The 115,343-nt window shown below is 43.7% G+C and carries 98 protein-coding genes and 4 pseudogenes (2 of these 102 only partly in view); 39 read left to right on the top strand and 63 right to left on the bottom strand.

Annotated features, from left to right (window positions below; all coding sequences use genetic code 11):
• From traN to AC6I1F_RS06895, 24 genes are all read right to left on the bottom strand, one after another.
• Positions 1 to 1,810, bottom strand: the 5' portion of a protein-coding gene (gene traN, locus AC6I1F_RS07010) for a conjugal transfer protein TraN (protein ID WP_289163464.1). 497 nt of this gene lie to the left of the window's left edge; only the first 1,810 of its 2,307 coding nucleotides appear in the window; the start codon lies at positions 1,808 to 1,810; its stop codon lies off the left edge, out of view.
• On the bottom strand, positions 1,807 to 3,000 hold the full coding sequence (locus AC6I1F_RS07005) for a hypothetical protein (protein ID WP_289163462.1): 1,194 nt from the start codon (positions 2,998 to 3,000) through the stop codon (positions 1,807 to 1,809). The genes traN and AC6I1F_RS07005 overlap by 4 nt, the downstream gene beginning before the upstream one ends.
• The gene (locus AC6I1F_RS07000; RefSeq protein ID WP_288319758.1) at positions 3,001 to 3,546 is read right to left on the bottom strand and encodes a TrbC family F-type conjugative pilus assembly protein; all 546 of its coding nucleotides are present in this window, start codon (positions 3,544 to 3,546) and stop codon (positions 3,001 to 3,003) included. It abuts the gene before it with no gap.
• Positions 3,547 to 3,559: 13 nt separating this feature from the next.
• On the bottom strand, positions 3,560 to 4,576 hold the full coding sequence (locus AC6I1F_RS06995; RefSeq protein ID WP_289163460.1) for a TraU family protein: 1,017 nt from the start codon (positions 4,574 to 4,576) through the stop codon (positions 3,560 to 3,562).
• Entirely contained in the window at positions 4,573 to 5,292 is a 720-nt protein-coding gene (locus tag AC6I1F_RS06990; protein WP_289163458.1) for a conjugal transfer protein TraW, read from the bottom strand. Before AC6I1F_RS06990 ends, AC6I1F_RS06995 begins: the two co-directional genes overlap by 4 nt.
• Positions 5,293 to 5,303: 11 nt before the next feature.
• Positions 5,304 to 5,813, bottom strand: a complete 510-nt coding sequence (locus AC6I1F_RS06985; RefSeq protein ID WP_289163456.1) for a S26 family signal peptidase — start codon at positions 5,811 to 5,813, stop codon at positions 5,304 to 5,306.
• Positions 5,810 to 6,223, bottom strand: coding sequence for a TrbI F-type domain-containing protein (locus tag AC6I1F_RS06980; RefSeq protein WP_160334872.1), 414 nt, complete (start codon positions 6,221 to 6,223; stop codon positions 5,810 to 5,812). Before AC6I1F_RS06980 ends, AC6I1F_RS06985 begins: the two co-directional genes overlap by 4 nt.
• Before the next feature lie 11 nt (positions 6,224 to 6,234).
• Positions 6,235 to 8,961 carry a type IV secretion system protein TraC gene (gene traC, locus AC6I1F_RS06975; protein ID WP_289163454.1) on the bottom strand — a complete coding sequence of 909 codons (2,727 nt, stop codon included), beginning with the start codon at positions 8,959 to 8,961 and terminating at the stop codon, positions 6,235 to 6,237.
• 27 nt (positions 8,962 to 8,988) lie between these two features.
• A complete protein-coding gene (locus AC6I1F_RS06970) occupies positions 8,989 to 9,513 on the bottom strand; it encodes a TraV family lipoprotein (RefSeq protein WP_289163452.1) in 525 nt (174 codons plus the stop codon).
• Between the two features lie 5 nt (positions 9,514 to 9,518).
• A complete protein-coding gene (locus AC6I1F_RS06965; protein WP_289163449.1) occupies positions 9,519 to 9,647 on the bottom strand; it encodes a DsbA family protein in 129 nt (42 codons plus the stop codon).
• Positions 9,648 to 9,652: 5 nt separating this feature from the next.
• Positions 9,653 to 10,339 carry a DsbC family protein gene (locus AC6I1F_RS06960; RefSeq protein ID WP_289163448.1) on the bottom strand — a complete coding sequence of 229 codons (687 nt, stop codon included), beginning with the start codon at positions 10,337 to 10,339 and terminating at the stop codon, positions 9,653 to 9,655.
• 16 nt (positions 10,340 to 10,355) lie between these two features.
• Positions 10,356 to 11,576, bottom strand: coding sequence for a TraB/VirB10 family protein (locus AC6I1F_RS06955; RefSeq protein WP_289163447.1), 1,221 nt, complete (start codon positions 11,574 to 11,576; stop codon positions 10,356 to 10,358).
• Entirely contained in the window at positions 11,573 to 12,274 is a 702-nt protein-coding gene (locus tag AC6I1F_RS06950) for a TraK domain-containing protein (protein ID WP_289163446.1), read from the bottom strand. The genes AC6I1F_RS06955 and AC6I1F_RS06950 overlap by 4 nt, the downstream gene beginning before the upstream one ends.
• Positions 12,271 to 12,876, bottom strand: a complete 606-nt coding sequence (traE, locus tag AC6I1F_RS06945; RefSeq protein ID WP_289163444.1) for a type IV conjugative transfer system protein TraE — start codon at positions 12,874 to 12,876, stop codon at positions 12,271 to 12,273. Before traE ends, AC6I1F_RS06950 begins: the two co-directional genes overlap by 4 nt.
• Before the next feature lie 7 nt (positions 12,877 to 12,883).
• Positions 12,884 to 13,171 carry a type IV conjugative transfer system protein TraL gene (gene traL / locus AC6I1F_RS06940; protein ID WP_288319769.1) on the bottom strand — a complete coding sequence of 96 codons (288 nt, stop codon included), beginning with the start codon at positions 13,169 to 13,171 and terminating at the stop codon, positions 12,884 to 12,886.
• Between the two features lie 54 nt (positions 13,172 to 13,225).
• Positions 13,226 to 13,549, bottom strand: a complete 324-nt coding sequence (gene traA / locus AC6I1F_RS06935) for a TraA family conjugative transfer protein (RefSeq protein ID WP_289163442.1) — start codon at positions 13,547 to 13,549, stop codon at positions 13,226 to 13,228.
• 110 nt (positions 13,550 to 13,659) lie between these two features.
• Positions 13,660 to 14,136, bottom strand: a complete 477-nt coding sequence (locus AC6I1F_RS06930) for a lytic transglycosylase domain-containing protein (protein WP_289163440.1) — start codon at positions 14,134 to 14,136, stop codon at positions 13,660 to 13,662.
• On the bottom strand, positions 14,136 to 14,759 hold the full coding sequence (locus AC6I1F_RS06925) for an IncC plasmid conjugative DNA transfer DtrJ family protein (protein ID WP_289163438.1): 624 nt from the start codon (positions 14,757 to 14,759) through the stop codon (positions 14,136 to 14,138). The genes AC6I1F_RS06930 and AC6I1F_RS06925 overlap by 1 nt, the downstream gene beginning before the upstream one ends.
• A gap of 12 nt (positions 14,760 to 14,771) precedes the next feature.
• Positions 14,772 to 16,643 (bottom strand): conjugative transfer system coupling protein TraD, encoded by a 1,872-nt coding sequence (traD, locus tag AC6I1F_RS06920; protein WP_497801690.1) that lies wholly within the window; start codon positions 16,641 to 16,643, stop codon positions 14,772 to 14,774.
• Positions 16,640 to 17,491 carry a hypothetical protein gene (locus tag AC6I1F_RS06915; protein WP_289163434.1) on the bottom strand — a complete coding sequence of 284 codons (852 nt, stop codon included), beginning with the start codon at positions 17,489 to 17,491 and terminating at the stop codon, positions 16,640 to 16,642. Before AC6I1F_RS06915 ends, traD begins: the two co-directional genes overlap by 4 nt.
• A 171-nt stretch (positions 17,492 to 17,662) precedes the next feature.
• Positions 17,663 to 19,765: a hypothetical protein gene (locus AC6I1F_RS06910; RefSeq protein ID WP_289163432.1), complete on the bottom strand. Its 2,103-nt coding sequence runs from the start codon at positions 19,763 to 19,765 to the stop codon at positions 17,663 to 17,665.
• 33 nt (positions 19,766 to 19,798) lie between these two features.
• Complete coding sequence (locus AC6I1F_RS06905; protein WP_289163430.1) at positions 19,799 to 20,395, bottom strand: hypothetical protein; 597 nt, start codon at positions 20,393 to 20,395, stop codon at positions 19,799 to 19,801.
• A complete protein-coding gene (locus AC6I1F_RS06900; RefSeq protein ID WP_289163429.1) occupies positions 20,392 to 20,958 on the bottom strand; it encodes a hypothetical protein in 567 nt (188 codons plus the stop codon). The genes AC6I1F_RS06905 and AC6I1F_RS06900 overlap by 4 nt, the downstream gene beginning before the upstream one ends.
• A 9-nt stretch (positions 20,959 to 20,967) precedes the next feature.
• Entirely contained in the window at positions 20,968 to 22,296 is a 1,329-nt protein-coding gene (locus tag AC6I1F_RS06895) for a hypothetical protein (protein ID WP_290432805.1), read from the bottom strand.
• A 1,672-nt stretch (positions 22,297 to 23,968) separates the two neighbouring features.
• Between AC6I1F_RS06895 and AC6I1F_RS06890 the strand changes: the two genes are divergently transcribed.
• Positions 23,969 to 25,363, top strand: a complete 1,395-nt coding sequence (locus tag AC6I1F_RS06890) for a phospholipase D-like domain-containing protein (RefSeq protein ID WP_290432806.1) — start codon at positions 23,969 to 23,971, stop codon at positions 25,361 to 25,363.
• 111 nt (positions 25,364 to 25,474) lie between these two features.
• The gene (locus AC6I1F_RS06885; protein ID WP_290432807.1) at positions 25,475 to 25,906 is read left to right on the top strand and encodes a helix-turn-helix domain-containing protein; all 432 of its coding nucleotides are present in this window, start codon (positions 25,475 to 25,477) and stop codon (positions 25,904 to 25,906) included.
• Positions 25,907 to 26,390: 484 nt separating this feature from the next.
• Here the strand turns inward: AC6I1F_RS06885 and AC6I1F_RS06880 are convergent, their stop codons facing one another.
• The 4 genes from AC6I1F_RS06880 to AC6I1F_RS06865 all read right to left on the bottom strand — a co-directional run bounded on the left by AC6I1F_RS06880 (position 26,391) and on the right by AC6I1F_RS06865 (position 31,247).
• Positions 26,391 to 26,993: a hypothetical protein gene (locus AC6I1F_RS06880; protein ID WP_497801689.1), complete on the bottom strand. Its 603-nt coding sequence runs from the start codon at positions 26,991 to 26,993 to the stop codon at positions 26,391 to 26,393.
• Positions 26,983 to 28,095, bottom strand: coding sequence for an IS1634 family transposase (locus tag AC6I1F_RS06875; protein ID WP_497801688.1), 1,113 nt, complete (start codon positions 28,093 to 28,095; stop codon positions 26,983 to 26,985). Before AC6I1F_RS06875 ends, AC6I1F_RS06880 begins: the two co-directional genes overlap by 11 nt.
• Before the next feature lie 347 nt (positions 28,096 to 28,442).
• Complete coding sequence (locus AC6I1F_RS06870) at positions 28,443 to 30,077, bottom strand: ThiF family adenylyltransferase (protein ID WP_497801687.1); 1,635 nt, start codon at positions 30,075 to 30,077, stop codon at positions 28,443 to 28,445.
• A 6-nt stretch (positions 30,078 to 30,083) separates the two neighbouring features.
• Positions 30,084 to 31,247 carry a nucleotidyltransferase domain-containing protein gene (locus AC6I1F_RS06865; RefSeq protein WP_290432911.1) on the bottom strand — a complete coding sequence of 388 codons (1,164 nt, stop codon included), beginning with the start codon at positions 31,245 to 31,247 and terminating at the stop codon, positions 30,084 to 30,086.
• A 107-nt stretch (positions 31,248 to 31,354) separates the two neighbouring features.
• Between AC6I1F_RS06865 and AC6I1F_RS06860 the strand changes: the two genes are divergently transcribed.
• The 6 genes and pseudogenes from AC6I1F_RS06860 to AC6I1F_RS06835 all read left to right on the top strand — a co-directional run bounded on the left by AC6I1F_RS06860 (position 31,355) and on the right by AC6I1F_RS06835 (position 39,945).
• Positions 31,355 to 32,446 carry an SAVED domain-containing protein gene (locus tag AC6I1F_RS06860; protein WP_290432912.1) on the top strand — a complete coding sequence of 364 codons (1,092 nt, stop codon included), beginning with the start codon at positions 31,355 to 31,357 and terminating at the stop codon, positions 32,444 to 32,446.
• A gap of 637 nt (positions 32,447 to 33,083) precedes the next feature.
• Positions 33,084 to 34,792, top strand: a pseudogene (locus AC6I1F_RS06855) (IS1634 family transposase).
• 540 nt (positions 34,793 to 35,332) lie between these two features.
• Positions 35,333 to 36,529 carry a glycosyltransferase gene (locus AC6I1F_RS06850; protein WP_497801686.1) on the top strand — a complete coding sequence of 399 codons (1,197 nt, stop codon included), beginning with the start codon at positions 35,333 to 35,335 and terminating at the stop codon, positions 36,527 to 36,529.
• Positions 36,526 to 37,932: a glycosyltransferase family 4 protein gene (locus tag AC6I1F_RS06845; protein WP_497801685.1), complete on the top strand. Its 1,407-nt coding sequence runs from the start codon at positions 36,526 to 36,528 to the stop codon at positions 37,930 to 37,932. Before AC6I1F_RS06850 ends, AC6I1F_RS06845 begins: the two co-directional genes overlap by 4 nt.
• Before the next feature lie 81 nt (positions 37,933 to 38,013).
• The gene (gmd, locus tag AC6I1F_RS06840) at positions 38,014 to 39,051 is read left to right on the top strand and encodes a GDP-mannose 4,6-dehydratase (RefSeq protein ID WP_290432917.1); all 1,038 of its coding nucleotides are present in this window, start codon (positions 38,014 to 38,016) and stop codon (positions 39,049 to 39,051) included.
• Positions 39,052 to 39,054: 3 nt separating this feature from the next.
• Complete coding sequence (locus tag AC6I1F_RS06835; protein ID WP_290432918.1) at positions 39,055 to 39,945, top strand: NAD-dependent epimerase/dehydratase family protein; 891 nt, start codon at positions 39,055 to 39,057, stop codon at positions 39,943 to 39,945.
• Here the strand turns inward: AC6I1F_RS06835 and AC6I1F_RS06830 are convergent.
• The 8 genes from AC6I1F_RS06830 to lplT (AC6I1F_RS06795) form a co-directional block, all read right to left on the bottom strand.
• Positions 39,929 to 41,200 carry a glycosyltransferase gene (locus AC6I1F_RS06830; protein WP_290432919.1) on the bottom strand — a complete coding sequence of 424 codons (1,272 nt, stop codon included), beginning with the start codon at positions 41,198 to 41,200 and terminating at the stop codon, positions 39,929 to 39,931. The two genes, AC6I1F_RS06835 and AC6I1F_RS06830, sit on opposite strands and share 17 nt — an antisense overlap.
• Positions 41,201 to 41,207: 7 nt before the next feature.
• Entirely contained in the window at positions 41,208 to 41,954 is a 747-nt protein-coding gene (locus AC6I1F_RS06825) for an ABC transporter ATP-binding protein (RefSeq protein ID WP_290432922.1), read from the bottom strand.
• Complete coding sequence (locus AC6I1F_RS06820; RefSeq protein ID WP_290432920.1) at positions 41,951 to 42,763, bottom strand: ABC transporter permease; 813 nt, start codon at positions 42,761 to 42,763, stop codon at positions 41,951 to 41,953. Before AC6I1F_RS06820 ends, AC6I1F_RS06825 begins: the two co-directional genes overlap by 4 nt.
• Positions 42,764 to 42,766: 3 nt before the next feature.
• On the bottom strand, positions 42,767 to 44,173 hold the full coding sequence (locus AC6I1F_RS06815; protein WP_290432921.1) for a mannose-1-phosphate guanylyltransferase/mannose-6-phosphate isomerase: 1,407 nt from the start codon (positions 44,171 to 44,173) through the stop codon (positions 42,767 to 42,769).
• A gap of 115 nt (positions 44,174 to 44,288) precedes the next feature.
• Entirely contained in the window at positions 44,289 to 45,671 is a 1,383-nt protein-coding gene (locus AC6I1F_RS06810; protein WP_160336431.1) for an ISAs1 family transposase, read from the bottom strand.
• A gap of 165 nt (positions 45,672 to 45,836) precedes the next feature.
• Positions 45,837 to 46,904, bottom strand: coding sequence for a glycosyltransferase (locus AC6I1F_RS06805; RefSeq protein WP_290432756.1), 1,068 nt, complete (start codon positions 46,902 to 46,904; stop codon positions 45,837 to 45,839).
• Positions 46,905 to 46,996: 92 nt separating this feature from the next.
• On the bottom strand, positions 46,997 to 48,406 hold the full coding sequence (locus AC6I1F_RS06800) for a phosphoglucose isomerase-related protein (RefSeq protein ID WP_290432757.1): 1,410 nt from the start codon (positions 48,404 to 48,406) through the stop codon (positions 46,997 to 46,999).
• Positions 48,407 to 48,462: 56 nt separating this feature from the next.
• Positions 48,463 to 49,767 (bottom strand): lysophospholipid transporter LplT, encoded by a 1,305-nt coding sequence (gene lplT, locus AC6I1F_RS06795; protein ID WP_290432758.1) that lies wholly within the window; start codon positions 49,765 to 49,767, stop codon positions 48,463 to 48,465.
• Between the two features lie 94 nt (positions 49,768 to 49,861).
• Here lplT (AC6I1F_RS06795) and AC6I1F_RS06790 point away from each other — a divergent pair, with 94 nt between their 5' ends.
• A complete protein-coding gene (locus tag AC6I1F_RS06790) occupies positions 49,862 to 50,014 on the top strand; it encodes an FAD-dependent oxidoreductase (RefSeq protein WP_290432759.1) in 153 nt (50 codons plus the stop codon).
• Between the two features lie 108 nt (positions 50,015 to 50,122).
• A complete protein-coding gene (locus AC6I1F_RS06785; protein ID WP_290432760.1) occupies positions 50,123 to 50,536 on the top strand; it encodes a UDP-galactopyranose mutase in 414 nt (137 codons plus the stop codon).
• 915 nt (positions 50,537 to 51,451) lie between these two features.
• Here the strand turns inward: AC6I1F_RS06785 and AC6I1F_RS06780 are convergent.
• From AC6I1F_RS06780 to AC6I1F_RS06770, 3 genes are all read right to left on the bottom strand, one after another.
• Entirely contained in the window at positions 51,452 to 52,723 is a 1,272-nt protein-coding gene (locus AC6I1F_RS06780; protein ID WP_290432761.1) for a glycoside hydrolase family 99-like domain-containing protein, read from the bottom strand.
• The gene (locus AC6I1F_RS06775; protein ID WP_290432762.1) at positions 52,708 to 54,438 is read right to left on the bottom strand and encodes a rhamnan synthesis F family protein; all 1,731 of its coding nucleotides are present in this window, start codon (positions 54,436 to 54,438) and stop codon (positions 52,708 to 52,710) included. The genes AC6I1F_RS06780 and AC6I1F_RS06775 overlap by 16 nt, the downstream gene beginning before the upstream one ends.
• A 78-nt stretch (positions 54,439 to 54,516) precedes the next feature.
• Positions 54,517 to 55,182, bottom strand: a complete 666-nt coding sequence (locus tag AC6I1F_RS06770; protein WP_363325331.1) for an ABC transporter ATP-binding protein — start codon at positions 55,180 to 55,182, stop codon at positions 54,517 to 54,519.
• A gap of 844 nt (positions 55,183 to 56,026) precedes the next feature.
• Here AC6I1F_RS06770 and AC6I1F_RS06765 point away from each other — a divergent pair.
• Positions 56,027 to 56,929, top strand: coding sequence for a glycosyltransferase family 2 protein (locus tag AC6I1F_RS06765; RefSeq protein WP_290432763.1), 903 nt, complete (start codon positions 56,027 to 56,029; stop codon positions 56,927 to 56,929).
• Positions 56,930 to 57,032: 103 nt separating this feature from the next.
• Here the strand turns inward: AC6I1F_RS06765 and AC6I1F_RS06760 are convergent, their stop codons facing one another.
• The gene (locus AC6I1F_RS06760) at positions 57,033 to 57,413 is read right to left on the bottom strand and encodes a transposase (protein WP_290432778.1); all 381 of its coding nucleotides are present in this window, start codon (positions 57,411 to 57,413) and stop codon (positions 57,033 to 57,035) included.
• Between the two features lie 100 nt (positions 57,414 to 57,513).
• Positions 57,514 to 58,233 carry an IS4 family transposase gene (locus AC6I1F_RS06755; RefSeq protein ID WP_290432764.1) on the bottom strand — a complete coding sequence of 240 codons (720 nt, stop codon included), beginning with the start codon at positions 58,231 to 58,233 and terminating at the stop codon, positions 57,514 to 57,516.
• A gap of 120 nt (positions 58,234 to 58,353) precedes the next feature.
• On the opposite strand from AC6I1F_RS06755, the gene rfbB reads away from it, so the two are divergent.
• The 4 genes and pseudogenes from rfbB (at position 58,354) to rfbD (ending at position 61,690) form a co-directional block, all read left to right on the top strand.
• A complete protein-coding gene (gene rfbB, locus AC6I1F_RS06750) occupies positions 58,354 to 59,418 on the top strand; it encodes a dTDP-glucose 4,6-dehydratase (RefSeq protein ID WP_290432765.1) in 1,065 nt (354 codons plus the stop codon).
• Positions 59,418 to 60,303, top strand: a pseudogene (rfbA, locus tag AC6I1F_RS06745) (glucose-1-phosphate thymidylyltransferase RfbA). Before rfbB ends, rfbA begins: the two are co-directional and overlap by 1 nt.
• Complete coding sequence (gene rfbC / locus AC6I1F_RS06740) at positions 60,297 to 60,851, top strand: dTDP-4-dehydrorhamnose 3,5-epimerase (protein ID WP_290432767.1); 555 nt, start codon at positions 60,297 to 60,299, stop codon at positions 60,849 to 60,851. The pseudogene rfbA and the gene rfbC overlap by 7 nt, the downstream one beginning before the upstream one ends.
• Positions 60,848 to 61,690 carry a dTDP-4-dehydrorhamnose reductase gene (gene rfbD / locus AC6I1F_RS06735; RefSeq protein ID WP_290432768.1) on the top strand — a complete coding sequence of 281 codons (843 nt, stop codon included), beginning with the start codon at positions 60,848 to 60,850 and terminating at the stop codon, positions 61,688 to 61,690. The genes rfbC and rfbD overlap by 4 nt, the downstream gene beginning before the upstream one ends.
• 36 nt (positions 61,691 to 61,726) lie before the next feature.
• Here rfbD and AC6I1F_RS06730 read toward each other — a convergent pair whose 3' ends face one another.
• The 3 genes and pseudogenes from AC6I1F_RS06730 to lplT (AC6I1F_RS06720) all read right to left on the bottom strand — a co-directional run bounded on the left by AC6I1F_RS06730 (position 61,727) and on the right by lplT (AC6I1F_RS06720) (position 64,522).
• The gene (locus AC6I1F_RS06730; protein WP_363325332.1) at positions 61,727 to 62,287 is read right to left on the bottom strand and encodes a glucose-6-phosphate isomerase; all 561 of its coding nucleotides are present in this window, start codon (positions 62,285 to 62,287) and stop codon (positions 61,727 to 61,729) included.
• A 71-nt stretch (positions 62,288 to 62,358) separates the two neighbouring features.
• Positions 62,359 to 62,973: pseudogene (locus tag AC6I1F_RS06725) on the bottom strand (phosphoglucose isomerase-related protein).
• Between the two features lie 244 nt (positions 62,974 to 63,217).
• Positions 63,218 to 64,522, bottom strand: a pseudogene (gene lplT / locus AC6I1F_RS06720) (lysophospholipid transporter LplT).
• 724 nt (positions 64,523 to 65,246) lie between these two features.
• Here lplT (AC6I1F_RS06720) and AC6I1F_RS06715 point away from each other — a divergent pair.
• The 6 genes from AC6I1F_RS06715 to AC6I1F_RS06690 all read left to right on the top strand — a co-directional run bounded on the left by AC6I1F_RS06715 (position 65,247) and on the right by AC6I1F_RS06690 (position 72,413).
• On the top strand, positions 65,247 to 67,841 hold the full coding sequence (locus AC6I1F_RS06715; RefSeq protein WP_290432769.1) for a glycosyltransferase: 2,595 nt from the start codon (positions 65,247 to 65,249) through the stop codon (positions 67,839 to 67,841).
• A gap of 66 nt (positions 67,842 to 67,907) precedes the next feature.
• The gene (locus AC6I1F_RS06710) at positions 67,908 to 68,867 is read left to right on the top strand and encodes a Gfo/Idh/MocA family oxidoreductase (RefSeq protein ID WP_251570256.1); all 960 of its coding nucleotides are present in this window, start codon (positions 67,908 to 67,910) and stop codon (positions 68,865 to 68,867) included.
• An 11-nt stretch (positions 68,868 to 68,878) separates the two neighbouring features.
• Positions 68,879 to 70,033, top strand: coding sequence for a DegT/DnrJ/EryC1/StrS family aminotransferase (locus AC6I1F_RS06705; RefSeq protein WP_289187400.1), 1,155 nt, complete (start codon positions 68,879 to 68,881; stop codon positions 70,031 to 70,033).
• Positions 70,026 to 70,613 carry an acyltransferase gene (locus AC6I1F_RS06700; RefSeq protein ID WP_289187398.1) on the top strand — a complete coding sequence of 196 codons (588 nt, stop codon included), beginning with the start codon at positions 70,026 to 70,028 and terminating at the stop codon, positions 70,611 to 70,613. Before AC6I1F_RS06705 ends, AC6I1F_RS06700 begins: the two co-directional genes overlap by 8 nt.
• 15 nt (positions 70,614 to 70,628) lie before the next feature.
• Positions 70,629 to 71,813: a nucleotide sugar dehydrogenase gene (locus AC6I1F_RS06695; protein WP_290432770.1), complete on the top strand. Its 1,185-nt coding sequence runs from the start codon at positions 70,629 to 70,631 to the stop codon at positions 71,811 to 71,813.
• A gap of 414 nt (positions 71,814 to 72,227) precedes the next feature.
• The gene (locus tag AC6I1F_RS06690) at positions 72,228 to 72,413 is read left to right on the top strand and encodes a LuxR C-terminal-related transcriptional regulator (RefSeq protein ID WP_363325333.1); all 186 of its coding nucleotides are present in this window, start codon (positions 72,228 to 72,230) and stop codon (positions 72,411 to 72,413) included.
• A gap of 145 nt (positions 72,414 to 72,558) precedes the next feature.
• On the opposite strand, the gene AC6I1F_RS06685 is transcribed toward AC6I1F_RS06690, so the two are convergent.
• The 3 genes from AC6I1F_RS06685 to AC6I1F_RS06675 form a co-directional block, all read right to left on the bottom strand.
• The gene (locus AC6I1F_RS06685) at positions 72,559 to 73,545 is read right to left on the bottom strand and encodes an asparaginase (RefSeq protein WP_290432771.1); all 987 of its coding nucleotides are present in this window, start codon (positions 73,543 to 73,545) and stop codon (positions 72,559 to 72,561) included.
• A 64-nt stretch (positions 73,546 to 73,609) separates the two neighbouring features.
• Positions 73,610 to 75,004, bottom strand: coding sequence for a C4-dicarboxylate transporter DcuC (gene dcuC, locus AC6I1F_RS06680; RefSeq protein ID WP_290432772.1), 1,395 nt, complete (start codon positions 75,002 to 75,004; stop codon positions 73,610 to 73,612).
• 15 nt (positions 75,005 to 75,019) lie between these two features.
• Positions 75,020 to 76,432, bottom strand: a complete 1,413-nt coding sequence (locus tag AC6I1F_RS06675; protein WP_290432773.1) for an amidohydrolase family protein — start codon at positions 76,430 to 76,432, stop codon at positions 75,020 to 75,022.
• A 116-nt stretch (positions 76,433 to 76,548) separates the two neighbouring features.
• Between AC6I1F_RS06675 and AC6I1F_RS06670 the strand changes: the two genes are divergently transcribed.
• Complete coding sequence (locus AC6I1F_RS06670) at positions 76,549 to 77,514, top strand: LysR family transcriptional regulator (RefSeq protein ID WP_290432774.1); 966 nt, start codon at positions 76,549 to 76,551, stop codon at positions 77,512 to 77,514.
• A 228-nt stretch (positions 77,515 to 77,742) separates the two neighbouring features.
• On the opposite strand, the gene AC6I1F_RS06665 is transcribed toward AC6I1F_RS06670, so the two are convergent.
• Positions 77,743 to 77,955, bottom strand: coding sequence for a hypothetical protein (locus AC6I1F_RS06665; RefSeq protein WP_289164025.1), 213 nt, complete (start codon positions 77,953 to 77,955; stop codon positions 77,743 to 77,745).
• A gap of 571 nt (positions 77,956 to 78,526) precedes the next feature.
• Here AC6I1F_RS06665 and AC6I1F_RS06660 point away from each other — a divergent pair.
• The 7 genes from AC6I1F_RS06660 (at position 78,527) to AC6I1F_RS06630 (ending at position 89,374) form a co-directional block, all read left to right on the top strand.
• Positions 78,527 to 79,990, top strand: coding sequence for a DUF3375 domain-containing protein (locus AC6I1F_RS06660; protein WP_289164026.1), 1,464 nt, complete (start codon positions 78,527 to 78,529; stop codon positions 79,988 to 79,990).
• 15 nt (positions 79,991 to 80,005) lie between these two features.
• The gene (locus AC6I1F_RS06655) at positions 80,006 to 80,665 is read left to right on the top strand and encodes a DUF4194 domain-containing protein (protein WP_289164027.1); all 660 of its coding nucleotides are present in this window, start codon (positions 80,006 to 80,008) and stop codon (positions 80,663 to 80,665) included.
• A gap of 2 nt (positions 80,666 to 80,667) precedes the next feature.
• The gene (locus AC6I1F_RS06650; protein ID WP_290432775.1) at positions 80,668 to 84,012 is read left to right on the top strand and encodes an ATP-binding protein; all 3,345 of its coding nucleotides are present in this window, start codon (positions 80,668 to 80,670) and stop codon (positions 84,010 to 84,012) included.
• A complete protein-coding gene (locus tag AC6I1F_RS06645) occupies positions 83,999 to 85,183 on the top strand; it encodes a DUF3322 and DUF2220 domain-containing protein (protein ID WP_289164032.1) in 1,185 nt (394 codons plus the stop codon). The genes AC6I1F_RS06650 and AC6I1F_RS06645 overlap by 14 nt, the downstream gene beginning before the upstream one ends.
• Positions 85,184 to 85,574: 391 nt before the next feature.
• Entirely contained in the window at positions 85,575 to 85,871 is a 297-nt protein-coding gene (locus AC6I1F_RS06640) for a type II toxin-antitoxin system RelE/ParE family toxin (RefSeq protein WP_290432776.1), read from the top strand.
• 46 nt (positions 85,872 to 85,917) lie between these two features.
• Entirely contained in the window at positions 85,918 to 87,009 is a 1,092-nt protein-coding gene (locus AC6I1F_RS06635; RefSeq protein WP_290432777.1) for a helix-turn-helix domain-containing protein, read from the top strand.
• Between the two features lie 553 nt (positions 87,010 to 87,562).
• A complete protein-coding gene (locus AC6I1F_RS06630) occupies positions 87,563 to 89,374 on the top strand; it encodes an IS1634 family transposase (protein ID WP_304474629.1) in 1,812 nt (603 codons plus the stop codon).
• A 408-nt stretch (positions 89,375 to 89,782) separates the two neighbouring features.
• On the opposite strand, the gene AC6I1F_RS06625 is transcribed toward AC6I1F_RS06630, so the two are convergent.
• The 5 genes from AC6I1F_RS06625 to AC6I1F_RS06605 form a co-directional block, all read right to left on the bottom strand.
• Entirely contained in the window at positions 89,783 to 89,953 is a 171-nt protein-coding gene (locus tag AC6I1F_RS06625; RefSeq protein ID WP_290432632.1) for a hypothetical protein, read from the bottom strand.
• Positions 89,954 to 90,319: a hypothetical protein gene (locus AC6I1F_RS06620; RefSeq protein ID WP_290432633.1), complete on the bottom strand. Its 366-nt coding sequence runs from the start codon at positions 90,317 to 90,319 to the stop codon at positions 89,954 to 89,956. It abuts the gene before it with no gap.
• Positions 90,320 to 90,410: 91 nt separating this feature from the next.
• Positions 90,411 to 93,998 (bottom strand): autotransporter outer membrane beta-barrel domain-containing protein, encoded by a 3,588-nt coding sequence (locus AC6I1F_RS06615; protein WP_290432634.1) that lies wholly within the window; start codon positions 93,996 to 93,998, stop codon positions 90,411 to 90,413.
• A complete protein-coding gene (locus AC6I1F_RS06610) occupies positions 93,973 to 94,380 on the bottom strand; it encodes a hypothetical protein (protein ID WP_290432635.1) in 408 nt (135 codons plus the stop codon). Before AC6I1F_RS06610 ends, AC6I1F_RS06615 begins: the two co-directional genes overlap by 26 nt.
• Before the next feature lie 827 nt (positions 94,381 to 95,207).
• Complete coding sequence (locus AC6I1F_RS06605) at positions 95,208 to 96,938, bottom strand: FAD-dependent oxidoreductase (protein WP_290432636.1); 1,731 nt, start codon at positions 96,936 to 96,938, stop codon at positions 95,208 to 95,210.
• 190 nt (positions 96,939 to 97,128) lie between these two features.
• Here AC6I1F_RS06605 and AC6I1F_RS06600 point away from each other — a divergent pair, with 190 nt between their 5' ends.
• Entirely contained in the window at positions 97,129 to 98,805 is a 1,677-nt protein-coding gene (locus AC6I1F_RS06600; RefSeq protein WP_497801684.1) for a sensor histidine kinase, read from the top strand.
• Complete coding sequence (locus AC6I1F_RS06595; protein WP_289185936.1) at positions 98,789 to 99,394, top strand: response regulator transcription factor; 606 nt, start codon at positions 98,789 to 98,791, stop codon at positions 99,392 to 99,394. Before AC6I1F_RS06600 ends, AC6I1F_RS06595 begins: the two co-directional genes overlap by 17 nt.
• A gap of 105 nt (positions 99,395 to 99,499) precedes the next feature.
• Here the strand turns inward: AC6I1F_RS06595 and AC6I1F_RS06590 are convergent, their stop codons facing one another.
• A complete protein-coding gene (locus AC6I1F_RS06590; protein WP_290432637.1) occupies positions 99,500 to 100,033 on the bottom strand; it encodes a hypothetical protein in 534 nt (177 codons plus the stop codon).
• A 9-nt stretch (positions 100,034 to 100,042) separates the two neighbouring features.
• Positions 100,043 to 100,984, bottom strand: a complete 942-nt coding sequence (locus tag AC6I1F_RS06585) for an ABC transporter substrate-binding protein (RefSeq protein ID WP_290432638.1) — start codon at positions 100,982 to 100,984, stop codon at positions 100,043 to 100,045.
• Between the two features lie 639 nt (positions 100,985 to 101,623).
• Here AC6I1F_RS06585 and AC6I1F_RS06580 point away from each other — a divergent pair.
• Both AC6I1F_RS06580 and AC6I1F_RS06575 read left to right on the top strand, forming a co-directional pair.
• A complete protein-coding gene (locus tag AC6I1F_RS06580) occupies positions 101,624 to 102,046 on the top strand; it encodes a type II toxin-antitoxin system HicB family antitoxin (RefSeq protein WP_289702695.1) in 423 nt (140 codons plus the stop codon).
• A gap of 894 nt (positions 102,047 to 102,940) precedes the next feature.
• Complete coding sequence (locus tag AC6I1F_RS06575; protein WP_353889802.1) at positions 102,941 to 103,183, top strand: FAD-binding protein; 243 nt, start codon at positions 102,941 to 102,943, stop codon at positions 103,181 to 103,183.
• A 130-nt stretch (positions 103,184 to 103,313) separates the two neighbouring features.
• Here the strand turns inward: AC6I1F_RS06575 and AC6I1F_RS06570 are convergent, their stop codons facing one another.
• Entirely contained in the window at positions 103,314 to 104,747 is a 1,434-nt protein-coding gene (locus AC6I1F_RS06570; protein WP_290432639.1) for an amino acid permease, read from the bottom strand.
• Between the two features lie 334 nt (positions 104,748 to 105,081).
• Complete coding sequence (locus tag AC6I1F_RS06565; RefSeq protein ID WP_290432640.1) at positions 105,082 to 106,341, bottom strand: dicarboxylate/amino acid:cation symporter; 1,260 nt, start codon at positions 106,339 to 106,341, stop codon at positions 105,082 to 105,084.
• A gap of 240 nt (positions 106,342 to 106,581) precedes the next feature.
• Here AC6I1F_RS06565 and AC6I1F_RS06560 point away from each other — a divergent pair, with 240 nt between their 5' ends.
• From AC6I1F_RS06560 to AC6I1F_RS06545, 4 genes are all read left to right on the top strand, one after another.
• Positions 106,582 to 106,848 (top strand): hypothetical protein, encoded by a 267-nt coding sequence (locus tag AC6I1F_RS06560; RefSeq protein ID WP_251452419.1) that lies wholly within the window; start codon positions 106,582 to 106,584, stop codon positions 106,846 to 106,848.
• A gap of 112 nt (positions 106,849 to 106,960) precedes the next feature.
• Positions 106,961 to 107,182, top strand: a complete 222-nt coding sequence (locus AC6I1F_RS06555) for a hypothetical protein (RefSeq protein WP_160336158.1) — start codon at positions 106,961 to 106,963, stop codon at positions 107,180 to 107,182.
• An 89-nt stretch (positions 107,183 to 107,271) separates the two neighbouring features.
• Positions 107,272 to 108,066 carry a hypothetical protein gene (locus AC6I1F_RS06550; RefSeq protein WP_497801683.1) on the top strand — a complete coding sequence of 265 codons (795 nt, stop codon included), beginning with the start codon at positions 107,272 to 107,274 and terminating at the stop codon, positions 108,064 to 108,066.
• Positions 108,067 to 108,187: 121 nt separating this feature from the next.
• Positions 108,188 to 109,135: a DMT family transporter gene (locus AC6I1F_RS06545; protein ID WP_160336160.1), complete on the top strand. Its 948-nt coding sequence runs from the start codon at positions 108,188 to 108,190 to the stop codon at positions 109,133 to 109,135.
• 50 nt (positions 109,136 to 109,185) lie between these two features.
• Here the strand turns inward: AC6I1F_RS06545 and ribB are convergent, their stop codons facing one another.
• Positions 109,186 to 109,845 carry a 3,4-dihydroxy-2-butanone-4-phosphate synthase gene (ribB, locus tag AC6I1F_RS06540; protein WP_160336161.1) on the bottom strand — a complete coding sequence of 220 codons (660 nt, stop codon included), beginning with the start codon at positions 109,843 to 109,845 and terminating at the stop codon, positions 109,186 to 109,188.
• An 81-nt stretch (positions 109,846 to 109,926) separates the two neighbouring features.
• Complete coding sequence (locus tag AC6I1F_RS06535; RefSeq protein WP_497801682.1) at positions 109,927 to 111,240, bottom strand: NCS2 family permease; 1,314 nt, start codon at positions 111,238 to 111,240, stop codon at positions 109,927 to 109,929.
• 225 nt (positions 111,241 to 111,465) lie between these two features.
• On the opposite strand from AC6I1F_RS06535, the gene AC6I1F_RS06530 reads away from it, so the two are divergent.
• On the top strand, positions 111,466 to 111,900 hold the full coding sequence (locus AC6I1F_RS06530) for a NifB/NifX family molybdenum-iron cluster-binding protein (RefSeq protein WP_160336163.1): 435 nt from the start codon (positions 111,466 to 111,468) through the stop codon (positions 111,898 to 111,900).
• A gap of 54 nt (positions 111,901 to 111,954) precedes the next feature.
• Here the strand turns inward: AC6I1F_RS06530 and AC6I1F_RS06525 are convergent, their stop codons facing one another.
• A complete protein-coding gene (locus AC6I1F_RS06525; protein ID WP_237178821.1) occupies positions 111,955 to 112,182 on the bottom strand; it encodes an FAD-dependent oxidoreductase in 228 nt (75 codons plus the stop codon).
• 200 nt (positions 112,183 to 112,382) lie between these two features.
• On the opposite strand from AC6I1F_RS06525, the gene AC6I1F_RS06520 reads away from it, so the two are divergent.
• Positions 112,383 to 113,075 carry a Crp/Fnr family transcriptional regulator gene (locus AC6I1F_RS06520; protein ID WP_290373169.1) on the top strand — a complete coding sequence of 231 codons (693 nt, stop codon included), beginning with the start codon at positions 112,383 to 112,385 and terminating at the stop codon, positions 113,073 to 113,075.
• A gap of 32 nt (positions 113,076 to 113,107) precedes the next feature.
• On the opposite strand, the gene AC6I1F_RS06515 is transcribed toward AC6I1F_RS06520, so the two are convergent.
• The 3 genes in view from AC6I1F_RS06515 to AC6I1F_RS06505 are tightly spaced (at most 5 nt apart) and all read right to left on the bottom strand, a layout consistent with a single transcriptional unit that may run on beyond the window.
• Positions 113,108 to 113,869 (bottom strand): ATP-binding protein, encoded by a 762-nt coding sequence (locus tag AC6I1F_RS06515; RefSeq protein ID WP_160336165.1) that lies wholly within the window; start codon positions 113,867 to 113,869, stop codon positions 113,108 to 113,110.
• Positions 113,870 to 113,874: 5 nt separating this feature from the next.
• A complete protein-coding gene (locus AC6I1F_RS06510) occupies positions 113,875 to 114,600 on the bottom strand; it encodes a hypothetical protein (RefSeq protein WP_497801681.1) in 726 nt (241 codons plus the stop codon).
• Positions 114,600 to 115,343 carry the 3' portion of an acyl-CoA dehydratase activase gene (locus AC6I1F_RS06505; protein ID WP_160336167.1) on the bottom strand. Its footprint extends 69 nt past the window's final position, so the window shows 744 of its 813 coding nt (coding positions 70–813); its start codon lies beyond the right edge, outside the window; it ends in the stop codon at positions 114,600 to 114,602. The genes AC6I1F_RS06510 and AC6I1F_RS06505 overlap by 1 nt, the downstream gene beginning before the upstream one ends.

Genomic DNA, 115,343 nt, shown 5'->3' with positions numbered 1-115,343 from the left:
TTTGGAATGCCACCGAAATGGCGAATGAATAGGGGTCAAATGTGAAATACATCGTGCCTCCCTGCAGCGTCATGCCAAAACCGTAGAAGGACAGCGACGGGTTGTAAACACCGCTCGCCGCATTGCCGTATAGAAAATTAAGCATGCCTTCGGTCGCAGAGCTTGCAGACAGCACATCGTAGACATAGGGACTGCCGATGTATTTGATCGTTTCAACCGTGGTTTCTCCGGCAAAACTCATGGCCTTGCCGAACGCGTTTGAATTGGAGGTTCCCGCTTTTACTTTGGTATCGCAGCAGGAGAAGCCGAGGACTTTTTTAGTGCACTTATCCTTCTGACCGTTAAAGAAGAGGCCGTTTTCGATATCACCGTAGACGGATGCCTGACGCACGATTTCCAGGTACGAAAGTACCTTGGAAAAGTCTGTGTCCGCAGGATCGTTTGCTCCGTCGCACAAACCGTCGAGACATTCCGCGGGTCGGCAGACTGTTTCGGTGGTGACACTGCCTTCCTTTTCTTCGCAGCGATAGGTATGCGCGGTGGTGAGGCACTTGCCGCTGTCATCAACGGCGATACAGTCGGAAGAAACCTTCACGCAGGAGGAATTCATTTCGAGTTTGTCGCAGTCGCTCTGAGTGCCTGAGAGCGCGCCGCAGACGTAAGTGTGTTCATATTTCCAGCAATCCTTGTAGATTGGAACGCCGTTGACGATTTTCTCGCCGCTGGGTTCAGTGCATTCGGTTCTAAGGATCGCGCAATTTGGATTCTCTTCGAGCGGTTTACAGGTATCGGACTGAGAAATGCTGCCGATTGAGATGTTGGAATCGATGATGTCGGCTCCGGGAGCATCGATTTCCTTATCGCCCTTGCAGAAGATTTCTTTTTTGTATGCGATACAGCTCAGACCGTTCCTCTCTTCGCACACGGAGGAGCGAACTTCGCACTCGGGGAGTTTTTCTAAAACTTCGCAGCGATTGTCGGAAACGTTTTTAACGCAGTCATAGGTGTACTGAAGCTGAAGACAGGCGCCGTCCGAACCTTCCTTTAGACAGAGACTTTTAGGAGCGGAGCATGTCATGCTCGCAGTCGCGTGCGTGCAGGACAGCATGTCAAATCCCGGATTCTGAGTCCCTCCGACACTCGTGATATCGTCTCCGGCGATGGGCGGCGTGTCCGCGCACTGATAAGTCTGCTGAAACTGCGTACATCCGTTGGCCCCTTCTTTTACGCAGATCGAGTCGCCCATGGGCTTACAGCCTGCGGCCTGAAGCTGCGCGCAGCTATTGGAGACGCCTTGAGCAGCGCAGGCGTACGAGTATTCTTTTTTCCAGCATTCTTTGTAGACCGCGACGCCGTTAATGAACCTTGTGCCGGGACCTTCCACGCATTCTTCTTTAGCGATAAAACACTGAGGGTTATCTAAAAAATTAGCGCAGGAGGAAGTATCGCTTCCGCTGTTGACGGTGTGGGAGTAGTCGATGAGGATTGCGCCTTCGATATTGTCGGCGGGAGCCGAGCAGCGGTATGTGGAAAGCGTCCCGAGGCACTCGCCGTTTAATCCGAAGGAAGTGCACACACTCGACTCCTTGGCGCATTGCTTTAGCGTGGACAGTCCCTTGCAGTAGTCAATGGTTTCGTTCTCCGAGCAGCGCATTTCGGTTTGGTAGTTCCAGCACTCACGAAAAACCTCGACCCCGTTGATAAATTTAGAGCCGGGACCGTCGACGCAGATGCGCTTTCCCTCCTCGCAGACCGCAAAGGCGCTATGGCTGAAGGTAAGGATAATTAAAGACAGGAGTATTTTGCTCATGGGGCGGCCTTGATTTCGGAACCATCGTCAACGATGCAGGTTTTTTGCCACTGTTCGACGAGTTGCTCAGCGGATGCCTTTTGGAAAAAGAAGTTTTGCGAAATAGAGCCGGAGTAATCCCATTTGCCCGGGTGGATAAATATTTCCATTTTGATCTCAGTGCTGCAGTTGGTTCCCGAGCATCGGGTTTTACCGCTCCAGCGCCCCTTGCAGTTGGAGAACTCGCGCTCGATAACGAAGTCCTCGGCTTCAACGCTGAAAGCGAAGTTCGGGGAATTTTTTACATTGGTTTCGATCTGAAGCAGCGGTGTTTTAGCAGTGGAGCACTGATATTTGAGCGCGATCATGTCTCCGCCCGAGCAGTCGTCCTGACTCAGGTATGAGGAGGTTTCGGACTGCGCGATGTGCATGGAACCCGGCTCACAGCCTTCAAATCCGTCGATGCGAAGCACTTCGTTGCAGCGATAGGTCTTCTGCAGGAAATTCTTAGATTCGCACTGATAGGTATAGCGGCTGTCGATATTGACGACTTCTCCCGCGCTGCAGGTTTGGAGCGGCGCATGTCGGCAGTTGTACTGCTGAGTGGAGGATACGTAATCGGCAAGACAGGAGACCTGAAGTTTCTGAGCAGTGCGGCTGACGCACTCAAATAATGTGGATACATCGAGTTTTTCTGCCCAGCCCTTAAAGCAGGCTTCAGTGGAGGCGTTGACGCTTTCTTCGCAGACCGCAAAATCGGTCTGCGGGGGCTGCGTTGTCGTGATGGTCTCGCAGACCATTTGGCCGTTGGAGGGCAGCTCCGGCAGTTTGTTCAGCAGCTGATCCCGATCAGCGAGCATGCCCTCAAAATCGGACTCCGGCCATCCGGGTCTTGCGTGCGTGTCGTAAATCACCTGGACCGCTCGACAGTCCATACTCGTCTTAGAGAGACATCCATCGGCTTTTTGTGAGCCGGGGTTGAGAAGTGAGCCTTGTCCTTTTTCGAACAGCGCTGTGAGATCTGAGACGTCGGAACCGAATTCCGGAACGACTTGGGATGCGGCGCCCTCTGATATATAGTCCTTGAGGTTCAGTTTGGCGGCTTCTTCCTTTGCGGCCTGCATAGCGGAATCCTTATCCGCGGCGAGGCAGACCGATAAAACCGCCGCGCTGAGCGAGAAGAAAGCGATGATGAGAGGCAGAAGTCGCATTTAGTTTCTGTCTCCGAGTTTGGCGCGCAGCGCTCGAGCTTTTTCTCCGAAGACATCCTGTCGATCGGAGAGCTGATCCAGCGCATAGCCGAGCGTGACATCGCCCGGTACGGCAACTGCGCGCGGAGCGGTTCCGCAGGCTGAATCAGTTTCTTCTTTTATCAGCAGTACCGGAACCTCTTTAATGCCGAATTCGGTAAATAATTCCGGATGAAGTTCGATCGGAGCGCCCGCCTCGATGAGCGGCGCAAACGCTTTCAGAGAATTAGGATTCAGAAGCGGCGCCTTGGGGTTCTCGTCGTCAGAGGGCACGCCCGCAAAGGCCATCGGTACACCTGCGTCGCGGCAGTCGCGCGCGAGTCTTTCCAACGAGGCTTTGGGCATTGACAGGGAGACGAGCATATAGGCAGATACTTGAGTCTCTTTGGCCGGTGCGGGGTTTTGAGCAAACTGCGCGGCGGACTGCAGCACGTCATCAATCGTGAGGTTTGAAGCAAAGGCAGCAGAAGCGGCTGAGAGCAGGAGCGTAAATAAAATCGTGCGCATAGAAAATCGAGAATTAAGACGGAGTGACACCGCTGCCCTGACAGCAGTCGCGTTTGCGGAAAATCAGATATGCGGCGTCTTCGCCGCCCGAGGCCCATGTTTTACCGGAGTACCACAGCGCGCTTGAGGCGCCCATCGGGTAGCAGCAGCGGCCGTTCTGTTTACCGGTTGTGCGTGCGGGATACATCATTTGAGTGCGGTAGACGCGCTTATCCATGATCGGTTCAAGATACGGGCCGCACTGGCCCTTTTCTCCGTAGGCCGCCCATTGAAGTCCCTGACGGTGCAGTTTCATGGTAAAGCGCGCGACCAGTAAAGAAGAGGCCTGAGGAAAATGCACATGTGCGCCGACCCAGCCCGTGAGCGGGAAAATTCCGCCGTGGCAGCCCGCGCACCAGTACAGTTCGGAAATCGGCAGGCCCGCGGTCGCTGCGGCGCAGTCCGCTGCGCATGCGGCAGCGGCCGCAGGATTCGCAAAGAGGCTCGCGTCCGGATTTAAAAAGAAAGTGGTGACCGGATCGTCCCAAAGCGGATCAAGTTCCGTCATGTAGGCTAGGTCCCACGCGGACTGCTCCAGACAGTTTGAATCCAGCAGTGCTTCGAGCACAAATAACCAAGGCGTGAAGTACCAGTGCACCTGATAGAAGGAGGTGCGCTGAGAGGAAGCGGATTTATTCGGTGTGCGGCCGTGGGCGCTCGCTCTTAATCCGACATTGAGATCCAAGCCGCCGAGCGAAGGGAAGCAGTACGGAGTGCGCACCACTTCCGCGGTTCTGAGGGGCTCCCAAAACGACATATTAAGGCCTACAGTGATATTGGCACCGGAAACACACATGCAGAGCGCGTTCGCGTCGGTTTCAGGATCTTTGTTGGCAGCCGATGAGAGCGTAATGCCGCCGAGTTTGATCGGGAACATGCAGCTCCAGCAGACATCGGTGAGCGGATTGATTACTTTGCCTCGGCAGCCGGAGGCCTGAGCGCTTGAGAGGGCGCACAGACTGAACATGACAATTAAAAGAAGACGTTTCATGAGCGAAGATACGGTAAAACTAACTCGGGTTCATCGGCCGGGAATTCGGCGCACTGAGGGCCGGTTTCTCCGTTAAACAAAAGCGCGGGCACCTGTCGGATGCCGAAGGATCGGACAAGGGAAGAGCCCTGATCAAAAAATATGCGTCGATTTAAACGATCTGATGCTTCGGAAATCGAGCCTGACGTTAAAACGACACGTACGTCCTGAAGTTTGCGGATGAGTTTTTCTGCGGCCTTGAGGCTCTGTTCGTCATTCGCATTGATAAAAAGCAGCGCGCGCGGGATCCTCGGAAGCTCAATTTTCCGGGACTCTCGAAGCAGTTTTTCAGGGAGCCGCTCAGGGATGGAAGGCGTCACATCCCAGACGCGCAGCGCATTGGCGGCGGAAAGCGCTATCGCAGGCTGCGGCGTTTCTAAAGATTTTCGGATTTTAGTTTTGTTTTCCGCAAGTCTGCGATCGTAAGAGCCGTCCTGCTTCATTGTCCGTACCCGTTTTTTAAACGCTTCGAGAATGTTGGGTTCAATGACTTCGGTGAGCGGCCCAAGCGTGGGGAGCCTTTCTAATTTCGCCCGGGGCTTCGCGCAGGGTTGTGCGGCTTGTGGTTTTGGCATACAAAGAGACGAGTCCGACTCCGCGTTTGCGGCCGATAGCGCGGTGAAGAGTGTGATAGAGCCGATAAAAGCGAATCCTGCGGCAATTTGTGAGGTTTTCATCGAATGGACTCTTAAAAGAGAGGATGTGCTTTGCCGCTGAATCGGCACCGATCGATCAGTCCGAACTTTGCGTAACGGCTGTCATAGGAATCCGGGTGTGTGCCGCGCATAAAGTAGTGATCGGGCGGAATCACGCCGGAGGCGATCACATCCAGAGGTTCACCGCGCTTGGAGTGCGTTTTGGCAAGCGCGATTTTTTTGCCGTCGCAAAAGATTTCGCGATTGATTCCCTCAATCCGTTGACCCGGACCGCAGGCGATCTCCTTGACAAAGGTCAGCTCGAATCCGCCTACGGAATCAGGTTTGGGGTTAAACGCGGCATAGTCTCCGACCGAGAGGTTTTTCTCGCCGCGCTCAATTAAAAAGAGTGTGAACGGCAGGGACTCGGTACGATTTACGGCGGGATGATAAAAGTGCGTAAAGAGGCTGATTAAAAGAAAACTCAAAAGCCATATCCAGCCGCACTTTGCGATATGCGTCCTGAGGCGACGCGCAAAGACTCTCGGATGAGTTTTAATCATGACGCACCTCGGACGCGCTCAGAAATCCTGCGCAGATCTTTTTGCTTTTGAGCGCGGGATAAATTCAAGCGCGCTAAGAGTTCGTCCGTGTAATCGGGCAGTGTGTGCGGCGCGATGACCGCTGACGAGACAAGAAGCGTGCAGCCGCAGTCCTTCTGCATCGCTTTGAGTTCGTTCTGCAGATTGAGCGCAAAGCGCTTGGCTTCGAGCATCAGTTCTTCGTCTCTAAGGCCGCCTGCGGCAAGCGCGGCTTCGTTGGCTTCAACTACTTCATTGAGGTTTAGGACAGCAAGTTTGCCTTTAGAGCTGAATTTGGAGAAGTGCTCAAGGGCGGTCGGTGCGGCTAAAACGGCGGTCGCGGCTAACGCTGCGCAGAGTACGGAGGACAAAATAATATGAACGGGTTTCATTCTTTGGAGTATCAAGGATTAGGGTTGGCGGCTTTCAGACTTCTTTCCTTAAGAACCGCGTGAATCGCTTCGTGCGTAGAGAGTCCTTTGGATCGGAATTTCTGTATGTCGGAGATATCGTTCGGATGGGAACTGGTCAGCAGCAGTGTGTACGGATCCAAAATCAGACGATTAACGGAGGGCGGGGCGTCTCCGATGCGGACGTATACCTCGGAATAAGCGCCTGCAAGCGACGTGAGCGAGCCGAGGATTTTGTATTCGGATTCATCCATACCGAGCTGGTTGTCCTTTTCCGCTTCGGCAAGCGCGGAATCCTTCAGTCTCAGAATAAATATACAGTCGGCATTATCGAGCGCGGCTTTTGCGGTATCGCTTTTCCAGTAGTCGCCCGGTTTCTGCGTCGCGGTAAAAAATGCTCCGTTTTGTTTACGCGCCCGTCGATAGCCCGTCTCGATAAATTTGCCGGAGTGTCCGCCCGCCATTAAATCCCAGGCCTCATCGATGATGACGAGTTTGGGCTGAGAGCGCTCGCCTCTGCGCATCTCCAAATCAATTTTGTACATCAGAAGAAGCAGCACTACGGACTGCAGCGACTTTCGGGTACTGAGCTGCTGAAGTTCGAGCACGATAAAGCTGTTGTCGAAATTTATGTTTGCTTCGCCCTCAAAAAATGACGCGAAGGGTCCCCCTTTGGCGTACGGCAGCAGCTGCACACCCAGGTCCACCAATCTCGGATCGTCATAGCGCTTTTGTTCATCCGCGCTGAGACTGTCATAGACGCGCGCCCATTCGTGATCTCCGACTCTCGGGTTGGTTCCGCCGAGTCTGCCGTTGCGAAGCAGCGATTCGGCAAGATCGGTAATCGTCGCGGTACGGCCTTCTTCCAGGGATCTCGCGTATACGCTTCTAAAATGCACCTGCAGATGAGAAAGCCGTAAATCGTCCAGAGGCTGAGAGGGAGAGGCCATCTGCGCCAGGAGCGGCAGCATCAGATCCATATCCTCGTCGATATTGGTGATCATCGAGAAAGGATTAAGACAATCATAGGTGCCGTCCTCTTTGGCCTGCGGCGAGAGTTCGATGAACTGACCGTTCAGGACGCTGCATAGCTTCGCGTAGCTGCCGCCGATATCGATGATGTAGACGCGGGATCCGCAGGCGAGCGAGCCAATCGCCAGACTATTAAGCAGAACGGATTTGCCGGAACCGGAGTTGCCGATCACGACACCGTTATAGTTGCCGTTCGGGTTGGCGTAGGGGTCGACTAAAACGAGTTGGCCTCTTCGGGATAGGAACGAGAGGATCGGCGTAGGTTCGGTTTTACCGGCGCGAGGGCCGGTTCCTTTCCAATCTGCGAGCACGGGCAGAGTGTTGGCGGCGTTAGCGACGGTTTTAGTGGAGGAGCGCTGAGCGAGTTTGACGTCAAAGGCGAGCAGTGGGCCGCCCGAGAGCGGAAGGGACGTGATCAGTCCCTGCAGGTGCATGTAATCGTCCACGCACAGATCAATGCCGAGCGTTTTAAATACGGACTTGGCGCTCTCGATGGCGTTGGCGCGTTCGCTAGCTTTGGCAAACACAAAGACCTCATGGCTTAACTGCAGCAGTCCTTCGCCGCTTTCGTAGGCAGCCATCGCACCTCGCCAATCCCTGGCTTCATCCTGAAGCGAGGGGATCATGCGGGCGATTTCGGTTGCGGCCATCTGTTCGGCTCGTGCGCTTTTAAGGCGTGCGGCCGCTTTTCCCTTATCGTAAGAGCCTTTGCTGAGATAAGTGGTGATCAGAAACGGGGAGGAAAACGCGGCGGAACTTCCTTTAACGCAGCCTGCGGCATGCATCATCGAGGCAAGCGTGATGTGCTCCGGATATCCGACCGGAGAAAAGCTGATGCCGAGCACCTCATCCTCGATATGCTTTGAATGAAAGCGCACGCCGTCCTCGGTCACGTCAATGCGGGTGTCGCGCGAGACACACTGCATGCGGGGTTCACGCGCGGGATCGGGTTCCGTCGGCGACCATTCACCCGAGCGCATGCGCTGAGGATTAAGAATCTGTGAGACCGTATTGATGAGCGCGCGTTTATTCCATACCCATGGAGAAAAGTGCCACTGAGAGAGCGCGGACATGTGGGATGCGCGAATGGTTTTAGCGCGTTCGCGCTCACACTCGTCCAAGGGGCGTTTCGTGGGGATCACGACCGACATCCAGCAGCGCATATTGCGCGCTCGGATTTTAAGATCCTTGTGGGGCGCTTGGTGCGCGCCCTGATTTAAGAAATCCGCTCGCGCGTGCGCCATGCTGAGCATGATGGATTTCTGCTCAAATCTTAGCGGAGAGTCGTCTTCGCTCGGTTCAACGGCCGCCTTACGGATATATTCTGTGAGCGGCTCGATATAGGGAGAGCCAAAGAGCGAGACCTGAACGCCTGCGCCTTCTTCCAGAACAGAGCCGAACATTTCTTCCAGGCTTTTAGCCATCATGTCATTCGCGCCTGTCTGCGGATGGATTTCTATGACGTAGCCGATGCCTTCAAAACTTCCGTCCGGTGCGCAGACCGCGCACAGACCGTCAGAGTCGTCAAAGTGCGCATAAGGGAGCTCCTGCGCGAATCGGTCAATGAGTAGGACAGATGTGTGTCGGCAGCGCCCAATGGTGTCAGCTCTCGTGTAGTTGCTCTCAAAGCGCTTGACAGAAAACGCCTTGGAAAGACGTGCGCTTAAGTTTCGAAGAGGGTTGTTCATGCGTACACTAGATTAAATTGAAGACAATTAAAGAGGATGAGAAGAGGTGCCAAACCCGAGCGCGGGAAGCTGCTTGAGCTTTTCTTTTTTGATTTCTTCTTTGCTCGGTTCCTTCTCTGAGGAAAGCGGGTAGACGGGTTTAGAGACGCGTGAAGAAGCGGCAAGCGACTGCACGCTTTCAGAATCCCAGCTGCCGTTATTAAGACGGACATAGAGATAGCGCTGATCGTGGAGATCGCCCTCTTTATCGGTGAAGGGCGCGAGCCACACGCGAAGCACTGTTTCGGGCGTGCGCCAGGGCTTTGCGGGAATAATCGTGACAAAGTCCTTTCGTTCTCCGACCGTATCCTGAACCGCAGCGGTGAGCTCGGCGGGGACGGACTGAGCGACCGGATTATTCTCCGCATACACTTGAGAGATATTGCGGCAGCTCGGTCCACCGGAAAGATCCGCGCATCCGAAATCCGTCTTCGCGTTGGAAAACCCGGTAATCGAGCCGCAGCCTGTGAGCGCGGCAGAAGAGAGCATTAAAAGAATGAGTTTGAGTTTCATGATGATTAGCTCTTCTGCGCGTCAACAAAGCTCTGAAGTTTCTCTAAAGGGAGCGCGCCGGAGATTCTGTCGCCCGCTTCATTGATCAATGTGGGCGTGCCGCCGATACCGTGTTCAGCGGCTAAACGAATCACGTCGCTCACCACGGAAGAACATAAGGGATTATTCGCAACTGCTTTAATATCGTCCCTTTAAGCGCTTTGGAGAGTTCCGTGGAAGAGTCTTTTGCGCACCAGACGGCATCCGACTTTGCTCTGGCTTTCGGATGAATCGATTCCAGAGGGAAAAGGAACGTATACACCGTCGTGTCTTTAAGATCTTTCAGCGTCTGAGCTAATTTGCGGGAATACGGACAGTCCACATCCGTGAATACCGCAAGTTTTTTACTGCCGTTTCCGTAAACGGTCTTAACCGCTTTATCAAGCGGAAGAGAATTAAAGGCGATGCGTCTTAAATCCCTGACGCGCTTTTCATCAACGCCCTGATCCATGTCCAGAAGTCTTCCGGAGAAGAGAAACCGCGCACTTGAATCAAAGTAGATGACTTCTTTGCCGACCGAAGCTTCAAAGATACCTTTAACGGGCGTTAAAGAAAAGAGCTTGACCTGAGTTTTAGGGTAGCGCTCCTGAAAGTTTTCTACCGCTTGTTTCAGTTCTCTCGAAAGGTCGCTGTACTTGGCCGCTTGAACTTTAGCCGTGCTAGTGCTCTCAGAGGAGGTCTTAACGACTGCGGCGGTATTGCCGCAGGAAGCAGCGTTCGCAAATGCAAAAGTGCTGAATGCACCTAGGGCGGAGACTAAAAGAATAGAAAATTTTGATTTAATCATACTTATTCAAATGAAATTATTTATCATCGATGCGTTCGATAGAAAGGCCGTTGGAAATCACGATTTCCACCTTGCGGCCGGAGTCCACCTCTAAGACCGGGAACATGTCGCTCGCGAGTTTGAGGTAGTAGTCGGTGATACGGTCCATAGCGTGTGAGGCGCCTTCTCCGACACCCGCCCGCCAGGGGTTAGTGACAGTGGTGGAGATCGTGCCGGTGATCGAAGTGGTGGAGTTTTCGCTTGCGAGTGACACGGCTTTGCCAAGACCCGCGAGCGTGCCGGTAAAGAGCGCGTTGGCGATCGCTTGGCCGCTTTTTGTCACCAAACGGGCCCTAAGCCCGGTCTTGCCGTCTTCGCCCGAGACATATCCCTGGATCTTTTTATCCACGGCGCCGCCGTTCTCGTCTATACAGGAAAGTCTATCGAGCCGAACCAGTACGCGTTCACTTGCCAATTCTCCCGTAGCATTAGCAGTCACGAAGCAGCGCTTGATGCCGGCTTTATAGAGGTTTGGCATCACCGCGGAGTCGGTGAGCTCCAGCAGGATTGGAACGGGGTTGCCGGATCCCTGACCACGAGTCGGCGCGGTCGCGCCGTTCAGAAGTCTTGCCTGCGCAAATGTGCCGCTCGGAAGATACATGAGGGATTTACCGCGCGCGTCCTTTTCGGCTTTGCCAAAAACCTCAGCACTCTTGTTAAGCGCTTCATCAAAACTGACGACCGTTAAACGAGGCGCCTTCTCAGAAGGGTTAGCGTTGCCCTGCGCGATGTAGCGCCGGGACGCGGCAGAACCTGCTGCGCCGCTTTCAAAGCCTTTCCTGACGGGACTATTAGAGGAAGGGATCTTGCCGATCACATCCGCGGGCGGCCAGCCGTCCTTGGATTCGTAAGTGATCGGCGTCTTAGCTCCGGATTTAGATCCGCGCTCTAAGGCGGCAAGACGCTCTTCTAGGCGTCGCTTGTCTTTTTCAAGCTGCGCTTCACGATTTTTAGCGTCACGGCTTTCTTTTTCCAAGCGCATCAGACGCTCGTTATAGACGGCCTGATGCCGCTCGTATTCGTTCTGGCTCGGTGCTATAGAAATCTGAGTGGACGTGGTTTTGCCTTTAGGCGCCCTTTCGTCCTTTTTCTCAGTGCAGGAAGTCACGCCGTAGATGACCGCGCCTGCGAGGAGAATCGCGATCACAATGGTTTTGTACTGCTTGAGCTTTTCTGCTTTTTCTGAGAAGCTGCTCATGGCGCATCCTCTCTAATAATCCACAGATCCGCTGAAGCCTTGGGTTTAAGTGACGTGGCTTCGGTTGCGACTGCGACAACGCCGCGTCGGTAAAAATCCGCTTCTCGGATCTGCAGCGTTTCTTTCGTCTGATTCATTAAGTGATAGCGCTCGAGCCTTAAACCGAGAAGACGCCAAGCTGCTACAGGGTTTCCAATCAGATAGCCGTCCGTAATTGTGCCTTTAAGGACTTCCGCATGCTCTTGAGAGAGCGACGGGATCGCTCTCAGAATTCTTTGGACGCGCTCTTCATAAGGAAGAGCGTTTTGATCATTAGAAGAAAGCTGAGAATGGCGGTTTGGCAGCTTAGTGTCTTTCAGAGCGATCGTCTGAGCGATCAGCCGCTCTTTAGGAGAAATCGTTACGGCGTGTGTTTCTCCGCTTTCGCTAATGATAAAAATCGAAGACTGTTCTTTGGTGAGCGGAATAAAGTAGAGGGATCCGGTGGATTTATCCGGGTCAAGCTGAATACTTTGAGTATCTGCGACCGCTTTAGCGATCCTGCCGTTTTCGATATAGATACGGTTGGGCTGCTTAAAAGCGGCGGGTGCTAACACGGAAGTGTCGGTTTTAGCCTGAGTCTGAACTTTAGGCATTTCTTTTGCTTCAGCGCAAAGCGCTGCCCCGAGGAACATTAAGAAAACTGCGGTTTGCTTCATGACGGCTCTCCCTCATGATCTTCGGAAAGCGGTTCAAAGGGTTTTCTGCAGTCGGACTCACGGATGGTATTGATCCAGAGGCGGGAACCGAGGTACGAGAACTGAACCGTCCAGCACTTTCGCATGCTGGAAGTTTTACTGTTGCCGATAAATTGACGAATTGAGCCCGTGACCGCGGCCTGAAGCTGTGCGGGACGTACTTCCACAGACTCGGGCATAAAGTGCACCGAGGCGTTGCTCGCTTTTAAGCGGCGGCCTTGGCTCACGAGCTGAAGCTCGGTTTCTCCTCTGTCCTCCGGCGCAACGTAAGAAAGAAGTTTCTTTACGTTGTAGTCGAACGTTTCGGGAGAATTATTGAGCGCCAACTGCAGTGCAAAGATGCTCATCTGCTCGAGATAATCAGCTGAGACGGTTTTATTGTCGAGCCAAAAGGATTTGGTGGTCTCTGCGGGAAGCACAATGATTCTTTCCTGACGCTCAATGCTCGCGATGCCTGCGGCAAGCACGACGTTAGTCACCAAGGAGGCTGCGAACGCGTACACCACAGAAGTGCGCAGCGCCAGTCGGGAAGAGACTTCGGAGACGTATTCCTGGACATTCATTTGAGAATTAACCTATAAATCGACGCCTGCTGGAGGGCGGCGTGCGCTTAAATGTTTTGAACGGTGTGTGCCAGTACAGACAATGCAGTCCGTATCTGGGGTGTCGTCCGGCCTTTAAACGGACGTAAGCCCACATACAGACGACGGAGGCGAGCGCGCCGATCATTAATGAGTTGACAATGATTCCGATACCGAAACCGGCGGCAGCGGCCGCCACCTGATCGAAATCCCACAAAAGGAACTTGGCGGGCGCGTCAAGTTTTCTGGGTACAAAGGATGGATCGTAACGGGACATGACGGATATACCTTTTCTTGGGTTCGGCTAAAGGACCGAACCCAAGAATGATGGTTAGATAAGAGCCGTAAAGATGTTGTCGATAATCTGCGGCCCGATGAAAAGCGCCATGGCGGCCGCAAGACAGCCGACAGCGCCCATGATGGATCCGCGAACCACGCCGACGCCGAGACCAACCAAGAGGAACATCAGCGCGATTGAACGACCAAGCGTGCCCTGCGACCAGTTTTTAAGCATGTCGTAAAGACTCTGAAAATCCTGATCGGTGCCTGCGGCGAAAGCGTATTCAGGAAGCGCTGCGGCAAGGACAGCAAAGGTAAGAGACAGCAGCATCGGAAACGCGGCTGCAATGACATTAGAACTCAGTTTGAATTTCATAATTGATCAAAAAATGGGAATGAACAAAAGCAAACACAAAAAAACTCCCCGCTCCGCTGCTTTTGTTCAATAAGAAGCGGAGAGCATGACAACGAATTGGTGAAGGATGATTAAGAGGAGACTTTCCTTAACTTGTCCCGTTTGGCGTCCGATAAACTCATGAGCGCCCGATAAACTTTCCACGCGTACGTTTGGCGGGCTGAGATGCAGTCCGCTCCTTTAAGACGAGTGCAGGCGGCGTTATATGCGCCGACCGCTTCCCAAGGGTTTTCTAAGCGCTTCATATTGTCCGAGAGGATTTCCGCTCCGATCTCGATATTGAGACAGACGTTTTCCAATAGTTCTTTCTTAGTGGTGTTAAAGCGCTTGAGCCAGGAAGTGTTGATCTGCATCAGTCCGATATCTTCGCTAGAGCTGTTTTTGCCGATGGCGTTCGGGTTGCCCGAAGATTCCACCAGCGCGATGGCCCGTAAAAGATCCGCATCCAGACCTTTAGCCAGCGCGTGTGTCTCAAAGCAGTCCTGCGCGTTTACGGAAGTACTTAGCGCTAAGGCTGAAAGAACAATTAAAAGAGGGCGAGTATTCATTATCCGAACCGATGGAAGTTACTGACAATCACATGGACGCTTAAAAGGAACGCCGCGTAAAAGACCACAGAAACCCAGACAGGAATCGCAAACGGAATCAGCATTACGGTAAAGGCGCAGGTGAGCAGTACGGGCGGGGCGCTCAAAGCCGTCTGATAGAGCGTCGGGTGGTGCGAAGCAAAACTTTCGTACTTGAGACGTCTGACAACCCAAGCATCGAATACGACGGTTAAAAGGATCGGGCAGAGCGCGGCAAACCAAATCAGCGCTAGCACCGCACGAATCATTGAGAGTTCCAGCATGGCTTTTAACGCCATAAAGTAAGGTGAAGACCAAAGACGATTAAAAAATGATTCCATCGGAGCCTCATGCTCGGCGTCTAAATTAGCCGCCTCGGGAAGGTATGCGCCGCCTGTGACTTTGGAGAGGGCGGAGGAGACACTATCGCGAAGGCCAGAGAGTTCGACGTTTGCAAGACCTAGAAAGGATTCGAGTTTTTGGCGAGTGTCATCAATCTGAATTTCAGCATGACGATTAAAAGAAGTCTGGTCGGCTAAACCGGGCCACCAGACAATCGAGCCGAGCAGCAGGATAAACAAAATAATAAAAATGCGGGCAAACATAATGAAATCCGTTTAATCGGTAATGACAGGCACACGGCCTTTAAGCAGATGGCCGCCGCCCACGAAGGCGAAAAACTGACCGTTCGGAAGCTTGCCTAAGTATTCCGACGGGATAATCTCTTCGCGCACGGCGGTGCGTTTATGAGAGGCGCCGCCCTCAAAGGAAGGAAGACCAGCGTGTGTGTCCGCATGCGTTGAGAGCGTGGTGTCGACCTGATGAATGTAGGTCTTGCCAAACGTCTCCGTCACAAAGTCCTGAGTCGGACGATCCTTGCAGCGCAGCGCGATTAGATTGTTGCAGTTGCCAAGCACCATGCGCGCTGCATCCTGAGAACCTAATTGGTGCGCAAGGTCGGCAATTGTCTGCATGGCTACCGTGGTATAGATGCCGCCTTCGGCGCCTTTATTCAGAATTTCAATTAGAGGATTGTTGCAGACATTGGACGCCTCATCCACAAAAAGCGAAATCCGAATATCCGTCTTACCAAGGTTGTATCGTTTACCGGCTACACTGACCAAATCGCCTAAGAGGATAGAACCGACAGCGGACGCAATCATATTGTCGGATAAAGAATCCAAATGGCAGTACAGACAGGAGCGGGTGAGGATAATACTTTCGAGATTCCAGATTGGACGGGAGTCGGTAGAGTCCTTAGGGTCAGGTGAGAACGAGTCTCCAAGCGGTCCGCTTGTCAGCATCGCAAAGATCGGCATTAGGGAGGCGGTTATCTTGGCGTAATGCTCCTTAGAGTGATGGAAGACTTTAAGACACTCGTCTACGACCAGGGTCTGCTCCTTTTTATCGAGCACATGCTCGTAAAAAGAGATCATTAAAAGAAGCTCTTCCTGAGATTCCGTGAGGCGGCCTTCCTTAATCGGCGCCATAAAAGATCGGGCTTCTTCCCTCCAATTCCCGCTTGCAAAGCGCTCAATACGATCAAGAAGGAGATCACGCAGCAGATTATCAATACCGTGATTGATATGCTTGGAAAGAAGTTTTAAAGAGGGCTTGATCTTCAATTCAATCAAGGCGTCCGCAAATGTCTTAATGCAGGACCAGGCAAACTGAGTAAAGGCGTCAGGCTTCCCGGGTATTACCGACATAATGCGTGTTGCGATCTGGGCGCCGGTTGAGAATGTCGCTAACGGATCGAGTCGAATGCCTTTGGTTTTATCGCGATTGCCCGGATGATAGTTGAGGAGCTCGCCGCGGCCGGCGGCAGCGCAGGCTCTGCGGAAGGACTCGTAGACACGGGGAGAACCTTTGGGGTCAATGAAGATGACAACATCGTTTCTTAACACTGCCTGAGAAAAGAGATTGCAGAGCGCGACGCCTTTACCCGCCTGAGTAGTTCCGAGAATTAAAGTGCCGCCCTCAAAATTTTTAAGGAATCGATGAAGCTCGATTTCGTTCGGTTCAAGTCCGTGGATATAGGGCATACCAATTTCTTCATTCTTCTGATACCGATCACCGCGTCCGAAAAAGCGATGCATAAAATCTGGGAGCATTAAAGAGGCGGGATTGATTCTGGAGAGTTCATGCAGTTTCTGCGTGTGTTTCGGTTCCCACACAAAACCGTATCCAAGCCAAAGATGGTCGGGCCGCATCAGCGTTTGAAGCTTAGAGCGCGGCATCAGTTCAAACCGTCTTCCTGAGAGCAGGCTTCTGTCACGCAGAATAAGCCAACCCTCATGGCCGCGTTTCACCGCGAACACAATGCAGACCATATAGAGAAGCGTAGAGATTTCGCGCGGCATAACATGCTGCGCGTGCAGGTATGCCATGTAGGCAGACGCGAAGAGCCAAACCGAAGCGGCGTATACCTCATACGCAGTACGGTAGGGCAGAGAATGCCGACGGATTAAAGAGGATTCGTTTCTCATGATGCTGAGGGTTCGTGATAGATAATAGGAGCAGTGTGCGTCGCCGGAATAAATCCATACGTAAAAGCTTCGCGCGGTACATATTTATCTCGCATATTTCTGTAGTAAACCGTGTTGTAGGTGTCTCGGCAGGCCCTTACGCGTCGAACTTTGTAGGTTTTAAATTCCGGATGATTTTTGAAGTATTCGCGCCAATAAATGAGCTGCTCATTGAAATAAGCCGCCTTGAGATGAATGCGTTCTGCTTCGACTTTACGCCAGCGGTAGGAGCGCTGCATCCAGCGGATTTCATGCGGAGTAAATTCTCGGAACATCTGAGCACGAAGTTTTTTGTAATAGTTCTGCTCCTGACGCTCTGTAAAGTAAAGGCGTTTAACAAGGGTTCGCAAGGGGGCAAGTGGTTTTGTTTGATAAAGCCGTTCAATTGCGCCGCCTTCGACCGCGCGACGAAGCTTTTCGTCAAACTCCTGATACGTCCAGCGATGGATAATGCAGCGCTGCACTTCGGTATTGCTGAAGTGCTTACGGTAATGACTGCTGCAGAGACGGCGCGTTGCGCGATAGTTTTTACAGCAGGTCTCCCAGTTGTGCACGAAATGCTTTTTCACCGGGATATCCATATCGGCACGTGGAAACCGGATGCGAGGCTTTTGGATAAGGATTTTTTTCCAAGTCATGTGTGTCTTGGCCGGTTTGAATTCTCGGCTGATGACCTGCTGTGCGCCAAGTGAAATAATTACGTCCGCATTCTTAGTGAGTAAAGCGGTTCTGGCGAGATTGTTCAGTCGGCGTTTGTCCAGATCAGTAAGACAAATCAGACCGTACTCGGAGAATAAGCCTTCTTTCATAGGAGTATTAAAAGGATGACGATTGACGGATTAAACCAATAAGGCGGCGGTTTCTGAGCCGGAGTAAAGGCTAAAGGGGACTTTTAGAGACAATAAGCTCGCAGAGAGCTTCGGATGCGATTCGAAGTTCATGACTGTTCAGTGATGTTTAATCGGTTAATCGACTGCTGGTTACGGGTTTGATTTATTGGGTTCAGTTTCTTTTCTTGAAGCGGTTTTCTGAGTTCCGACGCTCGTTTGTTTAGTGCTTGCGCCGGTTTTCTTTGCGGACGTACTCTTTTTAGTCGCAGTACTCTTGTTCGCAGGACTTTGTTTAGAAGCCGCTGCTTTTGGCTGAGTCTTAGAAGCGGCAGAGGTATTTGCAGAGGTTGCGGCAGGTTTTGCTCGTGAGGCGCCGGTCGTTCCCTTGGCCTTTGAAGAGGAAGAGCCTGATTTTGCAACAGCTGCTGTCTTCGTCGTCTTCGAGGATGTCTTAGCCGCAGTGCTGCCGGTTTTTGTGGTTTTGGCGCCTAAGGCGGTTTGTGACCCTGAAGAAGACTTTGGTTTAGAAGCGGCTGTCTTCTTTGATGAGGCGCCGGCTCTCGTTTTATTCTTTTCAGATGCGCTAGGACTTTTAACGACAGACGTTTTAGCTTCTTCCCGATATGCGATGCTGCCGACTTTTCGCTCGTTTTTAGCAGTGTTGTTTTTTAAGGTTTTGCCGTCAGCGTTGACAAGGTTTTCCGCTGCAGAATTAACAGAATCCTGAGTATTAGAGGATTGAGGACGATTGTCTTCAAGTTCGGCGCCGGCGTAGTCTTCTGAAGAAACCGAGGGCAACTCGATTGAGAATTCGTCATGTTCCTCACCCTCAAGTGCACTTAAACCACTGACCGCATCCGGCTCCTCGTTGTACTCCTCATCTTCAGAAACACACTCTTCGTCTGATTCAGTATCTTCAGCTAAAGCATTCTCATTAATCGTTTGAGAGTCAGACGCGCTATTAGAAGCGCGGGAACTATCGGTTTGCGCTTTGAGAAGAGAAGAAGTTACTTCTTGATCATTTACAGAAAGCATGTCAGCAACAGTTTCAGAGTCCTTTGATGCTGCTACAGACAATGCCTCAGTATTTGAAGCTTTATTAGGAGCTTCGCGATGAGCAGGATCTTTAAGGGACTGTGGAACCGGATCAAAATACAAGTCTTCTTCCTTGTTTGGAGGATTATTTGCCAGCAGTTCTTTTGCAGAAATGTCTGTTACAGGAGCCTCTTCAGAAGCACTGCCAGAAACTATTGTTGAAGCGGGAGATTCAGAAGGAATAGATCCCGATTCTTTTGGCTGAGTTGTTGCTTCCGTGACCTCATCGGTTTCTGCGGCTGCTATTTCAGCAGATGGAGATTCAGTCTCCTTCGAACAGGCAGGATTCTTATCTTCTGCTTGTACCTCTTTTGCGGACTGGCTGTCATAAACAGCCTCCTTGGACTCTGAAGAAGACAAAGTCTGATGAACTTCAGCACTAACTTCCGGTGCGGAAGCTGAAGGCGCTTCTGCGCTCAGGTTGGAACTTTGAGAAACTTCGGATTGAGCATTAGAAGAGGAGACGATAGGTTTCACGGTATCGTAGCCCTTTTCGTCTGAACTGCAATTTGATGCCATCTTCCCCTTTAAACCGCCGAAGAAGCCCGCGATCTGATTAACAACGTCTTGAGACGGAGCAAACAGATATTTAAGAGAAAGGTTAAGGCGGCTCAGAATGTCTGGAAACACGATTCCTTCGGTTTGTGCTTCAGAAACATTGCATGAAGAGGATTCGACAGAGCCGCTCGGCTCATCTCCCGAAATATTAGTGCCGTCAGCCTTGGCTTCAGAAGAAGGCGCATCAACAGAAGCGGAGGATACCGCAGCGCTTGTTTTAACTTCCTTCGATTTCTCTTTTGCCTCTTCAGGCGCCGAGGAAGGAGAATTAGAAGAGGATGCAGCAGCTTCTGCAGAAGTTGGGGTGGACTTTTGCTCGATTGGGGCTTCTTTTGGAAGAAGCTTCCCGGAGAGACGTTTTTCCGCCTCTAACTGAATCTCGGTCGTATATTTAGCCGCTTCTTCCTTGTACCGCTTTTCGCTTTCTTCGGAATTCTTCTTAGCGGCTGCCCAGAAGATACTCGAACGCATATTCTTCTTCTGCATGCGAGCTTTTTGATCTTCAAGACTCTTCTCGCGAAGCACATTTACAAAAAGAGAACTCCAGAAAGCGTTTTCTCTTATCGCTTTTTCAGTAAGCGGTCCCGCCGGATCCGTCATGCGGTGTTCCTTCGTGCAGATCGTCGCTCTTTCTTACGCTATCTCCTGCTTAGAAATAATAGGTAGTTCACGCCCCTTTGCCATCTTTTTCTTTAAAGCGCTGCAGTGATCCTGATACCTTTTGAACCACTCGGAACTTGGCGCAAAATAACTCTGCGGATTGATCAAACGAAGAGAACGCACGAATCCGGTGTCTGTGTCGGACTTTTTATCGCAGCGTGTACTGAACATCTGACCGGAGGGTTCCAATTCAAAAATACCGCACTGGACAGCGCTGGAGATGGAATTGATGCGATCCCATTCAATTGTCGGGAAAAGCTGTTGCAGTTTGGAGTGGACCAAGCTGAAGAACTTTTCAGTGGCGTAAACCTCACCGCCATAGAAATGCACGTATTCCTGATGATTAGCACCTGAGTATTCGCTCAGCTCTTCTTCGAAGAGCGTGTAGATGGTGATCGCAAGTACGGTGGTGAAAGAAGCGCTTGCTGCGGGACCGTTAGCTAAACGACGTTCCAGATCCTTCTGGATTACCAGAGTCTGCGCCTGATGAACCGCATCTGTGACGCCGCTGTAGTGCTCCTTATAGTCACGAATATTGAGCGTGATAAAGGAATGAATACACGGAATCAAATGCCCGATCGGATGCTGCGCCAGATGTCTTCTGAAACATCCTGGCAGACGATTAAAAGGGCGAGCGCAGAAACATCTCGATCGCTGCAGCCGCTATTGCGCAGCAAAGACAGTGTGCATCCGTCATTTCGTTTAAAGAAATCAAGCAGGCGCTCAGAAAAGTCAAACACGTCTTCGCTATTGGAACGAATAATAAAGGAGCGGATTAGAGCAGGGAGCGGATTATAGAAAGCCATAATCATCACTGCGAGCTTAATGGAAAGGATGGCTTGTTCTCTGTCCTTGAGTGGAAGATGGAAATAGAGAATTGTGTCTCTCAGGATATAGAGTGCCTGAGAAGCACTCATCATCGCAAAATTAAAATAACCAAGGGGTTCTTTAAATGAATCCCCGTCAGAGAGCGGAAGCCGCTGTACTCGCCTGGCTATCGAAGAAATCAGTTCAACAGCTGTTGGCAGCGTGTCATTGTCCGCCCATGCAGAAATCATTCTCTCGAAACTGTCGAGAGAAGTGACTTCTAAAGGCAGAAGCGGCTGTAGACAAGCGGAAAGACGGTGATTCATTGAAAGACCTTAGTGCCGATGCGGATTATGTGACGTGTTCTTTAAGTGTTTTTTGTTAAAACTTCCGCAGAAGTTTTTAATCAGTTCAGAATTTTTTTCTGTTGAGGGAATTTGGTTTAAATACTTTTCACTCCATTTATCGGGAAAACCTTTGAGCGCCCAGGCGCAATAATCGAACGGGCCGTCGTGATGCGCACTTTGTTTCAAGTAATTCAGAAAAGACTGGACCTTGGAAATAATTGCGACCAGATGATTGTTATTGATGAACTGCGGCCACAGGGATGACTGTTTTGAAGTTTTGCCGGGCCGATAATTAAAGAATGGAGAGTGTTTAAGCGTGTAAAGCGAGACCAAAGCGGCGTTCTTTTCAGACAGATCGTATTTTTTCATGCAGAGTACAGCCAGACATGCAGCAAACCCCATGAAGAAATACACCGAGTCTTTATTCACAACGTTGGCAGGAATCTTTTGGCCGTAAATATTCGGCTCAACAATCGTGCGAGCAGTTCCGTCCTTCCTAATCACTTTATATGTCAAGCTGAAGTGCTTACCCATAAGATCTTTAGAGTAGATCTTCAAAAATTGAGAGAAATCTCCTTTAAAGTACGAATCAGGGCGCTGTGACCTGGAAGATAGATTGGTATTCCAAAGCTTAATGAGGTTTATCAGTTCACTTGTGTTGAACTTCTTACTTCCTCTGAGCTTTAATGTTGAGTCCAGAAAATCGAAGCAGCCCGTAACTTCAGAACATTTAAAGTTTGAGCTTGTACAGCATTTCCAAATACGATCAGAAATTTCGTCCCAACAAGGATTGGAAAGTTCCGAGTATTCGGACTCGTCGATGTGCTTCAGAAATCGTGCCTGCAGGGAGCGCCATTGTGAGCCGCTCAAGTCAAAGAGCATCGCGCTGATCATTCTGTTGCTGCACCTGGCTTGAAGTGCATAGTAGACAAATGCCCAATTTCTGACAGTGCTCATTAAACGTGAGGACCCCTTCTTTAAAGAAGGGACAAGCCGCTCGATATCGCTTTCGTACTTGTCGATGCTGACCTTGTTGTTCAAAGAATACGCGTGGATCAAGGCATGAAGCATATGTCTTGAAGGACGCTGTTTTTTTGTTTCAACGTAGCTTACCGTCGGCAGCTCTTCAAGCTGCAGCAAGGAGAAGGGAATTGAAGCGGACAAAATCATAGGACTCGTAGGTTCAAGCAGTTGCGTGGGCGGGTTTATCAGTGTGTTGTTAAATCGATACTCATATGCGATACAAAGCATGTTGACGTCCCAAATGCCGAAAATTAGACCGGTGCCAAGACAACTTTTATTAATGTTCTGAATCATAAGGACCACCTTTAATTAATATCAAAACAAAAAAATACTATTTATCTCAAGCTGATAAGCAATATTTAACGTGTCTAATTATCGTATTTTCAAAATTATTATGGTTAATAACGATCTACTTTTGAGTATCTTGCTGCCTGCTTTGGAATGGTCGGCGGTGAAAAACACCGCCGGACATTCGCAGGTAATAAGTTAGATACACTAATAGGTAATTCTTCAAATGAGAAAGATTGTCAGCTGTATATCTTCCGACTAATGGCCGGGTGAACAGTAGGTTTTACGCCTAACTAATATTCCGTCTTCGGATTTTCCGAGTCCGAAGATGAGGAAACATTAGTCCTGACAAAGGTTTCTCTGAGAATTACAACTCAGACTCTTGGCCGAAGTTCGGAAGAAGATCCTTTAATGTTTTCCAATCGTTCACAGCGGTCGATCACGCGATCCGGACTTTCCGATCATCATTAGTCTTCTTCGGAAACGAACTTAGTAAGTTCGCAGCCTGAGCCGGAAACAGCAGAGCTGTATCTTCGTTCATATATCTATCCTTATTACCAAGTGGAAGACAGACTGCCGACTGTCTACCCAGGTTCAAAAAAATAAGTTTGCCTAGAGCAGCATTAGTTAATCGGTCGAACTATGCCGACCTTTTTTGATCTCTGGTCGGAAAATTTGCTGTTGCATCTTTCCCGAGTGAGATCGACGTGAAAGTGTTAATAAACAACTTTCGGCTGAATCGTGGTCCGAAGACCTGATTCGCTCAAGGCTCACTGTCAAGAGATGCACCTCCATTTCTCAGAGCCTCTACTCATCGAAGATAGAAGTGAATCTCTCGAGCATCGTTCACATTCATGAAAGAAAACTTTCTGTGATGACACTCGGCCGTTTCTCGATTGTTTAAAAAAGCGAGCTTCTTTAAAACAGAGCTGCATGCAGCTCCAAGTCCCGGTCTTACGAAACAGGCTTTGTGAAATCCGAAGAGATCTAAGCATTGTTTCGCTGAGACGGCGTTTGCATCGGGGAATCCTTTTGCGCTAGCCGTTTCGCTGACGAATCGAACTGTACAGAGGGATTGAAAAATAAAAAAACAGATATTTTGGGTCAAAATTTTGAAAATTAATTTTATATTGCGAAAATTAAAATACAAATAACTAATTGATTATCCGTAATTAAATATTCATTGATTGATAAAACCCAGGTTCCGCAAAATCAACAAAAATTTCATGTAATTGATTGTTAACAAAAGAGAATTTATCTTCCTTCAAATCGGGAAGGAAGGAATTATTAATACGGAGTTATTTTTTATCTAATATGGCGTAAATACAGGTTTTGAAAGTAAGAGCTATGGGTTTTATCTAAATTATGTTTGATCGAATTGTCTTAATTTTTGACGCAGAACGGTCTGCTGACTTGCGCTATGCGAAGTCGCGAAGCGTTGACGATTTTGATGGGGAACAGTCACAAAGCCTTTAGAAGGCGATCTAACTGGAGTTCTTGCAAATAGTGGAAATTTCGTTAAACCGGATGAATGAGTATAAAATGAGAATTCAGTTTATAGATGGGTAATATTAATTATTTTAGTTATTGAACCCTTAATTTATAATAGTTTATTCAGGAGTATAACCTATAAATTTTTTAGCACTAACACCACTAATATTAACAAAGAGATAAGGAAATGGCTAAGTCCAGTTCATTTGAATTACTTACTGATAATAGGAAAGAAAGGTTTTCTAATTTATTGAAGAAGTCCCGTCAGTTGGATATTGCGTCTGCCTTTGTTACAGATTCTAAAAATAACAATGAACTTTGGCAGGAAATTTTGCAGCTTGCAAAAGATGACAAAATTAAAGTTAGGTTGGTCGCTGGAACGGATGGCGCCTTTACATCACCTGAGATCCTTGAGACTGATTTACCTGGAGTAGAGGTATTGGGATATATAACAAATCGGAAAGAGGGAGATGGAATTTTCCATCCGAAGCTTTATATCTTCCACACAAATTCTGGAACAAAAGAAGTTTTTTTGGGTAGTGCAAACTTTACAAAAGGAGGTTTCGATGGAAATGAAGAAATTCTTCTTCATGTTACAGACGCAAAAGTAGTAGACCAGTGCCAGAAGTATTTCAACGAGGTTTGGTCATCAGATAAAGCGATGAAGTTCGGTCCTGAGCAGTTAGAAATATATAAAGAGCAACACCGTAAGTCAAAGCAGAGGCGAGTACAAGACAAAGTGATATCTGAAGAAATAGCGCTTATAAAAGAAAAAATGGATAAATCAATTGTAGATAGTTTTATATTTACCCCTTCTGATGGCTCTTTCCTTGAATATTGTTCTCTGATATATCAAGTAGTTGAAGTTTCATATCGGTGGCTAGATGAATACAATCCATCTAGTTCAAGCTTAAATAAATTGTTGCTGTTGTTAGATACACTTGAAGAATGTAATAACTTAATTAAAAGTCCCAGTGAACAACATGATCGTGAAGATATTTTGAAAATTAAAGGAACTAAAAATCCTTATGCATTCCTTGGAAAGGTTGAACGAAGTTCCCTTTGTGCATATGCGAACAAGAAGAGATTAAATGTTAAGGAAAGAGACAGTAGAGATATTATGCGCTGTCTGAAAACTTTCTCTGAGCAAAATTTTAGAAGAGGTATTTCGAAAAGATTTACAGGAACACGCGAAGTTCTAGATGAGCTGTCATCTTTTAATCGGATGGGAATAGCGTTCACAAGCCGATTTATGTGTCTGGCTAGACCCGACTTGGTGTTGTCTTACAATGGTAAGTCTAAAGATATGCTTGAAGAAATAACAGAACTTAAATCTACTAAAAACAAAGAAAAACAAAAAGATAATTATATGTGTTTGCTAGAGTTTGTTTGGAACCAACCTTGGTACAAAAATAAGCCTGAATCGCTGAATGAAGTCCAAGAGAGAATTTGGAATAACCGAGCGGCAATGATAGATGTACTTGTGTATGAAGAATTTTGGAATTCGAATGACAAAGGAACAAAGCCTGTGAAAGAAAAAATACGAAAATTTTTTAATCTGAGCCCGAAGAAATTAAAGTGATCATAAATTGTGAAGTAGGCTTAATTGATAAAATGAATTTTTTTCGGGAATAACTGATTTCTCTCAACGTGTCTTGTCCTGGAAAAAACTTGACTACTTAGGGAGTCAACAATGAGAGTTGAGGAACAGATATATGCACTAATGAAACAGGCGGAGGCAAGACGGCTTGTTTCAGATTTGTACAATCAGGAGAGGCTAAAAAAAGAAATCGCAAAACACGTGCCTATTTGTTTGGCAACAGTTTATGGGTGGATAGATTTTCAAAAAAGAAAATCGGTTGAGGAGAAACATCTTAAAGCAAGAGTCAACTCTTCTTCAGATGAGACTAATCCCGAGGTTTTTAGATTTTATAAAGAAAGCGAAAATGCCTTCTTGAAAGTCCAAATCAAAGAGATCAAGACTCGGCTGCGAAAAGTACAGGCTGTTACGCAACAAATTAAAATAACGCAAAATGAGTCACTAACCTTGTCGTTTGACAGAACTAACTTCAGGAATTACTGCTTTAAACGGCAAACTTTAGCTAGGTTTAATAACATCAGGTAGTCAATCGATTTCAGGAAAAGACAACTTGAGAACACTGTTCGAATGATTGAGAGAATTCACGGTGTTTAAAAAAGACTAAGCTGGAACGCTAATCCTAATTAGTTGTTAAAGAGCATTTGTAGAACGGTAGAGATATCGTTTACAAATGCTAGCTCAGGCTATCTAAAATAAAAGTCAAGCGATGAGACACTTACGCCAAGTCTCGATCTAATTCCATGGCAAAGATTTTTCCTTGGAAGAAAACCCAACAAGACAGACTTAGCGGATTTTTATTGGAAATGATAGTCATGAAATAAACGGGAGAAATTGCTGCTACGTTGTTTGCATAGATTCTTCCGGTCTTTTTATCAATTAATGAGAGTCTAGGTATGCTTTCATTGTGCGTATGCCAAAGCCCCACAGGGACTAAGCCTTCCTTCGACCTTAATAATCTTTCTTTATCTTGACTTGTCTTATCCTGAAAGCAGTCTAATTGATACATGTTTCAAACATTTTTCATCCCAAGAAGTTTAAGAAACAATTGATCACGCTTAGTAACTTCTGTCCGGATGGCGATATTGCGGTCAGCTCTAAAGCCGGTTAGCTCCAATACGCTGAAGTAATCGAGAATTTGTTTAAGAGACTTGGATTGCAGCCAGCGTAATAACAATCGGTTATCCCGTTCTTCACCTTTTGTTGCGGCGTTGTCTTCTTTGAGTTGTTCCTTGATTTTGAAGATCCTCTCGTATAACTCACAATACAGGCCTAGTGCGATGAACTGGCAAAAGAATCTGCCTTCCAAAGCTGCGGCTTCCCAGACCCGAGGTGTTCTGCCGTCCAAGCAATCCTTTTCAAGCTCAAAGATGTCTTCAATATGCTCGCGTCTGCGGTAGGTTCTGAGGGTTTCGAACGTAGAATCTGCCTGATTGCTCACAAGAGCAAAGCATCCGAATTTACGGATTTCTTTGTTAAACGACTCTTTATTGAGTGCGTACTTATATTTGCCGCAATAGGGACGTTTGGATCTGACCAGAAATTTTGCCGCTCTTTCTAAGGCTGCGTCGGTCAACTCTTTTCGGTTTTCTTCCATCTGAGCTTTAAGCTCCATTAGGGAACTGTAGAAATTTTGTTCTTCCTGTGCAGCTCTGGCGGTGTCCAAATACAGGTAGGTATAGATGCGCTTTTCGAACATCTGTTCTTCTCCGGCTTTGGCCGACTCCGTCCCTCTTTGGCGGGTAAAACCGAAGGTTCTCTTGTTGAACTCTCTCAAACGTGTTAAGCCCATTGAAGTTTTCCGGGGAGTCCAACTCGTCCCTATACTGATCGAGCAACTTGCTGACCCATTTAGTTCGACGATCGGCAAGGCAGAGGAATTTGACGTGCCTGCGCAGTAATTCAGTGAGGTTGTTTTCACTGTAAAACCCTTGGTCCATAACGAGTTCCACCTTATCCATGTCCAACCAACTCAGCTCTTTAAGCGCATTGGTTAAACTGATAACATCCGGATAATTACCGGGCTGCTTCCGGAATGCTATGGGTTGATGGGAGTGCAGAGAGAACAGCGTCAGAAGTTTAATAACAGGAAGGCCGCCAGCATCTTTGTTAAAGCCGTAACGCGCAAACTCATCTCGTTGACCGTAGGTAGAAATCGTTGTGGTGTCGTATGCAAGCACGCATTTGCCTTCTCTTTTAGAACGAGCTTTGAAGTAAAGCTGCTCGGCTTGCGTATCCGCACCCACCGCGCAGAAGAGATTGTGATAAATGTCCTCGGTAATCAGGTAGCCGTAACGATTTTGATGAAGTCTTTGCCAGCCCTCGAACTTACTCAGGGATTGGCCCGGGTTTGCAACCCAGTAGTTTGCGACATCAAGAATTTTGTTGACGCAGGCATCGTCCTTGAAGGAGGCATATAAGTCATCTTCAATGTCGCAATCCTCGGCAATAAATTTCAAAATATCAGAGATGCCGACAATCTTTTTCTCTATTGTCGGCGCCGGTTTATTTGTAACCGGAGCATGAGCTTTCTTAGGGCGATTTGGAATAAGGATACCGGACGCGTCCAATTTTCCTAATAGTTTGCTGCTAATTACTTCCGTATTGCGTTTTGCCGGGTTATAACGCACGATTCTTTTATAAACGTAAGTAACACCGTTTTTTCTCTTTTGTCTGACAATCGTTTCAGAGCAATCGTTTTCAGTAATTTTCTGCATTTCATGTATAAATTTATCACATGTAATAATTATAATTGATACATGATAGAAAAACAAGGAAATTCTGCATAGAATAGATCAACAAATCAAAGAGTTAGATTAATTTAAAAACGACAGATTGAATGTCATGTAACACTTATACAGCTTTCAGGGTCTTATTAAAGTGAATGGAGGATTTCAGTCTACGATCTAAAGCATGCGGTCCACTCGCAAAATCAATCTTTACTCTCTCAGGAGTAACTGGAAATGGGGCAAAAAGTTCTCCTCCAGCTTCATATCGCTCTCCAAACTGCCGATGTTCTGCAAAATGAAAGACTACATTTTCGGAAATCTCTAAAACTATATATTTAAATCGGTATAAGAACATTTTCAAAGTTTCTTTCCACACAATGGCTTAAACAGCGAGAGGTAGTTGGCAATAGTTCACGCTTTTTAACTTTAAAGGATACTCCTTGTCGTGAAAGGCACTTTTCTGATTTGACCCACGAGAGGAAGAGTGGGTCCTCTAACTGATTATCGATAGCCTCGATGATTGCTTCCGAGAAAATAGCATTGGCTTCCATTGCCGCTGCATATGAATAGCTTTGAAAAGTTGTGCATGTGCCTTGTTCGTTGTTCATGACGGAATTTTGATCAAAATCAAAAATTGAAGTCTTCAAAACGAGATCAATGTCGAGGTTAATTCGGTAGTTGCTCGGACAGATCAGTAGATGCGCTGCAGAAACATAAGGTTCGTACCATCCAATGATGACAGGACGGCGAGATGGGAGCGCTTTATTGGCCAGTTCTTCTATTCTCCAAGCGCTCGGCTCAGCAGTGAAGTCGATGATGACGGCGTTAGTCAACTCTTTAAGTTTAGCCTTAAACTGGAAACTATTAACTATATGGTTAAATGCTCCGCAAGAGACAAAGTAGGGTGATTCTTTGCAAAAAGTTTTTTCCATTTCTAGAGCTTTATTTTCCCCTAATGCCCTTAGGCCTAAATAATGTCGTCCGACGTTCCCTGCTGAAAAATTATCAAAATCAATAAAGCAAAATTTACAGATTCCCGATTTTAATAAAATTGTTGATACGCTGCTGCCGAGAGCTCCACAGCCAATCATAATTACCTCGGTATCAATACGCTTTTTGAGAGTTTTACAGGAGTCTCGCCCCACAAGCCAATTAAGATCTAATCTCTCAGAAGTTAGCTTGATAGCTAAATCTTTTTTGGGATTAAACCAGTAACAAAAACTGCCTTGGTCGTTTGTTTTAAGGATGGCGACACCGGATCTGGAGAATGTTTGCTTAAGTTTTTTACGCTGATGCGAAAAAACTCTAGCATGGCAAAACTCAAATAATTGAGTGAGAGTAGTTGGCCATTCGTGCGGTCTTAACGGGTTTCCTATGTCTATTACTAACCCGCGGTAATATTGTTTTGTTTCGGTGTCAAAATGTGATAAAAATTTTCTAGCTTCTCTTGGAGAGGAGACGGATAAAAAGATATTCCTCTTAGGAATATAAAAAATAGATAAATCGGAATATGAGTTACTGGGTTCAAAACAAAGGAACATTCGACCTAATTTTTGTGCTTGTCTTTGCACAAGAATATCCCAGTAGCTGCGAGCCTCTCTAAGAAATTCGTTTTCATGACAGTCTAACGCTTTGAAAAAAGGGATGACGTAAAACTTTAACTTTTCTAAGATCCAATCAACACCTGGCTCAAGCTGTGTATCCGTGAAGAAGGTGTGGGGACCGAGGCAAATTCTTCCATCTGATTCTACGTGTGGAAATACTAAAGTTTGTCCAGGAAAGAGAAGAGAGAGAAGATATCCAGCTTCTGTCCTATCAACCTTTAATTGAAAATGCATTTCCTCCCCGAAGTATTCAGAGATTTCTTGAGAGGCTTCGGGGAGTTCGTAAACGAGTGACGAATTGGTGATTCTCAAAAGTCTAGCTGTCTCACCGAGTTTTTCACATAACCTTAAATTTAATTGTTCCACTTTTGTTTAGGCAAGTCCCGGTGTTTGTGAAGGAGAGGGAATGTAGGGGGCGTCAAAATGAGGTTTATTGTTGTTTTGATCAGCACCAAAAGGTCCGAATGCTTCTGCTACCGAGCATTTGAGGATTATTTCATCGTTTGCCGACGTTATGATTTTCACGATGTCTTTTTCAAGCTGGTCAATCCAATTGAAAAAAGCTTCTTTTCGTTCGGAGTGTGTATTCCATTTTTCTGCAAAATTTTCTCCATCAATTGTTGGATTCGGGACAACCCATAAGGGTCCTGATTTTTCAATCAACTTAGGCATGATTCGTATTACGCTGAGAAGCCTTTCAACTTCCGTCAGTTGTCCTCTGTAGAGATAAGTCTCCTGAAGACCAACATAGGCCATCGCTGCCAACGTTGTGATAATGCATGAAATCGGTTTGTCTGCAGGGTCAAGGTTCCTATTTTTATAGTAGTAATAATCACGATGTCTCTTTAAAAGTCTAACCGCCTTACGGAGAATATCGGCTTTATCAATGTGTTGGTCTGGAATAGGGTCCACCGAATCAGTTAAGGCATGTCGAAACTTTGAGCTATTACAGCAAGCTTCAAACCAATCAGCATATTTATCTGGATCCGAGCGTTTCCAGCTCTCCGTTTCTCTGTCCACTACATACAATAGGCCATTATCCAACTCAACAATTGGGGTTAGCTCAATGTAAAAAGGAAAATCTTTCATTGGAATTTTTATGCATCTATTTTTATTCTCAGCTGTGGGATATTTTATTCGCAGCGCATCTGAGTATTTGTCGAAAAATTCCAGAGGTTTTTCCTCTAGTCCTTTAATACAAGCGGATCGGCTGAAAGAATCTATATCAAAATTTGAATTACCTATTCCTGCAATGATGGTCTTAATTCTCGCAGAACCCTGAGTCTTTATTTCCGGAGATATTGGACGAAGAAGATTTTGAAGATGATTGGCGATTTCCTGATATTTTTTCTCCGCTTCTTTAATGTCTCGGTCATCAATGGCAATGTGTTCTAATACTCTGTTGAAGAGATTTAAAAGTTGATCTTCGCCTCTTACATTATCAAAAAGAGCCTGATTAGCTTCTAGAATATTGAACGAACGATTTACCAAATCTTTATATTTTTTAACTTCGGTGCCTGATAGAATCATTGTCATAATTGCTCCTTGAATTTTATTAAAATTAGAGAAAACAGACCCAACTGTACTTCCCCTCCTACTTATAGTAGATGGGGGCAAATTAATAAATTTAAAGTGAAGGAACTATGCCAAGAGGAAAACGGCCATCAAAAGATACCGAAATAAGACTTTGGGCTGTAACAGCTGGAATCTGCGAATTTCCGGGATGCGGAAAAAATCTTTTAGAAGAGGCGTTGACTCAGAGCAAATTAAAAACGGCTCAGATGGCTCATATCATTGCCTCTAGCGAAAACGGGACACGAGGATGCGAAGAATCCCATAGATTTTCGAGTGAGTTTGATAATTTAATTCTTCTTTGTCCGGAACACCATCGGCTAATAGATAATGAACCCGAAAAATATCCTGTAGAAGAACTGCACAGGATGAAGGATCAGCATCGGGAGAAAGTTGCGGAACTTAGAAAAGCTTTCGAGTTGCCTGCTGCATCTGTAATTTGTTTTGTTTCACCAATAAACAGCATGAACGAATGCCGGATAGATCCCTTGAAAGCTCGAGGATCGATTTACCCCTTATATACTTATGACGGCCTACCGAAGACGCTAAATGTCACTGTTGATTCTAAGGTGTTGTTTGGCTCGTCTCTGTACTGGAGTGAAGCAAAGAAAAAAACATACGAAGAGTATAAAAATGTAACACCATATTTAGATGAGCGAAAGAATCTCGCGGTTTTCGCCCTTGCGCCGATTCCTTTGTTAGTTTACTTTGGCAGCCTACTTGGAGATAAATATCCCATCAAAGTTTTTCCTGTAGGAAGAGCCGAATATGGATGGCAAAATAACGGCAGCTCCGTGGAATTTATGGTCGAGGAATTTGATGGCAACGATCCGGACTCGAGTAGTGCATTATTGATAGTGAATATTACGGGAAAAGTGAACTGGCAACGAATTCAACAACAGGTTGGCAAAGTTGTAGTTATTACGGCTAACAGAGTAGGAAAAGATGTTTTGATGACTCTCAAAAGTCTAGGTGATTTTGACTCGAAATATACCGAGGCGTTAGAAAAACTAAAGAGCTTCAACTTGATTTACATTGCTGCGGCGGCTCCTTCTCATATAGGAGTGGAGATGGGAAGAAGGTTATTAAAAATTCATCCCAAATTGCATGTGCTTCAAGGAGATAATGGGAGGTATCATGAAACGTTTGATATTGAAAACTAATTAAAGGCCTCCTTTAAGGAAGCTCTGCAATGCGCATGATTCTTCCTATGTCTGCAGCCGGCAAGCTGTTAAGATTTAGCTACATTCTTATTCCACTTCACGCGGTCTCACATATACGTGGGATGATAGTTCATGTTAAAGGTGAAGTCCAGAGAAACATTCTGTGTGTTAGTCGTTTTCTGACTTCTCTTGGATGCGTGTCCTATCCTGAAAGCTATTTTTCTCGCTCTAATTCTTTTCTAATTGACCAGAAGTTAGATTAGAAGCTGACCTCTAACTGATGTTTCACATATGGAAAGACTCACTGAGACAAGAAAAGTCAGGACGAAATACATATGAGAGGACAACAATCTATGATCCTCAGACAAGAAAGATTAAGGTGCTTGTCTGCAAATTGATTGCAAAATCCTCAAGTGCCCCACTGAAATCATGGAAACTCACTCAGTCTAAAAATTGACTCTATCAAAGCCGACAACTCCAGTGAAAGCCAGACATACTTTTATCCCTAAACGTCGTCCAATAAATACATCTTGAACGGAATTCTGTTTTTTTCTTAATCCTATTGAAAAATATAGGATTTTTCTGACATGTTAAAATGTGTGTATTAGACTAGGTATGTCTAGAGTGTATTTTTACTATGTCTAAGCCAATTACTGGAAAAACTTCTACCTCTAATTGGAAGCAAAAGAGGAAAAACGGTGATATTTACGTCTGGGAAAGGAAAACTATTTACCTTCCTGAGACCAGAAAGACGAAGGAACTCTCCAGAAAGCTGCTTGGTAAAATTCCTGCCGGTTCACCCGACGGAGAAATCGTAGCTACAAGGCCAAAACGCAAAAAGTCCAATGCTGCTGAATCTGTTTCCGCTACTCGCTCTAGAGTTGGAGTTTCCGTGCTTCAGCGATGGGTAGGCGAACACAGTGGAATTACAGAAGATGTACTTGGGTGTATGGATAAGGGAAGCGCACAAAAAGTCGACACCATCGCTCAGTTTTGGTTAGCGAATCAGGGTGACAGGCTGCAAAGAATGCAGAGGTGGCAGTTTCTCCATTCCACCCCTTATGCAGGTCCTATTTCCAAAGACGTTTATCATGATTTGTTTGAGCATCTCGGATTAAGTGAAAACATCGTTCAAAACTATTTCCGCGCAAGAGCCGACCGATGTCATAAAAGGAACGCCATTGCCTTTGACTCCTCCACAATCTCTTCCTACTCTCGACACATTAAAGAAACACGTCAGGGCTTTAACAAAGCCAGCGACGGCTTGGATACAGTTAAGCTTATCACCCTGTTTTAGCCACGCATCAGCCCATTGCTTTTGCGCGAGAGCCGGGAAATTTAGCTGACGTATCCGGCATAGAAAACGCGCTGAAGCAGCTCTCCTTTTAAATATTTCCAAGGCCCACATTGTTACTGACAAGGGGTATTACAGCCAGAACAATATCGGACAAATGCGCCGCAAGCACATTAAATTCTTAACGGCGGTCTCCATAGATCTCTCTTAGGTTAACCGTTATCTTCAGGAAAATAAATCCGGTTTGGAAACTGCCTCAAGCCTCTGCCCTTGGGACTTTAATATCCATGGAATTACGGTTGCGGTCGATGTAGCGTTCACATATCAAAGACAGCGTAACAGAGGCAATGCGGCCAAAGGAGATTCCGTCAGCGAAACCAGACACCTATACCTGCATCTTTATCTGAACCGCCAGAGGGTCGGAGAGGATGAGAAGCGGCAGGCGACGGATCTCATGACATTAAAAAATGACATCGAAATGGGCCTGTTGGATGATCTTAGTGAAACCGCTCAAAGGAAGGCGGACAAGTATCTCAAGATAAGCCGTCTTGGCTGAGGCGGAAAGCTCAAAGTCACCATAAACGAAGATGCGTATGCACAAGCCAGAAGAGATTACGGCTACTTTGCGCTCATCTCCAATAAAGCAGGAGACTGCTTAGAGGCCTTGAGAAATTATCGTTTGCGGGAAAAGATCGAGGAAGCCTTCAAACCTTCAAAGATACAAAGAATCGCTTAGACGGCACGCTCACCCGCATTTGGGATGGCAAAAGGGCGCATGTTCTGCCAATTCGTAGGGCTTGGATATCAGAGCTTCCTTCACAGGAAAATTAAAGTGCTCAAAGAGCAGGCCACTCAAGTGGTTGGACAAGCAGTCGATGCAAAGCTTAATTGACTGGTTCGACTGCATAGAGTTAACCAACCTAAAGAGTGGGGGAGTGTCCGATACACAAAGAAGCGGTGATACAAAACGCGATCGGTTGTTCTTTAGATTGCTGGGAATACCCGGCTTCGAAGAAAAACCGCAGAACCAGCTAAAGGCCATCATCGACTAAATTTCTGATGTGACCTTTAGACGACTTTTAGGGTAAAAAAATACCTAATTTTCTATGAAGGTTGCCTCTTCAAAGGAGATTGGGAAGACAGGTTCTTATTTCGCAGAGGTTCCCAAAATTGTACAGGTAGTCAAGCGCTGCCCTTCTATATTATTTATTGGGGGCTTTAAGCTATGTATTTGATCAAGCCGGTGATGAGCTTTTTACGTATAGATCTGAGCCTGCCGAGTATTCAGATTTTGTTAAATTGATGAGTTGTGTTAACATCGGTAAGATTTAGGTCAAACCCTCACGGAGAAAGCTCCGGATGCATTCAGGAATTGCTAGCCTTAGACATCCCTGTTATAACATGAGAGAACTTTGTAACAAAGGTCTTTAGAAATGAAGTATATGAGGTTTCTGGTGATGTAGAACCAATGGAATTGGCAGAAAAAATTTTATTAATAAGAAATAGAGAAATAAAACAGAAATTGCAAAGTAAAAAATTTTCTAGTTATGATCTCTCTCCGGATGCATGAGAAATTAAAGGACTAAAGAAGAATGAATGCTGTTATTCTGACTACGTATCCTCTCAAGAAAGCCAGACATGGAGGACAAATTCGAAGTCTTAAAATTATGAATAAATACATTGAGTTGTTTGGCTCTTGTAAAAGCTACGGAATTTTAGGTTCGGAGTTTTATGATGAAGAAAATAATTTTCTTCCATTTTCATCTAGTTTTAAATTTAGAATAGATGATCAAGATATACCTTTTATGGAAGACTTTGGGATTTTTAAACAACTTCTAGAAGAAGAAAAACTCAACACTTGCTTGTTAACTCTGGTAGGGGAAGATGTAGATATTCTCCATGTTGAACAACCATGGTTATTTCCCTTTGCAGTCTACTACAGGAAAAACATTAATCCAAAGTGTAAACTTATTTATGGATCTCAGAATATTGAATGGTCTCTGAAGAAAAATGTACTTAATGATTATATTCCTAAGAAGCTCTTGGAATATTGTTGCCAGTTGATTTTAGATGCTGAAAGTTACGCAATTAGGAACAGTGATTTAAATTTTGCCGTTTCAAAGAAAGATAAAGAATTTATAGAATCTTTTCGGGAAGCAAAGAAAACACTTTTAATTCCTAATGGTGTTGAGGAAAGAAAGTATAAAGATGTTGATTTGGCTATTAAAAAGATTGTAGAAACTTATCCTAAATATGCAGTTTATTGCGCCTCTGGTCATCCTCCAAATATAGAAGGTCTGTTAAATTTATTTAGTGAAGGTGTTGGTTGTATTAATCCAGATGAAAAACTTTTAATAATTGGCGGAATTTGTCCGTGTTTGGACAATAATATTCAATTTCATGCGATTCCCAACATGGTGAAAACAACAGTCTTGCTTGGCGAGGTTAATGATAGTGAATTAGCCTATTTAATTGATAATGCACATCTCATTATTCTTCCCTTGCTAACAGGTGCTGGAACAAATCTTAAAACAGCAGAGGCTCTTGTCTCAAAAAAGCACATTGTTGCAACAAATATAGCATTTAGGGGATATTCAGCCTATAGAGAAGTAGCCGGAGTAAATATCACAGATAATCCCATAGAATTTAAAAATTTGATTAGACATTGCATGGGCTCAAGGCTACCAATAACAACTAGAACAGAAGAGGAGTTTAGAAGAAATCTTCTTTGGTCAAATCAACTGAAACCAATGAATTCTCTTGTTGAATATTTAAAGGATACACAATGACTATTTGGATTAATGCAACCACATCATATAATTGGGAGGGGCCTGTAGTTGGGATAGTGCGAACTGAGAAAGAGTTTATATGTCAATTTTTAAAATTTAGCGAAGAAGAATGTAAGCTTTTTTCCGTTAAAGATAAGAGAACGTATGAAATAATAAACAAAGAAGTGTATAAAAATAAGTTCAACTCAATCCAAATAAATAAATCCGAAAAAGAGGAAAAGGTTCTAAAGAAAGATGAGAATGTCTCTGTTCCGGCGTTATTGTTTCCCTTACTCACTAAGAAACAAGCTATATTAAATATTTCCCAGGGGATTCTTTCCCTAGCCCCCTCTTTTTCACGTCCGCTGGTAAATTTATTTTTAAAAAAATCAAAAAATATATGTAGTTATCTTATAAGAATTAGGAAATTCAAAAAGCATAATGAAGGTAAAACAAAACATATTCAATCTCATCAAAGTCCTAACATTATTAATTTGCCCATTAAAACAGGGGATACATTAATATCTTTAGGGTTAGATTGGGATAATTTAAATTTTGATGATATTTATTCGTTAAAAAAAGGAAAAGGCATAAAGGTAATCTCATTTTGTTATGATGTCATTCCTATTAAATTTCCACAGTATTGTTGCTTTGACTCAAGTAAGTTATTCAAAGAGTACTTTATTTCTCTTTCCTCTGTTTCGGATATGGTCATATGTATATCAAATAAGTCTAAATCTGATTTGAGAAATGTTCTTTTTAGATTGGGCTGCAATATACCAAAGTTAGAGGTAGTTCATCTTGCAAGTTGGAACAAAAAAGAAACAACCACGAAAAATGAATCAGACTTCTGTTTCGGTCACAATATCGAACTAGGGAAATTTATTCTTTTCGTTTCTACTGTAGAGAGAAGAAAAAACCATGAACTACTCTATAAGGCTTATCACATTTTGCTCGAGCGCTATGAAAGAGATACTGTACCAACGTTAGTCTTTGTCGGAATGAAGGGTTGGGGGGTTGAAGACTTATATAAAGATATAAAACTAGATCCTTTAATAAAAGATAAAATTCTTTTTTTAGGCAGGGTTGATGATGTGGAATTAGAAAAGCTGTACAAAAATTGTTTGTTTGTTTGTTTTCCTTCTTTTTATGAGGGATGGGGTCTTCCTGTCCAAGAGGCTTTTTCTTTTGGAAAGTTTGTAATTTCATCTAACGGTGGTTCATTACCAGAAGTTGGGGGTGAACTCGCTGAATATGCAGATCCCTATAACGCTAGTGAATGGGCAGAAAAAATCTATTATTTTTCAAATAATCTGAACGAACTAACGCAACGAGAAGAAAAGATTAAACAATTATATCAAGCAAGATCTTGGAAAGACTTTTACTTAGATGTTGTATCAAAGATCGAAAATTTTGAGCAGTGACTTTTGTATTGTTTACTAAACCCTGATAAACGGTGTTATAGTCAAAAAGTTCTTAACTCTTAACTCACTCAAGAATCCGAAATGAAAAAAGCATTTATCACCGGAGTCACCGGACAAGATGGGGCATATTTATCAAAGCTCTTGCTTGATAAAGGATATAAAGTTTTTGGCGGAGTTCGCCGTCTTTCTTCTCAGAATTTATGGCGTCTTAAGGAACTGGATGTCTGTTCACATGAAAACTTTAAGTTGATTGATTTTGATTTAACAGACCCATTTAATGCATACAGGGTGGTCGAGAAGTTTCAGCCGGACGAAGTATACAACTTAGCTGCACAAAGCTTTGTTGGAGTTTCATTTGAACAACCGTATGCAACTGCTCAGATTACAGGTCTCGGTGCGTTGAATCTTCTGGAAGCTATTAGAGAAGTTAATTCTAAAATTAAATACTACCAAGCTTCTACTTCTGAGATGTTTGGCAAAGTTCAGTCGATTCCGCAGACTGAGGACACACCATTTTATCCGAGAAGCCCATATGGAGTTGCCAAGCTCTATGCACATTGGTTGACTGTTAATTACAGAGAGAGCTATGACATTTTTGCATCTAGCGGCATTCTCTTTAATCATGAGTCTCCACTGAGAGGACTTGAGTTTGTAACTCGTAAGATTACTCACGCCGCTGCAATGATAAAGAATGGCAAGCAGGATGTCCTTGAATTGGGCAATTTGAATGCAAAACGTGATTGGGGTTATGCGGCTGATTATGTTGAAGGTATGTGGAGAATGCTACAAGCGAATGAGCCGGATACATTTGTATTAGCAACTAACAAAACGACAACTGTTAGAGATTTTGTAAGATGGTCTTTTGCAAACGCTGGTATTGAATTAGATTTCTCAGGTACAGGTACCGAAGAGAAAGGTATCGATGTAAATACTGGAAAAGTGCTTGTAAAGGTTAATCCAATGTTCTTTAGACCCGCAGAGGTTGATTTATTAATTGGAAACCCCTCGAAGAGCGAAAAAGTTCTTGGTTGGACTCCAAAAGTTGGTCCTCAAGAATTGTGCAAGATGATGGTAGAAGCAGACTTAGATCGTGTAAAACACGGACATACAACTTTTTAAATCATGGCAGATAGAAATAGGGTCTTGTTAACAGGACACTCTGGATTTACAGGTCGTTATGTTCTAGAGGCCGCTAACCGTTTGGGTTTTGAAGTTTTTTGCTTGACTAATGATGGTTCTCCTGATGGTAAGTCGATTGATTTGCTGGACTACATGGAAGTAAACGCTGCAGTTAGGGAAATTGCACCATCTTCAATAATTCACTTAGCGGCTATTTCACACGTTCAACATTCCCCAGCTTGTGACTTTTATTCTATTAACGTAGGTGGGACGAGAAACCTCGTTGAGGCGGTTTCTAATTTAAAAGTTTCTCCTAAGAGCTGTGTTTTTGCAAGTACGGCCAACTTATACAGAAGCAAAGACGGTGAATGTTTGAGTGAGAACTCTGATCTGTGGCCAGTTAATGATTATGCGATGAGCAAAAAGTGTATGGAGGAGATGTTATCGCTTTGGTCAGCAAAACTTCCAATAATTGTAACAAGGCCCTTTAATTACACTGGAATTGGACAGTCTGAAAATTTTTTGATTCCTAAGATAGTAAAACATTTTAGGGAATTGCAGCCTGTTATACATTTGGGAAATCTAGAAGTAAGTCGTGATTTTTCAGATGTCAGATTTATCGCAGAGGCTTATCTAAGACTGGCTTCAATTAAATCGGGTAACATAACTATTAACCTTTGCTCAGGAATTTCAACTTCTATTAGAGAGATTGTTAAAATCTGTAGCGAAATTACCGGATTTACGCCGGAAGTTGTCTCAAATAAAGAGTTTCGAAGAGATAATGAGATTTTAAGCTTAAGAGGAGACCGAACACTTATGCAGAAGATTTTGGGCTTTAAATCCTCGTATAGTTTAAGAGAAACATTAAGCTGGATGATTAACCATAGAGATTGATATTTAGCTTTTCTAAAGCTAGTTTTACAGAGCTCTCCCATGTCAATATATTCATATTGCAGGGAGAGCTCGGTTTTGTTAAGAAATGGGATAGTCCTCGGTAAGAGGTATCATCATTAGTAAAATCAATAAAATACGTCCCTTTTGGACCTACTTCTCTGAATATAGGGATGTCATTAGCTATAATTCTCTTATTTCTAAAAGCAGCTTCTATTATTGGTAGACCGAAACCTTCATTCTTACTGGATATAATTACTGCATCAGAGCATGAATATGCTTTCTCTAGAAAGTAATCAGAAGCATTACTAAAGTAGAAGAAATTATTATTAAGCCTCGCTTGTTCCTCAATTTCTGCAACTAGAGAGTCAACCATCCAGCCTTTTTTTCCAATGAAACACAGAGAGACATTCTTTTCATCTTTCCATATTTGTTTAAAAGCATTTAAAACAACTTTATGTCCTTTTCTAGGTTCAACAGTGCCAACCAGGATAAAATTGAAATCAAAACACTGAGTTTTTTTTAGATAAATTTCTTGGGACTCAGTAATTCCGGTTGTTGAGATATTCCCTAAGAAATTCGCTCCTGGATAAAACCAAACAATATTCAAATGGTTAATGTGAGGAAAGTGCTCGTAAATATATTTCTTGGTATCTGAGGCGACTGTTTCAGAATCACAGAGAAACTCAGAAAATTCAGCCATACGTTTTAACCATTGATCAAAGATTCCTGATACTTCCGGAGGAAAACAATCGGGCAATTGAATAGGCAGCAAATCATAAACAGTTAGTATTACACGGCAGCCTTTTTCGCTGAATCTCTTTAATTCTGCAGCATGTTGAAGTTGCTCTATGAGAGCTTGATCAAGTGAGAAAAAGATATCGCCATTAGAGGGATTAATATTTTTATGAGTATACTTAAAATTTCCAAATTCGTTATTTGATATGTTTAAGACCTGATACCCTTTTGTGAATGCAGTGCAAGATACGAGGACTAAATCATATTTTTTGGAAGAGGCTACAAGCTTACTCAGCTCGTTGTAAAACGATCGAATTACCCGTTGGACACCGGTACGATTATCATATTGAGCAATAGTTGTTACATCAAAGTAAAAGTACGCTTTTGTTCCTTTTTTAAGTGTTTTTTTGGGAATGATTGATTTAAAAATAAAAAAAACTCGATACCGAAAATCCTGCTGTAATAGTCTTTTTGGTCGTGTCAACAAAATTGAAAGAATTTTTTTTAAAACTGTAGACATGGCATAGTTACTGGAAGTAAGCCTTACAAACTTCTTGAGGAGTTCCATCCATTTTTATATTTCCACCTTCTAATAGAAGAACACGGCTGCAACACTTTTCAATGAGGTCTCGCGAGTGTGAAGCTATCACGAGAATACTTGAACTCTCTATTAGTTCTGTTAATCTTTTTTCTGCTTTTTTCTGAAAATTTCTATCACCAACAGATAGCCATTCATCCATTAATAGAATTTCTGGCCTTATCATGGTAGAAACAGCAAAGGCAAGGCGCATATGCATACCAGAAGAATAAGTCCTTACTGGCATATTAATGAACTCACCTAATTCAGTGAACTCAATGATTGATTGTATTTGTGAATCTACAATTCTTTTAGGAATTTGTAGCAGGACGGCGCGAAGGTAGATATTTTCTATCCCGGTTGCTTCAGAATCAATTCCCAACGAAACTTCAATTAATGAGCCAATCTTTCCGTTTATTAGAGCATTCCCAGATGTAGGTATATATGCCCCTCCTAAAACTCTAAGTAAAGTACTTTTACCTGCACCATTAGTGCCAATTAGACCAATCCGTTCCCCATCTTTGATTTCAAGATTTATATGCGATAGAGAACGAACAATGGTAATTCCTCGATCTGTTTTGTCAATTCTTCCACCTGACGCTAAGCCAAACACAGTTTTTTTTATTGATCTAGACTGTGAATTATATATAGGTATATCAACAGTCACGTCCTTAAGAATGATTGAAGGAGATGTCATAGCCAATATGAAATCCTAGCTCGATAGTGATTGAAGACTGAAATTGAGAAGACTGAGCCAAAGAGCAAAATTATTATCGATACTATCCAATTTAGAGGACTTGGAGCAAATCCTAGAATAGGCTCTCTGACGATTGCTATTAAATGATATACAGGGTTTGGATCAAGTATCATTAAACTTGTCCTCGCTGGGAGGAGTTTTGGCATCCAAATAATCGGGGTTAGATAGAAAGCAATTTGCAACAAACTTGCAACTATTTGGCCTAAATCTCGAAATCTTGTACAAATAATTGATAAGACAAGTGAGATCCACAATAAATTGAGTACAAGAACAACAAAACCTGGAATAAAGAACAAAATATTCCAATTGACTGCTTTATGCACGCAGACACAAACAATAGGATAAATCAGAATATTATGAAAGAGAATGATTATGTTTCTTGATACCATTCTCAAGATATGCGAAAAAATGGGTAGCGGTAACTGTTTAATTATCGCTTCTGCGCTAACTAAAACAGTTGTTGATTCGCTTATCACTGAGGACATGAATGTCCACAAAATCAGCCCAATGGCAAGAAAAGGCAAAAATTCATCCATTGGCGATTTAAAGATCCCGCCAAAAATTGTGCCGATACAACCGATCATGACACCGGTTGAAATAGTAATCCACCAAGGGCCTAAAGTAGAGCGTCTATATCTTTGACGAATATCAGTTTTGGCTAAATAAATTGGTAAAGAGATATTTTTTAAACTCTGAAAAATATCTTTTAGACCCAAGTTGGAGTAGCAATCTTTAATTCTAGATGTCATTTTTTATTGCCGTTGATAGTCATCCTGCAATCTGACAATATCATCCTCACCTAAATAAGAACCAGATTGAACTTCAATTAATATGAGAGGAACCTTTCCGGGATTTCTCAAACGATGAACCGTCCCTAGAGGGATAAAGGTCGATTGATTTTCAGAAAGAAGTTCTTTGGAATCGCCAATTTGAACTTCCGCAGTTCCTTGGACAATGATCCAGTGTTCTGCTCGATGATAATGGAGCTGCAATGACAGCTGTTCGCCAGGCTCTACAATGATACGTTTAACTTGGAAACGATCCCCCTTGGCTAAACCTTCATAACTTCCCCAGGGGCGGTAAACCAGAGGGTGCAGAATCGCTTCAGGTCTTCCTTGTTTTTTTAGATTTTCTACGGTCTTTTTGACTTCTTGAACTCGTGAAAGTGGTGAAACCAATACCGAATCTTTTGTTTCTATGACCGCAATATTGTCTAATCCAATAGTAGAAATTAACCTACCCGTGCTGTGAATGTAACTATTATGTGTATCCGCCAGAATAACATCACCTTTCACTACATTCTTATCAGAATCCTTTTCACCAACATTATAAAAAGCCGTCCAAGATCCCAGGTCGTTCCATTCTAAATTTAAAGGGATCATTGCTCCGAACTTTGTTTTTTCCATCACTGCGTAATCAATGGAGTCTGAAGGACAGGATTCAAAAATTGTTGAGTCAATATTGATGAAATCCTTAGAAACTTTTCTTCCTTGCCAAGCTTTTTCTGCGTGAGTATAGATATCAGGAGAAAACTTCCTAAGTTCCTCAAGGAATTTTGAGGCCTTAAACATAAACATGCCAGAGTTCCAAAGATAATTGCCAGAACTTATAAATTCCTCAGCCTTATCTTTACTAGGTTTCTCAACAAAGCGAACTATGTTATAGACACCTTCGGATAATTCGCTTCCAGCCTCTATGTAGCCAAAACCTGTTGAAGGGAAATTTGGCTTTATTCCAAAGGTAACAAGATAGTCATTCTCGGATGTCTTTTCAGCCAATGAGACGGCTGTTAAGAATTTATCCTCATTCTTGATTGAGTGGTCTGACGGAACCACAAATAAAATTGCCTCCGAGTCAGATGAGAGGGCAGCAAATGCAGCTAAAGCAATTGCAGGAGCAGTGTTCCTTGGAATAGGTTCTACAATAATTTCTGCAGAAACATTACAATTTGAAAGATCTGCTTTAGCATAAAAGCGGTGGTTTTCATTGCAAAGAACGAGCGGAGCGTGGGCTCCTTTAATTTTAGAAACTCTCAACACAGTGTCTTTAAACAAAGACTGGCCATCTTCAAAATTGACGAATTGTTTCGGATAGGAAGATCTGGAGAGAGGCCACAAACGTGTGCCGCTGCCTCCGCAGAGAATTACTGGGAAAATCATTTTAATTCCAATCAAAATAAGAAACTATTTTATCACAGGTCGGACGCATCAGAAATTAAATAGAAGACCACGATAAGGGTTTCCTTTTGAAGGGAGACCTTAGCCCAGGGAGCCGCTAGATGCGTATGCAATCATTCATTGCAGCCAGCATATCCTCAATTTTATTCAGCCTCGCCCTGATCACCGGTTTGGACGGCGCCTCTTTGCCCGTTGTCTCTTCCAAGCGTGTTTGGATTTTCGTCGTGAAGTTTAGGGCGATCTTGTTAAGCAGTGTTCTTCCGGCCAGATACTGAGCGTTTGTGCACTGCAGCCGATCCTGATTAAAGGCCATATCTAACGCCCAATGGCCTTTGTTTTCAATTGCCCAGTGCTGACGAATGGCACGATGCAGAACCTGCTCCACATTCGGGGCATCGTACCTTAATGATGAGATGTAATAGCGGACCTGAGGCCCAAGAATTTCTCCGGTGTTTTTCTTCACCGTGTCAGTGACGGCTTCCACGATCGATCCTTCATCGAGGCCAACCCATTTATTAAGAATTTCTTCCGGTAAAAGAGCTCCCGGAAGAACTCGAGTTTTTCTTTTCGTAATTTTGCCGCCTTGGTCTGTTACCGAAGGCCGCGCAATTTTGTACTCATGTGTTCCCAGTTCGAAGAATCCGCGCACCTGTTCATATGTAAGATCCTGATTAGCCTTCAGAGCCAAACAGTAGTCGGCCTTTTCGGCAATGATCTTTGCGGCGAACTCGGTTTGTGTATTTAAAGCATCTGCTGTGACGATTGCCCCTCGAATGTCTAAAGTGTCGATGAGCTTTGAGGCATGGGTAATTTCGTTGTTCTTTTCACCGATGACTTGCTGAGCCAGAATCAACTCGTTGTCTGCATCCATGATGTTTAAAACATACGGGGAGTGCTGAGAAGAATCCCGGGAAGCCCTGATAGCCTGTCCGTCGACAGCAATTACCGGGTGAGACAGTCTGCTGCGCAGCATCTCAACGAACCGTTCGATCAGAGCGGCATTTTTGTCTTTGCCGATAATCATCGTGATGCGCCTGACGGTATCGTGAGATATTTCCTCATCAGGAAAGTTGGGGAAGGTCTTGCTCAGCAAGGGGCGGCATTGATGCCAGAACTCTGCAATTTCCGTGCAGGAAGTTTTGCCTTGCATCGCAGCAAGAAGAATGACGCAAAAGACAATATCCAATGGGTAAATGATCCGTCCGGGATCTCTGGGATCAATCACTTCTTGGGCAGGTGCGGCAATCTTAGCCGCTTGAAGTGAACCTTTTCTTCTGCGCGGTTCCAGAGTAACCAATTTCTCCAAATCAGTTTCACCGGGCGGAAGTTTTCCCAAAGTCTCCGTTGAAATTCTTCTGCTGTTTTTAATCTTTGGATCGTAAACGCTGACGACTCTTTGAACATAAGTCCAACCGTCTTTTCGTTTCGCACGAATGATAGAAGTGTGCTCTTTTGGGTTATCAGATCTTGGTCTTGACATAGCAATCACCTTATATTGATCTCTAATATTATACTATTCATCACGATAAAGGGCAAGCACTTTTCCTAATAAATTCATGCAATTATCAGAAATTTTCGCAGATATTATTCAGATTTTTTATTAATATCGTGCGTCGAACCTGATTTTATCAAGATATTGTTAAAACTAAACACTGAACTTACGTTTCCATTGATTCAGTATGTAATTGGAAAAATCCTTTTTGAATTTTTCCATCGAAAAATTTGAAAGATGAGCTTGAAATTGCTCTTCTTTCCAATGATCTTTGGGTAGCTCTTCAAAATCTAACAAGCAGTCAATCAGTGATTTTTCAGATTGTTCATAGAATAGTAAACCAGTTTGAGGTGTAACTGTATCTAGAGCGCCGCCTCTTCCGAATGCAAGCACTGGCTTATTGAAAGCCATGGCTTCAAGGAGAACTAAACCAAAATCTTCCTCAGCAGGAAAAATCAAAGCTGTGCAGTTCTTTAATGCTTCCCTGACGATATCATCGGATGTATTAGTCATAATTTTTATGGTTGGTCCTGCAATATTTTGAAGAGACTGAAGTTCTGAGCCATTACCAATCACTAGAAGATTTCGGCCTAATGTATTGCAGGCCTTAACAGCGATATCAACTCGTTTGTATTCAACTAAGGCGCCAAGACAGAGGTAAAAATTCTGAAAGGGAAGCTTAACGTCTGTACTAGGTTGGTTCTTGCTTTTCAGCCTCAACATGTCAACCGGTGGATGAATAACTGGTGACTCTTTATTCCACCACCTTAAAATTCTGCGTTTAACAGTCTCTGAGATTGCAACTATAGAATCGACTCTATTTGAAGAAAGAACATCCCACATTCTCAAATAATGAAAAATAGGAATCATAAAAAAACGAACCAACTTACTGGATGATTTCAGGTAGAGTGGATAAAAGTCCCATAAATATCTCATGGGAGAAAAACAGTAGCAAATATGAAGCGCATCCGCACGTGTGATAACTCCTTTTGCAGGTCCGGATTCATTCGAAATAATTAGATCGAATTCTCTTAAATCCAGTTGCTCTAATGCTAGTGGCATTAGAGGTAAATATTTTTTGTATTGTTTTTTTGAAAAGGGCAGCTTATTGATGAAGGTTGTCCTAATCTCATGTTTTTTTATTTTTTCTGAAATAGCATTTTCGTCGAGAACATTGGTAAAAATAACAGCAGAAGGGTACAGCTCGCATAGAGCTTCCAAGACCCTTTCTCCACCTCTCATCGAGGTGAGCCAATAGTGGACTATTGCTACTTTTTTTTCAGGACTGTTCGACATAAAGAAATTAACTAAATTTATAGATTCTGTTCATATGCCTGCTTTGCAAGCTTTTTACCAAGTTCGACCCCGGGCTGATCGAAAGCATTAACTCCGAACAGAGTTCCCAACATCGTTGTTTTATGTTCATACATGGCCATTAGCGCTCCCAAACGCTCCGGAGTCAGTTCGTCCAAAGTTATAGTTGATACTACATTAAAGTATTTGCTGTTTGGGTCTCGTGTAACTAGTGCCTCAGTTTGAGCTTTCGCATTGGCCATTAAAACTTTATCCAGTTCCCTATGTGCATGACCCGGTTTTTCACACCAACAAACATCAATGGCAGTTTTGGCAGTTCCTTCTCTAAGCCATTGGTAAAACGAGTGTTGTGATTCGTTGCCGTGACCTCCCCAAACAGTTAAGGAGGTTTTTCCTACGACAGGGGAGCCATCTGGCTTGACGCTTTTCCCAAGACTTTCCATCTCTAATTGCTGAAGCCAATCAACCATCGTTCTCAGTCGTTCATCATAGGGGAGAAAACAATAAGATGAAACATCCAACTTTGTTGCATTCCAATAGGCAAACATTGCCATTAAGGCAGGAAGGTTATTTTGTAAAGGAGAAGAAGAAGCATGTTCATCCATCAGATGAGCACCTGATAGAAATCTTCTAAAAACATGACTTCCAAGAGCAATAGCGATTGGTAACCCTATGGCTCCCCAAACTGAAAATCTTCCACCAACCCAATCCCAAATTGGGAAGAAATTCTCACGGGGAAGTCCGAAAATCTCTGGGGCATCATTTCTGGCTGAGACTACGACAACGTGTTTTTTTAAGTCTTTTTCGGGAATCCCTGCAGATCGAAGCCACCGTAGTATTTCTTTTGCATTAGCTTGAGTTTCTTGAGTCTTAAAACTCTTTGAGGAGATAACAATAAGTGTCTTGAAAGGATCTAAAGTCGAAGTTATTCGATCAAATATTACTCCGTCAGCGGAAGCAAGAAAATGAAGATTAATTTCAGGTTTTGCACTTCTTAATGCGTTATATACCGTTCTGGGCCCCATGTCAGATCCGCCAATACCGACATTGATTACGTCTGTAAATCGATCACCAGCAGAGCCTCTTCTTTTCCAATTACGTATATCGTCTGCAAAACGACAGAATTTGTTCAATGTTTCATGGACTTCCTTTGCATGTGGAGCGTCAGGAGATGGATCTCTTAAAGAAGTGTGAAGGGCGGATCTATGTTCTGTTTTATTCACGATTTTTCCGCTTTTCATCTCTTTGAAAGATTCAATCATTCTCTTTTGCTTTACGAAGCTGATGAGAGAAAGCAATTCCTTCTGTGAGATACGCTGTCTACCTAAATCTAAAGTTATTCCACATGAACTTTTTTTGAAATTCTCAAAAGAGTCTCTGATGAAAGGTGTAACGGTCAATGATTGCATGTTTTTTTCTTCAATTAGCTCACTTAACGGGATTGGCACAAGCTCTTTACAGAGACTTAATGTCTCTTTTCTTCACCTATTAAATGAAGAGAGTCCTCTTTAGACTGATTATGATTATGCTTGAAAATAACTGCAAGCATTGAACAACCCACAAAACAGCCAAACAATACCATTATTGTTATCGTTCCCAGACCGGATTTAATAAGCAAAGAATATAAAGCTAGCATTACGAGGATGGAGCTGTTTTCATTGAAATTCTGCACTGCAATAGATCGGCCTGCACTCATAAGGACATGACCTCGATGCTGTAGAAGTGCATTCATAGGTACGACAAAGAATCCGGCCATCATGCCAACGACAACCAACATAATGCAGGCAACTATAACTGCATAAGAGAAATGAACGCCAATAAAATCAAATCCTCCAGGGATCCACGATCCTTTAAAGAAAGACATGATGGCAACAGAAAAGCCCATAGCAACGCCAATCGGCAAAACGTCTATGCTTTTCCTTAAACTTACAAACGAGGCGGCAAGTACAGCGCCTATAGCGATGCCTATCGCAACGACGCCTTGAAGTATAGCCGCCTTAGAAAGATCAAGGCCGAGGGCTGTATCTGCCCATGCAAGAACTAAAAACTGCAGTGTTGCGCCGGCGCCCCAAAAAAGAGTTGTAACTGATAATGAAATTTGTCCAAGTTTATCCTTCCATAATAGGGCACAGGATTTTCCGAAATTAACGAGCGTATGCACTGGTCTGAAGTCTTGTTTTGGATAACGAGCTCCAGTATCGGGGATAAGAAGATTAACGGCTGCGGCAGCTGCGTATACCAATATCATTACTGCAATTGCAGCTTGCGCAGCATTATGAACACCAAATAAATGTTCTTGTTTGACAAAATGGTCAATCATTGGAGAAATGAGAAATCCGCCCAATCCGGTCCCCAATATAATAGAGGCAACTGTCAGCCCCTCGATCCAGCCGTTTGCTTTCACTAATTTTTCAGGAGGCAATAGTTCGGTAAGTATTCCGTATTTAGCAGGCGAATAAGCGGCCGCTCCTAAACCAACAATACCATACGCAAGAAGAGGATGAGTTCCGAAAAGCATTATGCAGCAGCCTAACGTTTTTACCGCATTGGTAATAAACATTACTCGCCCTTTTGGCATTGTATCAGCGAAGATTCCAACCCATGCTGCAAAAAGTACATAACTAACGACAAAGAATAGCTTCAGAAGAGGAGTCATCCACTCAGGTTCATTTAATGTCGCTAACAGCGCAATTGCAGCAATCAATAAGGCATTATCGGCTAATGAAGATAAGAACTGTGCCAGCATGATGCTGTAAAAGCCTTTTGTCATATATCGAGACTCCTAAAGTATTGAGAGATTATAATTCCTACACTGTGTAGCTTGGATAGATAATTACTACGCAGTAAACTTAATTTGTATTTTTATGGGAACTAAGCCAAACATAAATTGTTTGATTGTGGGTTGTGGTATCTCAGGCGCAACGTTAGCCCGTAAGTTGGCTGAAAATTCTCATCAAGTCACGGTAATTGATACGAAAGATCACATCGGAGGTAACTGTTTTGATTATTTCGATTAAGAAGGAATATGCATCCGCAAATATGGCACACATATTTTTCACACAGAAAACGAGACAGTACGGCGGTTTTTATCCCATTTTACTCAATGGTGCCCGTATCAGCATGAGGTGAAAGCACTGATTGACGGTCAGCTTGTTCCGATTCCCTTTAATTTCAATACAATCGCACAGCTTTTCCCTAAGGAGATGGCTAATCGTTTGATTAATGCTCTTTTGTCCGAGTTCCCATTCAACAAGAAGGTGCCAATCTTAAAACTCCGTGAAAGCCGGTCAAAAGTTCTTCAGTATCTGGCAGAGTATGTTTATGAAAAAGTATTCTTACACTACACCGAAAAACAATGGGGTGTAAGACCGGAAGATTTGGATCCCCTCACTGGCAGAGTTCCTATTTTTGTTGGAAGGGATAACCGTTATTTTCAGGCAAAGTACCAAGGCATTCCTCTCCAAGGCTACACAGCTATGTTTGAAAAGATGTTGGATCATCCGAACATAACAGTTTTGCTCAATACAAAGTTTACCTAAATTCTTGGGGTTAGCCTCATCTGAAGAAGGGCAGGCTCTTGCATTAAGGAGTTATCCATCAAGGCCTTTCCTATCAAGGTCTTTTCCAACAACCGGCGTTCTTTTTGGCAAATCTATCCACCTATAAACTGTTGCAAAACAAACTGGCACATGCTTTGCAATTTTTTTATTGGCATCCCCTGATTGTACAAATCCGAAACAAGCCTTCTTGCCTCTGCTTGTTTCTAGATATCTGTTCTTCAACTTTCATTGTTGACTCCCTAAGTAGTCAACTTTTTTCAGGACAAGACTCATTGAGAATACCGTTCGAATCGTTGAGAGAAATCAATGAGACGCTTACATTGCAATTAAAACGCTCGAGAGATTTCAACTGAAACCCTTGGCTCGTAGAGAAAGAAAGGCGCGAAGTCTAAAGATATTAGGCTCCGATAATGATCAGTTGAATCCTGGGATGGAAACCGGATCATTTCATACCTGAATTTGTCTTCTTCGCCATCCTTCTGTTGACTCTGCAGGCCTTTCGTCATGAAGGCTTTCCAGGATTACACGGTGATAAGATTGTCCGCTACACAATTAGTCGTATCAAGATGATTAGTGGGAATGATGAAAACCTCGTCCTGATTGATTTATGTAAATGCGTGCTGCAAGTTATCCTATCCTACAATTGCAGTAGAGGGACAATCGCTCTTAACTTCACTACAAAATTCCAAGCACAGATGGAAGAAAAAATACGCAAAGGATGTTGCTTCCAGCTTCACGCTAAGAGCCCGGTTTAAAGAAGTTGAAGATGTGTTCGCTATGATGAATGCATGTTGGGATGATCTGATAGGCCTCTCTAACTTTAGAGGGCCTATCTATTCACCTATCGCTTCAAATTTGATCGGCGAACCGGAGCTTTCGGAAATCAAAGATAATTTATTTTTTTGGTCTGTAATTTTTATAAAGTTTCCTCGCTAACTCAAAAAGTTTAGGATGACGAAAAAGTTTGGATTTAATATAATCCTTCAGCGTAATCTCCTGAATTATACTTTCTTCTGTTGCACTCTGTGGAAGAATATGGGTGTTTAACTGAGTGGTTAACTCACTTTTGAAGTTGTCTCTAATATTCGTTAAAGAAGCACGAAGTGGGTTATCTAAAACCCGTTTTGTGGCTTCTAAATAGGAACAGCCATAGCGTCTATCTGGTTCTAAATGGCAGCCCTCACCCCATTCATTCCAGGCATTTATAAAAATATAAGGGGATTCATGCTGCTTACTGTAAGTTACGAGATAATTAAGCCAGTTTTCATATAGCTCCGGAGAGCAATTGATAACAGTTACTGAACTGTCTTTCCTTCTGGCCGTGTTATCCCACGAGGGGATTATCCCTCTTATACGCAAAAATGGATCTTCTGTATTCCATTTGTCTAACGCTTTAAGGAACATTTTTCTGTAGTCTAGAATGTGTCCACTATAATTTGGGTTAAGCATCTTTCCTGGCAGGTTGTCTGCTAACGTATCGAGGCCATAAAACTGGTGAGGAGGGAATTCAACGATTCCATCAGCTCCCATTTTTTTTGCTTCGGAATCACCAAGATAAAAATCAACTACCAGAATACACAAATTGTCAATGCCTATCTTTTTAGCAGCCTCTCGCATTTTTTTAATACTTTCAGCCGGCTTCGAGAACAAACTCGGCCGGTATATTAGCAGTACAGGCTTCGAATCAAGTTTTATGTATCTCTCATCTTTTAGAGTTCTTTCTAAGGAAAGGATGAAATTATTTTCAAAACCTTGAGCGTAATTTTGTTTTAAGACTACCTCGTTATTTCCTCCATCCCATTTTTTAGACCAGTTTTCATTGGCCCAACAAATACAGAAGGGAAATTGGATATTTGAATCAAGAAAAAGATTAAGAGGTAATTCAAGAGCTCTTTTCCCATCGAACCAGTAGTAGTAAAAACAAAAACCATATATTCCAAATGACTTGGCTAAATCAACTTGTTTACTAATAGTCTCTACGAAAGACAAATCATAGAACCCAAGTTTCCCAGGTATGTGAGGTTGGTAATGTCCAACAAAATTAGGCCTTCCTTGAGCAACATTAGTCCACTCTGTAAAGCCATCTCCCCATAGTTCATTATTTAAGTTGTTTATGTGGTATTGCGGTAGATAAAACGCAATCAATTTTGCTAATTCTTTTTGCATAATCTTAAATACTCTCTATTCAATCTTTTCTTAATAGCTGAAAATAACATACGGGCTGATTCTTTTATTCCAGGAGCTACAGGTTTAGTTGGGACTTTGTCACAAAGCTCATAGTACAAGTTAATGAGATACTGCTCTGCAGATTGCTTATTCATTATCCAGCCAGAATAGAATTTTTCATTCTGAGCTATTAAGGTATAAATTCTTTCCAGGGCGTGCAGAACTGTTCCGTCAGCAGCTAGTGGTTCTTCTGGGAAAAAGTCTATTGGCAGTTTTTGATTTACAAGTGGCGCCAATGCAGATTTTCTGACCCAGAACATGGCACCATATGGAACTAGAGGGTGAGTATCGAAGGGTACATCTAGTTCAAAAAGCTCAAAGAGTTTCTTTGCCCAGGTAAGATTATTGGGATTTGCCCAAACCGTATTAGGAATATTGCGCCACTTTGAAAAGAGGGGAGGCGGGGGGAAAAGTAATCCAATTTTCGGGTTCCTCTCAAAGACTTCAATTACGTTTTGTATATATTCAGATGAAGGCACTAAGTTATCAAGGCAGTATTCGCTCCAGTCGTAGCCTCTTATAGCAGGGTATTCAAGACCTGATTTTTTATCATGGAGAAGGCATGTATAGTCATATTTTTTCAATAACTCAGAGCCACAGTTAAAGTAGGCGAACTCATTTCTGCCTCTGTTTTGCATGAGACTATACTCACAACCAACTGAAAAATTTTTCTGATACAACTCTAAAATTTCGCTTTTTGGAGAAACGATCAGGACTTTTGCCTCTAGTTGCAAAAACCGATCAATAATCTTCCGATTTTGTTCGATAAGATCTTCATAATAAACAAAAATTATTAGAGCAATCTTCTTGCAATCCGATTCAATATGTGTGCGATCTTTATCGAGAATATAAAAGTGGTGCAAGAGGGGAAATGTCAGTGATTGTTGATGGTCGAGTAAGTCATCATAAATAAGGTTAAGCGGATACCCTTGCTTTTCTGCTGCTCTTAAAGCTGAAGCAGAGTGATGTCCATAAGAGTTTTCTAAAAAATAGTGGTAAGATAACGAAAAGTATTTTCTTTTTAATAAAGGAACACCACTCGCTAGTAATTTATCAGGCAACAGCATAGAAGGATTATCAAACAGTTGCCCCGTTTCCCTGAAACCGCTTTTATATTTAATAAGGAAGCCTTTTGAACGAAAATACTCAGTCAAAGACGTTTCAATATCAATTGCATCTTCGAAAGTAATAGGGTATTTGAGAGACAGAAAAAAATTAGTGAGTGCGTTGGTCTTGATAATATTTGGTCCGAATAAGAGGAAAAAGGATTGTAGATGCTCTTTGATACAACCAGTCCTCGGATGTAAATACCAACCAAAAAAGTCTTTATTACTCAGCAGAGTTTGCGGAGGTTCTAAGTTTCCTATTGGTCCATAAAAAGAATTGTTAACGAGAAGAACATTGTCGTAATCTTTAACTTTATTTCCATAATTTTTAAAAAAATCTTTGTAGGCTCCAAAATCATAACCCGCATTGTCTCTTACGAGAAAGGAAATATTTTTTTGTGTTAACCAATCAATTGATTTGATATCAAGTTCAGAGTTAGAGACTAAATGAACCTCATAATGTATCAGGAGTGCAGCTAAAAAATATTTCTCATATTCTTTTAAGCCATTTTTGTGTGAATAATGTATATATACAGCTAAGTTTTTCATTTTTATCCAAAACACTTTATGTACACTTCTTCAGGGTCGGAATCCATAATTATTTTCCCATGCTCAAGCCAAATGGCCCTAGTACAGCATTTTTTGATTAAGCCACTGAGAGTGGCTGGCAAGTATAAGTATGTCGCTGTTTTCTACCGTTGAGGTGAGCCTTTCTTCGGCTTTATTTTGAAAATTTTTATCTCCTACCGATAACCACTTATCCATAAGAAGGATCTCTGGATTTATCATAGTCGAAACAGCGAAAGCTAGCCTGAGATGCATTCCGCTTGAATACGTGCGTACAGGCATGTAAACAAATTCTCCAAGCTCTGAAAACTCAATGATGTTTTCTAGCTCTTTCTCTAGTTTTTCACGAGGTATACCTAAGAGTGCACCTCTAAGAAAAATGTTTTCTATCCCTGTAGCTTCAGAGTCAATACCTAAAGAAATATCAATTAACGAGCCGATAGTCCCTTCAATAATTGCACTGCCGGCATTTGGGGTGTAAACGCGGCCCATCACTCTAAGTAGAGTGCTTTTTCCAGCTCCGTTATGACCAACAAGGCCAACTCTTTCTTTAGGCCCTATTTTGAGAGAAATGTCATCTAAAGATCTAACAACAGTGTTACCATTTTCTGTTGAACTAATTTTGCCGCCGGTAGTGATTCCCATGATAGTTTTCTTAAGAGATCTTCCTTGCGAATTGTAAATTGGTATATCTAATGTAACATTTTCTAAAATAATCCTGCTCATAATATCTTCTCATTAAAGCAGAATGGGATTCTATCTCTGTATTTGTTGAAAAATACTATTGCGAAAGTCCACCCAACCACAGCATAACCCAAGGTCCAACAAACGTTGGAATAGGAAGGAAGAGTTCCTAAAAGAGGACTCCTCACAACTTCACTGAGGTGATAGAAAGGATTAGGCTCTAGGAGCATTACAGACGACCTTGCTGGAAGGAGCGAAGGCACTAGATGATAGGAGTTACGTAAAATAATATTTGTAGGAAGCTTGAAACAATTTGAGTCAAGTCTCTAAAACGCGCACAAATAATGGAGAAAACAAGTGATAGCCATGCAAGATTTATCAATAACAGAAATAATCCAATTGGAAAGAATAAGACTGAAATATTTACGGATTTACCAACAAAAAATAGGCGAATGGTAAGACCACTAAATTATGAAGAAAAATGTAAAAATTTTTGATTATCATTCGTTCAATATGTATAAATAGAGGTAGCGGCAACTGACGAATGATGCCCTGCGAATTAGGGAATACAAGAGTGGATTCGCTGATTATTCCTGAAATGAGGCCCAAAATGATCTGCCCTCAGGACAGAAAGGAGAGGAATTCAGCCATTGGAGCTTTAAAAAGTTTCCCAAATATTAATCCAATACAAGCAATAGTGACTCCCATTGAAATAGAAATCCAAAAAGGGCCTAGACTTGACCTTCGATATCTTTGTCTTATATCTGCGTAAGCAAGATATGCGGGTAGCCTAATGTCTCGTAACCCGTTCAGTATATCTAGAAGGCCTTTTGATGATTTATTTGAAGACATAATAAAATAGAAGACGTAAAACCAAAGGTTTTCTATGAATGAACTTAATAATGTTGGAACAAGCAAAATTTCAGTAATTGTACCCAGCTTTAACTATTGCCAATATTTAAGCAAAGCAATTGAAAGTGTTCTCGCTCAAACCTATCCGTATCTAGAGCTTATCATCGTTGATGATGGATCGTCAGATGATTCTCTATCACTGGCAAAGATGTATTCCCAAAAGGATAGACGAATTTCCGTCTTTACACATGCTCATCATGCACATTTGGGGTTGAGTTCTACTCTGCAACTAGGACTGTCAAAGTCAACTGGTGAGTGGGTAGTTTTTCTTGAGTCTGATGATTGGTTAGAAAAAACTTATCTGGAAGACAAGCTAGGTTTTTTAGACAGCAGCTCTTGTGTAGTTAACGGAATTATTTTAGAGGCTGAAGACAATTGTGATATAACTTGGCAGACGGCGTATATCCACAGAGTTCTCAGTAAAATTTACAAAAATTCTAACGAGGGAAAAACACTTTTATTCGAAATTTTGAATGAAAACTTAATTCCAACGTTTTCTTGCGTGATGATAAAGCGAGAAATTCTTCAATGCCTTGACTGGAATACGCCAGTCGAAAAGTGGTTGGACTGGTATCTTTGGATACAACTTTTTCAACTTGAAAAAGTTGTTGTTACAACGAAATTGTTAACACATTGGCGTATTCATAAAAATAGCCAGAACAACAGAAAAAAAGTTCTTTTATATATTAATGAGGTTAAAAAATTTAGAAAGGGAGTACGAAACATTTTGGCTAACATAGATACTCATGACAAATCGTATAAAATGAAAACGCTGAATTCTTCATCGTTTATTTTTTTGTGCAGAAGATTTTATCTATCTAGTCGAGAGATTGGGATCATTCCTTTGTTAAAACAAGTCATTTCAAGATTCAAATAAAGTAGTTCACTGCTGTCCAAAATAATTTACTTTTGAATTTAGACTGTTGTATTCATAGGCAATCCCGGTCACAAAAGTTTAAAAGTCATAAACAAGCCCCCTGTTAGTCAAATAAAGAAAGCTGAATAAGCTTCGGGGGTTCCTTCCAGTCCTTGTTGTCCGGCTGATTAAGCAAGTGGAGTAGGCTCTTGCAGGTCATAAGATTTAATTTGAAGTATCTGGCAAGCCTGCAAAAAGTCCATTTATAAGTTGAGCGGCGCCGCATCAACTCTAATAGCAAGATCGCTATGGCAGCTGTCCAAATCTGCGTCATGACGGCATTTTCAGTTGTTCCGACAAAGCTCTTGATGACCAGGTTTTGTTTGATGCGCGTAAAGAAAAGCTCTATCTGCCACCTCTCCCTGTAGAGCTCTGCCACCTCAGTGGTGCTCAACTCTTTGCTATTGGTAAGAAATTCAAACCAACGGTTTGTTTCTTTGTCCAGCCATTGTACGACTCTAAAGCTTGTATCCTAGCAATGCTCTTTGGCCTTAAGTCTAGTGAATTTCATCTCATAAAGACCCCAACATCCTTCAGGGTCATCCTCAATAAGACCCTGAGGAAGCGACGTATGCAGCGCGTTGTCTTTTAAGCGGGTGACAAACACAAAAGCGGGTGACAAACACAACTCCTTTATTCGTCAGTCTTTGGAATAATGAGTAATCGTTGTAACCCCTATCCATAACGACGATAGAACCGGCGGGAATATCCTCTAATATTCCTTTGGCTCCCTTGATATCGCTCGTCTTTGCTGGCGTTTCCACGATGAGCTCCGGCAGTGAAGTATCGTTGTTCAAAAGCGTGTGAAGTTTTATTCCGCCTTTACGCCTTCGGTGCTGAGCCCATTCAAACAAACGCAAACATAAGCTTATTGTCGTGGAATCGGGACTGAAGACCGGCTTAGTGAACCTATTTCCCAGACGCCCTTGAATCTCGTGTCTAAATTTTTTCAGCAAGACAAAATAAAAGTCCTCATAAAGTTTGTAAGGCCGCTTGCTGTTGGCGTAGCTCAGGGTAGATCGACATACTGCTGTCGCACCTATGTGACTGAGCTTGCCCAGACTCGAATAGAGGCCGTCGGAAATCTCCCGTAATGAATCCGCCCCTGTGAGTTGGCAAAAAAGCATTGCGATAAATTGGCTCCACGTCGTAAGCCCCTTGGCCTCTTTGTCGGATTGATAGTGAGTAACCAAGTTTTGAAACTCAATTTTTCCGCCCATGAGCTGGACAAGTTGGGCAAACATAGATATCGTTGTTCTCTGCATGCTGGTGCTCCGTTTGTTTATTTGGCAAAAATCAACTTTATCGGATCGCCAGCATGTTCGCATCAGGGTTATCTCAATTGTGAAAATTTATTTTGGACACTAGTGAAAGTAGTGATAAAAATGAAAATTTTAGTTACAGGTGGAGCTGGTTTTATAGGCTCTTGCTTTGTTTTACAGCGCGTTAACTCCAGTGATTTCATTATTAACTTGGATAAGCTTACATATTCAGGCAATATTGAGAATCTGAATGCTGTCTCAGATAAACCTAATTACGCTTTTGTCCGAGGCGATATCGGCGATTCTGAACTTGTCAAGAAATTGCTTGAGGAATTTCAACCTGATGCAGTGGTGAATTTTGCTGCAGAAAGTCATGTAGACAGATCCATCGTTGATCCGGATATTTTCGTTCGCACAAATGTTCTTGGGACAGAAATACTGCTTCGTACAGTAAAAGAATGGTGGGAAAACCTCCCCACTGAGAAAAAAGATAATTTTAGGCTCCATCATATTTCAACAGACGAAGTTTTCGGAACATTAAAATTGGAAGACCCTGCCTTTACTGAGGAGACACCGTTTGCCCCTAACAGTCCTTATTCTGCTTCAAAAGCTTCGAGCGATCATTTTGTCCGTGCCTTCAATGAGACATATGGCTTACCAACATTGATCACTAACTGTTCAAACAATTATGGTCCGCGTCAGTTTCCAGAAAAATTAATTCCATTAATGACTTTAAACGCAATTTCGGGGAAAAAACTTCCCATTTATGGAACTGGAGAAAACATTCGAGATTGGCTCCACGTTGAAGACCACTGCGAAGCTATTTACGAAGTTTTAACCAAAGGAAAGGTTGGTGAAACATACAATATTGGAGGAAAATCGGAGAGGACGAATTTGTTTATTGTTAACAAAATCTGTTCTATCTTAGATGATATCAAACCCCGTGAAGATGGCAAGTCATACAAAGAACAGATTACATATGTAAAAGATCGATTGGGCCATGACTTTAGATATGCAATCAATTGTGCGAAAGTTGAAAGGGATCTTGGTTGGACACCCCGTCATACTTTCGAAGAAGGAATCAAGGAAACCGTTCAGTGGTATTTAGATAATCCGTCTTGGGTAGAAAGTATCAAGACAGGTGAGTATCGAAAATGGCTTGAAGCTAACTATAACGGGAGAGAATAATGGCAAAAAAGTGGAGAGGAATTATTCTGGCGGGAGGAAGTGGTACACGACTTTACCCCCCCCCTTACGAAAAGTATCAGCAAGCAGTTGATGCCTGTATACGATAAACCAATGATTTACTATCCTCTTTCAGTTTTAATGCTTGCAGGAATAAGAGAGATCGCAATTATTACAGCACCCGATCAACAGGATTTATTTAAAGACTTGCTTAGGGACGGATCTCAGTGGGGATGTAGGTTTGAGTATATGGTTCAAGAGAAGCCCGAAGGTTTAGCGCAGGCTTTCTTGCTCTGTGAAAATTTTATCAAAGGTCACAACACATGTTTGGTTCTTGGAGATAACTTGTTTTTTGGCCATGGATTCCAAAAGCTCTTGTTGAAAGCAAAAGAACGAGATGAGGGGGCCACAGTTTTTGGCTACCAGGTGTCTGATCCGGGGCGGTTCGGGGTAGTTGAATTTGATTCCGAGAAAAAAGCAGTCTCAATTGAAGAAAAACCAAGACTACCTAAATCAAATTTTGCAGTGACAGGATTGTATTTTTATGACGAAGGAGTTCTTGAGATTGCCAAGAAAGTTAAACCTAGCCCTCGTGGTGAGTTAGAAATAACAGACGTTAATCTAGCCTACCTCAAAAATAAAACTCTTAATGTTGAAATTATGGAGAGAGGCGTAGCGTGGTTAGATACAGGCACACACGAATCTTTGCTTGAAGCAGCGTCTTTTATCCATTCTGTACAAACTCGTCAAGGTTTAATGATTTCGAGTCCGGAGGAAATCGCCTGGCGACAAGGGTATATCAACGATCAGCAATTGGAAGAATTGGCTAGGCCGATCGCTAAGAATTTGTATGGACAGTATTTGTTGAACTTATTGAGGTGGTGCTGATGGAAGTAATCAAAACAACAATAGATGGAGTATTGTTAGTTAAACCGAAAATCTTCGGAGATGCACGTGGCTATTTTGTAGAAACATGGCAAGAACAACGATATGAAGAATGTGGAATTGATTTACTTTTCGTCCAGGATAACCATAGCAAGTCAAGTAAAGGAATTTTGAGAGGGCTTCACTTCCAAAAAAATCATCCTCAAGGAAAGCTTGTTATGGTTTCGTATGGTGAAGTGTTTGACGTAGCAGTTGATATTAGAGAAAATTCTCCAACATTTGGAAAGTGGTATGGGGCTATTTTGAATCAGGAAAATCAAAATCAGCTCTGGATTCCTCCTGGCATGGCTCACGGCTTTGTGGTATTAAGCGATGTAGCGCACTTCCACTACAAATGTACAGACTATTATCATCCCAATGACGAAGGGTCTATTCGATGGAACGATCCAGACCTTGGAATTGAATGGCCAATTGATTTTGAACCTTTGTTAAGCGACAAAGATTCTAAAGCTCCGTGGTTCAAAGATTTCAGAAAAGAGCTCTTTAAATGAAAAAGATTGCGATTACCGGTTCAATGGGGATGTTGGGACAAACTTTAGTAAAGAATCTTAAGGGGTTTGAACTTATTCCTCTGACTATTGAAAACTGCGATATCACTCAGGGATGCGAAGTAGAAAAAGCATTTGTTCAATTTAGACCGGACGTTGTTATTCATTGCGCAGCAATGACAGCTGTAGACCTTTGTGAGTCTAAGCAGTTCGATGCATGGAAGATAAATGCTTTCGGGACGATAAATGTTGCGAGAGCTGCTAATTTGATTGGTGCAAAGTTAATTTCCATTTCTACAGACTATGTCTTTGATGGAGCCCTGGATAGGCCATATCATGAATACGATCAGCCAAATGGAGGTATAAACATTTATGCAAACTCCAAATGGGCAGCCGAGCAAGCAGTTCGTTCGCATTGTCCCAATCACTTGATTGCTAGAGTGTCTTGGCTATATGGAAGTCATGGGCCAAGTTTTGTGCATACCATGCTAAGACTTGCTGATGGTACAAGAACTTGTCTAAAAGTGGTAAATGACCAGGTAGGGAATCCCACTAGTACTAAGGCTGTTTCAGATGCGTTGCAGCAAATACTGATGCATCCTGAGTTAGTTGGTACTGTTCATTTAACTTGTGAAGGTGAGGCGAGCTGGTATGATTTTGCAAGAAAGATATTTGAAATAAAAAAAATAAACCAGAAAGTCGTTCCATGCACGTCTGATGAGTATCCTACTCCCGCAAAGAGACCAAAAAATTCAAGGCTTGATAAATTAGTCCTGAGAGAGAGCGGAATTCATCAAATGCCTCATTGGGAAGATGCGCTTAGAGAGTTTTTATTGCGTTAAAGATATTGGGTTGCGTTCTATGCAACCCAATATCTGTTAATTATTTTCAGACTCAGCGTAAGCTTTTTGTGTAAGTTTCTTGCTAAATTCAACGCCGGGTTGATCAAACGCGTTCACTCCAAAAAGAGTCCCCAACATTGTGGTTTTATGTTCATACATCGCCATTAAAGCTCCTAAACTCTCTGGCGTTAATTCTTTTGTCGTTATCGTTGAAACGACATTAAAGTATTTGCTATCTTTATCTCTTATTACAAGCGCTTCCGTCTGTGCCTTTGCATTTGCCATGAGGACTCGATTTAGCTCTTTATGGGAATGGCCTGGTTTTTCACACTCAAAAACATCAATTGCTGTTTTTGCGGTTCCTTCTCGTAACCATTGATAGAAGGAGTGCTGCGATTCGTTTCCATGGCTTCCCCAGACTGTAGGAGAGGTTTTCCCTATAACCGGTGTTCCATCGGGTTTTGTGCTTTTTCCTAGACTTTCCATTTCAAGTTGTTGAAGCCAATCTACCATGGTTCTAAGACGTTCATCGTAGCGGAGAAAACAATAAGATGACACATCCAAGTGTGTAGAGTTCCAATAGGCAAACATCGCCATTAATGCCGGCAGATTATTTTGAAGTGGAGAATTGAAGCATGTTCGTCCATTTCACGAGCTCCAGCTAAAAATCATTTAAATGTATCGGAGCCTAGAGATATTGCAACAGGCAGACCTATTGCACCCCAAACGGAAAATCTTCCACCGACCCAGTCCCAGATTGGAAAATAATTTTCTTTGGGTAATCCGAAGAAGTAAGCTGCATCTGGTTTAGCTGAAACTACAATAACATGCTTGTGCAAGTTGTTATGCTTAATACCGCCATTTTTTTACCACTCTAAAATTTCTTTTTCATTGGCTTGAGTTTCCTGGGTTTTGAAACTTTAAGAAGATATTGCGACAAGAGTTTTAAAGGGATCGAGAGAGGAGGTTATTCTGTCAAAAGTTACTCCGTCAGCGGCTGCGAGGAAATGTAAATTAATTTCTGGCTTCGTTGTTCTAAGTGCGTTGTAAACAGTTCGAGGACCCATGTCAGATCCTCCAATGCCAATATTTATAACGTCTGTTATACGATCTCCAGCACATCCCCGTCTTTTCCAATTTCTAACATCATCGGCAAATTTGCAGAATCTATCTAAGGTCTCATGAACTTTACGGGCGTGAGGAATGGTGGAAGACGGATCTCTGAGTGAAGTATGAAGTGCAGATCTATGTTCGCTGGTGTTGACAATTTTCCCTTTTCTCATATCATTAAGCGATTCAATCATTCTTTTTTACCGACAAAATCGATTAATGAAAGAAGTTCAGTCTGAGATATGCGCTGTCTTCCCAAATCTAATGTAATTCCACAAGCGGATTTTTTGCAATTCTCAAATGAATCACGAATGAAAGGGGAACGGTTAATGATTTCATAATTGGCGAAAAATAAGATATCTTCTGATTATTGCGCAAAAAGCATCGTCTGAAAAGAGGACAAAATAACGGCAGAATTCAACAGCGGAAGTTCAATGTCTCTTTTCTTCGAAGAGAGTCTTCTTTAGACTGATTATGATTATGCTTGAAAATAACGGCAAGCATTGAACAACCTACAAAACAACCAAACAAAACCATTATTATTGCCGTTTCCAGACCGGCTTTAATGGGCAAAGAATACAAAGCCAACATCACGAGGATGGAGCTGTTCTCGTTAAAATTTTGCACTGCAATAGATCGGCCTGCACTCATAAGGACATGACCTCGATGCTGAAGAAGGGCATTCATCGGAACGACAAAAAATCCGGCCATTATCCCAACGAAAACGAGCATAATGCAGACAACTATAACCGCATATGAGAAATGAATGCCAATAAAATCAAATCCTCCTTGGATCCATGATCCTTTAAAGAAAGACATAATGGCAACAGAAAAGCCAATAACAACGCCGATCGGTAAAACGTCTACACTTTTCCGCAAACATTACAAATGTGGCAGCAAGTACAGCGCCTATAGCGATGCCTATTGCAACGACACCTTGAAGTATGGCCGCCTTCAAAAGATCAAGGCCGAGGGCTGTGTCCGCCCATGCCAGAACTAAAAACTGTAGAGTTGCGCCGGCGCCCCAGAAAAGAGTTGTTACTGATAATGAAATCTGTCCAAGTTTATCTTTCCATAACAGGGCACAGGATTTTCCGAAATTAACGAGCGTGTGCACCGGTCTGAAGTCTTGTTTAGGATATCGGGCTCCTGTATCAGGAATAGGCAGATTAACTGCAGTAGCGGCGTATACAAGAATCATGACTGCAATTGCAGCCTGAGCAGCATTATGGACGCCAAATAAATGTTCCTGTTGTACAAAGTGATCCACCATAGGCGAAATAAGAAAACCGCCTAAACCTGTTCCCAATATGATTGATGTGACTGTCAAACCCTCAATCCAACCGTTTGCCTTTACCAATTTTTCCGGAGGCAGAAGCTCTGTCAGGATTCCGTATTTAGCGGGGGAATATGCTGCCGCACCTAACCCAACGATTCCGTATGCAAGGATAGGGTGCGTTCCGAAAAGCATAATGCAGCAGCCGAGTGTTTTTGCAGCATTTGTGATCAACATCACACGTCCTTTTGGCATTGTGTCGGCGAATATCCCAACGCATGCTGCAAATAAGACGTAACTGACAACAAAAAAAGTTTTAACAAGGAAGTCATCCACTCGGGCTCATTTAGCGTTGTTAGCAGTGCTATCGCGGCAATTCATAAGGCGTTATCGGCCAAGGAAGATAAAAATTGCGCAAGCATTATGCTGTAAAAGCCTTTTGTCATAAACAGGACTCCATAAAAGACAGGAAGATTATAATTCCTTAGCCTCGACGAACTTAATATTCTTATAGTTGAGCCTCTTGTAAGCAAGAAAAAGGTCTGAGTTTGTGGACAAGAAGTTCTACAATCGTTTTTTCATAATTCTGAAGGATGGAGGGGGGTTGAGCAAATATATTTAGCCTTTATGACAATGCTTCAAAGCCGTTGCACTTTTCTAGACATTGAACAACTCCCACTAATGATTTCTTCTCTGGGCAGGGACCTCAATGTAATTAACTTTGATATAGAATGCTAGAGAATGTTGGAAAGTCCTCTTAGTGTTTGTCGGTTACCAAGTCTGTGTAGGTAGGTTATAGCTTTTATTTTATAAATTTAAATTCAGTATAGAGTAACTCATTTACTTAACACCATATTAGTGCTCATAGATTTGGATTTAACCTGCAGAAGCCTAACGCAAAATGTAACAGCGTAACTGTATTGGATACTGATACTTCTTGTTAAAACTTACTGTTCCAAGAATAAATTAAACGTAAACTTTGGATGAATGAGAATCGTGCGCCGCGATCCTTAAGTTTGGTCTCAGGAAATTTCGGTGAATGTGAAATCAGGGAAATCCTTTACGTACTAGTTAGAATAATTCCTAACAGAGAACTTCTTAAATTATTTTTACGTAGTGACTATAATCTTAATTAGGTATGGCGTATAAAAACAGACAAGTTATAACTATATGAAAAATAATGGTAATTGTGGAATCGCATTATCTGTTGATATATCAGTGGTTGTTCCGGTTCATAATGTTGGTGACTATTTAGACGAATGTTTGAATAGTCTACACTGCCAAACTTTAAACACTGCAGAATTTATTGTCATAAATGATGGAAGCACAGACCGTTGTGCAGAGATTTGTGACTATTACGCACGGTTGGATAAAAGATTTATCGTTGTGCATCAAGAGTGCCAAGGAACTCTATTGGCAAGAAAGCGCGCTTTTGAATTAGCAAGGGGAAAGTGGTGTATCTGTGTAGATGGGGACGACTACCTGCCATTCAATACAGTGTTGGAAAAAGAGGTTTCTTTAGCCATAAAGCACGATGTTGATATTTTACGTTTTGACATGTCAGCATTTTCAAAGGATGAACATGCTGTCAGGAGCTACTTTAATCTTAGACGAGAGTGGGTGGGTGTAATAGAAACGCCTTTGGAAATTATCCAAGCAATATACGCAAATGCAACAGTTGGTTGGGGAATGGCCGACAAAATATATAGAACCACCGTTGTTAAAGAAGCGATACGACGTCTTGAAAATGTTTATTTAATAAGTGGGACGGATTGCTATCAACTGTTCCTGATCTGCTTTTATTCAAATACCTTTAAGTCAGTAAAGACAGAGCCTTTTTATTCTTACCGCATAGGTTGCGGGATTTCTACAGGAAAACCAAATTCAGAAAAATTTGGCCCTCGGTCGCAAATCTTGGAAGTTCCCAAATTTCTAACATCTTTTTTAACGTCACAAGCAAAGTATGAGGAATATAGCCCCATTATTAATAAACTAGTTATTCGTCTCCTTGGCTGGGTTATTCACCTATTCAATCAGCTTCCTAATGCCGAAGAGTTTAATACTTTTGATAGTTTGTTTTGTAACCAACAAATCAAACTGGATGTTCTTTCGGCATTACAAAAGATGTATTCGAAAGACCCTGCTCTGTTAGCACGCAGGGCTGGGAAATCGCGTTTACTTCAATTACACAAAAGAAAAATAAAGAAGCTAGGGATTTTTTTTCCAAGCCTTTATAACGGAGAAAAGCAACGTTATATTTTATTGCAGGCTTCTCTATTTCAAAAGCACGGTTTTGAGATTGTCTTTTTTACTGAAGATGTTACCGATATAGATTACAGCGCCACTAGGAATTTCCCAATCGTTGTGCTTCCGAGGCGAGGAGAACTTAAAAGAATTGGAGTTTTTGAGAAAGCCTTAGTTGACAATGGAATTGATCTAGTGATTTATGACGACGAGAATTCACCGGAAATACTGTTTGATCTTCTGACTGTAAAGTTAACTGGACGCTTTTTTGTTATTTGTCAGCGTGAAAATGCGACGCGGCTTTTAACGCAAAATTATCCAATTTTTAAAAAGATGCTTCACACCTACAAATTGGCAGATTCGCTAGTCGTGCCAACTTCCATGGAGCAGTTTTATTATCGATCTCATGGGGTCAATGCAGTCAATATCTTCAACTTGTTAAGAACATTTGATGAAACAAATGGACTACTACAAGACATGGCGGAATCACAGGACTCGTCGCTAATGAATCATAGTAGACGAGAGAATGAAAATAGAACTCGTCACGTTGTTTGGTATGGAACATTGGATAATAACCAGAAGAACTACAGGGAGGCTCTGGAAATTTACAGGAGGGTTTGCTCGTTAGAACAAAATGTTATTTGTCATGTCGTAGGAAAGGAACTACGTGAGGCTGATGCGATTTACGTAAAAGACTTCATTGCCCAGCATCATCTGCAAAATAAAATAATTTATGAGGGTTTCTCTTTGGAACCTGAGAGATTCCTAAAGATTGCTGATGTTCATTTGATGACCTCAAGCTACGAATGTTTCCCCATGTCACTAGTGGAAGCAAAAACTTATGCGGTTCCTACAGTTCTTTACGAATTGCCTTATCTAGAGCTTTTGAAAGATAGGAAAGGGTACATATCTGTCCCAAGACATGATGTTGCAGGTGCAGCGGAAGTAATCTGTGAGTTGTTAAGAAATAATGATAGAAGAAAACAACTTGCGCTTGAAGCAAAATCCTCCATTAACAATTTTATTGCTTCTAATCCCAGTCATATTGATGGATGGCTCGATTTAATACATTCCTTAGAAAATGGGCAGTTAAGCCAACCGTTACCGGTCAACCAAGATTTCATTAACTTCGTTGATTCGACTATTTCATATTGTCAAGAAGGGATTAATAGACACAGGGAAGAGATTCTGAGATATCAAAACTTGTCTAAGCAATATCAGGAAGAAAATAATCAACTCCACGCGAAGATTAAGTCTCATCAAGAGGAGCTTCTTTATCATCGGGAGCGCATTGAGCAATTAAATCTACTGCGCAAAAGTGAGTACGACGCGAGAATGATAGAACGCTACGCTGTATGCAGAGACTTTGTTACCAAGCTCTGTCCATTAGGCACTAATAGATACGTTTTAATTAAAAAAATTGCACAAGTGATTTACGGCTTAATAAAGAGAGGTTGTCAACGAGAAAGGACTCGTAGTTCATGTGATATTGGAAGCATCGGGGGGGGGGTAAATCATTAATAGATCTTTTCGAGAAGGCAGCAATAAGTTTTTTAGGACAAAGATTCAACGTAGATTGTTTGACTAATGACAAAGAAAGAGAAACAATTGCCGAAGAAGTATGGATTCGGTTTATTAGGAGCGGCTGGTTATGTGGCGCCCAGACATATCCAGGCTATATTTGAAACAGGTAATGAACTGCTTTATGCCTGTGATGTGACGGACAGTGTTGGAGTTTTAGATCGAAATTTTCCACAGTGTAAGTTCTTCTTGTCTGTGGCCGAGATGGAAGAGGTACTGCGAGGCAAAAGAAGACAAAACGTTGGGGCTTTAAAAAAAGAAAATCTTGCACAAGATTTAGATTTTCTCTCAATCTGTACGCCAAACTATTTGCATTTTCCTCAAATAAAATTCGGACTAAAAAATAACATGCATGTTATTTGCGAAAAGCCTTTGGTATTGACCGAGAAGGAAGTGCACGAGCTAGAAAAAATCGAACAAGAGACAGGCAAAAGAGTTTATTCCATTCTCCAGCTTAGACTTCATCCGCAAATAATTAGATTAAAGGCTTTGTTAGAGTCTCAAAGACAAAATTCTTCTAAGCGTTCAAAAGTCTCTTTGAACTATGTGACATCACGCGGTCCCTGGTATAAAAAAAGCTGGAAATTTGATATCAATAAAAGCGGAGGAGTTGCAAGCAATATTGGTATTCATTTTTTTGACATGCTGATTCAGCTCTTTGGTTATCCGGATTCGTATGAGATTCTTAATAAGTCGGACGAACAGTTAAGAGGGATTCTTCATTGTCCTTATGCAGATGTCAATTTTTTCCTGAGTATTAAACAGGAGGATTTACCTCTTAATTTGCGGGATACAAATCAGCGATCATGGAGAGAGATGATAATTGACGGTTCTCCGTTTGATTTCACGAATGGCTTTACTGACCTTCATATCCAAAGCTACAAAGAGATTCTTGCAGGACGGGGTTTTGGACTGGCAGATGCTCTTCCAGCCATAAGACTGTGCGAAAGCATTCGCCTCTCTTAGTTGAAAAAAATATGACGGAAACTTTCAAAAAAATTCCGATTTTTAGGCCTGAGGTGACTGATACAGGATTGCCTCAAGAACTACGGATAAGCATTTCTCAATTATTGAAGCAAGGATGCTTTATCCGCGGTCGCGCGGTCTTAGACTTCGAAAATCAACTGGCTCAGTATCTGAATACAAACAATGTGATTGCGGTGGGTAATGGTACAGATGCGTTGCTGGCTGCTTTAATGGCTTTAGAACTGAATAAGGGGGATGAAGTCATAACGCCGGCGTTTGGTTATCCGGCTGCAGTTGAAATGATTTGCCTATTGGGTTTAACTCCTGTTCTCGTTGATGTTGATTGGAATACTTTTAATTTAGATCCGGCTCAGTTAGGGGAGGCAATTTCTCCTAAAACCAAGGTGATTCTGCCTTTGCATTTATTCGGTCTTCCTGCGCGTATGGATGACATCATGCAAATTGCAGATAAGTACCAACTGACAGTTATTGAAGATGCAGCGCAAAGTTTAGGTTCGGACTGTGTTGTAGACGGTAAAAAGAAAAAATCCGGAACCGTTGCGAGTCTGGGCTGTACATCCTTTTTCCCGTCTAAGAATTTAGGTGCTTGGGGAGACGGAGGAGCGATTTTCGTAAATAGAGATGATCCTAAACTATGGAATCGTCTTCGCAGCATCGTCAGCCATGGACAGGAAAAGAAATACTTTCACGCCATGCTCGGTATGAACTCCAGACTGGATACCGTTCAGGCAGAAGTGCTTTGCTACTACTTGAGTAGATTTGGAGATAATTGTCGTCGAAGAGTCCAAATTGCGTCACGGTATACAGAAAGTTTTTCTCAACTAGAAAGCTTAGAGCTTCCGCTCTGCGCGGAGGTCAATAGCTATGTTCCAAATTTGTATACAGTAAAAGTAGCTAAAGATCGGAGAGATGCCTTACAGAGTTATCTAAACAAAAAGGGGATTGCCTCGCAAGTCTATTATCCACTGCCGATACACCGACAAAAAGCTTACGCTCCTTTCGTACGTACTCCCGTGAAACTCACTAATTCAGAACAATTGCCATTCTGCGTCCTTTCTTTACCCTGTTTCCCTTCAATGAAAGAGTGGGAACAGGAAGCTGTTATCTCAGCAGTAAAGCAATTTTTTAGAGAAAGTCATGTCTGAAATTCAGATTCATCCAACCGCAGTCGTTGATCACGGAGCGGTGATAGGAAAGGGGACTGTTATCTGGCATTTTTGCCATGTTTCCGAAGACAGCATCATTGGAGAAAATTGCTCTCTTGGCCAAAATGTCTATGTTGCACCGAAAGTTGTTATTGGCAGCGGAGTTAGAGTCCAGAACAATGTCTCTCTTTTTACAGGCGTCACTATTGAAGACAACGTTTTCTTAGGACCGTCGTGCGTCTTTACTAATGTTCTCAACCCTCGAAGTTTTGTTAGCAGAAAGTTTGAATTCAAAGACACAATAGTTAAAGAAGGAGCTTCAGTTGGTGCAAACGCAGTCATTCTGTGCGGACATCAGATCGGACGATATGCACTGATAGGAGCTGGAAGCGTCGTGACTAAGGATGTAAAAGATTTTGAAGTTGTAGTAGGAAATCCTGCACGCCATCATGGATGGGTCAGCCGTTTTGGTAATAGATTAAATTTTAATACGGAAGGTCGTGCGTATTGTCCGGATTCCTGCTGTAACTACCAATTATTAAACGGCTGTGTGATTGAATCTGCAGAAACTAAAGAATAAGAACAGGTATATTTGATGCAAAAAGAAAGTTATAGGATCGCCGTTATCGGCTGCGGATATGTAGGTTTGCCCCTAGCGCTCGCATTTTCTCGTTTGTTTCCGGTGGTTGGATTTGATCTTGATAAAAAAAGAGTATTCGAACTCTCTCAGTCGTTTGATCGAAACGGCGAGTACTCTGCAGAAGAATTTCAACATAGACAGCTCAGCTTTTCGTCAGATGCCGCAGATCTCAGGAACTGTAATGTTTTTATTATTGCTGTGCCGACACCCGTAGATCAAAATCATAGTCCTGACCTTTCCTGCCTCATTAATGCTTCTCGGATGGTTGGTTCTCTGCTCACAAAAGGAGATTGTGTCATTTATGAATCAACCGTTGCCCCGGGCTGTACTGGAAAAATCTGTCTGCCGATCTTAAAGGGCGAGTCAGCTCTTGTGCCGGGAGAAGATTTTTACCTGGGTTTCTCTCCGGAAAGAGTGAATCCGGGAGATGCTGAACATACGCTTCAGTCAATTTCGAAGGTAGTATCGGGCATAAACGAAGAGAGTCTTCTATTTATAAAAAAACTCTATTCTTTCGTTGTAAATAAGACATGCATGGCGTCTTCCATTGAAATTGCAGAGGCTTCAAAATTGGTGGAAAACATTCAGAGAGACGTTAACATTGCGCTAATGAATGAACTGTCTGTCTACTTAGAGAAAATGGGCATTCCGATGGATGAAGTACTGAAGGTTTCTGCAAGCAAATGGAATTTCTCTAATTATCATCCGGGATTAGTAGGGGGGCACTGTATCGCGGTGGATCCTTATTATCTATTAGAATCCGCTGAGAAAGAAGGCGTACCACTTTCTCTTATTCAGCAAGCTAGGGATGTTAACGAAAATATGCCGGAAGAATTTGCTTGCCGCATCCTTTCGAAACTTGAGAAACCCTATAGGGGCAAAAAAGTCTTGATTCGAGGACTAGCTTTTAAACCAGGTGTTAAAGATATTAGGAATACAAAAACGCCTCAGCTTCGAGAACTCCTTGTGAGGCAAGGAATTGAAGTGGATGTTTATGATCCGTTCGTGGATCACAGCGTTTCATTGTCGATGTTTGGTTTCGAGACTATTGATGAGATTACAGATCTATACGACCTAATTGTCTCGCCCTACAATTTATCAATTATTGAGCTAAGGAAAAGTCATGATAGGAATTCTTAGAGTATGACTTGAAAAAATAGTGTTTTTGAACTAGTCCTTTCAAGGGATGTGCTAGTCCTCTTTTTTAATACAGAAGTTGCGTTTTTTCGCAGTAATTTTTTTTGAATCAAACTGCTAGCATCACCAATAGTCTCTTTAAATAGAACGCGAATAGATCGTCCATTTCTATGAATTTTAATTAAATCTGCAAGTGCTGTTGAATTCTCTCAATTATTCGAACGGAGTGCTCAAGCTGTTTCCTGCTTTAGGTTGCCATGAGGCGTCACCTCATGGCAACCTAAAGCAAGAATAAGATCAACAAGGGGTAAACTAATTTCAGGAATTACTCTTTAAACAGTAAACTTTAACTAGGTTTAATAACATCAAGTAGTCAACCGTTTTCAGGAAACGACAGCCGTCGAAAAATTAGACTCATTGACGAACAGAGAGCGACAGGTTATTGATCTTGTTTCGATGGGGTTGATGAACTGCCAGGTTGCTTCAAGATTAAACTTGAGCGAGCGGACGGTAGAGACGCATAGAGCAAATGCCTACAGAAAATTAGGCATCTCAAATTTTGCGCAATTACGCAAAGTACTGCTCTTAGCAGGACTGGTTTAAATCTCGGATGAAACGAAATAGGCGCCAGCAGTCGTGATCAATAAATAAGTGCTTCACCGACTTTTGTCAGTTTCTCGGATTTCAAGAGTTGGAACAAATTGTCAAAGTTAACTCATTGTCACAAGGCGCTTTCATTTTTCTATGGTTAATAGGTTCTAAATATTCTTTCTGCCTCCGATTGGGATTGTCCGTGCTTCGCAATGGACAAAGCGAGCAGCAGTCTGGCTTTATTTGCGCTTAGGCTGCCGGACGGAATAAATCCCATCTGCATCCATTTTTCTTTACTTGGAAGTACAGGGCCGCCGGTTCGGCTTGCTCGAACAACAATGACGCCCCTTTTACGACATTCGCTTAGAGCTTTCTCCGCTGCAGGTGTTACATTTCCATGTCCCATCCCAGCATATACAATGCCTTTGGCACCGCGCATTAAAGCTGCATCAATGAAGTCTGATGTTTCTTCCGGGTAGGAAGTAATCACCGGTACATATGAGAGTGAATCAAGTCTGTTCAAGTCATTAAGTTCAAATTCAGAAGATTTTGTATGCGGTTTATCACAGCGAGACAAAAATTCAATATAGTCATTAATGATGAATCCACAGAACCCATATTCTGGAGCTTGGAATGTCGATGGATCTAAGGTGTGTGTCTTGGTAATCAGCCTTGCATCTCCGATTTTCCCATTAAAGCAAACCAAAACGCCTCGGTTTTGTGAAAGAGGAGACATGGCGGCTTTTATCGAATTATTGAGATTAAGTTCACCGTCAGAACCAAGAGCACCGTTTGGTCTCATTGCTCCGGTAAAAACTATCGGTTTATCGCTTTTAACTATCAAATTTATTAGAAATGCGGATTCTTCCAAGGTGTCAGTTCCATGAGTAATTACAGCGCCTGCAACATCATCTTTGCTTAGAACTTTTTCCGTTTCGCTGATCATGGTCTTCCAATGAGGGAGGCCAACTTGACTGCTTGGGATACTGTAAAGTTCACGATATTCAACGTCTGCATCCCCATTTAACGAAAGGATGTCGGAGATTTTTGTCCCGCGGTTGGTGTAATTCGTCAATTCTGTAGGATTTGCTGCAGAGCTGAGAATCGTTCCTCCTGTAGAGAATACAATGACTTTCTTTTTCATATTGACTTATTTGAAGAGGTTTTCAGTGCCTTGATGCAGGCACTGAAAAATTAGATTTAATGCATTAGAGAAGAAGCAGAGATGCCGCAATCGTCGTAATCATGCCGATCGCCATCACGGGGATTGTTCTTCTGACAACTTCAAACGGTGATAATTCAGCAATACTCGAGACTGCGATCGTCACTCCAGCGATGGGAGACATAGATCTGGCTATGCCGCTGACTAGCTGGACAGGGCAGGCCATGACGATCATTTCCCAGTTGACAGCCTTTGCAGCGTGGGGAAGAAGAGAATTAAATGCAAAAAATGCGGCATTGGCAGACCCGGTGATAATGGAGGCTAGGGCAAGAAGAGCGCACATTACAACAAGCATGACAATACCGCCAGCGTTTTCCATGGATGCGGCCCATCCAATAATGGAATTAATGCCGCCGGACAGTTTGAGTCCTTCGGCAAATACTAAAGCACAGATGATAAGCGCGACAGTAGATGTAAAGACTCTGCCCATGCCTTGGAAGAAAATCTTGGTGTTGGCAACGCAGTCTTTAAAACTGCGTCTGGTTGCAAGATCCATGAAGAAACTGATTAACATACAGAGGAACATACAAGTGATCAGTTCAAGTCTTACGCCGGTGTAGCAGAATTTAGAAAAGATAAACAGAAATACAATCGGAAGGACCGGAAGAATGGCATAAAACCAAGGAGCGTCAGGCTGCTTATCTTTGGCTTGTGCGGCAATCAGTTCGCTTCTAAGTTTAAAGTCATCTTCGGTTATACGACCGCTAGCGAGATCTTTTTTATCAAAGTACTTCTGAAGGAATCCGTGACTAATCGCAATAGCTAATGCCGCTGCACCACCTACGATAACCTGGCCCTCAATAAAGTATTCCATGGCAGTGATGCCGATCAGCTTGGCTGTTACGATTGAGTTGGCAGAAGCAGGCCCTAAGTCCAGACAGCTCGCTGTGACAATTACCGCAGCTGCGGAAAGTCTGGAAACCCCAACAGCTATTAACAGAGGATAAACGGTAAGCATCAGCAATACGCCTAAACCGACTGCGGAAGGAATGAAGATATTTATAAACTGACCGATTAAGTACGCAAGCGCAAGCAGAGTATACGGACTGCGGACATACTCAAGCGGCTTTGCGCAAATCTTTACGAATGATTTTGTAGCTCCTATACGGTCTAAATAATCTGCAAGGCCGGAAATCACCATAATTTGAAGACCAAGTCCGGCCAGAGTAGAAGAGGAAAGATTCGTAATGACTTGGACTATATCCAGAAGCCAGCTGTGAGTTGCTTTTTTGCCCGTGGCTAAAGGCGTCTCGGTAAATGCTCCAACAAGAAATAGCAGTAAAACGCCAACGAGAAGAAGAGCCCATGGGGCATAGTATTTCTTGATGATTAAATATCCGATTAGGAATATACCTAGAAGAACAACGAGTAAGCCAAACATAGATTTCTCCTGGAGTTATGGAATAAAGCGATTAGTAATTTGAGCCATTGCGAAAGGTTCTTTTACGGTGTGTTTTATATTTCTTCTTTTAAGTGTCTCAACACCTCTTTCATCACAGATAATTGTTGTTCCAGTACCGATCAGCTGACCGTCCAGCATAATGACCTTCCCATCTACAACAGTTGCGAAGGCTTTTTCTTTATCGATGTCAAGTATGGATATATCTGCATCTGCCCCGACAGAGAGGTGGCCTTTACTAGGAAGCCCAAGCGCTCTGGCACCGTTTAGGCTTGATTTAATAGCGAATTCAGTCAGAGAAAGGGCGCCGAACTTAACAAGCAGCAAACCATTCTCGACAATTACATTTCTTGGATAGCATCCACCGTCTGTTGAAAGGGAATCAACAACGAATGATCCGTCACTGCGTTTAGCTGTAGCAAGAAGGAATCGGCTGATTGCAGGGTTTACGGCAAAACTTCCTGTACACATGGTGTTCTGAGATTCCCAATAGGCTGCTCCTTCGCTTCCGCTAAGCAGTTTGCCAATTGTTCCATCATCGACGAGGACACCGGCATAACCGTCAATAATTGCCTGTTTCATACCGGAGTAATTGTTGTTGTATCCGCCTTTTTTGAGGCAAGTAGAAGTAACCTTGCTGAGAGGAATATCGTCTTTAACGATTAATCGGGTGCCATTGAGAGGAGAAAGATATGATTCAGCAAAAATGTTCGGATGGCTTCTTAAAAGTTCGATTGCCTCCAATGCTTCATCGGTCTCATTAGAAATTTGGCTTCTGCAATAACTGTTAATATGCGCAATATGAAGGAACTTATCTTTGCCGGCAGCTGTTACAGCCTCGCGCATGCCTTCAATATTGGAACCATGCTTTGTACTGCCGGCGTGCCAGGCGACCCAGGATTTATTTTTATTTGCAAGAGAAATAAAACTTTCGCTAATGTCTATATCCATAGGGAAGTGTCCGCCTAACAGTTTGATTCCGATGCCCCCGGATTCAAGTGTCTTTTCAATGAAAGCTTCCTGTTCAAGTTGAGATGGTCTCGAGGAAGTGAGTGTTTGACCCTCTCTAGCAGCATCCAATATCGCGATATTGACTCCTGAACCGCTTTCAGGGATCGAGGAAAGAATATCTTCCAGAGGACCAGCCATATCCAAAGTTGTACAGACACCGGCAAGCGCTATCATTCTTTGAGCATGTTTATGCCCAAGAACAGTTCGCATATGTGAATGCATATCAATGATTCCCGGAACAACAACTTTTCCGTGTGCATTGATTTCTTTTTTTGAAGGATCGGTTATTTCCTGCGCAATTTTTGCGATCTTCCCGTCCTCAGCTGCAATATCTAAAACCGCGTTGATTTTATTGAGAGGGTCAACGACTCTTGCCCCTCTGATGATTAAGTCAAACAAATTGATCTCCTTTGGTTTAAAGTTGGGTTGAATATAACTAACTATAGGATTTACTAATATCTTCTATCTCTCACTAAGTTCTAAAATGGAAAAATAGATTGCAAATTTAGAAAACTATGAGCGAAGAGATCATCAATTGGGCGGTATTTATCGTCCTTTATGACACGGGCTCCGTAAGTGAAACTGCGGTGAAGCTCAAGCTGGATAATTCAGCTGTTTCAAAAAAGATTAAAAATTTGGAAAAGAAGCTCGGTGTGACATTATTTGATCGAAGCGCTAGACCTTTTCTTCCTACACAAATTGCCTCTGAATTGATTGAACCGGCACGCAGTCTTGTCAATTCAAGGGAAAAGATTAAGAGTTTGCTGTCCAGCAGAATTTCCGATGAAACGCAAATTGTTCGCCTCATGGTTGGTAACTCTCAGAGAAAGTATTTGCCTAAAATCATTTCTAAATTCCTTGATATGCATCCTCAGATGAGGATCAATGTCATCAGTCCTTTAGATATTGATGAATTTAAACGTAGACTCGCTGACATCGCATTTATTTCGGGTTCGTTTTCACTGCCGGACTACATTCTTAGATCGAGAGGTCGGATGTTGTTCGTGCCGGTTGCATCTCCGGAATATATTCAGGCACACGGTCAAATTACTGAGCCGGATGATTTATCTAATCACAGAATATTTTGGAATTTATACCAGAGTCGTTATTCATTTTTAGTGACTTTTCCCTTGCGCAAAGGCAATACTGTGTGCAATGTGCCGCAGGGACCATCGCTTAGATTCAGCAATGTTGAGATGGTCAAGGATGCTGCATTACAAGGTATTGGCGTTGCCATTTCTATGCCGCTATTTGCGTGTATTGATGAATTGGAAAGCGGAGCTCTGGTGCCTGTCCTCAATGGTTGGCACCGGCCGTCTCAGGAAAATTACGTAGCGATTCACAGAGAGGACTGGAACAAACCGTTCGTTCGGTGTTTTGCTGAATATTTGGCTCAGGAATTTTCTGCAGTTGAAATGGATTGTGAATCAAGATTAAAGAAGCTGGTCTCTTCGCAGTACTTTAAGGAGATTTGCCTTTAGCGGATTTGAGAAATTAGGGCATTTGCTCTTGTGCCCTCGATCAATTGTGCTGAGCCATGTCAAATCTGCAGTCTTTACAACGTTACAACTTTCGGTTAATGAAGTTTGTTTCGCTATCCTTTTAATTGTCATTATGACTAGCAAACTCATTTGAAGCTTAGAGTTTGCTCCGGGACATTCCTCTGCAGCGACGACCGCAACAGAGGTATTGGGATGTTTTGAATCTCTTTAAACCCATGAAACGCCAGGAAGCATAAAGAGAATTAGGATCAGTGCTAAATAGCGGGCTTCCAAGCTGGCAACTGCGCAGGCGCGGTATTGTTGTCCTAAAGAAGCCTGACTGATGATGCATTCAACAAAGTGCTGCCAAAGCATCGCTTCTCCGTCAAAATCAAGTCCGAACTTGGTTGTGTAGTAACGAACAAGTGCTTTTAACTTCAAATCCTTTTCCTATATCGGCTTAAGAATACAGTTTGCATAGTTGAGAACCGGTTCGCCGATGAAAGGTAAGTCATTTTAACAGGGTGAGCGGCGAAGCATTTTTTTAGTCGCTTGGTTCGGCGCTGAAATTTGTCGAAGCTCCGCACGAAGCTTTTCCAGAGCCTGCGGATCCTGAGCGAGAAGTTCGGATTTACTGCCGAGAGACTTTGCGATTCTTCAGCGCGTTGCTCTTTTTCCGTTTTTCTTTGTGTAAGTTTCAGAATATCCCGCGTACAGTCGATCGCCTCGAATCACCAAATACATTGACGCACCTTAATTCACGAATCGTTTATTTATTATGCACTTTGAAGGATTGATTCTGAAGCGCCGGCGAGAATTTAAACCGAAGAATTTGAGACGCAGGGCTCAAATCCGGAGAAGTGCTGTTAGCCGAGATCTCATTTTCAGCTTCCTTTAAAAGTCCGCTTTGACAGCGTTAAATAAGCAAAATCTTAAATATTTGCAGTAAGTTAAATCGATTTATTTCTGTTTGTTGAGTATCATCAGAACAGCATAGAAAAATGTTGAACGCATGCAAGCTTTAGCTCAAATCAGTAAGTACGAAGAATTAAGGAAAAAGTCCGCTTGGACCATCCTTGCCGCGGATTCCGCCCCCGAAATCCTAGGCGTGCTTCAGTGCCTGCTTTTTGATCAGGAACGCCGACTCAAAGAGTCGGTCATGATCGAAAAAGTCACCAAGATCTTTAATGAGCGCCAAACCCAAACTTTTACTCGAGAAATGGCGGTCGATAAACTTGGACAATGGCGTAAGGCGGGCTACCTCTCCAGAAACTTCTCAGAAAGCGACGATGAGCCGCATTACGAACTGACGCCGGGCGCCTTTGACGCGATCAGCTACGTCTCTTCACTGACTCAGGAAAGAGTTGCACCGACAACAAGCCGCCTTGAGCTACTGATCTATGCGGTTAAGAAACTGGTGGACGATACCGATGCGGACGTCGCTAAGCGTCTGGAGAGATTAAACCGCGAAAAACAGGCGATTGATCAAAAAATTCAGTCCGTCAGAGAAGGCAATATCGAGCTTCCGTCCGACCTAATCATCCGCTCTCAGATTCAGGACATCCTGAGCATACTTGAAGGACTTGACGGAGACTTCCTCAGAGTGAGGGATCGATTCACCAAGCTTTCCAACAATATTCAGGCAAGTCTGCTCTCGGAAGAGGATTCTGTTGATACGGTTCTCTCTGAAGTTTTCAAAGGGTATGACGCGATTCAGCAGAGCGAAGAAGGAAAAACTTTCGAATCGTTTTATCGCTTCCTTGTTCGCGAGATGAGCGCGCGAGAGATGGACGCGCTTTTAGAAGAACTGGAAACACGATCTTTCTGGGATGCCCTGCAGCATAAAGACGCTGAAGCACTGCAGACTATCGTCAAACATCTTAATGCTCGCTCCCGCGACACGCTCTACGTCATGCGGCGCCTGGCTTCCGGCCTGCGTCAGTTGGTGCAGAACCGCGGTTATGTAGAAAACCGCCGATTAAAGCAGCTTCTGACAAAAGCCAGACTGCTTTCAGTGCAGGCAGTCCAAGAGGGCGCGCTCGGCACCAGCGACGATATCCTGATCAAGGAAGGAACATCGGTAAAAATCAACTCACCGGCTTCACGGCAGCTTTATGATCCGAGCGAAAGCAGAACCGAAGCAGAAGTGGAGTTGTCAATTCCTGTCGAAATTGACGAAGTATCTCTCGCTGCGAAATTAATGGCTTCTGAAATCGACTTTGGTTACCTAAAAGAAACCATAGCAGCCTGTCTTAAAGAACAAAGCAGCGTCACAGTGGGACAGATTCTTGAGAAGTTTCCGGCAAAGCAGGGACTTGGAACGATCGTAGGCTATATGCGTCTTGCATACAGCGAAGCGGACTGCATAGAAAACAAGACCGAATTTGTGCAGTGGCAGGATCGGCTCGGGGAAGATCGAGGCGCGGAAATTCCGCTTTTTGTCTTCTCTGCTTCGCAGTACTTCTCACATCATTAAATTGAGACCAAACACATGGCAGATAAAAATTTAGATTTGGAACCGGACGACTCAGAGGAAGCAGATAATGAGAAGAGCGGTATAGAAGGCGACAAGGGCACTCTGCCTCTTGAAATCAGAAGCCTCTTGGTAACGCTGCTGCGCGGGCCGTTTTTAGTCGCCTCAGAAAAACCTAACCTCTGGAAACTGCTTCTTGATAACAAAGAAGCGGTGCTCTCTCAGCTCGCAAATCTCAATCTAACGCTCCTTATTGACGAAACCGGGGGCATCGCTTTTGTTAAAAAGCTTGACCTCGGGGATACGGAGGCTCCGTCGCTGCTTACTACTATCAGCTATAAGCTTCTGGACTCTGTCTTAATCGTCAAGCTTAGAGAAACGCTCATGATGGCAGAAAGCGCAGGGCAAAGAGCGTCCATTTCTTTTGATGAAATGAGTGAAGTGCTGAAATTCTATGATCCGGTTGCTTCAACCGATCAGGTCAATTTCCAAAAGCATGTCAGTGCCGCAGTTGATCGCTGCTGCAAGCGGCATTTTTTGACGCCGCTCCCCAATAAAGGCGATTACGAAATCAATAAAATCATCAAACTTCTGTTTACTGCCTCAGATGTCGCAGCTCTGGCTGCCGCCTACGAAGATCTGATTCGTAAAAACAAGAAAGCTCCTTCGGAGGATTAAATATGCCGGATATGATGAACTTACTGGACGGCTCTGAGCGCTTTACGCTTCAAAGAGTTCAGATTATGAACTGGGGTACCTTTAACGGCTGCCATGATATTCCGGTTTCTCCTAAAGGCCATCTCTTTGTGGGCGCCTCCGGAAGCGGCAAGTCAACACTGCTCGATGCGATGAGCAGTCTGCTTTCTCCGAGAGCCTCTTATTTCAATGCCGCAGCTCGCCAGGGAGAGAAAAAAGGCGACCGCAATTATGTATCGTATATCCGCGGCGCTTGGTCTAGCGAAAAGGATACCGACGGGCGCGCGGTTTCGAGATTTCTTAGAGAAGGTCCGACGTTTTCTGCAGTCTCGATGACGTTTAAAAGTAATTTTAATCGAGAGATTTCTCTGCTCTTTATCGGAATGCTTCCGGGTAAAAGCCGAGATGAATCCGCTGTGAAGAAACGCTATTTCGTCATAACGGAACCCTTTGACCTCATCAAGCTGAAGGATTTCGGCGTCAAAGGTTTTGATATCCGCTTGGTAAAAGAACGCTTTCCGAGCGCAAAAAACTTTAATCGTTTCAGCGCGTATGCAGATCACTTCATGGGTCTCATGAATATCAAAAGCGCAAAGGTGCTGGATCTGCTCCATAAGGCGCAGTCGGCTAAAAATATGGGCGACATCAATCTGTTCTTCCGAGACTTTATGCTCGGAGAACCGCAGACATTTGCGATTGCAGATAACCTCGTCGAGAACTTTTCCAAGCTCAAAAGTGCGTACGAGACAGTTAAAGACGCCAGAGCTCAGTTAGAAGTACTCTCAGAGGCAAAAACCGCCTATGATGTAGCACAGCTGGCAAAGCAGAAAAGAGCTGAACTCGAGGAGCTTGACGCTGAAGTGGAGCAATGGCGTCTGAGTTATCTCAAACGATTCTGTGAGGATCAGCTGCCGGAGGCGCAAAAGCAGCTGGCGAACGTTTGTCAGCTTCTGACTAATGCTCAAAACAAAGAAGAGAACTGCCGAAACAGTATCGACAGTTTCAAGCAGCAGCTTTATGAATCGGGCGGTGCGGCGCTTGAACGTCTCAAAAAAGAAAAAGAGCAGGTCACTAAGGATTTAAATAAAGCAGAGCGCAGTTGGGACAGAGTTGCGCCTCTTGTTGAATTGTTGGGCTTTAGCCGTCCGAGAGCGGTCTCAGGCTGGAACAATATCTGCAATGAAGCAAGACTTCGGAAAGATACCGCTGCTGGCGCGCTCGCTCCGCTTAAAACTCAGGAGGAGGATATCGTCTTTGAGCTGAGAGTGAAGGCGGACGAATTTAATAAACTTCGCGAAGAAATCCTCGCGATGAAGAATACACACTCCAACCTGCATCCCGATTTGCTTCGTGTCAGAAACAAGATTTCTGAAGCACTCGGTCTTTCTTCCGAAGAGTTACCCTTTGCGGGCGAATTGATGGAGGTTAAAGAAAGTGAGGCGCATTGGCAGGGTGCGGTCGAAAGAGTGCTTCGCCAGTTCTCTACTTCAATGCTCGTTAAGGACCGCAACTACGGCGATTTAGCCCGTTATGTGGATCAGACGCATCTTGGAACAAAGCTTGTCTATCATCGTGTGGACAGTCGCCGCCTGCCGATTAAAAATCTTTCTTCTAATTGTCTTCCCAATAAGCTCAACATAAAACCGGGCAGCTGGAGCAGATGGATGGAGGATGAACTTTCGCAGCGCTTTGATTATGAATGTGTGGACTCCACTGCGCAGTTTGCAGGTTCTAAAAAGGCGGTGACGCCAGCCGGTCAAATTAAACACAACGAAACCCGTCATGAGAAAAACGACAGAAAATCTGTTGATGACCGAAGAGAGTGGGTGACCGGTTTTAGCAATGAGCTGAAAATTCAGGAGCTGGAAAACAGAGCAGATGCGCTTTCTGAAGTCATCGCCGCAAAGGAAAAAGCAAAGAAAGAAGTTTCTCAAAAACAGCAGCAGCTCAATAACGAAATCTCCGCCTGCCAAAGAATCTTGGAAATCGAATGGACCGACATTGATGTCGGATCATTAAAGGCTCGAGACGCACAGATTGCTCAGGAAATTGACGCGATTGAATCGAATAACACTCAGATTAAACAGCTCAATGAGCAGATTAAGAAACTGAGTTCGGATTTAATCGGTTACGTGGAAGAAGTCATAGAGCTTTCTGAGAAGAAAGGCAGTCTCAACTCTAAAGCGGAAGAAATTAAGGCGGAACTTGAAGACGCTAAAAAACAGCTTGCAGCTTACACGCCGAAGCTCGAGCTGCATGCGAAGCTCAACGCGATTTATGCAGAAAAGAGCGATAAACCGATCCGAAAGAGTGATCTTGCTCAGATAGCGCGCTTCTTACGCAGCTACTTGGCCAATGGTAAGGATGAGCAGTATAAGAAGCGTGTGGATAATGAAAACAAAGTACTTGATCGTTTTACGTTCTTTATTAGAAGCTGGAGTAAAGAAACCACGGATTTAGACGCTTCTCTGCTGTCCGCACCGGAGTTCTTTAAGAAACTTGAAGTGCTGGAGAAAGAAGGTCTTCCGAAATACGAAGATCGATTCAGAGATATTTTGGAAAACAGCACCAAGCAGAACCTTATCAATCTCTTCCACGAGATTGACGAAGAGCGGCGGGATATTAAATCTCGGATGCGCGAAGTCAACGAGAGCCTTGCCGACGCTGTCTTTAATCGTTCTGCCGAAGGCAGTACTCATCTCATTATCGATGTCAAGGATTTGAAACTGCCTGAGTTCGAAGCCTTTAAGAAGGAACAGAACGAGATTATCGCTGCCGATACTCAGAATATGACGCTTGATAACGCGGAAAGTTACTACCATAAGCTCGAAAGCCTGGTTTCACGCATTAGCGGTCAGGATAAAGAGTTTGCGGGTTGGCGTGAACGAGTTTTAGACGCGCGTCAGCATGTTTCGTTCCAGGGCAGAGAAGTTAATGAGCAGGACGAAACGCTCGACATTTATGACAGCGGAAGCGGAAAATCCGGCGGCCAGAGACAAAAGCTCACACTGACCTGTCTTTTAGCGGCTTTACGCTATCAGCTTGGAAGCCGCAAGAGTGATGAACCGAGTTTTGCACCGGTCATTATGGATGAAGCTTTTGATAAGGCCGACAGCGAGTTTACAGATATTTCTTTACAGCTCTTCAGTGATTTCGGGTTCCAGCCGATTGTCGCAACGCCTTTAAAAGGGATCCTCACGCTTGAGCCTTATATCGGAAGTTTTGCGTATGTGGACTGTAAAGAGAGAAAGTACTCTTCGGCAGCGTCGATTCAGCTCTTAACACTCAAGAAAATGCTTCGCGGAGAGACCGGTGATGCTTCTTCCTAATGGTATTCGAGAGAGGCTTCATAAAACGCTCTTAAAAAAGAAGCCTGAACTGTTAGCAGACGTTGCGCTTTCACGGCCGTTTGAAGAGGTCTCTTTTAAGCTGAAGCCTTCCAAGAAAGAGGCTTTAGCCGATATAGCTGCCTTTGACAGATCGCAGTATGTATGGACTCAGGAAGTCTATAAGTATGTTGATCTAGGCGTATATCTTGACTACGAACCGGTTCGCTGGAGCGGAGGAGGCGGGGATCGAATTGTGATAGCCCGCGTTTGTTTCAGAAATCTTGAAGGCGCTTTGGCGTTTGCGGGCGGCTCGAAACTTTGCGCACTTTGGAGGAGATCGGAACAAAAATTAAACATGCTCACTGAAAGGAAGAGCGAAGCGTTTATCAGGAGGCTTTCCAAGGAATCCGAGCTTTTAGAGGCGGCTGGCGATTTGGAATTTAATCAGGTCATAAAGCTTGAGGATTATCTGCTTCATCACAAGGCTGACTGCTATATCCGAGAGCTTCCGATTGAAGGTGTGGATACCAAGTTTTTAGAAAAACATGCGCGGCTGATTTGTGATCTTCTTTCCATTGAACTTGAACGCAGCATTACAAAGTCGGATTTATATGAAGAGTGGCGGATTAAGAAGCTTCCTGACTTTGTTCGAGTCAGGCATGCGGATGTCTTTTTTAACGGTCTGCCTTCGGATTTAATCGTCCAGCTTCCGATCAGCGCGCTGACGGTTAAACCCCGTGCGCTGGTGGTTGTCGAAAACGTTCAGACCGGATTAGCGGTAAAGGACGTTCCCGAAGATGTTCCGATCTTAATGGGTCTGGGGTTTTCTGTTCGTTTGCTTTCTGAAGTTCCCTGGATCCGGGAAGTACCGATTTTCTATTTCGGGGACCTGGACATGCACGGGATGGCGATTTTAGCGGCGTTTAGAAAGACCGCTCCGCAGGTTCGCTCAGTTTTAATGGACTCGGCTGCCCTTGAAGCCTTCAAAGAGTATGTGGTAACGGATCCTAATCTTCCCAACGGATCAGGGCCGGTGATTGCCTTGAATGGCGAAGAGGCGAAGCTTTATGACAGGCTTGTCGCAGAGAATATCCGCCTGGAGCAGGAGAGAATTCCGATCGAGGTCTTTGAGACTGCACTTAAAGTCTGCTTTAAGAGTCTTGACGCTTAGCGGCCCAGGAAATCTCTGCAGAAGAAGAATTAGTTGTTCTTATGACCGTCGATCATACAGGCCTTTCTTACTTGAGAAGGCCTGTTTCATGATCTATCGCTTTAAATTTGGAACGTCGGAGCCATAAGGATACGAAATACGACGAAGAGGATGATTATGCGCACGCACTGGGGGAGGAACCTGCAGCACGAAGGAGAGTCCTATCAAGGTAGGGAATAGCGCCCGTTGATAAAAGACTCTTGCATCGTCTCTAACTTAAGTCATCGAATAGAGCTAGCTGAACCTTTTGCCGAAGGATTCGTGAGAAACCCAAAAAGGCTCTCATGGTAGAAAGTTAGATGTTAATTTCGTATAATATTTACCTACAAGGTTAATTTCAGACAGGGTAAAATTGGAAATAACCTATAAAAATAGGAAACTAAAGAAAATTTGTACTATTGCATGTGAGGCTGAAAAAAAATTTGGCGCCCAAATGGCGGAGAAGATTCATCAGCGAATTGATCAAATTGCAGCGGCTGAAACAGTTGAGGATTTGGTTAGATTTGAAATTGGAGGATGCCATCCTTTAAAAGGGACTAGACAGGGTCAATATGCGATGAAATTAGTGCAGCCTTACCGATTGGTTTTTAAAAATGTTGATGACACGATCGACATAGTGTGTATTTTAGAGGTGGTTGATTATCACTGAATTAGAGGTGGTTGATTATCACTGAATGTTTCCTGGAGAGTGTGTAATGTATACAAGTAAGAGTTTTATTGCGACACCGCCTGGAGCAACTGTTAAAGAACAATTAGAGAACAGGCGAATCAGTCAAAAAGAGTTTGCTCTTCGTATGGGAATGACTGAAAAGCATATTAGTAACCTAATTAATGGGAAGGTGCATCTAACGCCGGATGTAGCTGAGAAACTGGAAATGGTTCTAGGTATTCCTTCCGGGTTTTGGAATAAGTTGGAAGCAATTTTTCGCGAGAAACTTGCAAAGATAAAGATTGAAAATGAAGCTGATGATGATGCATCCATACTCAAGCTTTTTCCTGCTAGCGAAATGATAAACCTCGGTTGGATTCGAAAGAGTGCCAGCCTGATGGGGAAGATCATTGAGATGCGAAAGTTTTTTGAAGTTGCAAGATTGAGCATCATTGTTGACGAAACACGATTATCTTGTATAGCATGCCGCAGACTTTCTATGACGGAAAAATGTGATTATGCTCTGCTGGCATGGGCTCAGAAAGCTAAAATTGAAGCTCGGTCAATAGATGTTGGGGCAGTAAATCTGACTGTTTTAAATGAAAAACTGTCGCAAATAAGATCGTTAAATACGAAAGATCCTGCAACTTTTTGTTCAGAACTTAAGTCAATTCTCGCCGGATGCGGCATTGCGCTTGTTATTCTTCCTCATATAAAGGGATCATTTCTTCATGGAGCAACTTTCTATGATGGTAAAAAAATAGTCATTGGATTAACGTTTCGTGGAAAAGATGCTGACAAATTTTGGTTTAGCTTATTTCATGAGCTCGGTCACGTGCTTCTCGGGCATTTAAATAAACCTGATGGATTGACTGATGAAGATGAGAAAAAGGCTGATGATTTTGCTAAAGAAATTCTTATCCCTTCTACTATATTTAACGCTTTTACGGCGGCAAATGTTTTTTCAGCAAGTACTATTAAAGAATTTGCTAAAACAAATAATATTCTTTGTGGAATTGTTCTCGGCCGTCTGCAGAAAGAGGGTTTTGTTCCATACAATAGTAGACTCAATTGTTTAAAAACCAAAATACTTTCGGAATCAGAAAATATTCAAAGTAAACAGAATGCATCTGAATGAAAATGATTATTTGTTTTTCATGCTTTTGAGTAAACATTTGATGCTGTCTGTTGTCAAACGATAACGATGCGTGAATGACATATTCCGTAACTTACTTTCAAGGGTAAAAGAAGTTTAATATTTTTTAGTAGGGGAGATTCCTTGACCTGAAGCTTAGAGAAATTTCCCTTCATACCAAACACACAAAATAAAAGCTCTCTAGCCAATGTGTTTAATGTCGTCTGTAAGCTTGTAATGGTCCTCTAAATTACCAAGGCTGTGATGCAGTAATCAATCTAGGATAGCCATAGCTCCCATTTGGTCAACATGGAAAATATCCCAATCGTGGACACGTAATCTTTAGCGCGGAAACTTCATGAAATTAAATTTGCAAGCTAATAAATAATACGCCGGCATCCTCCTGTCTTTAGCCTCGTAAATTCTTCCCCAACCCCCGTGGTTGCTTAATTGTTCCCATTTTTTTAGAAGACAGATTTAACTTATATTTACTTTATATTATGCTTAGGTTTTACTTTTATGATATAATGAGTAAAAATCTGATTCCGGAGAGTCTATGCCTACAATTACTCTGCAGCACTATAAACGAGGTTCTCACTACTACGCCAGCATCATCGAAACCTTTCGAGACCCGGTTACCCGCAAGAACTCTTCTCGGACTTTGGAAGCTTTAGGAGATATTTCTGAAAAAATGAAGGAGGATCCAAACTACCTTCAATCTTTAAAAGACAGAGTCAAAGCTCTGCGCTCGGATGCCTCACGTGCAGAACAACTCCAAGAGGCTGCGGTTCGGCGGATTGCGCCTGCGGTTTCTGATTCTTCGGCAGCTGCCTCAGCTCCTCGGCTGCATTACGGGATGGCTCCCATACGAAAAGTCTGGGGAAAGCTTGGCTTAAACGCATGGTTCCGTAAGGCCGGATACAACAGAAAACTTTCTTGGGATTTAGATTTGGCCGTGTTCTATCAAGTGGCCAGCCGTATTCTCAGTCCCATGAGCCGGCGGGGAATGAGAAGACAATGTCCGCGCCATTTGTTCAAGTTTGACTCTGTATCACTGGATCAACACTACGAAGCTTTAGACATTCTTGCTGCTTCTAAAACGACCATCATCAAAAAACTTGATGAAGCTGTATCCAAGGAAATTGCGCGGGATTGTTCCTTAGTCTTTTATGACGTAACCACTTTCTATTTTGAGAGCTTTGAACCTGATTGTTTACGCGAAAGAGGCATGAGTAAAGAGCACCGGACTCATGAGACACAGGTTCTTCTCGGTTTATTAATTGATCGCTGCGGCATTCCTCTGGACTATGAAGTCTATCGCGGCAATACGGCAGAAGTTAAAACTTTAATGAAGGTTGTTGAGTCGTTCCGGCAGAAATGTCCGCAGGGCAAACCCATCGTTGTGGCTGACAGAGGACTTAACAGCAAAGAGAATCTTTCCAAGCTGATTGAAAACGACTGTGCCTTTATCGTGGCGCACAGTCTTCACCGGCTCAGCAGCAAAGAGTTGGATAACTTGTTTAGCGAGGACGGCTGGAAATATAAATTTGATTCAGAAACAGGCGAGATGTCATGGAAGATGAAGACAATGGACTGTCCTGAAGCGGTTAAACAAAAAGAATCACGAGAGGTTGTTAACCCGCGTTTGATAGTGACTTGGTCGGCTAAGCGGTATGCCCACGACATGAAGGAATTAAATTTGCAATGGGAGCAAGCCAAGAAGATGATGAGCGCCGGCAGCGGCAGAATTGATGCCTCATTTAAACGAGGCTCGAGACAATTTCTGAAAAGAGTAAAGCAGTCGGATCCGGATAAAAAAGCTCAAGAGGAGCGTTATGAACTAAACCGTGAGCTTTATGAACGGAAAATAAGATTTGCAGGCTATTACGGGTTGATTACTTGCTGCGAAGACTTAAGTGATGAGGAGATTTACTCGAGACTGAGAGAATTATGGAAGATAGAGAACTGCTTCCGAGTAATGAAGTCAGTACTGTGTACGAGACCGATTTATGTAAGAACAGAGGCACATATCAGGGGTCACTTTGTTGTTTGTGTTCTGGCATTGGCTTTGGAGAGGTTCATGGCATTTAAGCTTCGTGAGGCAGCTATAGAGTACTCTCCGGAGATGATGGTTGAATTACTGATGTCTCCGACAGTCTCTCCGATTGAAGGGGTAAAAAACAAGGTGAAGCTGTACCTTAAAACGGGAGAACAAGAGCTGGAGAAACCGGAAAGCAGCTACTCTAAGAGCGTGGATCTGAACCAAGAAGCCGAAAAAGTGATGGCTGTCTTTGGGGTTGAACCACTCCCAACACTCACCACCGTGGTTGACATTACAAAGCGTCTCGGAGTCAGATTGCCAATATAAGTGACTTTTGTCTGCTCAAAAAATGATATAACCCTCTGAATTAAGAGGGTTTTGTTTCATTTTTACAAACTAAAGACGAGAATAATACGCCGGCATCCTTATCAAGGACTGTCGTCTGTATTGGGGATACTCTTTTAGATTTATTTATCCCCAATTATCTGATATAGGTAACTTATCCTATGCAGTTCTAACTTTTTTGTCTTAACATGAGCGGCAAACGTATTAAAGACGGATCTGATACCGCTAGCGCTGCTTGTCATATATGCTCTTAAAAAAATAACCTGCTGATCTATCATCTGTGTCAGCAGGTTTTCCAAAAGGGAGTATGTTGGATTTAGCGGCTCAAACTGAGGTTTTTGAGCGTGGGACTCCCCCGGAGAAGGAAGGTTTTAATCGTTGGAGCAGGTCCTATTGTTTCGAAGGTTCCTCTGCTTGAGCGCTTTCTTTCTGAGCCTCATCCTCTAATTTTGAAATGCGGAAAAGGTAGCCGTGATTGATTCGCAGATTAAATTTTTCCGGCTGTCCTGTTTGTATTTCAATTTCGCGCAGGAATCCTGTTTCTTGCGGTTTCTCTTTCATTCAGTATTTGCCTTTTTCTTTTTCCATTTTTTCGCGTTCTTCGTCATTAGTCGGAATAGGCGCGTAGGTAAGACGCAAATTATGTTTGCCGGGTTCGAGGTTTAAAGTCAGAGTTTCATCGGGCAGAAAAATGGCGGATAACTTGTCATCAATCCAAAGTGCCATATCGCAGACGCCTGTTACATACCGAGATTCAAATGTGACTGGAACATTCGATTTAGCAGCAGAAGTTGGGATAAAGATTCGCTCGTTTGCGACAGCGGATAACTCCGCCTTGTCTTGAACTTCATCAGCAAACGAAAGACCGGCATTCAATGCCGTAGCACAAAGCAGTACCGTTTGAATAAAGAATGATGTTTTATTCATGCTTGATAGCTCTCCTCTCGGTTATTAGCCGAGAGGAGACAGAAGTGTTTGGAATCAAAAGTTAGAAAACGTATCTCATGCCGATATCAGCTCAGTAATCCTGCTGAATCTTGGCTCCGAAGGACCGCTTGATTTGCGCAAAGCCATACGTATCCTTATTGAAGTTATAAGTACCGCCGATAGAAACTTCGCCCCACGTGTCTTTCATGGAAACAGAGTTCTTGTTTCTTGCGCCGTTATCAAGGGTATAAGTCGCTTTGTATTTTGATGTGAACTCTCTGAGTACATCCAATTTCACAAAAGCACTTCCTTCTTTTGCTTCTCGACCTAAGGAAATGCCCGCTCTGCCGATTGTGCTGGGAGTGCCTTTGACATGAACATTAATACGGGTATCGGTACGATATTTCGCGTCTTTAATGTAACCATAGGTCAGCTGAAGCTGAGGATCGACATACCAGGTCTCAGACAACGGGATCTTGTGTCCGGCTTCAACACTCGCCTGCAGTGCGTTGGTGTGGTATTTGCCTTTGGAAATGTTGCGATTAAGTTTGCTAATTGCTGTGAAGTCGTTGCTCAAACGGCTTCCTTTAAGAATAAGGTCAAGGTAAGCACCGTTGTCAAACTTCTTCACGGCGTATGCCGACAGACTGCCGATCCAGTTCTTTCCGCTTCCGTCATTAGAATAATCACTGCTGCCGCGGGTATAGCCCAAAGCTGCACCAAAAATCCACTGGCCGTTATTTTCTTTATCGGCGACGTGATCGAAACCAATCTGGAATCCGTGATATCTGTTTTTGAAGTAAGTGCCATTGCGGTCATAGGTGTTCTTCCCGCCGAGGACTCGAACCCAGGCACCTTCTAAATCTGTACGATCCCGGATTTCTCCCATGCGCTGATACAGTGTTTCGTTTTCTTGTCTCCACAAGAAATAGTTGGTCATAGAAATCGAACTTAAAGCGTCCATAGTCGATGTAGACCCTTCTCCTGGGACAATAAACCCGGTATTCGGGTCAACGGTAGGATTATGTACTTCGTGGTCGATAATTGGATTGTTAACGCCTGGTTTGTCCTCTCCGGGCTTATCTTCTCCGGGCTTATCTTCTCCGGGCTTATCTTCTCCAGGCGGAGGATTTACCGGATCTTTATCACATGGCTTATCGCATTTATCGTCACAATCAGTGAAATTAACCGTTAAACGATTCTCTGTTGAGTTGTCGCCGGTCTCGTATAGATGCAAAGGTTCATATTTGACGTAAGGATCGATTTTTTTATCTGTAATAGGAGCTTCCACAATACCAAAGACCTGTCCCATGTATTTCAGGCTATCTGGGGAAGCCGTAGGAGCAGGTGCGGAGCCCTCTGCATCGGAATCCGGGTCAGCACCGGCATTTGTTTGAGGATAAAGATTTTCAACTCGAGGATTTCCGTCCACCAGAGCGTCAGTAATGTTATTTGGATTGCCTACTGCACGTACGTCTTCAAAGTAATAGGGCGCTACGTATGTTGCTTCCGGGGTGATCAACCCTTCAGGGATAGAAAGTTCGACATAGCCGGCGATTTTCCTGTTCGAAGGCAGAATCTCGTATTCCTGATGAAGGTTGAATGGATTGTGAAGGTTATCTTCGTTCGCGGCAATCCAGCCGGAGGTTTTAAGCCAATGTTCCTTTTCAAAGCGATGTTTGGCATCTGGGTAGAGAATTAATACGCTGACATCGCGTGATTCATCTTTCCAATGATTCTCTGTCTGTTTGAGAAGATGATCTTCAATTTTCTCTTGACTTAATGGCTTTCCGTTGAGATAGGCTTCAATTGTATAGCCTTTTGACAAATAATCTTTGTACGAAGCAAGGGTAAGCGCATCTCCGTCCTTGATCTTCTGCCATTCTCCTGAGGTTACCGTTTGGCCGTCTCCCTTTTCAATGCCCACGCATTCCCAGTCAGCGCCTTCCGGGCTGTAATGTTCAAATTTGTCTTCAACCCGTTTGCCAACATAGATGCCAACGGCTTTTCCTTCGCTGTCGAGTCGAAGTACAGGATAAAAATTCTCTTCCTTTATCTTTAGCCCGGCTTCAGTGCTGCCATACCTGTTTTCAAAGTATCCTTCTGCCGGCGCAATATTTTGACGAGATTCCTCATCTCCGATGACGACGTTGTTAGCAGCTTCTCTCAACAGCTGAAGCGCGTTTAGGCCGGTGTTGAGATAATTTAAGAGGGCGGCGTTGTCTGTCCCTGAATAGCCGTCAGCCCCACCGAGCGAATCCGGAAGGTTGTTTGTGTCCACAGTGACTGTCAGATTTAAACGAGTCGGGTCTCCGTTTGACTGCTTCTGAACGTTATTCAGAATGATACCGTTCGTATTAACTTTAAGGACATCCTTTTCTACTGTAGCTCCGGTTTCGGCGTCTTCATACGACTGTTTCTGCCAATTTGTTCCAAAGTAGAGTGTTGAATTTCCGCTGAACGCTCCCTTATCATTAATAAAGGATTTGCTTCCTAATTTGACTTTGTAGCCGCTGCTCAGAGGATCCAGGCTATCTCCGAAGGAAAGAGATGTACGAGGGGATGCATCCGCATATTTTCCTCGTAAAATTTGAATGTTGACATTTGAACCCAAGGTTAGGGTATCTGAGTTGGGGAGGGCGGTTGTATTAAAAGTAAGATCAGCTGAAAGAGCTTTCTCATGTTTTTCGTTAGCTACAACAACATTTCCGCTGCGCAGATCAAAACTACCCTTCATGTGGGTTGCTGTATCAAAGGTCAAATAACCTCCGCCTACAGGTGATATATAAATAGATCGGGAAATAGGCCCTGTAGCATCAATCCAAACCGGCTGGTCTGGATTTTTAGCTTCAATAGTGGAGACTCCGCCTATGTTATAGATAGCGAGTGAGCCGGTTGTAGTGCTTGCATTCTCAGTACGAATACCGCCGGTTATGCCGATATATTGAGTGCCGACATGATGCACCTGACTTTCTTCAGAACTCTTAGAGCATTCCCCGTTATCTCCGGTGCATGCGCCATTATCGCTGTAGTTGTAAATGCCGATAGAATGAGAGCCTGTGAGGCCGGTAGAGTTATTCACATCGATCATATCAATTTCACGGATGACTTGAGGTCCGCAGTCAGCAGTCTCAGAAGCGCTTCCGTTGGCAATACCGAAATTTGTTGCGTAGATGGTGCCAATTTTTTGAATGTACTGATTACTTCCATAAACGTTTGCAACACCAGCACCAAATCGATTATCTTCTTCACCGATTTGATTAATCGGCATATAAATTTGTTGGTCTCCAAGCCAGCCAAAACCCGGAGCTCGATTTGAAATGGCAACTCCTCGCTCGGTTGAATATGCAGTGGACGTTCTCGTGGTGTCCATGATAATTTTGTCAATTTGACCGCCGGGTTCCTCTTCAGAAGTTCCCAGTATCTGCACGCCGCCATTGTTGCTAATTAAGGCTCCCGGCTGAAAAGCTCCGACTCCGAGACCAAATTGAACCATGGCAGCACGGCCGGTGATTTCAGCCTTAAGGGTATTGAAATTTCCGGTAATCCGTTGAGTTACAGCATTAGCTACAGCGTCCGGATCCGTTGCGCTGACAAGCTTGTCATAAGAGACGACGAAAATTCTGCCGGTTTGCGAGGAAAGGAGATCAGCGTTAGGGATGTCGATGGTTTGTAGCAAAGAATATACCTGCACCGCCCATAGCAGAGACGGTAAGTGCGTCCTTGGTGCTCTGAATGTTTTGAGCTATAGTGGCGGATGAAAACACCGGATTTTTTAGCGTATTCATCCCTACGGAAATAGTGGATTGGAGGTCGTTGGTTATAGTGTAGGAAGGCTCTTTGTAAGCAGTAGTTCCTAGGTTACCGTCAGCAGGAAGATCCGCAGAATAAGCCCTCCCCCAGCCACATGTGATAGCGCTAGATAAAACAGCAATCAGACAAGCTTCGGTAACTTTATTAAGCTTGATTGAGGGAGATACAGAAGAGAAATGGTTTTTCTGTGTTTGAGATGGCAAGGCGCAAAGAGCCGAGCATCTTTTTGACAAAGATTTGCTAAGCATTGTTTCCTCAGTTTTGATGTAAATAATTATGTTTTTTGAGTTACTACTGAAGTTTCAAAATGTTGACTAGTATTTTTATTTAAATATATGTACTAGTATTTGTAAGAAATTAAATTTTGGGACTAGAGAATTGCGAAAATATTCTTTTTTATACGAATAATTTTTTAATAAAAATCAAATAAAAACGGTATGACCTTTTTTATCTGATAGAGCATGCTAATTTGTCAGTTTTTATGTATGATTTTTGTATCCTAAGTATCAAGAATTTTTGTTGTGAAGAAAATATAACGATTAATTTGTTATTTTTACAACAGATTATTGTTATGAAGTTTAGATTTTTTGATATCAATGAAGAGCATTTGAAGTCGTAGAGAAGGATGACAAGAAAATATAAGTATTATGAAATTTGAACTGTATACCTTAAAGGCGGGATAAGAAACGAATAAATTCTGTAATGAATTTTTCATTAAATAACAGTATCGCTGTTTAAAAAAATTACTTGATATCTTCTAATGACTGTTTTTTGAGCTATACATAGTCATCATGTTAGAAGACTTTAAAATCGAAGATTAAAATAGGGTAAATTAGTTGTTCAGATACCTTATGTATTTAATAAGGATGCCTGAATGAAACGCTGTGAGTAGTACTCACTCCAACCAAGAATTCACTGCGGAAATATTGTAGATAGAAATCGGTAGCTCCTGCCTTTTTAAATATGACTGATACGGTTTTCTCTACAGAATCTGATCCTTTGTTTTACTGCGGCTAATTAATAAAAATTGCCCGGGCATAACCCGGGCTAATGAATCATTTCCTGTTGAGATCGGCTATTTCACATATTTGGCGGCATTTTCACCTGCGATGCGGCCGTAGGTTAAACCGATAATCGCTGCAAACCCGACTTCGTTTGCAAAAGCTTCGTGACCGGAGGCTGCGCCCGCTGCATAAAGACCGGGAATAACATGACCTTTAGTGTCGATTGCTTCGGCCTTGTTATTGGTTTTGATGCCGCCGTACGTGGACTGCATTGAAGGTGTGACTAAAGCAGCATAGAAAGGAGGTTTGACCATTGGATACTGAATCTTGCGCCCAAGCTCTTTATCTTTGTCCAATCCGGCTTTGCAGTCTGCGATGTACTGATTGAGAGTATTGATAAATTCTTTCTTGTTGACCTTTAATTTGTCTGCCAGCGCTTCAATAGTGTCAGCTTTGACAAAGTAGCCGGCATCTGCGTAATTGCGCATAAGCCTGAGATTATCCATAGCCGTTTGATCCACAACAGCATAAGCCTCATGGCTAGGCTGTTTCATCATAGCTTTGCTCTTGAAATTGATGGAAGGATGATTTTCATCAACGAATCGTTTTCCATCGTGGTTGACAAGAACGGTGTACGGAGTAATCGCGGTCAGAGAGACACCGTCTTTTTTTGTAAGGGGATGGCAAAGGTAGTTAACTTTGATCTGATCCATGGAGGCGGTGTCAGCACCAACTGCCTGAGCCATACGAATACCGTCGCCTGTAAGAGAAGAAGCTCCCGTTGTCGGACGATTGGTCCAATCAGGCGCGTATCGCTTAAGCAACTCCGGACTTGCGGAAAATCCGCCGGTTGCAATGATGACGGCTTTGGCCAATACTTTATACGATCCGTCAGGAGTGGAAACTTTAACGCCTGTTACTTTGCCTTTATCTGACAAAATTTCTGTTACGCGGCTATTGAGTCGGTAAGGAATTCCGTCCTTCTTCATCTGTGCGGTCAAAGCTTTCATGATGTGAGGTCCGGGCGCGCTTCCATCCTTCGTGATATGGAAATACTTATCATTCTGGAATCTATCGAAAGGTACGCCAAGTTCCATTAACCAGTCGATGATTTCTCCGCCCCTTCGTGCGTAGGTTTCCACATTCTCTTTGTTGATAGGGATATTCTTGTCTTTGGCCTGCTTCATCAAGTGATCAACGTAGTCTTGAGTAGACTTTCCTTGAATGCCTTTGTCTTTAATGAGCTTTGAGCCTCCGGCCGTAATACCGGTAGAAATGTTCATTGAGTCACCGGCGCCGATCATACCTTGTTTTTCAATGACCAGTACTTTTTTGCCTTGTTCTTTCGCTGCGATAGCAGAGGTCAGGCCGGCGATTCCGGAGCCGATAACAACAATGTCGGCTTCGTCGTCTTTCTGAGGTTTCTTAACCGCTGCAGGAGCCGTGACTAAAAGGGGAGAAAGATCTTTCGTGGCTTTAGAAAGTGCGTTCTGGCAGGCATTAATCAGACCTTTGCTGCTGAAGGTCGCTCCGACAACGTTGTCTACCTTCAGAGTCTGACTATCAATAATTTCTTTCGGAATAATCGATAGCGGGGCATCTGACAGTCCGGCCGATTCCTTATGGCTAAGGACCTTAATATCAGTAATCTTGTTCTTATCAACTGTGACCTGTACGTTAATAGGGCCGTTTCTGCCTGTGGCTGTACCGTCATAAGTACCGGGCGTAAAACTCGCCGCAGCAAATGCGGTACCGCTTATTGTCAGAGAAACAGCTAAAACTATGCTTTTAAATTTGATCATGCTTACTCCTTCGAGAATAAAAACTTTTTCCTCTGACTGCTACGTTAGCGAACTAAGTACTTAAGTAGTTTGAAATTTAAAATTGCAGATAATGGGATAAATATGGTTATTGAAATAACTGATGATGCGTGCCTTCTCGCTGAGTATATTCTTGCTTGTTTTTCAGTTTTCGCTGTGTGCGAAGGAGCCTGTGATTTTTGCGGTTAGTTTGGACGCTCCGCAGGATAAGAATGCACAGATTATTGAACCCACGCTGAATACGCTTCGAAACAAGTTCGGTGATAATAATCTGAAAGTGGTTCGGCTGCCTTTACCTGAATTGGAAAAGCAGCTGGAAGCTGGGAAGATCGACATATTCCTCTCAACTTCCGGACTTTCAAGGCGGATGGCCCAAAAAGGCTCAAAAGAACTCGTTACGATGACTTCAGACCGTCTGCCGAATCCAAATGAAGCTTACGGAACGTTGTTTATCACAAGAAATGATTCATCGATAAACACAATCGCTGACATGAAAAATAAACGTCTTGCGGCAAATCTAAAAGGTGGATTTTACGGTTATCAAATTGGCATGGGAGAGCTGGCCAAGAATGGATATAACCCGTCGGACTTTTTTTCAAGAATCGATTTTGTCGGAAGAGATCTGCGTAAGGTTGTTGAGTCAGTGATTAAAGGCAATGCGGATGTCGGTTCGGTTTCGAGCTGCTTTCTCGAAGATACTTATCCTCCCGAAAGCCCTATTTGGAAAGAGATTAAGCCCATCGGACTGAAGAAATCTGACGGTTGTTGGGTTTCTACGAGCCTTTATCCTAATTGGTCGGTGTCAACGATGCCGACAACAGCAGCAAGTGTTGCGAAAGATGTGACAGTTGCGCTTTTAGGTATGCCGGCGGCTGAAGGCGGGATCGGTTGGAGTGTTTGTACTGATTCTCAGAAGACAGATGAACTCTTTAAAACACTTCAACTTGGGCCTTTTAGCTTCCTCAAAGACTGGTTTACACAAGAATTCAAAAATCGTTATGCTATCTGGATATTCTTTGGGCTGACTCTGCTTTCCTTTTTCGCGGCAACTTCTGTCATTCTTGGGAAACTTGTCAGACGAAGGACTCGATCACTGTACCAGTCACTGGAAGCACAGAGAGAGCTTCAGAAAAAGGCGCGAGCGGCTTCCGAGAAAGTGTACGCACTGGAAAAGCTGGGAATTGTTAATCAGATTAGCTCAATCGTCGTTCATGAATTAAGGCAACCATTTACGACAATAAAGGCATTTATCTTCGGAGCAAAGAGAAAAGCCGAAAAGAATACCCTGACAAACGAAGAAATGGCGGAAGTTCTGAGCAAAATTCAAAGGCAGTCCGATCGTGCGGAAGCAATTGTCGACAGTGTCAGAAATTATGCAAAGCAAAGAAATCGGCAAATACAGTTCTTTAGTTTTGTGGATGCTGTCGATAGTGCCGTCCGTAACTTTATCGACTGCGGTATTTTTAACGGGAAAATCGAAACTCGTTATGACTGTGATCTTCAGGTGTGTGGAAGTCCGCTGGAAGTTGAACTTGTAGTTGGAAACCTACTAAAAAACGCATCCGATTCTCTAAAGTCTATCCATCGCAAGAAACCTTTTATTACGGTTCGTGTTTTTAAGGCAAATGGATATGCTTATGTCGAAGTAAGCGACAACGGAGGAGGCACTAAAACATCTGAGGAGATTCTGAAATCTGAGAAATCTGATGGTCTGGGTTTGGGACTTGTGATTGTTAAATCAATTGCCGAAGCTCACGGCGGAAAATTCGCTCTGCAGTTGAATACTTCAGGAGCTAAGGCAATTTTTACTATTCCTCTTTCGGGAGAAGACAATGAAGCGGAAAACTGAAAAATCTTCTTTAGTTAGGCTTGTTGATGATGACTTAGATCTTCTAGAAGGTCTTACATATATGCTCGAAGAGGAAGGTTGGAAGGTTCGGACGTATCCCAGCGCGGAATCTTTTTTAGAGTTAGATGACAAAAACGCTCCGGGCTGTATTGTCTTAGATTACATAATGCCGAGGATCACGGGAGTTGAACTGCAGCAGATATTAGAGAAGCGAGGTTTTAAGCAGCCGGTCTTATTCTTAACGGCTCATGCAGATTTGGATATGGCGATATCGGTATTTAGAAAGGGCGCGGAAAATCTTTTAAAGAAACCAGTCGATCCCGATGAGTTCCTAGAAGCCATACAAAAAGCGGTAGAAAGGGATCGCAGACAGCGGGAGAATAAGCAATCGGCGGGACGCTACGCGGCTTTATCTGAACGAGAACGGGAAGTTATCCGCCTGGTCAGTGAAGGCTTAATGAACAATCAAATTGCCGAACGACTAGGATTAAGCGAGCGAACTGTGGAAAGCCATAGATTCCATGCTTACCAAAAGATTGGAGTGAGTACGGCTAAGGAGCTCAAAAAGTTCTTAGAGAAGGCCAATTGATTTACGAAAATTATTTTCCTCTTAATGTGCGTAGATAAATTTTAGCGGCTCCAAAGAGAGCCGCCTTCGAAAGGAATTCTAAACACAAGAACCAGAGTTACAAGACTAAATAGCCGTTCTTAGGTTAAAAATATTTGGACGTAAAAGAATATCTGCAGCAACTTTCTTTTTATAAGTCAGATAGTTGGCATGAGCTTCTGCAGAAGCTGACCCTTCTTGGTGTTCATTTACTTGTAAAAACCATTCCTCCCCCATGATTTCAGGAGAAATACTGTAGAGGAAAGTGTTTCCTTTATAAGAAATTTTAAAAAACAGGTAACCCCCGGCTGCAGAACGGGGCGCTTCCTGTGGCGCATCTGTATCGTCGACAATATATCGTCCATCAGAACTAGCCCGTGTCAGATATTCAAAACCGTCACAAACCCCGGGACCAAAATGTCCGCTGACAATTCTAAATTCTTTTCTCATTGGTACTTCGTTGGGACATAAATCAGAAATCGCTTCTTTCATCAGCCGAAAAACTAATGCGCTTGCGATTAAAGCCCTAGGACCGGCGTAACGATAAATGTCTTCGCATCTATAATCCATTATGCCTTCCTCTTCACGCAGGAGAATAAAATCCTGAATGTCAGCGTACACAGCAGGCTCCTATTTCATTGCGGAAGGAAGGACAAGCGATTTAACATCGACTTTTCTTTCCATCATCTTGTTGTCATAAAGGAAGTTCTGGTCAGCTTCTAAACCCTTGATGTCATCATCGGTCAGAGTGTTGTAGTAGTTGGACCAGGAAGCCAGTTTTTTGGCGTCGCTGATACCGATGCCGTGTTCTTTTGCTCCCATAGCAATGGCCTCGTCAGGATGTTTTTCAATCCAGGCAAGCGCTTCTCTCTGAACTTTGACTACTTTATCTAATGCCTCAGGATACTTATCCGCAAACTGAGCAGAAACAGTGGTGACAAGGTTCACGTTAACAATGTCTTTAGCTGTTGTTATTACTTTTGCTCCGGATTTTTCGGCCTTAATGACGCCGCTGGCAGCGAGTAGGGCAGCATCCGCACTCCCGGAAAGCAGCGCGGCAAGTGCAGACGGCTGATCCATGGAAATGAAGTCGACATCCTTGATGCTCATACCGTTTTTTGCTAAAGCGGCAACAAGAAGCTGATGTAGTACGGTGCCTTTCGGTCCCACTATTTTCTTGCCTTTTAAGGATTTAATATCCGCAGAATCGCCAGGCTTACTGACGATAGCGAACGTATCTGCTGGATGAGAAACTCCTGTTGCAATCAAGACTTTGTTTCCGGCGCCGTTTGCCATAAGAAGTGAAGAGGTATTCATGACAGCAGAGATGTCTACTGCGTTCGCGGCCATAGCCTGAGTTTGTTTTGAGCCGGAAGTAATTGTCTTCCAATTAACTTTAACGCCGTCCTTCTCAAAGGCTTTCTCGAGCATTCCTTTTTCCTTCATCACGATATTCTGAAGATTGAAAGGAGCTTTTACGTAGACAATATTGATTTCCTTTGGAAGATTCGCTGCAAAGACATTAACCGTCAGTCCTAGCGATAAGATAGTTGCTGCAAGCGGTTTTAGCAAGATACTTCTCCAGTTGAGTGATAATGGTAATCATTATCATATCAATAATATTTTTAAAATTTACCTTTTTTGAAATACTTTTCGATTTGTGCATCGAGGATAACTTTGGAGTTATAAAAACGGCGATTGAAATCGGACTGGTCTGCGAATGGACGACTGAGCATATACGGACCGGGTTATTTTGAAGTGGGTTGTAGAAGTCCTGTATGCGCTCAGAGTCGCTCGCTTAGATGCTTAGGCGGAATTCTTTGCCCCCTGTCTTTATAACAAGAGTTTTAGGGTAATGATTTACCGATTCAACCGTATGGCGATTTTTTTAACGAATTCCTCGGAATTCGTTAAAAAAAATATTGATTCGCTTTAATATAAAAACATGTTAATATAGAAATATATTAAACAAGGAGGATAAATGAAGTGCTCAGAGTTTAAGTAATGGCTTGAACAAAACGGATGTGAGATAAGACAAGGAAAAAATCATTGGCTGGCGTATCGAAAGGGATACAGGCCTCAACCGATACCAAGGTATCCAAGCCAAGAGATCAACGAAGGTTTAAGAAAAGCTGTTCTGAAGAGATTGGTTTTCTAGGTCAAGTCTCTTGAAGGAAGGAAACAATGAGCACACATTTTGGAGATCGAAATATGTTTACATACCCTGCAAAAATTACCAAAGATGAAGATTTGTATCTCGTTTCATTTAGAGACTTTTACGGTGATGAGCCTGTAACTCAAGGAGGTTCGTATGATGACGCAATCGCTATGGCATCAGATTGGCTTTTAACTGAGGCGACTATCGCTTTAGATGATGGGGAAAAACTGCCTGAGGCCTCTAAAGCTGAGAGAGGTGAAGTGCTGGTAGAAATGCCTTTATCTGCTCAAATTAAGTTATGTCTTCTTTATGAGATGATAGACCAATCTGTTTCGGGTTCTGAGTTAGCTCGTCGCATGAAAATTAAACGGCCTAGTGTGCAAAACATCATCAAAGCGGACCATGCAACAAAAATAGATACTCTGCAAAATGCTTTCAAAGCTTTAGGAAAAGAATTAGTCTTTGAATTACGTTAAGAAATAAATCGAATATCGACAGTTCGGCCTTCCCGCAGGGGCGTTTTTTGCGCAACATTCTTCTACGGCAATTCTAAGCCTGTGGATCAGGCTGCCATTAGGCTTAATCTGGGCGGTCCCTAAGGGAGCCGCAGGCATGTCCAGAGTGGACAGAAACGGATTAGGCAACGGCTTGAAAGCTCCGTAAATCAGTGCCTTATTTAGTTTGTCCTTTGACATTAATGTTGTCCCATTTTCTTTAGTTGATTCGTGCTTCATTCTCTCTGATTGCATGACTTGTCATCCTGACTTTAGAAATTTTAAAAATTATTTTTATGTTGCAGGTTAAACAGACTTTCCCAGACTAGTGAACCAACCATTGTCGTTTGACAATTCCTTTGAATGCCAAACTATTTATAAACAGCACATATTGCCTTTAGACAAATGCAGGTCTTTTACGGTAAATAACGTGGAACTGCACAGAAAAGATATACGTTGGAAAGCTCCTGCCGTTTGTGATGGCGCAATCCCCGAGAATGAAAATGCTCAGCACGATCAGAAAGAACGAAGAGAGGCTATCCATATAGTTACCCGGCTATTCGATAGGAGAGACTATGACGGACCACAAGGGCATTATGCAGTGAGAGCGCCAAGCAAATCAATTTGGGTGATGCAAAGGGCGAGACAGCTTCGAACTTCTTGGCGCTTACGATAAATTCCCGCGAAACTTGAGAGATTAACTTGTCAATGGAGTGCTATTTCCAGGAGTAGGGGAGTAATAATAAAAAAGAGCCGTAAACTCCTATTTCGTAGGTGTTTACGGCTTGGTTTAAATTTAAGAGTATTGAGAACAAAGTCGTTGACCCAGATTTCGGACGAAAGACTCTGAACTCTGGTTCTTGAGAGCTCGTAAAAATTGAGACCGGCCCATTCTACATTTATCCGGCAACCGCTCGATTAATTGGAACCTACTGCGGAGTAAAAATCACACCGAGAGCTGAAGTTCTTAATGTCTTTGGAGAGACGATTCCTCATCTTTATGCATGCGGCGAAATGACAGGTGGCATTCACGGTGCGGCATATATGACAGGCTCTTCCATTGAAAAAACAATGGCATTTGGAAGAATTGCCATTAAATCTATGTCAGAAAAAGCCTAATCTTATCGGTGCCAGGGCCTCTCATCGATTTGGACGGAGGCTCTCGTTCCGCAGTGTATAAATTATTTAACGAATTCCGCGGAATTCATTAAATTTGATTATTAAGTTACATGGCTGAAACCAGCTCATATCACTTTTGTTCAGTCGTTCTTTTCCGCTTTTGATAATTTCTAAAAAATACCATCGGCAGAATAATGAAGAACGACACGCCAACGACCAGATACGAGACGTACCAAGCGCACGAGCTAAAGCCGTTCGCAAGAATGTTCTCAGGTGGAATAAATCCGCATATAAACGCAGTCAGTGATGTCAGAAAAGCAGTTCCGGAAATAACCCAAATCCCGATTTTTCCGCCCGGAATACGGCAGGAGGAATTTCGATCCGCATGCTTGTAGCGCAGACGAATGGCAGCCGCAAACATTAACAGATACATGATCATGTAAAGCTGAGAGCAGAGCGCGGACAAAATCCAGAATGCGTTCGAAATTGTCGGAGTCACTAATATGTTCAGAGATAGTAGAGACGCAAAGCAGGCCTGAATCAAAAATACATTCTTTGGCATCCCGTTCTCATTGCGTACCTGCCACCAGCTCGGAATATAGCCTTCCTTGGAAACCTCTAAAAGCCCGTTCGAGGGGCCGTTAATCCAAGTCGCCGCCATTGCGAATGCGCCCAGAGCTAAAAGAAGGCAAAAGATCGGTGTTAGCCATTGCAGACCTAAAACCTTCATCATTTCTTCAAAGGCCTGGCAGACGCCGGAGGCAAGACTCAGCTTTTCCGGGGGAACTGTAAGCGCGATAGAAAACGCGCCAAAGCAGGAGAGCAGAATTACAAGAACAGTCGCTAAGAGAATCGCTCTCGGATATTGAACCGTCGGATTCTTTAATCGTCGAATATGAACTGCAGACATCTCCATGCCCGCCAACGAAACCATCATGCCTGCAAGCAGCATCCAGCTCATTGAATCGCTGAAGTCGGGCAGAAAATCTCCCATTCCGTTAAACGGAATCGCTGTCGGGTGCCCGCCGAGCAAATAAAGCGCCGTCATGATGAAAATAGTCGCGCATGGAATAATCGTCCCAAAAACAAGACAGCTGTTCGTGATAAAGAGCGCGTATTTGACGCCTCGGCTGTTGAGGTACGTCGCACCCCACATCGCGACCTGAATCATGATGAAAATAAACCACTTATTGTTTGCAAGGTCCGGATCAAACGCATACGCCAAAGAGGAGGCTACAAAAGTTAAACAAGCCGGGTACCACGGAAGGTTCTGAACCCATTCCATAAATATGGCGAGAAAGCCCCAGCGCGGCCCAAATGCTTCTCGAACCCAAACAAAAACACCGCCGTCCTCCGGATACGCACTCGCAAGCTCGGCTGAAACAAGAGCGGAAGGAATAAAAAAGCAAATACAGGAAAGAGACAGAATAAAAACAATGCTCCAGCCGTATTCCGCCATGTTGGGAAGATTACGAAGAGAAAATATCGCGCACACGGTAATAAACGCCATGGCGACAACGCTGATGGTGACCCTTGGAGCTGTATTGCTGTTTTCCGGTTTCATAATCCTTCCTGTTTAACCGTTTGCCTTTTCCCATATTCTGAGTATTCCGAAACCAAATAACGCCTATGGGTTATCAAAATAGGGACCAAGAGCCCCAGAATGTCTGATGAGTGGCTTGACAACAGGAGCCGGCAGCAATTTTCGACTGTTTTCTTTTCAAAGATTTGTTTCTTTGATGACGCTCAATAAACTGCCTTGCGGATGTGTACACTTAATTGAGGACAGCAATCCGGAAGTCGATTCTGTCGGACATTTTGCTTTTCAAGTGAACCTGCATAAAGGAAGACATAAAAAAAACGCCTGTTAAGGCGCTCTTTAAGATCAAATCATTGGGCTAGGAGGCACTTCCAATCTGATGCGGAGCAGGAAATTTCATATCCTTGTTCACCGCAGCCGCCACTGAACTATCCGACCAAACATTCAGAGTGGTTTCGATCATATCGACAACAGCGTAGAAGGGCAGAATGACACCCATGAGAAGAATCGGAACGTTCATGCTTGCAAGCAGACTCGCTGATAAGAAAAAGCAGCCCATCGGCACTCCGGCGTTGCCTACAGCCGCTAGCGTCGCAATGAAAATCCACGCAAAAATAACACCCGGCGTAATCGCAATGCCCGCATTCTGCATGAGATAAATAACTGTGAGGAAAATAAAGGCCGCACAGCCGTTCATGTTAATGGTCGTGCACATCGGCAGAACAAATTCTGCGACTTTGGGATTGACGTGCAGATTATTTTCGGCGCTTGAAATCGTAAGCGGCAGAGTGGCGGCTGAAGATTTTGAGAAGAACGCAAGCGTAAGCGCAGGAAACATGCCCTTTGCAACCTTGATTGGATTAAGTCCTTTGACAAGAAGAAACGCCGGAAGAATAACAAACATTTGCAGCAGGTTAGCGGCAATAACAATTGCAAAATAGGTGCCAAGGCCGCCTAAATCCATACCGTGAGACACTTCCTGAGCCAGCACGGCCACAAACCCGAAAATACCAACCGGCAAAACCAAAATTAGCCAGTTCACTAATTCAAATAAAACTTTCTGCAGCGCGGAAAAGAACTTGACCATCATATCCTGGCTGTCGCCATTCGGGAGTCTCGAAATTGCAATACCGACCGCGGCAGCAATTAAAAGAACAGAGAGAACGTTAGCTGTCTGGAACGGCGTGACAAAGTTGTCCGGAACAATGTTCTGTAAATAATCAAGGTAAGAAACGCTCGCAATCTTGTGGACGGTCTCACTCGTAACATTGGAGACGGAGACATTGGCAGGACGCATGATGATGTAAAGCGCAGCTGCAAGCGTCGCGGCAAGAATTGTCGTCAGAAGTGTATAAAAAATTGTGTGCTTAAAAATCTTTCCGCCTTCTTTATTTTGAGAAAGGGTTGAAAGCGAAGTAATAATGGAAACACATATAATCGGAATACTTAAGAACTTAAATAACCGAATAAAAACAGTACTAATGAAGTGAGCGGCCGTCATAACATACGGCTCCTGCCACACGCCTGCGATCACGCCAAGAGCAATTGCAGCGAGGTAAGCAATCATCACGCCCAGTATATTTCGCTTGAACGCTGATTGCAGCTGAGGGGTAGACATGTTTAATCCTTACTATATGTTTTGAGTTTATTTTTTCATTATGTCTCGAATAAGTTGTAAAAAATTAAGCCGAGAAAGCATTTTGAGAATTGTTTGAAATTAAGACAAAAAAATTGATATTCATGAGCTCAGAGAGGCGTGGCTGTCTTAATAACTTACAAGTTAAAGGGATATCTATGAGATTTATTAAGTATAAACCCTGTATAAAAATAATTGAGTTAACGCATAGAGGTTTTATATATGCTCAAAAAATTATCTCTGACACTGCTTGCCGCTGTTTTCTTCAGTTTCTCCGCAGCGCCGATTCAGGCTGCTGCAGAGGAGCGATCGATAGCCCAAAAGGTTGGAGACACGCTTCACTCAATAGCTCAGAATCTAAAGGAAGAAAGTGGTCAAAATAAAATCAAACACTCTCCGGATGAGGAACGGAAAATAGAAAAAATTCAGGAGCAGAACGCCAAAGAACACTTTAGTTCTGACGAAGCTCAGAAAAATGAAAAGAAGTAACGGCTTCTTTTCATTGTCCCTCTCGCCGTGTTCCCATTTTTAGCACGGTCCGAAGTTACTAACCCACCGAAAAGAATAAAGTCTAAGCATCTTTTAAAAAGGAGTGTTTTAGATGAACAAAGCAGTAAAAAAACTCGCCGAAGAAAAACAGCAGCAGGAAACCGTTGATCTGATGGGCGCTGATATCGAAGCGGCTACCGACTGCGGTCCTGTCAGCAAAAAGACGGAAAAGAAAGAAAAGGAAAAAGCCGAGCAGGCCGAAACTGAAGCTCTGATGGACGCTGAAGTTGAGGCTGCGACTGACTGCGGCTGCGGTTGCGGCTGCAGCAAATAAAAAGAACGTGCCTAAGCACCGCAATATGTATTGAATCCTGGCCTGAGTGCTGAAACTCAGGAAGGAAAATTTTGTTGGAGGAGTTCAAAATGGTTCAAGTACCTGAAGTTTTTACCAAATTCGTAAGTTCTTTTGCCGGATGCATGGGCGGAAATCCTGATGCTCCGATCTGGCTCGTCTGCGACCATTCATTTAAATGTGATCTTCCGACGGCCCCGACCGTCAAGTTTGCTAATCCTCAAACCGATGTAAACAAGCTGCTTCGTCCCCTCCAGTGCGGATGTAAGTTCTCAGAATCCGTTGGTCGTTTGGTGAATGCAATTGTCGGCAATGAACCTTCTCAGGTAGGCAAAGTATTTAGTCCAGCCGGAGAAGAAAAACAGCAGCCCGTCCTGATGCTTTCTGCCTCTCCGGTTTGTATCGGTCTGCTCGAGCCGCAGGCTTGGATCGAGAAACCTGCCGTCAAGACGGATAAAGGCGTCGTCACAATGGCTGAATACACAGGACTGCCGACCTTTAAGGATTTCATCAATTTCTTAATTGAAACCAGAGGCGCGCTCTTCCGTCAGACTGAAGAAGAAAAGTCTCCAAAGATTATCCTTTGCCGCGATATGCTGAAGGCAAATGACTACTTCAAGATGTTCGGCGCAGACCGCACGAATGTTCAGGCAAATGATTTCTTCCTGATGGCGCCTGTTAAGAGAGAAGACGGATCCGTCCGTACGCTTTTGTTTGTCACCGATATGCTTGGTTTCGGCGCGGACAACATGAACTTTGAAAACGAACTCGAACTTCGTCAGGCTGGCGAAGAAATTCGTCACTATGCGCACAATGTGTTCGGTGACGGATGGCTTGGAAATTACGCAGGAGTTTTTCTGAAGTAATACCGAGTAAGTAAATATAGGCTCGATCGGTTCAGTCAGCCGGTCGGGCTATTTTTATGCTCGATTTTGTTTAAGGCCGCTTTACTAAGGCAGAATTACAAAAAAATTAGTGAAGTTGAAAATGTCTCATACCACAGCAGCTGTTAAATTAAATAACGACCAAAGAGCAAAATCGCTTTTTGCGGTTTTGTTAGCCATACTCGCCAGTATTTTTTGGGGCGCTATGGGCGTTTGCGTTCAGTACCTTTTTGAAACATCCGACATTACACCACTAAATTTGGTCTCAATGCGGCTGCTGCTTGCGGGTATCCTGCTGGTTGCGCTAAATCTGGTTTTCGTCAGAAAAAAGATGCTCAGCGTATTTTACGCTCCAAAAGCTGTACTCGGTATTGCGCTGAGCGGGTTTGAAGTTCTATTCTCGCATCTGACGTTCTTTTTTGCGATTTATTATTCCAACGCCGGTACCGGAGCGATTTTTCTTGCACTGGTTCCGCTGCTTGCCGGAATTTATTTATACCTTCGCGGCAAGAAAGGTTTTACTTCTATTGAAGTGCTTTGCTGTGTCATCTCATTTCTCGGAGTTGTTTTTATCGTCTCAAAAGGAGATCTAACCAGTTTTGACTTTAATTGGAATACGGTTTTCTGGGGTCTCGTTTCCGCGGTATTTGCAGTGATTTATTCCATACAGCCTAAGCCGCTCATAGAAAAATACGGCGTAGAGCCCGTGGTGAGCTGGGGTATCTTTGCTGCCGGAATCGCCTCATTTATCGCGCTGCGTCCGATTGATGCGATGCTTTCTTTGACACCAAACAGCTGGCTCGCGCTCGGTTTTATTGTGGTCTTCGGAACGGCTGCTGCGTTTTGGATGTATCTGTACAGCCTTAAATATCTCTCGCCGGTCGTTGTCGGTCTAATCGTTTGTGTTGAACCACTTTCCGCCTTCCTATTCGGCGTGATGTTTATGGATCTGCACTTAGGCCTTTTAGAAACACTCGGTGTCATTATGGTTTTATCCAACGTCGTGATCCTTTCCTGCGTTCCTGCTAAACCTAAATCGGCTGCAAATTAAAAAGCCGCTTCTGTAAGAAAGAAGCGGCTCAGAAAGATGTTTTTGTCCGATTAAAGGTTCTTAGCCTCTCGGTATGTCACGAGGTCTTCAACCGTAATGACCGTCAGATCGTGTTTTCTGGAAAACGCGATCGTTTCAGGAAGTCGGGCCATGGTTCCGTCTTCATTCATGAGCTCGCAGAGCACGCCGCAGGGATTGAGCCCCGCAAGTCGCATCAAATCAACAGTGCATTCCGTGTGGCCGCGTCTTTCAAGGACGCCGCCGGAGCGAGCGCGAAGCGGATAGACATGCCCCGGACGAAGCAGATCTTCGGGTCTGCCTTTGGGATTCGCTGCCGCCTTAATGGTCGTGACTCGGTCTTTAGCGCTAACACCGGTGGTGCAGCCGTGCGCGGCTTCAATGGAAACGGTAAAAGCGGTTCCCTGCGTATTGCTGTTGCTCTGAACCATCTGAGGCAGATCCAGTCGTTTGCAGTCTTCATCACGAAGACAAACACAGACGATTCCGGAGCATTCACGAATCATAAGTGCCATCTGCTTTTCAGTTAGATGGTCCGCAGAGTAAATTAAGTCCGCTTCGTTCTCACGATTTTCATCGTCCAGCACTAATACGCCTTTGCCGGCTCTGAGATCAGCGAGCGCTTTTTCAACGCGTTCAATCGGCGTGCTGCCGAATTGATCAAGAGTAAGTTCTACAGCGGTTTCCAACATTTTTAAACATCCTTTTCAGTAAATCTGTATGTTCGTTATTGTCTAACGAAGCAAGCGCAATTTTATCTAAGTTGGCGCATTTTAGTGAGACACAAGAATGCCGCAGAAAACGACCGCAAGAATTGCCATGGTGAGAGAAATTTCTTTGGCTTTGCCGCATAAAAGCTTGAGCAGCACAAAGCTGATAACGCCAAAACCTAGTCCGGTAGCGATATTGAATGTAAAGGGCATCATGAAGATCGTGAAGAAGCAGGGGACGCCTGTGGAAATATCGTGAAAATTAATTTTCGTCACGGTTCCCTGCATCATCATGTAGCCGACAAGGATCAGCACGCAAGCAGTCGCAAAGGCAGGAACTAGCGTAAGCACCGGCGTAATAAGGAGTGTAAGGACAAAGAACCCGGCCAGAAAAAGCGCGCATAAACCGGTTCTCGCACCCGCCTCGATGCCGACTGCGCTTTCCAAAATAGCGGTAGAGGTTGGTGTGCCGATTAAACCTGCGCCCATCGTCGCGACAGAGTCGGAAATCAGTGCTTTGTCCAAACCCGGGATCTCGCCGCCTTTGCCCATAAATCCTGCTCGGAAGGAGAGCCCGATCAGCGTCGACATATTGTCAAAGAGGTCAACCATAGTAATGGAGAAAAGCACACCGACAATGCCGACGGTCATCATGGTTTTGAAGTCAACTTGGAAAATCGTTTCAGTCGGGAAAATCTTAAAATCGGTGGAGAACATCTTAGAGATGCCGTCGGTGGGCGTTACGCCTAAAGCTATGCCCAATACAGCCACTGCCAGGATCGCGATCAGCATTCCCAGACGCACGCCTTTATGGATCAGAACACCTGCGATAATCACGCCGAGAATTGTCAGATAAGCCTGCGGAGCAAGCATATTGCCGAGTCCGATCATGGTGGACTGGTTCGGTACGACAATCCCGGCATTTTTCAGACCGATAATCATGATGAACGCGCCAATACCGGCAACGATCGCAAGCTTTAGATCCAGCGGTATGGATTGTATGATCGCCTGTCGAACCCTGGTCACGGTAAGCAGGAAGAATACAAAGCCTGAAATAACGACGGCCGCGCACGCCGCTTGCCACGAAAGTCCCATTGCGCCGCAGACGTAATATGCGAAATACGCTGAGATTCCCAGGCCCGGTGCGACCACGATCGGGAAATTCGCGATAAAGGCAATCATAACGGTTCCGGGAATCGCCGCCCAAATTGTTGCCACCGTCGCATCCGCAATCGGCATACCGGCGTCAGAGAGCATGCCGGGAACCACTATAAATAGGTAACAGACAGCAAGGTAAGCCGATATCGCTCCGAGGAATTCGGTTCTTACATTAGATCCTCGCTCAGAGATCTTAAAAAAACGATCAATTGCATTCATTTTACAGAGTTTGACAAGAGGAATTTTTAAAGCCTGATTCTAGTTTCGTTTGATCCCTAAATCCCGAATCAGCTGCTCGGTCTGATACACAAATATTTCAGCCGTATCAATATATAACGGTTCGTTACATTTAATCTTTTTTATAAAATTGGCTTAATTTGTTGAAGCGTCAGTGTTGTTAAAATGGACCGCACGTTTTAACGCTGAATAATTTAGGAGAATTACATGAAATTCGCGACTCCCTACGAGAATGGAGAAATTTGCCAGCATTTTGGCAGAGCGCCTCAGTTTAAGATTTTTAAAGTGACTCCTCAGGGTGTTCAGGAAGCTGTTATTGTGGATACACAGGGAAGCGGCCATGAGGCTATCTCTGAATTTTTAGCAGCACAGGGCGTTCAGGCCGTACTTTGCGGCGGCATCGGGCACGGTGCGCTTATCGCACTTGCGCAGCTTGGTATTGATGTTGTTCCGGGTGTGAGCGGAAATCCCGATGAAGCAATTCAGCAGCTGATTGATGGAACACTGCAGCCTGCCGGGATGGGCTGCGGATGCGGCTGCGGAGGACATGGCCACCATGAACACGGTGAGGGCGGCTGCGGATGCGGCGGTCATGGCCATGATGAAGGTCACGAAGCAGGCGGATGCTGCTGTCATCACTAAGCTTTAGTCTTCATTTATAACCTCGCAACGCATAAGGCCGAGCGAGGTTTTTGCTTATTTAGAGCCAATGGAGCAAGTTAACCGCGAACAATCCTTCGGTAAAGGCGGAAGAGCCACCCACCATGCCGTTTTCTCAAGCAGGATGACTTTCTTGCCGCTTTCAGCGCCTTGAACCGCGGCTGAAAGACCGGCGGAGCTGGCGCCTACCACTAAAATGTCTGTAGTTAATTCATGTTCTGCGGCACAGACCATGGCGCTCAAATAAAGAGAAAGCGCAATCATGCCCGCGGTTTTAACTGTCTCCTTAGGGAATTGAACCTACAGCCAAATGTTATTCAAGTCCGTTTTAGAAGACTGTTAAATATCTGACGCTTCCGCATAGAGGACCGCTTAAAACGCCAACTATTTAACACTTTTATCGGGATATGACTAATTTACATATCTTTCGCTGCTTTGTACTCTCAAACTGTTAGGAGATAAACATGAGACAAATCCTTTTTGGAGAACAGTGGATTCACCCGGAGGCGCCGAAGCTGGTAAAGGAAATTTTCTATGCAAAAGGAAGGCGCACAACACTAAAAAAGGGATCAGAACTGCTTCACGGCGCACCTTCCGGCGAAGTGACGCTTCTGCTCTCCGGAATCTGTCTTTACCGCTTCTGGGATAGTCTCGATAAAGAACATATCATGAGCATTATTCCGCCGGGCCGGACGGTCGGAGATATTGATGCATTCTGCGGCAATATCGCTAATGTCAGCGCCTATATGGCAAAAGGGGGTACCGGGCTGGTGCTGCCGTATCACGTCTGGCACGAATCTATCTCCGCTAATAAAGAAATTCTGGAACAGCAGGCGGTTAACATTGTTGTAAAGCAGGAAAGCCACATTGAAGCACTCCTGGCATGTTTTACACTGGACGTGGAAAAGCGACTGATGGCGCTCTTCCATGCTTTGATAAAAGCATATTACCCGCCAAAACTGGACGACTGGAATCCGCTGCCGTTTTCATTAACCAACGTCTTGATCGCAAAAGTTGTGTCTGCGAGCCGCACTTCCGTTTCGTTAATTCTGAGCGATTGGCAGAGCAGGGGACTTTTTAAAAAAGACGGAAGAATATTCCTGATCCACGGCAATATCTTCCGTCATCTCTATGATTGGTGGGAGGCGGACGCATAAAAAACCGGGTGCAGGACCCGGTTCCGCCTCAATTAGATTTTTTTCCAAATGTCTTGCGCACCCCTAACAGCGGGATTGCTGTCGGGCAGTTCCAAAAGCGTTCTGCCTTCAGAGTCGAATGCTTCAAGCTCGTCATCTCCCGGCACGCACCCGAGAACTTCCAGGTTCAATTCTTTGGCGAATGCTTCTAGCTTGGATACATCGTTCTTAGTGCGGTTAAAGACAACACAGAGTCGCTTGCAGAACGGTAAAAGGCCCTGATCTTTCATCTCTTTAATATGAGAAATGGTCTTCATTCCGCGAAGAGATGAATCGGTCACAACAATCAGAGTGTCGATGTTTTCAACCACCTGACGGTTGATCTGCTCAATGCCCGCTTCTCCGTCGATCAGAATTGTGTCAAATTCACCGGTCAGATATCCGATCGCGCCTTTTAAAAGATCGTTCACAGAGCAGAAGCATCCTTTGGAGTCCATGTGGCCCATTGCAAGGAAAGAAAAATCTTTGCCTTCATCTAAAACCTGGGCGGTTAAATAGTCCACACGGTCGGCAAGTTCTTCCTGAGCCTGTCGGTTGCCTTCTTCAGCGACACGCAGGATTTCGTCGCGAACCGTACCAATCGTTTTGATTGAGCCGCGCCCGAGCGCATAGTGCAGTCCTAGTGCAGGATCCGCATCTACAACCAGCAGTTTGCCCGCGGACTGATCTTCGGTTATGACTTTCGTCAGAAGTGTTGTAAAGGCTGTCTTACCGACGCCGCCTTTGCCGCAAACGGCAATCACTCTTTTTTGCATAGCTACTATTCCTTTTCCGATTCTCGCTGCACTTCACTCAGTCTTCCAATTCTGCGGACATTGGCACAAAGCTTTTTATCCGAACATTTGCCGCAGTGTCCCAGAACATGACATTCGTTAAAGTTGAAGCCGCGCTGCTCCCAGACTTTGGCTTTCAGTGTCTCTGACTTTTTGCTGTAGGTTTCCGCGGATTTTTTAATGCGTGTGTAGGATCCGCTTTCTCCCTGAGTTATCAGAACACCGACTGATGTGACCTCTTGAAACTCGTCCTTGATTCGCTTGCTGAGAAGTTGTGCAAGCCTTAGAAGAGGGCGCTCCGAGAGGAGCGGCGACTTTTTGCTGATGCGAACCCAAAGCTCGTCTTCGCTGCCTTTGACCATAACACCGGTCGCTTTTAAAAATGAGCGGAAATTTTGAACGACTAAATAAAACAGCTCATCATTAAGATTCTTCCCGCTCACGCGCAGATAAAGTCCGAGTTCTTCAGCCTCAATATCTGAGATCAAAGCGGCGGCAAAGTCCGGCGCTGCGATAGTGTCATACTTTAAAAACACTGCCGAGCGGCCGGGCCCCCCAAGATCAATGGCAGCGTCTGAAAGCAGCACGAAGTTCGACTTGGTTTCGAGCGAACGAGCGAAGTCCTCCGAGAGTGTGCCGTCGGCAAAAACGGCACCCTTCAAAAGATCTACCTCTTTCGGATCAGAAACAATAATGTCGATGGCGGCAGTCATTATCCAAGCGCTTCCTGATGATGTTCAAGCGCGAAAAGCGCCGCGCCAAGCGCGCCCATGAGCTGCGGATCAACGCTTAATTCGCCAAGCTTGAGACGCAGACGCTTCTCAAGGTGCTTTCTAAGCGCCTTGTTTCCCGAGCATCCGCCTGTGAGAACAACATCTTCTTCAATACCAACTTTAAATGCCATCCCGTGAATTCGTCTGGCGATAGATTCATGGATGCCGGCGGAGATATCAGAAATTGGAACGTTGCTGTTCACAAGAGAAATAACCTCAGATTCTGCAAAAACACTGCATTGCTTGGAAATGCTGCACGGCATTTTGGATTTCAGCGCCTCTTCAGCCATCTCTTCAAGCGGCATGTCCAGAACACGCGACATGACCTCAAAGAATCGGCCGGTTCCTGCCGAACACTTGTCATTCATCTGAAAGTCGAGCACTTTACCGCTCTCATCAACGGAAATGACTTTGCAGTCTTGCCCGCCAATGTCAATAATGGTTCGAACGGTTGGGCACAGATAGAAAGCACCTTTTGCGTGGCAGGAGATTTCAGAAACTTCATCCGTGTAGCCTTCCAAATTGCTTCTGCCGTAACCAGTCGTCACCATGCAGCCGTCGCTGTTGATTTTGTCAATCAGCTCGCTCCCGGTCATGCCGAGCGCTTTGGCGGCTTCTTCAGCCGCCTTTTCAAACGTCTTGCGCGGTCCGTGGGAGCTTCGGACGATGGAAGAAGCTAAAAC

It is taken from the genome of Parasutterella sp. St.1A3 (assembly GCF_059728705.1).
Note: the sequence above shows the minus strand (reverse complement) of the source record. Positions and strands in the feature narration are given on the sequence as shown.

Coding starts and splice junctions, on each gene's coding strand:
- AC6I1F_RS06620 (WP_290432633.1), bottom strand. CDS start 90,319: ATGAATAAAACATCATTCTTTATTCAAACGGTACTGCTTTGTGCTACG.
- AC6I1F_RS06845 (WP_497801685.1), top strand. CDS start 36,526: ATGACTATTTGGATTAATGCAACCACATCATATAATTGGGAGGGGCCT.
- AC6I1F_RS06890 (WP_290432806.1), top strand. CDS start 23,969: ATGGCTAAGTCCAGTTCATTTGAATTACTTACTGATAATAGGAAAGAA.
- AC6I1F_RS06550 (WP_497801683.1), top strand. CDS start 107,272: ATGGTTCAAGTACCTGAAGTTTTTACCAAATTCGTAAGTTCTTTTGCC.
- traE (WP_289163444.1), bottom strand. CDS start 12,876: ATGAATGTCCAGGAATACGTCTCCGAAGTCTCTTCCCGACTGGCGCTG.
- AC6I1F_RS06695 (WP_290432770.1), top strand. CDS start 70,629: ATGCAAAAAGAAAGTTATAGGATCGCCGTTATCGGCTGCGGATATGTA.
- AC6I1F_RS06810 (WP_160336431.1), bottom strand. CDS start 45,671: ATGTCAAGACCAAGATCTGATAACCCAAAAGAGCACACTTCTATCATT.
- AC6I1F_RS06950 (WP_289163446.1), bottom strand. CDS start 12,274: ATGAAGCAAACCGCAGTTTTCTTAATGTTCCTCGGGGCAGCGCTTTGC.
- ribB (WP_160336161.1), bottom strand. CDS start 109,845: ATGTTGGAAACCGCTGTAGAACTTACTCTTGATCAATTCGGCAGCACG.
- AC6I1F_RS06900 (WP_289163429.1), bottom strand. CDS start 20,958: ATGAATCACCGTCTTTCCGCTTGTCTACAGCCGCTTCTGCCTTTAGAA.
- AC6I1F_RS06770 (WP_363325331.1), bottom strand. CDS start 55,182: ATGAGCAGGATTATTTTAGAAAATGTTACATTAGATATACCAATTTAC.
- AC6I1F_RS06925 (WP_289163438.1), bottom strand. CDS start 14,759: ATGTTTGCCCGCATTTTTATTATTTTGTTTATCCTGCTGCTCGGCTCG.
- AC6I1F_RS07000 (WP_288319758.1), bottom strand. CDS start 3,546: ATGCGCACGATTTTATTTACGCTCCTGCTCTCAGCCGCTTCTGCTGCC.
- AC6I1F_RS06570 (WP_290432639.1), bottom strand. CDS start 104,747: ATGAAACCGGAAAACAGCAATACAGCTCCAAGGGTCACCATCAGCGTT.
- AC6I1F_RS06645 (WP_289164032.1), top strand. CDS start 83,999: ATGCTTCTTCCTAATGGTATTCGAGAGAGGCTTCATAAAACGCTCTTA.
- AC6I1F_RS06790 (WP_290432759.1), top strand. CDS start 49,862: ATGGGAACTAAGCCAAACATAAATTGTTTGATTGTGGGTTGTGGTATC.
- AC6I1F_RS06910 (WP_289163432.1), bottom strand. CDS start 19,765: ATGACGGATCCGGCGGGACCGCTTACTGAAAAAGCGATAAGAGAAAAC.
- rfbD (WP_290432768.1), top strand. CDS start 60,848: ATGAAAAAGATTGCGATTACCGGTTCAATGGGGATGTTGGGACAAACT.
- AC6I1F_RS06875 (WP_497801688.1), bottom strand. CDS start 28,095: ATGCAGAAAATTACTGAAAACGATTGCTCTGAAACGATTGTCAGACAA.
- AC6I1F_RS06955 (WP_289163447.1), bottom strand. CDS start 11,576: ATGAGCAGCTTCTCAGAAAAAGCAGAAAAGCTCAAGCAGTACAAAACC.
- AC6I1F_RS06755 (WP_290432764.1), bottom strand. CDS start 58,233: ATGCAGAGAACAACGATATCTATGTTTGCCCAACTTGTCCAGCTCATG.
- AC6I1F_RS06630 (WP_304474629.1), top strand. CDS start 87,563: ATGCCTACAATTACTCTGCAGCACTATAAACGAGGTTCTCACTACTAC.
- AC6I1F_RS06850 (WP_497801686.1), top strand. CDS start 35,333: ATGAATGCTGTTATTCTGACTACGTATCCTCTCAAGAAAGCCAGACAT.
- AC6I1F_RS06520 (WP_290373169.1), top strand. CDS start 112,383: ATGAGACAAATCCTTTTTGGAGAACAGTGGATTCACCCGGAGGCGCCG.
- AC6I1F_RS06820 (WP_290432920.1), bottom strand. CDS start 42,763: ATGACATCTAGAATTAAAGATTGCTACTCCAACTTGGGTCTAAAAGAT.
- AC6I1F_RS06525 (WP_237178821.1), bottom strand. CDS start 112,182: ATGATTGCGCTTTCTCTTTATTTGAGCGCCATGGTCTGTGCCGCAGAA.
- AC6I1F_RS06835 (WP_290432918.1), top strand. CDS start 39,055: ATGGCAGATAGAAATAGGGTCTTGTTAACAGGACACTCTGGATTTACA.
- AC6I1F_RS06700 (WP_289187398.1), top strand. CDS start 70,026: ATGTCTGAAATTCAGATTCATCCAACCGCAGTCGTTGATCACGGAGCG.
- AC6I1F_RS06670 (WP_290432774.1), top strand. CDS start 76,549: ATGAGCGAAGAGATCATCAATTGGGCGGTATTTATCGTCCTTTATGAC.
- AC6I1F_RS06710 (WP_251570256.1), top strand. CDS start 67,908: ATGACAAAGAAAGAGAAACAATTGCCGAAGAAGTATGGATTCGGTTTA.
- dcuC (WP_290432772.1), bottom strand. CDS start 75,004: ATGTTTGGCTTACTCGTTGTTCTTCTAGGTATATTCCTAATCGGATAT.
- gmd (WP_290432917.1), top strand. CDS start 38,014: ATGAAAAAAGCATTTATCACCGGAGTCACCGGACAAGATGGGGCATAT.
- AC6I1F_RS06980 (WP_160334872.1), bottom strand. CDS start 6,223: ATGAAACCCGTTCATATTATTTTGTCCTCCGTACTCTGCGCAGCGTTA.
- AC6I1F_RS06860 (WP_290432912.1), top strand. CDS start 31,355: ATGCCAAGAGGAAAACGGCCATCAAAAGATACCGAAATAAGACTTTGG.
- AC6I1F_RS06510 (WP_497801681.1), bottom strand. CDS start 114,600: ATGACTGCCGCCATCGACATTATTGTTTCTGATCCGAAAGAGGTAGAT.
- AC6I1F_RS06815 (WP_290432921.1), bottom strand. CDS start 44,173: ATGATTTTCCCAGTAATTCTCTGCGGAGGCAGCGGCACACGTTTGTGG.
- AC6I1F_RS06780 (WP_290432761.1), bottom strand. CDS start 52,723: ATGCAAAAAGAATTAGCAAAATTGATTGCGTTTTATCTACCGCAATAC.
- AC6I1F_RS06595 (WP_289185936.1), top strand. CDS start 98,789: ATGAAGCGGAAAACTGAAAAATCTTCTTTAGTTAGGCTTGTTGATGAT.
- AC6I1F_RS06605 (WP_290432636.1), bottom strand. CDS start 96,938: ATGATCAAATTTAAAAGCATAGTTTTAGCTGTTTCTCTGACAATAAGC.
- AC6I1F_RS06970 (WP_289163452.1), bottom strand. CDS start 9,513: ATGAAACTCAAACTCATTCTTTTAATGCTCTCTTCTGCCGCGCTCACA.
- AC6I1F_RS06555 (WP_160336158.1), top strand. CDS start 106,961: ATGAACAAAGCAGTAAAAAAACTCGCCGAAGAAAAACAGCAGCAGGAA.
- lplT (WP_290432758.1), bottom strand. CDS start 49,767: ATGACAAAAGGCTTTTACAGCATCATGCTGGCACAGTTCTTATCTTCA.
- AC6I1F_RS06515 (WP_160336165.1), bottom strand. CDS start 113,869: ATGCAAAAAAGAGTGATTGCCGTTTGCGGCAAAGGCGGCGTCGGTAAG.
- AC6I1F_RS06880 (WP_497801689.1), bottom strand. CDS start 26,993: ATGGAGCTTAAAGCTCAGATGGAAGAAAACCGAAAAGAGTTGACCGAC.
- AC6I1F_RS06775 (WP_290432762.1), bottom strand. CDS start 54,438: ATGAAAAACTTAGCTGTATATATACATTATTCACACAAAAATGGCTTA.
- AC6I1F_RS06610 (WP_290432635.1), bottom strand. CDS start 94,380: ATGCTTAGCAAATCTTTGTCAAAAAGATGCTCGGCTCTTTGCGCCTTG.
- AC6I1F_RS06930 (WP_289163440.1), bottom strand. CDS start 14,136: ATGAATACTCGCCCTCTTTTAATTGTTCTTTCAGCCTTAGCGCTAAGT.
- AC6I1F_RS06990 (WP_289163458.1), bottom strand. CDS start 5,292: ATGAAAACCTCACAAATTGCCGCAGGATTCGCTTTTATCGGCTCTATC.
- AC6I1F_RS06560 (WP_251452419.1), top strand. CDS start 106,582: ATGCTCAAAAAATTATCTCTGACACTGCTTGCCGCTGTTTTCTTCAGT.
- rfbB (WP_290432765.1), top strand. CDS start 58,354: ATGAAAATTTTAGTTACAGGTGGAGCTGGTTTTATAGGCTCTTGCTTT.
- traD (WP_497801690.1), bottom strand. CDS start 16,643: ATGAGAAACGAATCCTCTTTAATCCGTCGGCATTCTCTGCCCTACCGT.
- AC6I1F_RS06895 (WP_290432805.1), bottom strand. CDS start 22,296: ATGATTCAGAACATTAATAAAAGTTGTCTTGGCACCGGTCTAATTTTC.
- AC6I1F_RS07005 (WP_289163462.1), bottom strand. CDS start 3,000: ATGCGACTTCTGCCTCTCATCATCGCTTTCTTCTCGCTCAGCGCGGCG.
- AC6I1F_RS06915 (WP_289163434.1), bottom strand. CDS start 17,491: ATGAAAGAAGGCTTATTCTCCGAGTACGGTCTGATTTGTCTTACTGAT.
- AC6I1F_RS06995 (WP_289163460.1), bottom strand. CDS start 4,576: ATGAAACGTCTTCTTTTAATTGTCATGTTCAGTCTGTGCGCCCTCTCA.
- AC6I1F_RS06715 (WP_290432769.1), top strand. CDS start 65,247: ATGAAAAATAATGGTAATTGTGGAATCGCATTATCTGTTGATATATCA.
- AC6I1F_RS06535 (WP_497801682.1), bottom strand. CDS start 111,240: ATGAATGCAATTGATCGTTTTTTTAAGATCTCTGAGCGAGGATCTAAT.
- AC6I1F_RS06865 (WP_290432911.1), bottom strand. CDS start 31,247: ATGACAATGATTCTATCAGGCACCGAAGTTAAAAAATATAAAGATTTG.
- AC6I1F_RS06705 (WP_289187400.1), top strand. CDS start 68,879: ATGACGGAAACTTTCAAAAAAATTCCGATTTTTAGGCCTGAGGTGACT.
- traA (WP_289163442.1), bottom strand. CDS start 13,549: ATGAAATTCAAACTGAGTTCTAATGTCATTGCAGCCGCGTTTCCGATG.
- traC (WP_289163454.1), bottom strand. CDS start 8,961: ATGAACAACCCTCTTCGAAACTTAAGCGCACGTCTTTCCAAGGCGTTT.
- AC6I1F_RS06800 (WP_290432757.1), bottom strand. CDS start 48,406: ATGCAATCATTGACCGTTACACCTTTCATCAGAGACTCTTTTGAGAAT.
- traL (WP_288319769.1), bottom strand. CDS start 13,171: ATGTCCCGTTACGATCCATCCTTTGTACCCAGAAAACTTGACGCGCCC.
- AC6I1F_RS06530 (WP_160336163.1), top strand. CDS start 111,466: ATGAAATTCGCGACTCCCTACGAGAATGGAGAAATTTGCCAGCATTTT.
- AC6I1F_RS06960 (WP_289163448.1), bottom strand. CDS start 10,339: ATGATTAAATCAAAATTTTCTATTCTTTTAGTCTCCGCCCTAGGTGCA.
- AC6I1F_RS06765 (WP_290432763.1), top strand. CDS start 56,027: ATGAATGAACTTAATAATGTTGGAACAAGCAAAATTTCAGTAATTGTA.
- AC6I1F_RS06580 (WP_289702695.1), top strand. CDS start 101,624: ATGTTTACATACCCTGCAAAAATTACCAAAGATGAAGATTTGTATCTC.
- AC6I1F_RS06545 (WP_160336160.1), top strand. CDS start 108,188: ATGTCTCATACCACAGCAGCTGTTAAATTAAATAACGACCAAAGAGCA.
- AC6I1F_RS06985 (WP_289163456.1), bottom strand. CDS start 5,813: ATGATTAAAACTCATCCGAGAGTCTTTGCGCGTCGCCTCAGGACGCAT.
- AC6I1F_RS06625 (WP_290432632.1), bottom strand. CDS start 89,953: ATGAAAGAGAAACCGCAAGAAACAGGATTCCTGCGCGAAATTGAAATA.
- AC6I1F_RS06660 (WP_289164026.1), top strand. CDS start 78,527: ATGCAAGCTTTAGCTCAAATCAGTAAGTACGAAGAATTAAGGAAAAAG.
- AC6I1F_RS06685 (WP_290432771.1), bottom strand. CDS start 73,545: ATGAAAAAGAAAGTCATTGTATTCTCTACAGGAGGAACGATTCTCAGC.
- AC6I1F_RS06830 (WP_290432919.1), bottom strand. CDS start 41,200: ATGTCTACAGTTTTAAAAAAAATTCTTTCAATTTTGTTGACACGACCA.
- AC6I1F_RS06635 (WP_290432777.1), top strand. CDS start 85,918: ATGTATACAAGTAAGAGTTTTATTGCGACACCGCCTGGAGCAACTGTT.
- AC6I1F_RS06825 (WP_290432922.1), bottom strand. CDS start 41,954: ATGACATCTCCTTCAATCATTCTTAAGGACGTGACTGTTGATATACCT.
- AC6I1F_RS06565 (WP_290432640.1), bottom strand. CDS start 106,341: ATGTCTACCCCTCAGCTGCAATCAGCGTTCAAGCGAAATATACTGGGC.
- AC6I1F_RS06730 (WP_363325332.1), bottom strand. CDS start 62,287: ATGGCGATGTTTGCCTATTGGAACTCTACACACTTGGATGTGTCATCT.
- AC6I1F_RS06650 (WP_290432775.1), top strand. CDS start 80,668: ATGCCGGATATGATGAACTTACTGGACGGCTCTGAGCGCTTTACGCTT.
- AC6I1F_RS06885 (WP_290432807.1), top strand. CDS start 25,475: ATGAGAGTTGAGGAACAGATATATGCACTAATGAAACAGGCGGAGGCA.
- AC6I1F_RS06655 (WP_289164027.1), top strand. CDS start 80,006: ATGGCAGATAAAAATTTAGATTTGGAACCGGACGACTCAGAGGAAGCA.